Annotated in this window: 115 protein-coding genes, 2 pseudogenes and 1 other annotated feature (2 of these 118 only partly in view); of the genes and pseudogenes, 65 read left to right on the top strand and 52 right to left on the bottom strand. The window is 55.4% G+C overall.

The genetic code is table 11. The annotated features are described in order from the left end of the window. Window positions 1-119, top strand: the end of a protein-coding gene (locus tag AA74_RS0106060; RefSeq protein ID WP_008500780.1) for an NAD(P)/FAD-dependent oxidoreductase. The gene continues 1,186 nt to the left of window position 1, outside the view; 119 of the gene's 1,305 nt are visible here — the last part of the coding sequence; its start codon lies beyond the left edge, outside the window; its stop codon occupies window positions 117-119. A gap of 193 nt (window positions 120-312) precedes the next feature. Continuing rightward, on the top strand, window positions 313-852 hold the full coding sequence (locus AA74_RS0106055; RefSeq protein ID WP_008500779.1) for a glycine zipper 2TM domain-containing protein: 540 nt from the start codon (window positions 313-315) through the stop codon (window positions 850-852). Window positions 853-911: 59 nt separating this feature from the next. Here the strand turns inward: AA74_RS0106055 and comR are convergent, their stop codons facing one another. Continuing rightward, entirely contained in the window at window positions 912-1,547 is a 636-nt protein-coding gene (gene comR / locus AA74_RS0106050) for a TetR family copper-responsive transcriptional repressor ComR (RefSeq protein ID WP_008500778.1), read from the bottom strand. Window positions 1,548-1,791: 244 nt separating this feature from the next. On the opposite strand from comR, the gene bhsA reads away from it, so the two are divergent. Further along, complete coding sequence (gene bhsA / locus AA74_RS0106045) at window positions 1,792-2,049, top strand: multiple stress resistance protein BhsA (RefSeq protein WP_008500777.1); 258 nt, start codon at window positions 1,792-1,794, stop codon at window positions 2,047-2,049. 75 nt (window positions 2,050-2,124) lie between these two features. Here bhsA and AA74_RS0106040 read toward each other — a convergent pair whose 3' ends face one another. The 3 genes from AA74_RS0106040 to AA74_RS0106030 all read right to left on the bottom strand — a co-directional run bounded on the left by AA74_RS0106040 (window position 2,125) and on the right by AA74_RS0106030 (window position 7,903). Then, window positions 2,125-3,090 carry a L,D-transpeptidase family protein gene (locus AA74_RS0106040; protein ID WP_025911795.1) on the bottom strand — a complete coding sequence of 322 codons (966 nt, stop codon included), beginning with the start codon at window positions 3,088-3,090 and terminating at the stop codon, window positions 2,125-2,127. 144 nt (window positions 3,091-3,234) lie between these two features. Beyond that, window positions 3,235-6,681, bottom strand: a complete 3,447-nt coding sequence (mfd, locus tag AA74_RS0106035) for a transcription-repair coupling factor (protein WP_025911793.1) — start codon at window positions 6,679-6,681, stop codon at window positions 3,235-3,237. Window positions 6,682-6,829: 148 nt separating this feature from the next. Further along, window positions 6,830-7,903 (bottom strand): acyltransferase family protein, encoded by a 1,074-nt coding sequence (locus AA74_RS0106030; protein ID WP_008500774.1) that lies wholly within the window; start codon window positions 7,901-7,903, stop codon window positions 6,830-6,832. Between the two features lie 256 nt (window positions 7,904-8,159). Here AA74_RS0106030 and lolC point away from each other — a divergent pair, with 256 nt between their 5' ends. The 5 genes from lolC to cobB are packed head-to-tail and all read left to right on the top strand — an operon-like array spanning window position 8,160 to window position 13,098. Next, window positions 8,160-9,359, top strand: a complete 1,200-nt coding sequence (lolC, locus tag AA74_RS0106025; RefSeq protein WP_025911790.1) for a lipoprotein-releasing ABC transporter permease subunit LolC — start codon at window positions 8,160-8,162, stop codon at window positions 9,357-9,359. Then, on the top strand, window positions 9,352-10,053 hold the full coding sequence (gene lolD / locus AA74_RS0106020) for a lipoprotein-releasing ABC transporter ATP-binding protein LolD (RefSeq protein ID WP_008500772.1): 702 nt from the start codon (window positions 9,352-9,354) through the stop codon (window positions 10,051-10,053). The genes lolC and lolD overlap by 8 nt, the downstream gene beginning before the upstream one ends. Further along, a complete protein-coding gene (lolE, locus tag AA74_RS0106015; protein WP_008500771.1) occupies window positions 10,053-11,297 on the top strand; it encodes a lipoprotein-releasing ABC transporter permease subunit LolE in 1,245 nt (414 codons plus the stop codon). The genes lolD and lolE overlap by 1 nt, the downstream gene beginning before the upstream one ends. A gap of 53 nt (window positions 11,298-11,350) precedes the next feature. After that, window positions 11,351-12,262 carry an N-acetylglucosamine kinase gene (gene nagK, locus AA74_RS0106010; protein WP_021240740.1) on the top strand — a complete coding sequence of 304 codons (912 nt, stop codon included), beginning with the start codon at window positions 11,351-11,353 and terminating at the stop codon, window positions 12,260-12,262. A 14-nt stretch (window positions 12,263-12,276) separates the two neighbouring features. Then, window positions 12,277-13,098, top strand: coding sequence for a Sir2 family NAD+-dependent deacetylase (cobB, locus tag AA74_RS0106005; RefSeq protein ID WP_008500769.1), 822 nt, complete (start codon window positions 12,277-12,279; stop codon window positions 13,096-13,098). A gap of 45 nt (window positions 13,099-13,143) precedes the next feature. Here cobB and AA74_RS0106000 read toward each other — a convergent pair whose 3' ends face one another. Beyond that, window positions 13,144-15,075 carry a methyl-accepting chemotaxis protein gene (locus AA74_RS0106000; protein ID WP_025911785.1) on the bottom strand — a complete coding sequence of 644 codons (1,932 nt, stop codon included), beginning with the start codon at window positions 15,073-15,075 and terminating at the stop codon, window positions 13,144-13,146. Window positions 15,076-15,311: 236 nt separating this feature from the next. On the opposite strand from AA74_RS0106000, the gene AA74_RS0105995 reads away from it, so the two are divergent. Continuing rightward, a complete protein-coding gene (locus AA74_RS0105995) occupies window positions 15,312-16,541 on the top strand; it encodes an EAL and HDOD domain-containing protein (RefSeq protein ID WP_025911783.1) in 1,230 nt (409 codons plus the stop codon). 47 nt (window positions 16,542-16,588) lie between these two features. On the opposite strand, the gene potD is transcribed toward AA74_RS0105995, so the two are convergent. The 4 genes from potD to potA are packed head-to-tail and all read right to left on the bottom strand — an operon-like array spanning window position 16,589 to window position 20,397. After that, window positions 16,589-17,623: a spermidine/putrescine ABC transporter substrate-binding protein PotD gene (potD, locus tag AA74_RS0105990; protein WP_008500766.1), complete on the bottom strand. Its 1,035-nt coding sequence runs from the start codon at window positions 17,621-17,623 to the stop codon at window positions 16,589-16,591. Beyond that, window positions 17,620-18,411: a spermidine/putrescine ABC transporter permease PotC gene (gene potC, locus AA74_RS0105985; protein WP_008500765.1), complete on the bottom strand. Its 792-nt coding sequence runs from the start codon at window positions 18,409-18,411 to the stop codon at window positions 17,620-17,622. Before potC ends, potD begins: the two co-directional genes overlap by 4 nt. Next, on the bottom strand, window positions 18,408-19,265 hold the full coding sequence (gene potB / locus AA74_RS0105980; protein WP_023343772.1) for a spermidine/putrescine ABC transporter permease PotB: 858 nt from the start codon (window positions 19,263-19,265) through the stop codon (window positions 18,408-18,410). The genes potC and potB overlap by 4 nt, the downstream gene beginning before the upstream one ends. Then, window positions 19,249-20,397 carry a spermidine/putrescine ABC transporter ATP-binding protein PotA gene (gene potA / locus AA74_RS0105975; RefSeq protein WP_172644123.1) on the bottom strand — a complete coding sequence of 383 codons (1,149 nt, stop codon included), beginning with the start codon at window positions 20,395-20,397 and terminating at the stop codon, window positions 19,249-19,251. Before potA ends, potB begins: the two co-directional genes overlap by 17 nt. Before the next feature lie 237 nt (window positions 20,398-20,634). Here potA and pepT point away from each other — a divergent pair, with 237 nt between their 5' ends. Together pepT and AA74_RS0105965 are read left to right on the top strand one after the other, a co-directional pair. Next, window positions 20,635-21,858, top strand: coding sequence for a peptidase T (gene pepT / locus AA74_RS0105970; RefSeq protein WP_023292767.1), 1,224 nt, complete (start codon window positions 20,635-20,637; stop codon window positions 21,856-21,858). Between the two features lie 3 nt (window positions 21,859-21,861). Then, window positions 21,862-22,329, top strand: coding sequence for a transposase (locus AA74_RS0105965; protein WP_025911767.1), 468 nt, complete (start codon window positions 21,862-21,864; stop codon window positions 22,327-22,329). Between the two features lie 90 nt (window positions 22,330-22,419). Here the strand turns inward: AA74_RS0105965 and AA74_RS0105960 are convergent, their stop codons facing one another. The 8 genes from AA74_RS0105960 to rluE form a co-directional block, all read right to left on the bottom strand. Then, complete coding sequence (locus AA74_RS0105960; protein ID WP_025911765.1) at window positions 22,420-23,541, bottom strand: cupin domain-containing protein; 1,122 nt, start codon at window positions 23,539-23,541, stop codon at window positions 22,420-22,422. 91 nt (window positions 23,542-23,632) lie between these two features. Then, window positions 23,633-25,096, bottom strand: a complete 1,464-nt coding sequence (gene phoQ / locus AA74_RS0105955; RefSeq protein WP_008500759.1) for a two-component system sensor histidine kinase PhoQ — start codon at window positions 25,094-25,096, stop codon at window positions 23,633-23,635. After that, window positions 25,097-25,768, bottom strand: a complete 672-nt coding sequence (gene phoP / locus AA74_RS0105950; protein ID WP_025911763.1) for a two-component system response regulator PhoP — start codon at window positions 25,766-25,768, stop codon at window positions 25,097-25,099. It lies immediately after the preceding gene. Window positions 25,769-25,891: 123 nt separating this feature from the next. Beyond that, on the bottom strand, window positions 25,892-27,262 hold the full coding sequence (purB, locus tag AA74_RS0105945) for an adenylosuccinate lyase (RefSeq protein ID WP_008500757.1): 1,371 nt from the start codon (window positions 27,260-27,262) through the stop codon (window positions 25,892-25,894). A gap of 19 nt (window positions 27,263-27,281) precedes the next feature. Further along, window positions 27,282-27,911, bottom strand: coding sequence for a high frequency lysogenization protein HflD (hflD, locus tag AA74_RS0105940; protein WP_008500756.1), 630 nt, complete (start codon window positions 27,909-27,911; stop codon window positions 27,282-27,284). A gap of 28 nt (window positions 27,912-27,939) precedes the next feature. Then, the gene (gene mnmA / locus AA74_RS0105935; protein WP_025911759.1) at window positions 27,940-29,052 is read right to left on the bottom strand and encodes a tRNA 2-thiouridine(34) synthase MnmA; all 1,113 of its coding nucleotides are present in this window, start codon (window positions 29,050-29,052) and stop codon (window positions 27,940-27,942) included. Window positions 29,053-29,092: 40 nt separating this feature from the next. Next, on the bottom strand, window positions 29,093-29,566 hold the full coding sequence (locus AA74_RS0105930) for an NUDIX hydrolase (protein WP_025911756.1): 474 nt from the start codon (window positions 29,564-29,566) through the stop codon (window positions 29,093-29,095). 9 nt (window positions 29,567-29,575) lie between these two features. Next, on the bottom strand, window positions 29,576-30,229 hold the full coding sequence (gene rluE / locus AA74_RS0105925; RefSeq protein WP_025911754.1) for a 23S rRNA pseudouridine(2457) synthase RluE: 654 nt from the start codon (window positions 30,227-30,229) through the stop codon (window positions 29,576-29,578). Window positions 30,230-30,346: 117 nt separating this feature from the next. Between rluE and icd the strand changes: the two genes are divergently transcribed. Continuing rightward, a complete protein-coding gene (gene icd / locus AA74_RS0105920) occupies window positions 30,347-31,597 on the top strand; it encodes an NADP-dependent isocitrate dehydrogenase (RefSeq protein ID WP_008500752.1) in 1,251 nt (416 codons plus the stop codon). Between the two features lie 122 nt (window positions 31,598-31,719). Next, on the top strand, window positions 31,720-32,550 hold the full coding sequence (locus AA74_RS0105915; RefSeq protein ID WP_025911752.1) for a putative phage abortive infection protein: 831 nt from the start codon (window positions 31,720-31,722) through the stop codon (window positions 32,548-32,550). A gap of 2 nt (window positions 32,551-32,552) precedes the next feature. Here the strand turns inward: AA74_RS0105915 and AA74_RS1000000123655 are convergent. Then, window positions 32,553-33,056, bottom strand: a pseudogene (locus tag AA74_RS1000000123655) (integrase); the annotation flags it as partial. A gap of 394 nt (window positions 33,057-33,450) precedes the next feature. Here AA74_RS1000000123655 and AA74_RS0105910 point away from each other — a divergent pair. From AA74_RS0105910 to AA74_RS0105900, 4 genes and pseudogenes are all read left to right on the top strand, one after another. Continuing rightward, entirely contained in the window at window positions 33,451-34,674 is a 1,224-nt protein-coding gene (locus AA74_RS0105910) for an ATP-binding protein (protein ID WP_025911749.1), read from the top strand. 108 nt (window positions 34,675-34,782) lie between these two features. Then, window positions 34,783-34,860, top strand: a pseudogene (locus AA74_RS1000000123785) (hypothetical protein); the annotation flags it as partial. Between the two features lie 86 nt (window positions 34,861-34,946). Next, on the top strand, window positions 34,947-35,294 hold the full coding sequence (locus tag AA74_RS0105905; RefSeq protein WP_008500751.1) for a DUF1304 domain-containing protein: 348 nt from the start codon (window positions 34,947-34,949) through the stop codon (window positions 35,292-35,294). Window positions 35,295-35,368: 74 nt separating this feature from the next. Beyond that, on the top strand, window positions 35,369-35,614 hold the full coding sequence (locus AA74_RS0105900) for a DUF2543 family protein (RefSeq protein ID WP_025911748.1): 246 nt from the start codon (window positions 35,369-35,371) through the stop codon (window positions 35,612-35,614). 290 nt (window positions 35,615-35,904) lie between these two features. Here the strand turns inward: AA74_RS0105900 and AA74_RS0105890 are convergent, their stop codons facing one another. Further along, window positions 35,905-37,404, bottom strand: coding sequence for a cyclic diguanylate phosphodiesterase (locus AA74_RS0105890; RefSeq protein WP_025911746.1), 1,500 nt, complete (start codon window positions 37,402-37,404; stop codon window positions 35,905-35,907). 235 nt (window positions 37,405-37,639) lie between these two features. Here AA74_RS0105890 and AA74_RS0105885 point away from each other — a divergent pair, with 235 nt between their 5' ends. The 3 genes from AA74_RS0105885 (at window position 37,640) to AA74_RS0105875 (ending at window position 41,346) form a co-directional block, all read left to right on the top strand. After that, window positions 37,640-39,160: an EAL domain-containing protein gene (locus AA74_RS0105885; RefSeq protein ID WP_084832416.1), complete on the top strand. Its 1,521-nt coding sequence runs from the start codon at window positions 37,640-37,642 to the stop codon at window positions 39,158-39,160. Window positions 39,161-39,328: 168 nt separating this feature from the next. After that, complete coding sequence (locus AA74_RS0105880) at window positions 39,329-40,813, top strand: sensor domain-containing diguanylate cyclase (RefSeq protein ID WP_371258233.1); 1,485 nt, start codon at window positions 39,329-39,331, stop codon at window positions 40,811-40,813. Between the two features lie 284 nt (window positions 40,814-41,097). Then, window positions 41,098-41,346: a GlsB/YeaQ/YmgE family stress response membrane protein gene (locus AA74_RS0105875; protein ID WP_008500746.1), complete on the top strand. Its 249-nt coding sequence runs from the start codon at window positions 41,098-41,100 to the stop codon at window positions 41,344-41,346. Between the two features lie 130 nt (window positions 41,347-41,476). Here the strand turns inward: AA74_RS0105875 and AA74_RS1000000123365 are convergent, their stop codons facing one another. Both AA74_RS1000000123365 and AA74_RS0105865 read right to left on the bottom strand, forming a co-directional pair. Continuing rightward, window positions 41,477-41,575, bottom strand: a complete 99-nt coding sequence (locus AA74_RS1000000123365) for a YoaK family small membrane protein (protein WP_014883431.1) — start codon at window positions 41,573-41,575, stop codon at window positions 41,477-41,479. Between the two features lie 45 nt (window positions 41,576-41,620). After that, window positions 41,621-42,649, bottom strand: coding sequence for a sensor domain-containing diguanylate cyclase (locus tag AA74_RS0105865; RefSeq protein WP_025911739.1), 1,029 nt, complete (start codon window positions 42,647-42,649; stop codon window positions 41,621-41,623). Between the two features lie 309 nt (window positions 42,650-42,958). Here AA74_RS0105865 and AA74_RS0105860 point away from each other — a divergent pair, with 309 nt between their 5' ends. Continuing rightward, window positions 42,959-43,213 carry a DUF333 domain-containing protein gene (locus AA74_RS0105860; protein WP_008500743.1) on the top strand — a complete coding sequence of 85 codons (255 nt, stop codon included), beginning with the start codon at window positions 42,959-42,961 and terminating at the stop codon, window positions 43,211-43,213. Window positions 43,214-43,293: 80 nt separating this feature from the next. Continuing rightward, on the top strand, window positions 43,294-43,599 hold the full coding sequence (locus tag AA74_RS0105855; RefSeq protein WP_008500742.1) for a hypothetical protein: 306 nt from the start codon (window positions 43,294-43,296) through the stop codon (window positions 43,597-43,599). Here AA74_RS0105855 and AA74_RS0105850 read toward each other — a convergent pair whose 3' ends face one another. Continuing rightward, window positions 43,600-43,944: a DUF488 domain-containing protein gene (locus tag AA74_RS0105850; RefSeq protein WP_025911736.1), complete on the bottom strand. Its 345-nt coding sequence runs from the start codon at window positions 43,942-43,944 to the stop codon at window positions 43,600-43,602. It abuts the gene before it with no gap. A 101-nt stretch (window positions 43,945-44,045) separates the two neighbouring features. Between AA74_RS0105850 and AA74_RS0105845 the strand changes: the two genes are divergently transcribed. Further along, window positions 44,046-44,753 (top strand): CTP synthase, encoded by a 708-nt coding sequence (locus AA74_RS0105845; RefSeq protein ID WP_025911734.1) that lies wholly within the window; start codon window positions 44,046-44,048, stop codon window positions 44,751-44,753. Window positions 44,754-44,784: 31 nt separating this feature from the next. Here AA74_RS0105845 and AA74_RS0105840 read toward each other — a convergent pair whose 3' ends face one another. Next, on the bottom strand, window positions 44,785-45,972 hold the full coding sequence (locus AA74_RS0105840) for a CynX/NimT family MFS transporter (RefSeq protein ID WP_021241045.1): 1,188 nt from the start codon (window positions 45,970-45,972) through the stop codon (window positions 44,785-44,787). Between the two features lie 99 nt (window positions 45,973-46,071). Here AA74_RS0105840 and AA74_RS0105835 point away from each other — a divergent pair, with 99 nt between their 5' ends. Continuing rightward, the gene (locus AA74_RS0105835; protein ID WP_008500738.1) at window positions 46,072-46,863 is read left to right on the top strand and encodes a helix-turn-helix domain-containing protein; all 792 of its coding nucleotides are present in this window, start codon (window positions 46,072-46,074) and stop codon (window positions 46,861-46,863) included. On the opposite strand, the gene AA74_RS0105830 is transcribed toward AA74_RS0105835, so the two are convergent. Then, window positions 46,847-47,293 carry a DUF441 domain-containing protein gene (locus tag AA74_RS0105830; protein WP_023332736.1) on the bottom strand — a complete coding sequence of 149 codons (447 nt, stop codon included), beginning with the start codon at window positions 47,291-47,293 and terminating at the stop codon, window positions 46,847-46,849. The two genes, AA74_RS0105835 and AA74_RS0105830, sit on opposite strands and share 17 nt — an antisense overlap. Before the next feature lie 144 nt (window positions 47,294-47,437). Here AA74_RS0105830 and yoaI point away from each other — a divergent pair, with 144 nt between their 5' ends. Continuing rightward, window positions 47,438-47,542: a small membrane protein YoaI gene (gene yoaI / locus AA74_RS1000000123360; protein ID WP_010430055.1), complete on the top strand. Its 105-nt coding sequence runs from the start codon at window positions 47,438-47,440 to the stop codon at window positions 47,540-47,542. 20 nt (window positions 47,543-47,562) lie between these two features. On the opposite strand, the gene AA74_RS0105820 is transcribed toward yoaI, so the two are convergent. The 3 genes from AA74_RS0105820 to yeaG form a co-directional block, all read right to left on the bottom strand. After that, window positions 47,563-48,063, bottom strand: coding sequence for a YbaK/prolyl-tRNA synthetase associated domain-containing protein (locus AA74_RS0105820; protein WP_008500735.1), 501 nt, complete (start codon window positions 48,061-48,063; stop codon window positions 47,563-47,565). 99 nt (window positions 48,064-48,162) lie between these two features. Beyond that, window positions 48,163-49,446, bottom strand: coding sequence for a YeaH/YhbH family protein (locus AA74_RS0105815; protein WP_023292702.1), 1,284 nt, complete (start codon window positions 49,444-49,446; stop codon window positions 48,163-48,165). A 74-nt stretch (window positions 49,447-49,520) separates the two neighbouring features. Then, window positions 49,521-51,455, bottom strand: coding sequence for a protein kinase YeaG (gene yeaG / locus AA74_RS0105810; RefSeq protein ID WP_008500713.1), 1,935 nt, complete (start codon window positions 51,453-51,455; stop codon window positions 49,521-49,523). Between the two features lie 431 nt (window positions 51,456-51,886). Between yeaG and AA74_RS0105805 the strand changes: the two genes are divergently transcribed. Next, window positions 51,887-52,633, top strand: coding sequence for a MipA/OmpV family protein (locus tag AA74_RS0105805; RefSeq protein ID WP_025911727.1), 747 nt, complete (start codon window positions 51,887-51,889; stop codon window positions 52,631-52,633). A gap of 78 nt (window positions 52,634-52,711) precedes the next feature. Here AA74_RS0105805 and AA74_RS0105800 read toward each other — a convergent pair whose 3' ends face one another. Together AA74_RS0105800 and gapA are read right to left on the bottom strand one after the other, a co-directional pair. Beyond that, window positions 52,712-53,596, bottom strand: a complete 885-nt coding sequence (locus AA74_RS0105800) for a D-hexose-6-phosphate mutarotase (RefSeq protein ID WP_021241049.1) — start codon at window positions 53,594-53,596, stop codon at window positions 52,712-52,714. 72 nt (window positions 53,597-53,668) lie between these two features. Beyond that, window positions 53,669-54,664, bottom strand: a complete 996-nt coding sequence (gene gapA, locus AA74_RS0105795; protein ID WP_006809136.1) for a glyceraldehyde-3-phosphate dehydrogenase — start codon at window positions 54,662-54,664, stop codon at window positions 53,669-53,671. Window positions 54,665-55,005: 341 nt separating this feature from the next. On the opposite strand from gapA, the gene msrB reads away from it, so the two are divergent. Beyond that, window positions 55,006-55,419 carry a peptide-methionine (R)-S-oxide reductase MsrB gene (msrB, locus tag AA74_RS0105790; RefSeq protein WP_025911722.1) on the top strand — a complete coding sequence of 138 codons (414 nt, stop codon included), beginning with the start codon at window positions 55,006-55,008 and terminating at the stop codon, window positions 55,417-55,419. Window positions 55,420-55,460: 41 nt separating this feature from the next. After that, on the top strand, window positions 55,461-55,733 hold the full coding sequence (locus tag AA74_RS0105785; RefSeq protein ID WP_023327144.1) for a YeaC family protein: 273 nt from the start codon (window positions 55,461-55,463) through the stop codon (window positions 55,731-55,733). Between the two features lie 50 nt (window positions 55,734-55,783). On the opposite strand, the gene AA74_RS0105780 is transcribed toward AA74_RS0105785, so the two are convergent. The 4 genes from AA74_RS0105780 to sppA form a co-directional block, all read right to left on the bottom strand. Then, entirely contained in the window at window positions 55,784-57,037 is a 1,254-nt protein-coding gene (locus AA74_RS0105780; protein ID WP_021241051.1) for a glycoside hydrolase family 18 protein, read from the bottom strand. A 222-nt stretch (window positions 57,038-57,259) separates the two neighbouring features. Further along, the gene (pncA, locus tag AA74_RS0105775; RefSeq protein ID WP_025911718.1) at window positions 57,260-57,901 is read right to left on the bottom strand and encodes a bifunctional nicotinamidase/pyrazinamidase; all 642 of its coding nucleotides are present in this window, start codon (window positions 57,899-57,901) and stop codon (window positions 57,260-57,262) included. 9 nt (window positions 57,902-57,910) lie between these two features. Further along, window positions 57,911-58,927 (bottom strand): asparaginase, encoded by a 1,017-nt coding sequence (gene ansA, locus AA74_RS0105770; RefSeq protein ID WP_008500705.1) that lies wholly within the window; start codon window positions 58,925-58,927, stop codon window positions 57,911-57,913. 63 nt (window positions 58,928-58,990) lie between these two features. Next, window positions 58,991-60,847, bottom strand: a complete 1,857-nt coding sequence (gene sppA / locus AA74_RS0105765; RefSeq protein ID WP_025911716.1) for a signal peptide peptidase SppA — start codon at window positions 60,845-60,847, stop codon at window positions 58,991-58,993. Between the two features lie 167 nt (window positions 60,848-61,014). Here sppA and AA74_RS0105760 point away from each other — a divergent pair, with 167 nt between their 5' ends. The 3 genes from AA74_RS0105760 to AA74_RS0105750 all read left to right on the top strand — a co-directional run bounded on the left by AA74_RS0105760 (window position 61,015) and on the right by AA74_RS0105750 (window position 64,644). Further along, window positions 61,015-61,566, top strand: a complete 552-nt coding sequence (locus tag AA74_RS0105760; protein WP_023343915.1) for an NAD(P)H nitroreductase — start codon at window positions 61,015-61,017, stop codon at window positions 61,564-61,566. 116 nt (window positions 61,567-61,682) lie between these two features. Next, entirely contained in the window at window positions 61,683-62,726 is a 1,044-nt protein-coding gene (gene selD / locus AA74_RS0105755) for a selenide, water dikinase SelD (protein WP_008500702.1), read from the top strand. Between the two features lie 4 nt (window positions 62,727-62,730). Beyond that, window positions 62,731-64,644, top strand: coding sequence for a DNA topoisomerase III (locus tag AA74_RS0105750; RefSeq protein ID WP_008500701.1), 1,914 nt, complete (start codon window positions 62,731-62,733; stop codon window positions 64,642-64,644). A 116-nt stretch (window positions 64,645-64,760) separates the two neighbouring features. On the opposite strand, the gene gdhA is transcribed toward AA74_RS0105750, so the two are convergent. After that, window positions 64,761-66,104 (bottom strand): NADP-specific glutamate dehydrogenase, encoded by a 1,344-nt coding sequence (gdhA, locus tag AA74_RS0105745; protein WP_023327150.1) that lies wholly within the window; start codon window positions 66,102-66,104, stop codon window positions 64,761-64,763. Between the two features lie 229 nt (window positions 66,105-66,333). Here gdhA and AA74_RS0105740 point away from each other — a divergent pair, with 229 nt between their 5' ends. Further along, a complete protein-coding gene (locus AA74_RS0105740; RefSeq protein WP_023327151.1) occupies window positions 66,334-66,612 on the top strand; it encodes a DUF1496 domain-containing protein in 279 nt (92 codons plus the stop codon). On the opposite strand, the gene AA74_RS0105735 is transcribed toward AA74_RS0105740, so the two are convergent. After that, entirely contained in the window at window positions 66,572-66,988 is a 417-nt protein-coding gene (locus tag AA74_RS0105735) for a pyrimidine (deoxy)nucleoside triphosphate diphosphatase (RefSeq protein WP_025911711.1), read from the bottom strand. The two genes, AA74_RS0105740 and AA74_RS0105735, sit on opposite strands and share 41 nt — an antisense overlap. Before the next feature lie 75 nt (window positions 66,989-67,063). On the opposite strand from AA74_RS0105735, the gene AA74_RS0105730 reads away from it, so the two are divergent. Then, on the top strand, window positions 67,064-67,633 hold the full coding sequence (locus tag AA74_RS0105730; RefSeq protein ID WP_023327153.1) for a carboxymuconolactone decarboxylase family protein: 570 nt from the start codon (window positions 67,064-67,066) through the stop codon (window positions 67,631-67,633). Beyond that, on the top strand, window positions 67,626-68,243 hold the full coding sequence (locus AA74_RS0105725) for a CDP-alcohol phosphatidyltransferase family protein (RefSeq protein ID WP_023327154.1): 618 nt from the start codon (window positions 67,626-67,628) through the stop codon (window positions 68,241-68,243). The genes AA74_RS0105730 and AA74_RS0105725 overlap by 8 nt, the downstream gene beginning before the upstream one ends. Here AA74_RS0105725 and AA74_RS0105720 read toward each other — a convergent pair. The 6 genes from AA74_RS0105720 to xthA form a co-directional block, all read right to left on the bottom strand. Beyond that, window positions 68,240-69,547: a sulfurtransferase gene (locus AA74_RS0105720; protein ID WP_023327155.1), complete on the bottom strand. Its 1,308-nt coding sequence runs from the start codon at window positions 69,545-69,547 to the stop codon at window positions 68,240-68,242. The two genes, AA74_RS0105725 and AA74_RS0105720, sit on opposite strands and share 4 nt — an antisense overlap. Before the next feature lie 73 nt (window positions 69,548-69,620). Then, window positions 69,621-70,241, bottom strand: coding sequence for an ATP-binding cassette domain-containing protein (locus tag AA74_RS0105715; protein ID WP_023327156.1), 621 nt, complete (start codon window positions 70,239-70,241; stop codon window positions 69,621-69,623). Next, window positions 70,241-71,770 (bottom strand): thiamine ABC transporter permease, encoded by a 1,530-nt coding sequence (locus AA74_RS0105710; protein WP_023327157.1) that lies wholly within the window; start codon window positions 71,768-71,770, stop codon window positions 70,241-70,243. The genes AA74_RS0105715 and AA74_RS0105710 overlap by 1 nt, the downstream gene beginning before the upstream one ends. Then, a complete protein-coding gene (locus tag AA74_RS0105705) occupies window positions 71,743-72,903 on the bottom strand; it encodes an ABC transporter substrate-binding protein (protein WP_025911707.1) in 1,161 nt (386 codons plus the stop codon). Before AA74_RS0105705 ends, AA74_RS0105710 begins: the two co-directional genes overlap by 28 nt. A gap of 15 nt (window positions 72,904-72,918) precedes the next feature. After that, window positions 72,919-73,605, bottom strand: a complete 687-nt coding sequence (locus tag AA74_RS0105700; protein ID WP_025911704.1) for a TVP38/TMEM64 family protein — start codon at window positions 73,603-73,605, stop codon at window positions 72,919-72,921. A gap of 6 nt (window positions 73,606-73,611) precedes the next feature. Further along, on the bottom strand, window positions 73,612-74,418 hold the full coding sequence (gene xthA / locus AA74_RS0105695; protein ID WP_032667291.1) for an exodeoxyribonuclease III: 807 nt from the start codon (window positions 74,416-74,418) through the stop codon (window positions 73,612-73,614). 433 nt (window positions 74,419-74,851) lie between these two features. On the opposite strand from xthA, the gene AA74_RS0105690 reads away from it, so the two are divergent. The 7 genes from AA74_RS0105690 to ves all read left to right on the top strand — a co-directional run bounded on the left by AA74_RS0105690 (window position 74,852) and on the right by ves (window position 82,562). Beyond that, window positions 74,852-76,072 carry an aspartate aminotransferase family protein gene (locus AA74_RS0105690; RefSeq protein ID WP_025911701.1) on the top strand — a complete coding sequence of 407 codons (1,221 nt, stop codon included), beginning with the start codon at window positions 74,852-74,854 and terminating at the stop codon, window positions 76,070-76,072. Continuing rightward, window positions 76,069-77,103, top strand: a complete 1,035-nt coding sequence (gene astA, locus AA74_RS0105685; RefSeq protein WP_025911700.1) for an arginine N-succinyltransferase — start codon at window positions 76,069-76,071, stop codon at window positions 77,101-77,103. Before AA74_RS0105690 ends, astA begins: the two co-directional genes overlap by 4 nt. Continuing rightward, window positions 77,100-78,587 carry a succinylglutamate-semialdehyde dehydrogenase gene (gene astD, locus AA74_RS0105680; protein WP_025911699.1) on the top strand — a complete coding sequence of 496 codons (1,488 nt, stop codon included), beginning with the start codon at window positions 77,100-77,102 and terminating at the stop codon, window positions 78,585-78,587. The genes astA and astD overlap by 4 nt, the downstream gene beginning before the upstream one ends. Then, a complete protein-coding gene (astB, locus tag AA74_RS0105675; protein WP_021241067.1) occupies window positions 78,574-79,899 on the top strand; it encodes an N-succinylarginine dihydrolase in 1,326 nt (441 codons plus the stop codon). Before astD ends, astB begins: the two co-directional genes overlap by 14 nt. A gap of 10 nt (window positions 79,900-79,909) precedes the next feature. Then, window positions 79,910-80,875: a succinylglutamate desuccinylase gene (astE, locus tag AA74_RS0105670; RefSeq protein ID WP_025911697.1), complete on the top strand. Its 966-nt coding sequence runs from the start codon at window positions 79,910-79,912 to the stop codon at window positions 80,873-80,875. Between the two features lie 338 nt (window positions 80,876-81,213). Further along, window positions 81,214-81,708, top strand: coding sequence for an ATP-independent periplasmic protein-refolding chaperone Spy (spy, locus tag AA74_RS0105665; protein ID WP_023292681.1), 495 nt, complete (start codon window positions 81,214-81,216; stop codon window positions 81,706-81,708). A 296-nt stretch (window positions 81,709-82,004) separates the two neighbouring features. Then, entirely contained in the window at window positions 82,005-82,562 is a 558-nt protein-coding gene (ves, locus tag AA74_RS0105660) for an environmental stress-induced protein Ves (protein ID WP_021241069.1), read from the top strand. Here the strand turns inward: ves and cho are convergent. Together cho and nadE are read right to left on the bottom strand one after the other, a co-directional pair. After that, a complete protein-coding gene (gene cho / locus AA74_RS0105655) occupies window positions 82,540-83,430 on the bottom strand; it encodes an excinuclease Cho (protein ID WP_172955643.1) in 891 nt (296 codons plus the stop codon). The genes ves and cho overlap by 23 nt on opposite strands. A 103-nt stretch (window positions 83,431-83,533) precedes the next feature. Further along, entirely contained in the window at window positions 83,534-84,358 is an 825-nt protein-coding gene (nadE, locus tag AA74_RS0105650; protein ID WP_021241071.1) for an ammonia-dependent NAD(+) synthetase, read from the bottom strand. A 221-nt stretch (window positions 84,359-84,579) separates the two neighbouring features. On the opposite strand from nadE, the gene osmE reads away from it, so the two are divergent. The 7 genes from osmE (at window position 84,580) to chbG (ending at window position 90,429) form a co-directional block, all read left to right on the top strand. Beyond that, the gene (gene osmE / locus AA74_RS0105645; RefSeq protein WP_008500677.1) at window positions 84,580-84,921 is read left to right on the top strand and encodes an osmotically-inducible lipoprotein OsmE; all 342 of its coding nucleotides are present in this window, start codon (window positions 84,580-84,582) and stop codon (window positions 84,919-84,921) included. Window positions 84,922-85,205: 284 nt separating this feature from the next. Beyond that, window positions 85,206-85,523 carry a PTS N,N'-diacetylchitobiose transporter subunit IIB gene (gene chbB / locus AA74_RS0105640; protein WP_008500676.1) on the top strand — a complete coding sequence of 106 codons (318 nt, stop codon included), beginning with the start codon at window positions 85,206-85,208 and terminating at the stop codon, window positions 85,521-85,523. A 79-nt stretch (window positions 85,524-85,602) separates the two neighbouring features. Further along, window positions 85,603-86,961 carry a PTS N,N'-diacetylchitobiose transporter subunit IIC gene (chbC, locus tag AA74_RS0105635; RefSeq protein ID WP_008500675.1) on the top strand — a complete coding sequence of 453 codons (1,359 nt, stop codon included), beginning with the start codon at window positions 85,603-85,605 and terminating at the stop codon, window positions 86,959-86,961. A 46-nt stretch (window positions 86,962-87,007) separates the two neighbouring features. Beyond that, entirely contained in the window at window positions 87,008-87,355 is a 348-nt protein-coding gene (gene chbA / locus AA74_RS0105630; RefSeq protein ID WP_008500674.1) for a PTS N,N'-diacetylchitobiose transporter subunit IIA, read from the top strand. A 29-nt stretch (window positions 87,356-87,384) separates the two neighbouring features. Continuing rightward, window positions 87,385-88,203 (top strand): transcriptional regulator ChbR, encoded by an 819-nt coding sequence (gene chbR, locus AA74_RS0105625; RefSeq protein ID WP_008500673.1) that lies wholly within the window; start codon window positions 87,385-87,387, stop codon window positions 88,201-88,203. A 109-nt stretch (window positions 88,204-88,312) separates the two neighbouring features. Next, window positions 88,313-89,665, top strand: coding sequence for a 6-phospho-beta-glucosidase (locus tag AA74_RS0105620; protein ID WP_025911686.1), 1,353 nt, complete (start codon window positions 88,313-88,315; stop codon window positions 89,663-89,665). A 14-nt stretch (window positions 89,666-89,679) separates the two neighbouring features. Beyond that, entirely contained in the window at window positions 89,680-90,429 is a 750-nt protein-coding gene (gene chbG, locus AA74_RS0105615; protein WP_025911684.1) for a chitin disaccharide deacetylase, read from the top strand. Between the two features lie 93 nt (window positions 90,430-90,522). Here the strand turns inward: chbG and katE are convergent, their stop codons facing one another. Further along, a complete protein-coding gene (katE, locus tag AA74_RS0105610; RefSeq protein ID WP_025911682.1) occupies window positions 90,523-92,772 on the bottom strand; it encodes a catalase HPII in 2,250 nt (749 codons plus the stop codon). Between the two features lie 167 nt (window positions 92,773-92,939). Between katE and cedA the strand changes: the two genes are divergently transcribed. Next, window positions 92,940-93,215: a cell division activator CedA gene (gene cedA / locus AA74_RS0105605; protein WP_256378557.1), complete on the top strand. Its 276-nt coding sequence runs from the start codon at window positions 92,940-92,942 to the stop codon at window positions 93,213-93,215. A 48-nt stretch (window positions 93,216-93,263) separates the two neighbouring features. On the opposite strand, the gene tcyP is transcribed toward cedA, so the two are convergent. From tcyP to hxpB, 3 genes are all read right to left on the bottom strand, one after another. Beyond that, window positions 93,264-94,655: a cystine/sulfocysteine:cation symporter gene (gene tcyP, locus AA74_RS0105600; protein WP_008500667.1), complete on the bottom strand. Its 1,392-nt coding sequence runs from the start codon at window positions 94,653-94,655 to the stop codon at window positions 93,264-93,266. A gap of 127 nt (window positions 94,656-94,782) precedes the next feature. Beyond that, entirely contained in the window at window positions 94,783-95,373 is a 591-nt protein-coding gene (locus AA74_RS0105595; protein ID WP_032644865.1) for a metal-dependent hydrolase, read from the bottom strand. Between the two features lie 101 nt (window positions 95,374-95,474). Further along, entirely contained in the window at window positions 95,475-96,146 is a 672-nt protein-coding gene (gene hxpB / locus AA74_RS0105590; protein WP_025911678.1) for a hexitol phosphatase HxpB, read from the bottom strand. 148 nt (window positions 96,147-96,294) lie between these two features. Here hxpB and AA74_RS0105585 point away from each other — a divergent pair, with 148 nt between their 5' ends. Next, entirely contained in the window at window positions 96,295-96,831 is a 537-nt protein-coding gene (locus tag AA74_RS0105585; protein ID WP_025911676.1) for a YniB family protein, read from the top strand. A 36-nt stretch (window positions 96,832-96,867) separates the two neighbouring features. Here the strand turns inward: AA74_RS0105585 and AA74_RS0105580 are convergent, their stop codons facing one another. The 3 genes from AA74_RS0105580 to pfkB form a co-directional block, all read right to left on the bottom strand. Next, window positions 96,868-97,728: a fructosamine kinase family protein gene (locus AA74_RS0105580; RefSeq protein ID WP_008500662.1), complete on the bottom strand. Its 861-nt coding sequence runs from the start codon at window positions 97,726-97,728 to the stop codon at window positions 96,868-96,870. Window positions 97,729-97,833: 105 nt separating this feature from the next. Next, a complete protein-coding gene (gene ghoS / locus AA74_RS0105575) occupies window positions 97,834-98,124 on the bottom strand; it encodes a type V toxin-antitoxin system endoribonuclease antitoxin GhoS (protein WP_021241079.1) in 291 nt (96 codons plus the stop codon). Between the two features lie 106 nt (window positions 98,125-98,230). Continuing rightward, window positions 98,231-99,163: a 6-phosphofructokinase II gene (pfkB, locus tag AA74_RS0105570; protein WP_008500660.1), complete on the bottom strand. Its 933-nt coding sequence runs from the start codon at window positions 99,161-99,163 to the stop codon at window positions 98,231-98,233. Between the two features lie 295 nt (window positions 99,164-99,458). On the opposite strand from pfkB, the gene AA74_RS0105565 reads away from it, so the two are divergent. Beyond that, window positions 99,459-100,217, top strand: coding sequence for a YdiY family protein (locus tag AA74_RS0105565; protein WP_021241081.1), 759 nt, complete (start codon window positions 99,459-99,461; stop codon window positions 100,215-100,217). Between the two features lie 80 nt (window positions 100,218-100,297). Here the strand turns inward: AA74_RS0105565 and yniD are convergent, their stop codons facing one another. Together yniD and yncL are read right to left on the bottom strand one after the other, a co-directional pair. After that, a complete protein-coding gene (gene yniD, locus AA74_RS1000000123355; protein ID WP_008500658.1) occupies window positions 100,298-100,405 on the bottom strand; it encodes a small membrane protein YniD in 108 nt (35 codons plus the stop codon). Between the two features lie 98 nt (window positions 100,406-100,503). Then, on the bottom strand, window positions 100,504-100,596 hold the full coding sequence (gene yncL, locus AA74_RS1000000123350; protein ID WP_021241082.1) for a stress response membrane protein YncL: 93 nt from the start codon (window positions 100,594-100,596) through the stop codon (window positions 100,504-100,506). Window positions 100,597-100,920: 324 nt separating this feature from the next. Between yncL and thrS the strand changes: the two genes are divergently transcribed. From thrS to selO, 14 genes are all read left to right on the top strand, one after another. Further along, window positions 100,921-102,849 carry a threonine--tRNA ligase gene (gene thrS / locus AA74_RS0105550; protein WP_008500657.1) on the top strand — a complete coding sequence of 643 codons (1,929 nt, stop codon included), beginning with the start codon at window positions 100,921-100,923 and terminating at the stop codon, window positions 102,847-102,849. 3 nt (window positions 102,850-102,852) lie between these two features. Next, entirely contained in the window at window positions 102,853-103,395 is a 543-nt protein-coding gene (gene infC, locus AA74_RS0105545; RefSeq protein ID WP_023616141.1) for a translation initiation factor IF-3, read from the top strand. A 97-nt stretch (window positions 103,396-103,492) separates the two neighbouring features. After that, window positions 103,493-103,690, top strand: coding sequence for a 50S ribosomal protein L35 (gene rpmI / locus AA74_RS0105540; RefSeq protein WP_001124225.1), 198 nt, complete (start codon window positions 103,493-103,495; stop codon window positions 103,688-103,690). Window positions 103,691-103,739: 49 nt separating this feature from the next. Beyond that, complete coding sequence (gene rplT / locus AA74_RS0105535) at window positions 103,740-104,096, top strand: 50S ribosomal protein L20 (RefSeq protein ID WP_000124850.1); 357 nt, start codon at window positions 103,740-103,742, stop codon at window positions 104,094-104,096. Window positions 104,097-104,213: 117 nt separating this feature from the next. After that, window positions 104,214-104,338, top strand: a sequence feature (Phe leader region). Further along, window positions 104,219-104,263 carry a pheST operon leader peptide PheM gene (gene pheM, locus AA74_RS1000000123345; RefSeq protein ID WP_001386830.1) on the top strand — a complete coding sequence of 15 codons (45 nt, stop codon included), beginning with the start codon at window positions 104,219-104,221 and terminating at the stop codon, window positions 104,261-104,263. It overlaps the preceding feature by 45 nt. 62 nt (window positions 104,339-104,400) lie before the next feature. Then, a complete protein-coding gene (pheS, locus tag AA74_RS0105530) occupies window positions 104,401-105,384 on the top strand; it encodes a phenylalanine--tRNA ligase subunit alpha (protein ID WP_021241084.1) in 984 nt (327 codons plus the stop codon). Between the two features lie 15 nt (window positions 105,385-105,399). Continuing rightward, a complete protein-coding gene (gene pheT / locus AA74_RS0105525) occupies window positions 105,400-107,787 on the top strand; it encodes a phenylalanine--tRNA ligase subunit beta (protein WP_008500654.1) in 2,388 nt (795 codons plus the stop codon). Between the two features lie 4 nt (window positions 107,788-107,791). After that, entirely contained in the window at window positions 107,792-108,091 is a 300-nt protein-coding gene (gene ihfA, locus AA74_RS0105520; protein WP_003857805.1) for an integration host factor subunit alpha, read from the top strand. A gap of 103 nt (window positions 108,092-108,194) precedes the next feature. Continuing rightward, on the top strand, window positions 108,195-109,175 hold the full coding sequence (btuC, locus tag AA74_RS0105515; RefSeq protein ID WP_025911666.1) for a vitamin B12 ABC transporter permease BtuC: 981 nt from the start codon (window positions 108,195-108,197) through the stop codon (window positions 109,173-109,175). 22 nt (window positions 109,176-109,197) lie between these two features. Then, entirely contained in the window at window positions 109,198-109,749 is a 552-nt protein-coding gene (locus AA74_RS0105510; protein WP_021241087.1) for a glutathione peroxidase, read from the top strand. Continuing rightward, window positions 109,749-110,504 (top strand): vitamin B12 ABC transporter ATP-binding protein BtuD, encoded by a 756-nt coding sequence (btuD, locus tag AA74_RS0105505; RefSeq protein ID WP_008500651.1) that lies wholly within the window; start codon window positions 109,749-109,751, stop codon window positions 110,502-110,504. Before AA74_RS0105510 ends, btuD begins: the two co-directional genes overlap by 1 nt. 74 nt (window positions 110,505-110,578) lie before the next feature. Continuing rightward, entirely contained in the window at window positions 110,579-111,043 is a 465-nt protein-coding gene (locus AA74_RS0105500) for an NlpC/P60 family protein (RefSeq protein WP_008500650.1), read from the top strand. 292 nt (window positions 111,044-111,335) lie between these two features. Further along, the gene (locus AA74_RS0105495; RefSeq protein WP_025911663.1) at window positions 111,336-112,052 is read left to right on the top strand and encodes an EAL domain-containing protein; all 717 of its coding nucleotides are present in this window, start codon (window positions 111,336-111,338) and stop codon (window positions 112,050-112,052) included. A gap of 61 nt (window positions 112,053-112,113) precedes the next feature. Then, on the top strand, window positions 112,114-112,344 hold the beginning of the coding sequence (selO, locus tag AA74_RS0105490; RefSeq protein ID WP_025911661.1) for a protein adenylyltransferase SelO. Its footprint extends 1,212 nt past the window's final position; the window shows 231 of its 1,443 coding nt (coding positions 1-231); it begins with the start codon at window positions 112,114-112,116; its stop codon lies beyond the right edge, outside the window.

The raw sequence follows: 112,344 nt of genomic DNA, 5'->3' as shown, positions 1-112,344 counted from the left end.
TGTACATCTCCCTGTACCGTATGCACCAGATTGCGCTGCACGGCTACTTCAAAACCGGGCTGATGATGCTGGTGGGCAGAATCAACCGCGTGATCCGTCCGCGTCTGAAGCTGCACTAATCTTTCACTCCCTCCGGGCTCTCCGGAGGGAGTTTTTAGCATGTCATGCTGTAGATCACAGTTTGACTGCTTAAGAGTTCTCCTAAATAGAATATATCTCCTCGCTATGCCCCTTTTTTGATCCTTTATCTGATTGGCGAAGCCGTGCCTCCATTGCAAAATTGTTACCAATAGCAACAAAGGAGGAAGTCCCGTGAATAAATCAATGTTGGCGGGTATAGGGATTGGCGTCGCGGCTGCGTTAGGTGTGGCTGCCGTTGCCAGTCTCAACGTATTAGACCGCGGCCCGCAGTATGCGCAGGTGGTTTCTGCTACACCGATTAAAGAAACGGTAAAAACGCCTCGTCAGGAGTGCCGTAACGTCTCCGTGACGCATCGTCGTCCGGTGCAGGATGAAAACCGTATCGCCGGTTCTGTTCTGGGTGCGGTAGCGGGTGGCGTGATTGGTCACCAGTTTGGCGGCGGCCGGGGTAAAGATGTAGCGACCGTGGTCGGCGCGCTGGGTGGCGGCTATGCCGGTAACCAGGTGCAGGGCGCGATGCAGGATAATGATACCTACACCACGACTCAGCAACGCTGCAAAACCGTCTATGACAAGTCGGAAAAAATGCTGGGTTATGACGTGACGTACAAAATTGGCGATCAGCAGGGCAAAATCCGCATGGATAAAGACCCGGGCACGCAAATTCCGCTCGATGGAAATGGCCAGCTGGTTCTGAATAACAAAGTGTAAAAAAGATGTTCTCTGAATTTAGCTCCTCATGCGCTCAGGCTGAGGAGCTTTTTTTTGCTTCAGATTTTGAGGAGCTCAGGCCACAGCCGCAGCGTGGTGTCGCTGATATTCTGCAGTTTTTCCAGCGTTGCCCCTTCACGGGCGCTGATCGACATCCCCTGCAAAATACAGCTCAGGTATTGCGCCAGCAGCTGAGGGTTGCACTGTGCAGGGATTTCACCGCGCTGCTGCCGCTGAGCCAGAAAGGCGCTCAGCGTCTCCTCCTGCATGGCATGACGCGATTTCACCGTATTGGCAATCTCTTTCGAGGACGCCGCCAGGGTGGCAGAGGTGTTAATCATAAAGCAGCCCGCAGGCGTGTCCTTACTGGTGAAGCAGGTCGCGACGGCGGTGAAGTAATCCCGAAGCGCCTGTTCGACGCTTTTCTCTTCACAAAACAGCTGGGCTTCGTGTTTCGCCGCAAAGCGCGAAATGTATCTGTCCAGCACTGCCCTGAACAGCCCCTCTTTATTGGTAAATTCGGCATAGAGCGTCGGCGCTTTGGCGCCGGTGGCTTCTACCAGATCGGAAAGCGAGGTTGCTTCATACCCATGTTGCCAGAAGAGAGTCATGGCCTTATCAAGCGCTGCATCCCTGTCAAACACTTTTGGTCGGCCACGGCTTTTCTTTGCACAACTCGTGACGTCGGTTGTCATGTGCCGTTGGTCCTCTGTTGGTTTGTTGAATGACCATTATAAAAATAAACGCAAGTCACCACCAGCGCTGAATGCTTAAAAATAAATTAATCATATGAGTATGAAAAATAACGACTTTAAAATTAAGTTAACGACCATTATAAAATTATGTTGACGTGTGAGATGGATCACATTTATGATTTACCTATCGATCGTTAACTAAATAGCTAACGACCTCCAAATTCATCTGCTAAAGGTAAACATCATGAAAAACGTAAAAACCCTCATCGCTGCTGCTGTCCTGAGTTCACTCTCTTTCGCAAGCTTTGCGGCTGTACAGGTACAGTCCACCCCGGTCGATCAGCATAAAGTCGGGACGATCTCTGCCTCTGCCGGGACTAACCTGGGTTCACTGGAAGATCAGCTGGCGCAAAAAGCGCAAGAGATGGGTGCAAAATCTTACCGCATCACCTCTGTGACCGGTCCTAACACCCTGCACGGCACCGCCGTCATCTACAAATAAGCCGGGCATAAACCCTCATTTATGCCACTGCAATAAAAAACGCCCTGCTTAGCAGGGCGTTTATTTATTTATGATTTACATCGATTGCTGGATGACATCGTGATGCCGGGTGACGTCGGTCGGCATGCCTGAGCGGGCCTCCATTGCGCGCTCCATCACCTCGCTGTTGGTATTCGCATTCGTTTTAAAGCTTACCATCGCGGCATTCAGGTTGATGGGCAGCGTCTGCGGGTCATCGCCAATGTTTTTCGATAGCGGCTGGTGAATTTCAACCAGCCGCACGCCGCCCGGCTCCTCAGAAACCTTGATCGGCGTATTGATAATATTGACTTTCGTACCCGGCGTAACGACGTTAAACAGCGTTTTGATATCGTCATCGCGCAGACGAATGCAGCCGGAGCTGACGCGCATGCCGATGCCAAAGTCCGCGTTCGTTCCGTGCAGCAGGTAAACGCCGCCGTAGGCCGCCAGACGGATCGCGTGGTGACCCATCGGGTTATCCGGGCCTGCTGGCACCACGGCTGGAAGATCGATGCCCTGAGCTTTATACCGGGCACGAATATTGGCCGTTGGTGTCCAGGTTGGATTCGCGCGTTTATCCGAGACGGTCGTGACCATCGTCGGCGTCAGGGTGTCGCCGCCCAGCTGACCAATACCAATCGGGTAGACGGTCACCTCATTTTTACCCGGCGGGTAATAGTACAGACGCAGCTCCGCCAGATTTATGACGATCCCCTCACGCGGAGCGTCCGGCAGGATAGTCTGTAACGGGATAGTCAATACGCTGCCCGCGCGCGGGACGTAGGGGTCGACGCCAGGGTTCGCCTGCAGCAGGGCCAGAAAACCAACGTTATATTTTTTGGCAATGGCTTCCAGCGAACCGCCATTATTTTCAACCACATGAAAGCGGTTTTCCCCCACCACCTTGCTGCCGGGCGGAGGAAGGGGCCAGGTATTTGCGCGAGCGGGAAGTGCAACCGCAACGGTGGCTGCCAGCGCAAACAGGGTTAACCAGCGAGTCATACGCGAAGAGATCATCACCATAATCCATATAAATGATAAGGTTATTGTTTTATAAGGCGTTAACGATAATTATGGCGAATGGGTGTGTCGGGAAGATCGGGTGAAGTGCAAAGAGTTTGTAAATTGTCCCCCGTTAGCGCTGGGCTAACGGGGGAGGGGAGGTCAGGCGATCGCGTTCTCTTCCAGTTGGCGCATAAAGTTACGCACCCAGTCCATGCGGGTTTTGCGCTCCGTCAGCTCCTGGGTAAATTTCAGCCGCGTTGGGCCATCCAGACGGAAATGCTGCGGCTGTTTTTGCAGCAGACCGATGAGCCACATCGGGTTGACGTGGTTCTTCTCCGCGAACTCAATCACGCCGCCTTTTTCGTTGCCTTCAAGCTTGCGAATGCCCAGCTTCTGCGCCTGCTGGCGCAGGCGCGCGATATCCAGCAGATTTCGCGCCGCATCGGGCAGCAGACCAAAGCGGTCGATCAGCTCAACCTTAATCTCTTCCAGCTCGCTTTCCGTCTTCGCGCTGGCGATGCGCTTGTAGAACGACAGTCGGGTATTTACATCCGGAATGAAATCGTCCGGCAGCAGGGAAGGCATACGCAACTCGACCTCGGTCTGCTGGCTGGTGAGATCTTCCAGCGACGGCTCGCGCCCGGCCTTCAGGGCATCAACCGCGTTTTCCAGCAGTTCCATATAGAGCGAGAAGCCGATGGTCTCCATCGAGCCGCTCTGGTCCTCACCCAGCAGTTCACCGGCACCGCGGATCTCGAGATCGTGCGTGGCCAGCGCGAAGCCTGCACCGAGGTCTTCCAGCGAGGCGATGGCTTCCAGACGCTTCTGCGCATCGGTGGTCATCGCTTTCGGATGCGGCGTCAGCAGCCAGGCGTAGGCCTGATGGTGCGAACGCCCGACGCGGCCGCGCAGCTGGTGAAGCTGCGCCAGGCCAAAGTGATCCGCACGTTCAATGATGATGGTGTTCGCCGTCGGAATGTCGATCCCGGTTTCGATGATGGTGGTGCACACCAGCACGTTAAAGCGCTGATGGTGGAAGTCGTTCATCACCCGTTCCAGCTCGCGCTCGCGCATCTGCCCGTGACCGATAGCAATGCGCGCTTCCGGCACCAGCTCCGCCAGCCTGTCGGCGGCTTTCTGGATGTTTTCCACGTCGTTGTACAGGTAATAGACCTGACCCCCGCGCAGCACTTCACGCAGAATGGCCTCACGCACCACCAGATTATCGTATTCGCGGACGAAGGTTTTTACCGCCAGACGGCGCGCCGGCGGCGTGGCAATAATCGACAGATCGCGCATGCCGCTCATTGCCATGTTCAGGGTTCGCGGGATCGGCGTCGCGGTCAGGGTCAGGATATCGACGTCGGCGCGCATCGCTTTGATGCGTTCCTTATGACGCACCCCGAAGCGGTGCTCTTCGTCGACGATCAGCAGCCCCAAATCTTTCCACTTCACGTCGCTTTGCAGCAGCTTGTGTGTACCGATCAGAATGTCAATTTTGCCTTCGCTTGCCTGCTCCAGGATCTGCGTCTGCTCTTTGGTGCTGCGAAAACGTGACAGCATCTCGATGCGTACCGGCCAGTTGGCGAAGCGGTCGCGGAAGTTGTCGAAGTGCTGCTGAGCGAGCAGGGTGGTTGGCACCAGCACCGCCACCTGCTTGTTGTTTTCCACCGCAAGGAAGGCGGCGCGCATCGCCACTTCGGTTTTGCCGAAGCCGACGTCGCCGCACACTAAACGGTCCATCGCCAGCGGCTGGCACATGTCGCTCAGCACGGCGTTAATAGCCTGAGCCTGATCCGGCGTGGTTTCAAACGGGAAGCTGTCGCAGAACAGCTGATACTGTTCCTTATCATGCTTAAAGGCGAAGCCCTCTTTGGCCGCGCGCTGGGCGTAGATATCCAGCAGCTCGGCGGCCACGTCACGCACTTTTTCCGCGGCCTTCTGGCGCGCGCGCGCCCAGGCGTCGCCGCCCAGCTTGTGCAGCGGCGCGTTCTCTTCGGCACCGCCCGCGTAGCGGCTGATCAGATGCAGGGACGACACCGGGACATACAGTTTGGCGTCGTTAGCGTAGGTCAGCATCAGGTATTCACCTTTAATGCCGCCCGCCTCGAGCGTGGTCATCCCCTGATAGCGTCCAACGCCATGCTCCAGGTGAACAATCGGCTGGCCCGGATGCAGTTCGGCCAGGTTGCGGATCAGCGTGTCCGGGTTGATGGTTCGACGGCTGTCCTGACGACGGCGCGCGACGCGCTCGCCCAGCAGGTCGCTTTCGCAAATCAGCGCCAGGTTGTTGAGCGTGTCGATGAACCCATGCTCGGCGGCGCCAATCATCAGGTAACGGCCGTTTCCGGTCGCTTCGCTCAGGCGCAGGATGCGCTTCGGCGCCACCTTAATGCGTCCCAGCAGCTCACCTAACGCTTCGCGACGGCCTTCACTCTCAACGGAGAACACCACCGGGCCGGTAAAGGACTCCAGGAACTTGCGCAGATTATCCAGCGGGGATTTCTGCTGCGCCTGGACGGCCAGGTCCGGCAGCGTCCGGAAGGCGAGGTTGGTGTTGGCGGCCTTATCGGCAAGCGAATCGGTTTTCAGCTGCATGCGCGGCCAGCGATTCAGCTCGGCGTTGAGCTCGTCGGTACGCAGCCACAGCGCTTCCGGCGGCAGCAGCGGACGCATCGGGTCAACGCCCCGGTTTTCGAAGCGAGCGCGGGTTTCGCTTTCAAAGCGGCTGGCGCTGGCGTCGATATCCCCGGTGTTAACAATCAGGGTATTCGCCGGGAAGTAGCTGAACAGGGCAGGGAGCGGCTCGCTGAAGAACAGCGGCTGCCAGTATTCAATCCCGGCAGGCAGCGTGCCTTTGCTGACCTGCTGATAAATATGTTCCGCGTCGCGCTTCACCTCGAACTTATCGCGCCACTGGCTGCGGAACAGTTCGATAGCGGTTTTGTCCGTCGGGAACTCATGCGCGGGCAGTAAATTGATGGACTCCACTTCCTCCAGCGTGCGCTGCGTATCGGCGTCGAAGACGCGCAGGCTGTCGATTTCATCATCGAAAAAGTCCAGACGATACGGCTGGTCGCTGCCCATCGGGTAAAGGTCGAGCAGCGCGCCGCGGGTCGCATATTCCCCGTGCTCCATCACCTGATCGACGTGGCGATACCCGGCGCCGTCAAGCTGCGCCCGCAGGGCATCACGGGACAGGCGCTGACCTTTTTTCATTACCAGCGCGTGACCGTGCAGGTAGCTGTGCGGACAGACGCGTTGCATCAGGGTGTTTACCGGCACAATCAGCACGCCGCGCTGCATGGTCGGGAGTTGATACAGCGTCGACAGGCGCGAGGAGATGATCTCCTGGTGCGGAGAGAAGCTGTCATAGGGCAGCGTTTCCCAGTCGGCTAGGCTGAACACCAGATTATCGGTGAACTGGCGAATTTCATCGTGCAGGCGCAGGGCGTTTTGCATATCCGGGGCAACCAGGATCACCGGGCCAGGATGACGCTCAGCAATTTCCGCCACCAGCGTGGCGCACGCTGCGCCCGTGAGTTCACCCAGCTGGCGCTGGTCGCCCGCTTTGACAGGCAAGGAATAACGATAGTGTTCAGGCATGGCTATGTCAGAGTCTCTTATGGATATACCAACAGTATTGGGGCATATCACTGATACGCAATGTCTTTATTATCCTCGATCGTTTTACATAAGCAAATCGTAACCGCACGGCGGGGTTATACGCCCCCGAAAGGGGGCGGAGAGGGCATTAACGGGTGGTCGGCGAGAGCGTAAGCGTCGAAGGCGGAGAAAAGAAAATGTCCCCGAACAGCGCGGTGGAGAGTTTACGCACCCCCAGCCCGGCCAGGGTACAGATAAGCAGGCTGGCAAACGGGTAGACCAGAATTAAGGTGAGTTCAGCCCAGAGCGGCCAGTACGCGGCATTCATCTCGCCAATCAGGAACAGGCTAAAGGCCTCAATGAGGATGCGGTGGGTGGTATAAATCGCAATGGTATTGGAGCCAATCACGTTCAGCAGGTTGTCAGGGTGAACGGCATAGCGCTGCTCAACGCTGTAGAACAGCTTCATGATCAGCACAATCGACAGCAAGGAGAGCAGCAGCGGAACGTTAGCAAACAACAGCACCACGGAGACGGCGGCGAAAGCGCCCGTTGCCAGCCAGGTGCGGCGCAGGTTTAGATTTTTCATCCATGCCATCAGCTCAGCGCCATACCACGCCCCGAGGCTGTAGTAGATCATGTTGCGGACCACGCTGTTCATTCCCCACCACGGCAGCGGCAGGAAGTTGATCGCGATGCTTGCCAGCGCCAGCAGTCCCAGCATCGGCAGCTTCCAGCGGCTCAGCAGTTTACACAACGTGAAGTAGACCACCAGGGCATACAGATACCACAGGCTGGTGCTGGCGGTGAGCATCCCTTGCACAAATCCCAGGAGCGAATCGGCGTAGGCCGCGTTCGACGAGGTGGTAACCTCGCGATCGGGCGCCAGCCAGGCGTTCAGGTGGGTCAGCGCCTGCCATTGCAGAATCCCCCACAGCGCCAGAACCCAGACAATGCTCCAGATTCGCTTGTCGAGGCTGGTTCGCCAGTCCACCTCGTCAATATAACGACGGATCAGATAGCCGGAGATAAAGAAAAAGACCGGCATACGGAAGGGGGCGAGATAGAGATTAAAATAGATCCAGCATTTGGCGAGAAGGCCAGAGAGCGGGTGTTGCAGCCCGATCAGGTGCGGATAAAACGTGATAACTGAATGGTAGATAACCACCAGGCAGATGCACAGCCCTTTTATCTGGTTAATCCATAATGCTTTTTGCTTCATTGTTCGCAACTACCTTATTGCCATAGACGAACGAGCAATTGTTGTTAAACGAAACCGGGCTGTAATGGGTAACAGTCTGTATCAGGAGGTTTTTCGGAAAAGGTGGAGGTTACGAGGTGCGGTTTCAGATATTAGTATCCTGATTTATCTGAATTTTTTGGAAAAATGATTACCAAAGCTTACGGTTTCAGTCATTTACGCTTAACGGATTCGCTTATATACTCGTGGGTCTGCTATCAGCAAACAGACGGACTTCATGTATCAACCTGTCGCACTCTTCATAGGCTTACGCTACATGCGTGGGCGCGCCGCGGACCGCTTCGGTCGCTTTGTCTCCTGGCTTTCGACTATTGGCATTACGCTTGGCGTGATGGCACTGGTGACGGTGCTTTCCGTCATGAATGGCTTCGAGCGCGAGCTGCAAAACAACATCCTGGGGCTGATGCCGCAGGCCGTACTCTCATCGACTAACGGTTCGGTTAACCCACAGCAGCTGCCGGAAAGCGCGGCGAAGTTACAGGGCGTCACGCGCGTTGCGCCACTGACCACCGGCGACGTGGTGCTGCAAAGCGCCCGCAGCGTGGCGGTCGGCGTGATGCTGGGTATCGACCCGGCACAAAAAGATCCGCTGACGCCGTATCTCGTTAACGTGAAGCAGACCGACCTGGAAGCCGGGAAATACAACGTGATTCTGGGTGAGCAGCTTGCCGGTCAGCTTGGCGTCAACCGTGGCGACCAGCTGCGCGTGATGGTGCCTTCAGCCAGCCAGTTTACGCCGATGGGGCGCCTGCCAAGCCAGCGCCTGTTCACCGTGATTGGGACCTTTGCCGCCAACAGTGAAGTCGATGGTTACCAGATGCTGGTTAACATTCAGGACGCGTCACGCCTGATGCGCTACCCGGCCGGCAATATCACCGGCTGGCGCCTGTGGCTCGACGCGCCGCTGAAGGTCGATACCCTCAGCCAGCAAAAACTGCCGGACGGCACCAAATGGCAGGACTGGCGCGAGCGTAAAGGCGAGCTGTTCCAGGCCGTGCGGATGGAGAAAAACATGATGGGGCTGCTGCTGAGCCTGATCGTCGCCGTGGCTGCTTTTAACATCATCACCTCGCTAGGGCTGATGGTGATGGAGAAGCAGGGCGAGGTCGCTATCCTGCAAACCCAGGGGCTGACGCCGCGGCAGATCATGGCCGTGTTTATGGTGCAGGGGGCCAGCGCCGGTATCATCGGCGCGCTGCTCGGGGCGGTGCTGGGTGCGCTGCTTGCCAGCCAGCTCAACAATTTAATGCCGATCATCGGCGCGCTGCTTGACGGCGCGGCGCTGCCGGTGGCCATCGAGCCGCTGCAGGTGGTCGGTATTGCGCTGGCCGCGATGGCCATTGCGCTGCTTTCTACGCTTTATCCTTCCTGGCGCGCTGCCGCCACTCAACCCGCTGAGGCTTTACGTTATGAATAAGATCCTGTTGCAATGCGACAACCTGTCCAAACGCTATCAGGAAGGCACTGTGCAAACCGACGTGCTGCACAATGTGAGCTTTAGCGTGGGTGAAGGCGAGATGATGGCGATTGTCGGCAGCTCCGGCTCCGGTAAGAGTACCTTATTACATCTGCTGGGCGGGCTGGATACCCCAACCAACGGCGACGTGATTTTCTCCGGCCAGCCGATGAGCAAAATGTCCTCGGCGGCGAAGGCCGAGCTGCGTAACCGCGAGCTGGGCTTTATCTACCAGTTCCACCACCTGCTGCCGGATTTCACGGCGCTGGAAAACGTGGCGATGCCGCTGCTGATTGGCAAAAAGAAACCGGCTGAGATTAACGCCCGCGCCAGCGACATGCTGAAAGCGGTAGGGCTGGGCCATCGCGGAAACCACCGTCCGTCGGAGCTGTCCGGCGGCGAGCGTCAGCGCGTGGCGATTGCCCGTGCGCTGGTCAACAACCCGCGTCTGGTGCTGGCGGATGAGCCTACCGGTAACCTGGACGCCCGCAACGCGGACAGTATTTTCCAGCTTCTGGGCGAGCTGAACGCCTCGCAGGGCACCGCGTTTCTGGTGGTGACCCACGATCTGCAGCTGGCAAAACGCATGGGGCGCCAGCTTGAGATGCGCGACGGCCATCTGAACGCGGAACTGACCCTGATGGGAGCAGAGTAATGGCGTCACCGTTATCGTTACTCATCGGTTTACGTTTTAGCCGCGGCCGCCGTCGCGGCGGCATGGTGTCGCTGATCTCCGTTATCTCGACCATCGGTATTGCGCTGGGTGTGGCGGTGCTGATCGTGGGCTTAAGCGCCATGAACGGCTTCGAGCGCGAGCTGAATAACCGTATTCTGGCGGTCGTGCCGCACGGGGAGATCGAACCGGTTAACCAGCCGTGGACTAACTGGAGCGACGCCCTGAACAAAGTGGAAAAAGTGCCCGGCATCGCCGCGGCTGCGCCCTACATTAACTTTACCGGGCTGGTGGAGAGCGGGGTAAACCTGCGCGCTATCCAGGTGAAAGGGGTGAATCCGACGCAGGAAGCGCGCCTCAGCGCGCTGCCGAACTACGTGCAGAACGGCGCGTGGGCCAACTTCAAGGCGGGCGAGCAGCAGATCATCATGGGTAAAGGCGTTGCTGATGCCCTGAAGGTGAAGCAGGGCGACTGGGTGTCAATCATGATCCCGAATGCCAGCGCCGATCACAAACTGCAGCAGCCAAAGCGCGTGCGCCTGCACGTTACCGGTATTCTTCAGCTGAGCGGTCAGCTTGACCACAGCTTTGCGATGGTGCCGATGGAGGATGCACGCCAGTATCTCGACATGGGCGACAGCGTGACGGGCATTGCCATTAAGGTGAACGACGTCTTTAACGCTAACAAACTGGTGCGCGACGCGGGCAGCGTGACCAATAACTATGTCTACATCAAAAGCTGGATCGGCACTTACGGCTATATGTACCGTGATATCCAGATGATCCGCGCCATTATGTATCTGGCGATGGTGCTGGTGATCGGTGTCGCGTGCTTTAATATCGTCTCGACGCTGGTGATGGCGGTCAAAGACAAGAGCGGCGACATCGCCGTGCTGCGTACCCTTGGGGCAAAAGACGGTCTTATTCGCGCCATCTTCGTCTGGTACGGTTTGCTGGCAGGACTGTTCGGCAGCCTGTGCGGCGTGGTGATTGGCGTGGTGGTTTCCCTGCAGCTAACGCCGATTATCAACGGGATTGAAAAGCTTATTGGTCACCAGTTCCTGTCGGGTGATATCTATTTTATTGACTTCCTGCCGTCTGAACTGCACTGGCTGGATGTTTTTTATGTGCTGCTTACAGCACTTTTACTGAGTCTGCTGGCAAGCTGGTATCCGGCGCGTCGCGCAAGCCGAATTGATCCGGCGAGGGTATTAAGTGGCCAGTAATTACGTCACGATCTAGCGGCTTTCGGGTCGCCAGATCGAAAGAGGAATGCGTTATGTATTATGGATTTGATATTGGCGGCACCAAGATTGCGCTCGGCGTGTTTGATAAAGACCTCAAACTGCAGTGGGAAACCCGCGTTCCCACGCCGCGCGACAGCTACGATGAATTTTTAACCGCCATTGCCGCGCTGGTGGCGCAGGCTGATGAACGCTTTGGCGTGAAAGGCAGCGTCGGCATTGGTATTCCGGGCATGCCGGAAACCGACGACGGTACGCTTTACGCGGCCAACGTGCCTGCCGCCAGCGGTAAACCGCTGCGCGCCGATCTCTCTGCGCTCCTTGAACGCGACGTGCGTTTAGATAACGACGCCAACTGCTTTGCGCTCTCCGAAGCCTGGGATGATGAGTTCCGTCAATATCCGCTGGTGATGGGGCTGATCCTCGGTACCGGCGTCGGCGGAGGAATCGTCATCAACGGTAAGCCCATCACCGGCCGCAGCTACATCACCGGCGAGTTTGGTCATATCCGCCTGCCGGTGGATGCGCTGGAGGTCGTCGGCCGTGATTTCCCGCTGACCCGCTGCGGCTGCGGGCAGCACGGCTGTATTGAGAACTACCTGTCAGGCCGCGGGTTTGCATGGCTTTACGAACACTTCTATCATCAGAAACTTGAGGCCCCTCAAATCATTACCCTGTGGGAGCAAGGGGATGCGCAGGCGCGTGAGCACGTCGAGCGCTATCTGGATCTGCTGGCGGTGTGTCTGGGCAATATTCTCACCATCGTCGACCCGGATCTGCTGGTGATTGGGGGAGGGCTCTCAAACTTTACCGCGATTACGGAACGGTTGTCCGGGCGTTTGCCCCGACATTTATTGCCGGTTGCCCGCGTGCCGCGTATTGAACGCGCGCGACACGGGGACGCAGGAGGCATGCGCGGAGCCGCATTCCTTCATCTCACCGATTAGTTTACGAGGTTTCTATGCTGTCGCGTCGCCAGGGTCGACTCAGCCGTTTTCGCAAAAATAAACGCCGCTTGCGTGAGCGCTTGCGCCAGCGGATCTTTTTCAGAGACAGAATGATGCCAGAAGCGATGGATAAACCCAGAGTGGTGGTGCTGACCGGGGCGGGGATCTCCGCCGAGTCAGGAATTCGAACCTTCCGCGCGGCGGACGGGCTGTGGGAAGAGCACCGCGTGGAGGATGTTGCCACGCCGGAAGGCTTTGCCCGCGATCCGGATCTTGTGCAGGCGTTTTATAACGCCCGCCGTCGTCAGCTTCAGCAGCCTGACGTCGCGCCGAATGCGGCGCATCTGGCGCTGGCGAAGCTGGAAGAGGCGCTGGGCGATCGTTTTCTGCTGGTGACGCAGAATATCGACAACCTGCATGAGCGAGCCGGTAACAGGAACATCATCCATATGCACGGTGAGCTGCTCAAGGTTCGCTGTGCCTGGAGCGGTCAGGTGCTGGACTGGAAAGAGGACGTGCTGCCGGAGGATAAGTGCCACTGCTGCCAGTTCCCGTCTCGCCTGCGTCCGCACGTGGTCTGGTTTGGCGAAATGCCGCTGGGAATGGATGAGATCTACAGCGCGCTGGCGATGGCCGACGTGTTTATCGCTATCGGTACATCCGGCCACGTTTACCCGGCGGCGGGGTTTGTTCACGAAGCGCGGCTGCACGGTGCGCATACGGTAGAGCTCAATCTTGAGCCGAGCCAGGTGGGCAGCGAGTTTGAAGAGAAACACTACGGCCTGGCAAGCACGGTTGTTCCGGAATTTGTCGACAAGCTGCTGAAAGGTCTGTAACGCGAATCGCGTGAAAAGGCACCCGCCCGGCGGGTGCCTTTTTATTTAAGAATGAAAGAACGCCAGCGTCTTCTCCAGCGATTTAGCCTGCTCGTCCAGCGAGAGCGCCGCCGCTGAGATCTGCTGAACCAGTGAAGCGTTCTGCTGGGTGGTGCTGTCCATCTGGTTGACGGCGGTACTGACCTGGCTAATCCCCCGATTCTGTTCGTCCAGCGCCTGAACAATGTCGTTGATGACCAGATGCACGTGCGACACCGCTTCAATCACCTGTTTCATCATCACGCCAGTTTCATTGACCAGCTCGACGCCTTTGCTGACGCGGCCTGAGGACTCGGCAATCAGCTGAGAGATCTCTTTGGCCGCGTTAGCGCTTCGCTGGGCAAGGTTGCGTACTTCACCTGCGACTACCGCGAAACCGCGTCCCTGTTCACCTGCGCGCGCCGCTTCAACGGCAGCATTCAGCGCCAGGATATTGGTCTGGAAGGCGATGCCATCGACGATACTGTTAATCTCACCGATCTTGCGCGCGCTCTCATCAATCTCGCCGATCACCACGACCACGTCGTTCACCAGCGTTTCGCCATGCCCGGCAAGGCTCGCGGCGCGATCGGTCAGGGTGGTCGCCTTGTGGGCGTTATCGGCATTGTTCTTCACCGTAACCGAAATCTCTTCCATGCTGGCAGCGGTTTCAACAATCGCCGCCGCCTGTTCCTCGGTACGCGAGGCGAGATCAAGGTTGCCCGCCGAAATTTCGCTGGTCCCGCCGTGCACGGAGTGGCTGGCTTCGCTGATGTTGTCGACGATGCGCTTGAGCTGCGTCTGCATGGTGTGCAGGGCATAAAAAATGCTGTGGGTATCCCCGGATCGCACCGGGATGGTGTTGTTCAGATCCCCGCGGGCGACGGCCAGGGCGATCCCGGCGGCCTCGGAAGGTTCTCCCCCCACCGGACGGTCAACCTTGCGGGTAAAAATCTGGGCCATCACCAGGCTAACCGCAACGATGCTTAACACCATCATGACGATGGCCTTCAGTAAAAATGCGCGCGCTTCGGCCATCACTTCGCTGACCGGGGTGATGATGGCGAGTTTCCACGGCGTCTGGCTATTACCGACGGCGATCGCCTGCCAGGTGATAAATACCTCTTCTTTCAGCAGCGGATCGTTTACCCGAGTGACGTCATGTCCTGCAATGTGACCCGCGTAAGGCTTGCCTGCCGCACCTTTGTCCGGGCTGGACACCACGTTATTGCCCGCAGACAGGAGCAGGGCGTAGCCTGTGCCGTTCCACGGTTTAATGGCGCCAATCATGGACTGCAGCGTGGCGAGCGAGAAGTCAGAGGTGACTGAGCCCAGAAACTGACCGTCACGCATGATGGGGGCGGCAATTGAGGTGAGCATCACGTCCACGCCGTTGTAGGGGTAAATATAGGGTTCGATGATCACATCTTTATGCCGCTGTTTCGGCAACAGATAGTAATCGCCGCTGCCGGGCGTTTCGATGTCCGTCAGCAGGTGCAACGCCGGTTTGCCGGTGGCATCGCGGTCGACGTAGCGGGCGTAGCGCCCGGCAGGATCTTCACCGCTCTGACCGGCAAAGACGGCATCTTTATCGTCAAACGCGTTGGGCTCAAAGGCCATCGACATGGAGAGAAACGACGGGTGAGCCGAGAGGTAGTGGACGAGCAGCTGGTTCAGGCTCTGGCGGTCGGAAATGCCCGCTTCGCGCAGCGCGAGGGCGCTGTTGCCCATATCCCGGGCGGCAGTCAGGGCAGAATCCAGCTGTTTGCTGACCTGTAAAGCTTGTACCTCGGCTATCTGGCGGATATGGTTTTTGGCCAGCACCTCTTGCTGCGCCATCCATTGCCACATCATAAACCCGATCGTTGCCGTAAAGCCCACCGTCACGGTGAGGAAAATGGACAATAGCATCAACGTCTTGACTCTTATTTTTTGTCTTCGGACCATGGCGTCTTTCATTCTCATCTCCCGTAATGTCGTGCATGTCGGGCAGGCACAAAGTACTTATCGGATATTTCATCTCCTTTCTGTAGAGCGAAGGATATATTTAATTTAAATCCAGACGGTTAATTCCCGTTAATTAGTGTGGATGCTTTTATTTTGTGCATTCAATCAAAATAGTGCTCGATAAAACTCGTTATCGTCGTGTAGAAAGAGGATGCTAATAAATATAAAGTGGTAGAGGAGGATGGGATATGTACGGATTTATCGCGCGACAACCCATTTTTAACCCTGAAATGAATACCGTAGCCTATGAGCTGCTTTTCAGAGACGGGATGACAAATCGTTTTCCGGATGTGTCGGCAGAATATGCCACGTCCAGGATGATATCAGATCAGTTCTTATGTGTGCCGTCCCAGCGCATTGCCGGGGCACATACGTCGTTTATTAATTTCCCTTCAAGGATGGTTATTGACCGCAGTGGAGAAGCGCTTGATAAAGAGAGCGTGGTGATTGAGATTCTTGAAGATGCTGTGCCGGGGGCCGAACTGCTGCAGGCCGTCAGGGAGATGAATGCGCACGGCTATCAGTTTGCGCTTGATGATTTCACCCTTGCGCCAGAATGGGATGTTTTTTTACCCTTTATTTCAATCCTGAAATTTGACGTCAGAAATTATACCTTAGCGCAAATTAAAGCGTATCTGAAAGTACGTAAACATCTGACCGGTCACATTAAATATCTTGCTGAAAAAATTGAGACTAAAGAAGAATTCAACCAATACAGAGACGAGGGATTTTCCCTTTTTCAGGGCTATTTTTTCTGCCGTCCCGAGGTCATTAAATATAAACGGCTGTCGCAAAATCAGCTGGCGATTTTTCGGCTGCAAATGGAGGTCGGACGCAATAAACCTGATTTTCGAATCATCGAGTCGTTGATAAAAACCGATCTCACGCTCTCTTATAAAATCATGCGCTATATGAAGCATACGGCGTTTAAACATGTCGGCGCCTGTAATTTCAGCAAGTTAACCCTGAGCGAGGTGCTCAGGTATCTTGGCGAAAACCAGCTCCGACGGTTTGTTGCCGTCGTGGTCCTCGCCAGTGCGGGCAATGACACCGTCAGCGAGCTTTACCCGCTGAGCATGATGCGCGGCAAATTCTGCGAACTGCTAGCTGAGACGATGAACGAACCTACTCTGGCTGAAAATGCGTTCATGTGCGGCCTGTTTTCTCTGCTCGATACCCTCCTGGAGCTTCCGATGGCAGAGCTGATGAAGCAAATTGCGGTGCCGCAGAGCGTGAGCAACGCGCTGTGCCATCAGGAGGGACGGTTAGCCGACATGATTAACCTCTGCCGTTACTATGAACAGCAGCGGTGGGACGAGGCGACCCGGATTCGACAGGCGCTGGGCCTGTCAGATGAAGAGGTGGTTGAGGCGATGCGAAAAGCGACGCTCTGGGCTGGAGAGAATACGGTCAGTTAATCCTTCCTCACGCCGCGCAGGCGGCGTGAGGAAGAACGCGATACCGGTTAGCGGCCCGCTTTTAACTTCTGGTAATACTCTTCGTAGAGCCGGCTGGCGTCGCCGACATCGTTCTGCCACTCACCTTTGCTGATGGTTTCCGCATCCGGGTAGAGCGACTTATCGTTAGCCACTTCAGGCTTCAGCAGCTTGCGTGCGGCCAGGTTTGGCGTCGGGTAGCCAATCGTCTCGGCAACCTGTTTCGCCACATCCGGGCGCAGCAGGAAGTTAATCAGCTTCAGCGCCCCATCCACATTTTTCGCGTTAGCCGGAATGGAGAGGCTGTCCATCCAGAAGATCCCGCCTTCTTTTGGCCAGACTACCTCAAGCGGCGTACCGGCCTGGCGGGCCACATACGCGGAGCCGTTCCACACCATCCCCAGGTTTACTTCGCCTTCCATATACGGGTTTGCAGGGTTATCAGAGTTGAATGCCGCCACGTTAGGCATCAGCTTTTTCAGCTCGGCATATGCCGCTTCAATCTCTTTAGGATCCGTCGTGTTGCCAGAGTAGCCAAGCTTGCGCAGCGCCACCTGGAAGACTTCGCGCGCGTCGTCGGTCAACAGCAGGCTGCCTTTGTATTGCGGTTTCCACAGATCGGCCCAGCTTGTCACCGATTTCGGATCGACGGCCTCGCTGTTAACGCCAATCGCGGTTGCCCCCCAGATATACGGAATGGAGTAGTCGTTATTTGGGTCAAACGGCTTGTTGAGCATCTCAGGATCGAGGTTTGAAAAATGGGTTAGCTTCGTTTTGTCGATCTTCTGGATCATGCCCTCTTTGCGCATTTTGTCGACAAAATAGGTGGACGGAACCACCAGATCGTACGCGCCATCTTTGTAGGTTTTGAGCTTGGCGTACATGGTTTCATTCGACTCGTAGGTCGAGTAGATCACCTTGATGCCCGTCTCCTTGGTGAACTGCTCCAGCAGGCCCGGCGGCACGTACTCGGTCCAGTTGTAGAAGTAGAGCGTTTTGCTGTCATCAGCGTGTGCGGCACCCATACCAAGCACCAGCGCCGCAGCGGCGAGCATTTTTTTCATTTCATTGTCCCCTGAGATTTTGTTTTATCACGAGCAATAACCTGGCTGGCGATCACCAGAACCAGCGAAAACACCAGCAGAATGGTCGCCAGCGCGTTCACCTCAGGTGAAACGCCGACTTTCACCATCGAATAAATTTTCAACGGCAGAATTTCATAGCTCGGCCCGGTCACGAAGGAGGAGACCACCACGTCATCCATCGACAGGGTAAAGCTCAGCAGCCATCCGGCCGCCACGGCGGGCATCGCCAGCGGCAGGATGATTTTGCGCAGGATGGTCATCTCGCTGGCGCCCAGATCCTTCGCCGCCTCCAGCATACGCACGTCGAACCCTTTCAGGCGTGCAAAGACCGTCACCACCACAAACGGCAGGCAGAAGGTGATATGGGAAAACAGCAGTGACCAGAAGCCAAGCTGAACGCCCAGCAGCATAAACAGCACCAGCAGCGAAATCGCCATCACGATGTCCGGGGACATCATCACCACAAACAGCATACCGCTGACGAACGGTTTTCCGCGGAATCGGTAGCGATACAACGCCACGGCGGTGAGCGAACCAATCAGCGTGGCGAAGGTGGCGGAGAAGATCGCCATCGTCAGTGAGTGCTGTGCGGCCTGCAGCAGGCTGTCGTTGTTCATCAGCAGGCTGTACCAGTCGGTGGTAAAGCCCTGCCAGTTAATCCCAAAGCGCGAGCTGTTAAACGAGTTCACGATCAAAATAATGATCGGGATATACAGGTAAGCGTAAATGGCGGTCATAAAACCGCCGCGAAGCAGTCGACCGATCATTCGAGTTCCACCTTCTTGTTCAGCAGCCGTGAGGCGCGCCAGTAAACCAGCAGCATCAGACCCATCACCACCGTCAATGTAATGCTGGTGGCGGAGCCGAACGGCCAGTCGCGAATGTTGAGGAACTGACTCTTGATCACATTCCCAATCAGCAGGTTTTTCGCGCCACCCATCAGGTCCGAAACGTAGAACAGACCCATGGCCGGAAGCATGACCAGCAGACAGCCCGCGATAATGCCGGGCATGGTCAGCGGAATGATAATGCGGATAAAGGTCTGGAACTTGCTGGCACCCAGATCTTTTGCCGCTTCCAGCAGCGGTTTATCCAGCTTCTCAATGCTGGAGTAGAGCGGCATCACCATAAACGGCAGCAGGATATAGACCAGACCCACAATTACCGCGCTCGGGGTAAACATGATGCGGATCGGCGTATCAATCACCCCCAGCCACAGCAGAAATTCATTGAGGTAGCCTTTGGTGCTGAGGAAGATTTTCAGCCCGTAGATGCGAATCAGCGAGTTGGTCCAGAACGGCACAATCAGCAGAAACAACAGCAGCGGACGCACCTTTTGCGGCAGACCCGCGAGGAACCATGCGAACGGATAACCCAGCACCAGGCAGGCAATGGTGGCAATCAGCGCCATATTGAGCGAATGCAGCAGCACGTCAAAATAGAGCGGATCGAGCAGGCGCGCGTAGTTGTCCAGCGTAAAAACCAGCGAAACGAAGTTTGTGTCGTCACGGGTCAGGAAGCTGGTGGCGATGATCATCAGGTTGGGTAAAAAGACAAACAACACAAGCCAACCGACGATCGTGGCAATCACCACATTCTGGAACTTACTTGTGTTCTTCATCAGCCAGTACAACCTCCCAGCTTTCTACCCAGTTGATAACCATTTTCTGGTCGAGAGAGTGGTCGAAGTCCGGGTCGTCCTCGTTAAAGAACTCGCTGACCATCACCATTTTGCCGTTCTCCAGCTCGACGACAGACTCCAGCGTCATCCCTTTGTAGTTGCGCTCGCGGATATAGCCGATTAACCCTTCGGCCTCGGTATTGCCGTGAATTTCATCGACGCGCAGATCTTCCGGGCGCAGCAGAACGTTGAGCTTTTGTCCCTTTTCGACGGGGAAATTCACCGTGATGACGCACTCGCGTCCTTCGACGCACGCGCGAACGCGCTGGTCGTCCAGACGCTCAATCACCGTGGCGTCGAAGATATTGATCTCACCAATGAAGCTGGCGACAAACAGATTTTTCGGCTCTTCGTAGATTTCACGCGGCGTGCCGTCCTGCTCGATTTTGCCGTCGCGCATCACCACGATGCGGTCGGACATGGTCAGGGCTTCTTCCTGGTCGTGGGTGACGAAGACAAAGGTAATGCCGAGCTTGCGCTGCAGGGCTTTAAGCTCGTTCTGCATCTGCTTGCGCAGCTTGTAATCCAGCGCGGAGAGGGATTCATCCAGCAGGAGCAGACGCGGCTTGTTGACCACGGCGCGGGCGATGGCCACGCGCTGCTGCTGGCCGCCGGAAAGCTGATGCGGTTTTCGCTGGGCAAACGTCTCGAGCTGCACCATGCGCAGGGCTTCGGTGACGCGCGGTTCGATCTCACTCGCCGGAGTTTTTTGCATCCGCAGGCCAAACGCCACGTTTTCAAACACGGTCATGTGCGGGAAGAGGGCATAGCTCTGAAAGACAGTGTTGACGTGGCGGTCTTCGGCGGGAACCTGGGTGATGTCCTGACTTTCAAGATGGATATGGCCGTTATCGACGCTTTCCAGCCCGGCGATAAGGCGCAGTACGGTGGTTTTGCCGCAGCCGGAGGGGCCAAGCAGCGTCAGAAACTCACCGTCATTGATGGTGAGAGTGAGGTCGGAAATGACGTCTTTGCCATCAAAACTTTTACGAATTCGTTCCAGTTGCACCAGCGGTGAACGTGAACGGGATTGTGTATTCAATTTTTGCGCTGTCCCATATAGACGCCTCAGGCAGCAGACTGAAGCGGGGTTTGTGTGTAACCACCTTGGTGACTCGTAATGAGGGCGGACATTCTACGGCAATCCCCCGCAATCGCCAATCCTTGTCACTGATTCATAAGCTACATTTACTAACGCATAACGATATAAACGGAAAATATTCTCGTTTGCGGGATAAAAGTGACCTGACGCAATATTTGCGTTTTGATGCTTATTGATAATGTTGTCACAAAAAGTGAGGGTGACTGCATGGATAAATTACTTGAGCGTTTTTTACAGTACGTTTCGCTGGATACCCAATCTAAGCCGGGTGTTCGCCAGGTGCCGAGCACCGAAGGCCAGTGGAAGCTATTAAACCTGCTTAAAGAGCAGCTTGACGCCATGGGGCTGGTCAACGTCACGTTAAGCGAGAAAGGCACTGTGATGGGAACGCTGCCGGCGAATGTCCCGGGCGACATTCCGGCGATTGGCTTTATCTCCCATGTCGACACCTCTCCGGATTTTAGTGGTAAACATGTGAACCCGCAGATTGTTGAAAACTACCGCGGCGGCGACATTGCGCTGGGGATCGGTGATGAAGTGCTCTCGCCCGTGATGTTCCCGGTGCTGCACCAGCTGCTCGGTCAGACGCTGATCACCACCGATGGTAAAACGCTGCTGGGGGCGGATGACAAAGCGGGCATCGCGGAGATCATGACGGCGCTGGCGGTGCTGAAGGGCAACGATATTCCGCACGGCGATATCCGCGTGGCCTTTACGCCGGATGAAGAGGTCGGCAAGGGCGCGAAGCACTTCGACGTGGACGCATTCAACGCGCAGTGGGCCTATACCGTTGACGGTGGCGGCGTCGGTGAGCTGGAATATGAAAACTTCAATGCCGCGTCAGTCACGATCAAAATTGTCGGCAACAACGTTCACCCCGGTTCGGCGAAAGGCGTCATGGTCAACGCGCTGTCGCTGGCGTCGCGAATTCATGCGGAAGTCCCGGCGGAAGAGAGCCCCGAACAGACCGAAGGGTATGAAGGTTTCTACCACCTGACCAGCATCAAAGGCACCGTGGACAGCGCGCAGATGCACTACATCATCCGCGATTTTGACCGTAAAGCCTTTGAGGCGCGCAAGCGTAAGATGATGGAGATCGCTAAGAAGGTTGGTAAAGGATTACATCCTGACTGCTATATTGAGCTCATCATCGAAGACAGCTATTACAATATGCGCGAGAAGGTGATGGCCCATCCGCATATTCTCGATATCGCCCAGCAGGCGATGCGCGACTGCGATATTGAACCGATATTAAAACCGATTCGCGGCGGTACCGACGGTTCTCAGCTGTCGTTTATGGGACTACCGTGCCCGAACCTGTTTACCGGTGGCTATAACTACCACGGTAAACATGAGTTTGTGACGCTGGAAGGGATGGAAAAGGCGGTGAAGGTGATAGTGCGGATAGCTGAGTTGACCGCTAAACGCTAAAAAATGCCCGGTGGCACCTGGTTTTTCACCGTTAACCTGCAAAACCGTCAAAGCGATTTGCTTACCCGCCATATCGATAACCTGCGTTCCGCCACCTCAACGGTTAAGCGTGCGAAGCCCTTCACCATCAACGCGTGGGTTATTTTGCCTGAACATATGCACTGTATCTGGAGCCTACCGGACGGGGACAGCGATTTTTCCGCACGCTGGCGGGATATCAAAAAGACATTCAGCCGCAGCATCGACATGCGCTATATCTGGCAGCCACGATTCTGGGAGCACACTATCCGCAACGAAGAGGACTACCGGCGACATGTGGATTACATTTATATCAATCCGCTGAAGCACGGCTATGTGGGTAAAGTCAGCGACTGGCCGTATTCAACGTTTCATCGGGACGTGGCTGAAGGGTTGTATCCGGTGGATTGGGCAGGAGAGATTGAGGATTTTGCCGCGGGGGAGCGGAAGTGAAAAGCCGGGTGGCGGCTACGCCTTACCCGGCCTACAAAAGCTCGATCCCGTAGGCCCGGTAAGCGCAGCGCCACCGGGCACTAAAGCGACTCAGTCCTCAAAGAACCAGTACCCGCTGTTGACCAGCGCGGCCAGCATCGCGAGGAAGGACGGGTCTTCCAGCGCATCGCCAAAGGTATCAGCAGTCAGCACCAGATGGCTGGCAATCGCTTCCAGCGCCGGTCGGTGCGGTGAGTCCAGCTTCTCGCCGTTGACGAACACGTCCTCACCAATGCGCAGCACGCGCAACCCGCCCAGGCGCGTCAGCTTGTCGCCTTGCTGAAGCGCATCGTAAATCTCGTCAGCCTGATACGGCGGCTCCGGAGGCGCAACGTCCAGCTCGTGGCGGGACTGGCTAATAAACTCGCCAAACCACTGACGGAAATGTTCCGGCTCGTTGATCAGATCCAGCATCATGCCGCGCAGCTTATCCAGCTCCGCGGGCAGGATGTCTGCCGGGTGCTCACGCGCAGGCACGTCGGGATCGCTGTAACGATAGCTGCCCAGCTCGCGCTGCAGAACATAGTCGGCAAATCCGCTGATCATCTCGCGGCCGCTTGGCGCGCGGAACCCGACGGAGTAGTTGAGGGAATTCTCCAGGGAGTAACCTTCGTGAGGGAATCCCGGCGGGATGTAGAGAATGTCGCCCGGCTCCAGCTCTTCGTCGATAATCCCTTCAAAGGGATCAACCTGAAGCAGGTCCGGATGCGGGCAGTGCTGCTTCATCGGCACTTTTTCGCCCACGCGCCAGCGGCGGCGGCCCGTACCCTGAATGATGAACACATCGTACTGGTCCAGATGCGGGCCTACGCCGCCGCCCGGCACGGAGAAGGAGATCATCAGATCGTCCATGCGCCAGTCGGGCAGGGCGCGGAACGGACGCATTAAGGCGGCCGTTGGCTCGTGCCAGTGGTTGACAGCCTGTACCAGCAGCGACCAGTTGTTTTCACCGAGATGATCGTAGCTTTCGAAAGGACCGTGGCTAACCTGCCATTTCCCGTCCTGGTGGCTGACCAGGCGGCTGTCGACTTCGTTTTCCATGGCCAGACCGGCCAGCTCGTCAGGCGAGATAGGGTCGACAAAATTGCTGAACCCGCGTTTCAGAACGACCGGGCGTTTTTGCCAGTAACGTTCAATAAACTCGGGCCAGTTAAGCGTTAAGTGATAATCCATATTTTTTTATTCCGCAGGCTCTTACTGACTCGGATTATAACGGAAGCTCAGCCCCCCGGCTGCGAGATCCTCGCATTTTTCACATAACGGGTTAACTATCGTTCGATGTGGGCTGCTGGCGACCAAAAATGACCTCCATTCGCGCGCCGCCCAGCAAACTTTCGCTGGTTTCGATTTTCCCGTCGTACTGGTCGACAATCTCCCGGGCGACGGCTAATCCAACGCCCTGGCCAGGACGTAGCGTATCGGCGCGTTGACCGCGATCGAACACCACATCACGTTTATTGCGCGGGATCCCCGGGCCATCATCCTCCACGATGATATGCAGTTCGTTATCCGTCTGGCGCGCCGACACTTCCACGAACTCCAGACAGTATTTGCAGGCGTTATCTAACAGGTTGCCCATCACTTCCATGAAGTCATTTTTTTCACCCACAAAGCTTATCTCTGGCGAGATATCGAGGCTGATATTCACCCCTTTACGCTGATACACCTTGTTGAGGGCGGACGTGAGGTTATCCAGAAGCGGGGCGACCGGATGCAGCTCGCGGCTCAGCAGGGCGCTGCCGGAACGCATGCTGGCGCGGTGGAGGTAATAGCCAATTTGCTGGGAAATACGGCTGATCTGCTCCAGCATCACCGGCTCGGCATCGTCGACGCTCAGCTTCGAACTGCGCATGGAACGCAGGGTGCTTTGCATCACCGCGAGCGGGGTTTTCAGGCTGTGGGTCAGATCGGTAAGCGTCGTACGGTATTTATCATAGCGTTCGCGTTCACTTTTCAGCAGGCGGTTGAGGTTACGCACCAGGCTGGTGAGCTCGCGGGTGGTTTCCGGATTAAGCTTTTCGCGATGATGTTCTTCCAGCTCGCGAACCTCTTTCGCCAGTGATTCAATGGGGCGCAGGCTCCACCACGCCGCTATCCACAGCAGCGGGATCACCAGCAGCAGATTTGCCGCCAGAACGTAGATGAACCAGCTCCAGACCATATAAGAACGCTTCAGCTCGACCGGAATGGTGTCGATCACCACGATGGTCAGCTGCGGCATGTTTAGCGTCGCCGGATAAAGGTTAATCGCAACGGAGTGCGTCATCTCCGTTTCCGCGTCGTCGGCGCGGATCTCGTTCAGCTTTTGCTGCAGGGAACGATCTTCACGGATCAGCGAGCTGGTGGTGTTGAGATCGGCTTCAATTTCGTGAAAACCGTTGGTTTTAAGCCACTCCGGACGAATGCTTTTGACCAGCCACGGAATATCGCGCTGCGCCCACAGCAGCTTCCCCTTTTCGTTGTAAATCAGGGCGAGGGTGGGGCTTTGCTGATTAAGGTTTTCCGGCATTTCGACGGTGATTCGGTTGTCTTCCCATTTCGCCAGGGTATAAAACAGATTGCTTTCGCCGCGTAAGAGACGAAAGGTCGTTTTATCGAAGCTGACGCTGTACCCCACCAGGGCGACCATGCCGTAGGAGAGCGACAGCACCAGCACCACCGCAGCCGTTGCCAGTAAAAAACGAACCCGCAGTGAGAGGGGCAGAAGATGACGCAAAATCCGTCTCATTTAGCGTAATTCAAACAGGTAGCCCTGACCGCGGACGGTGGTAATCACATCCTGCGGGTACTGGGCCTGAATTTTCTTACGCAGTCGTCCCATCAGCACGTCAATGGTATGGCTCTCGCGCAGTTCAGCGTCAGGGTAGAGCTGAAGCATTAAAGAATCTTTACTCACCACCTTGCCGCTGTTGCGGATCAGCGTTTCCATAATCGTATATTCGAATGCGGTCAGCTTGATGACTTCATCGTTAATTGAGAGCTCGCGGCGGGAGAGATCGACCTGGAAAGGCGGGATGGAAATAACCTGCGACGCCAGCCCGCTGTTGCGACGGAGCAGCGCCTGCATGCGGGCCGCCACCTCTTCAATATGGAACGGCTTAGTGACGTAATCATCTGCGCCCGCGCTGAGCACTTCAACCTTATCCTGCCAGCCTTCACGAGCGGTCAGCACCAGAACCGGCAGGGAAACATCGTGGCTGCGCCAGCGACGAATCAACGACAGGCCGTCCTCGTCAGGCAACCCTAAATCGACAATGGCGATATCCGGCAGGTGTTCATTGAGATAATAATCGGCTTCTTTTGCATCTTCAGCATCGTCCACCTGATGTCCCATCTCCTGAAGCTGAACCTTCAGGTGATGGCGTAGCAATGCGTTATCCTCAACAACCAGTACGCGCATCATCTTTTCTCCCAGAATAAATAGTATGAATAGTTTAACGCTGATTATGTTGCTGTGGGGATAAACATTGAGTAAACCGGGGAAAAGCAACCCCCTTTCCGGGCGGAAAGGGGGGAGAAGGGATTATTTCAGCTCGTCAACCATGGTGATGGCGCGGCCAATGTAGTTCGCCGGAGTCATCGCCTTCAGGCGGGTTTTCTCTTCTTCCGGCAGCGCCAGGCCGTCGATAAACTGCTTCATACCTTCGGCATCAACGCGTTTGCCGCGGGTCAGCTCTTTCAGCTTCTCGTACGGTTTTTCGATGCCGTAACGACGCATCACGGTCTGAATCGGCTCCGCCAGCACTTCCCAGTTGTGATCCAGTTCGTCCAGCAGACGATCGCGGTTCACTTCCAGCTTGCTCACGCCTTTCAGCGTGGACTGGTACGCGATCAGCGCGTAGCCGATGCCCACGCCCAGGTTACGCAGTACGGTGGAGTCGGTCAGGTCGCGCTGCCAGCGGGATACCGGCAGTTTGCTCGCCATATGCTGCAGCACGGCGTTCGCCAGACCCAGGTTACCTTCGGAGTTTTCGAAGTCGATCGGGTTCACTTTGTGCGGCATGGTGGAAGAGCCGATTTCACCGGCGATGGTTTTCTGCTTGAAGTGGTTCAGGGCGATGTAGCCCCACACGTCACGATCGAAGTCGATCAGGATGGTGTTGAAGCGCGCGATGCAGTCAAACAGCTCCGCAATATAGTCGTGCGGCTCAATCTGGGTGGTGTACGGGTTCCACTGAATGCCCAGCGAGGTCACGAACTCTTCGCTGAACTGGTGCCAGTCCACTTCCGGATACGCGGCGATGTGGGCGTTATAGTTACCGACCGCGCCGTTGATTTTGCCCAGAATTTCAACCTGTTCCAGCTGACGGTACTGGCGCTCCATACGGTACGCGACGTTCGCCATCTCTTTACCCATCGTGGATGGGGTGGCTGGCTGGCCGTGGGTACGGGAGAGCAGCGGAATGTCGCGGTATTCCACGGACAGCGCTTTCACCGCGTCGATGATTTTACGCCAGTAAGGCAGCACCACCTCTTTGCGCGCGGTGGAGAGCATCAGCGCATGAGAGAGGTTGTTGATGTCTTCAGACGTACAGGCGAAGTGAATGAACTCAGACACGGCGTGCAGCGCAGGAACGCTTTCCACTTTCTCCTTCAGGAAGTACTCAACCGCCTTCACGTCGTGGTTGGTGGTGCGCTCAATGGTTTTAATGCGCGCGGCGTCTTGTTCGCTAAACTCGGCAACGATTTTATCAAGGTAATCGTTTGCCTTTTCGTCAAAAGCAGGAACTTCCTTGATTGCTGCCTGGGCGGCCAGCTTTTGCAGCCAGCGTACTTCAACCTGAACACGGAACTTCAGCAAACCATATTCGCTGAAGATCCCGCGCAGCGCGCTGACTTTATCGCCGTAGCGTCCGTCGACAGGGGATACGGCGGTCAGTGAGGATAATTCCATAATTCGCAACTCCGGGAGGTTAACAATGAGCAAGAATTTGTTTTGCCTGAGTGGTCAGGCGATTACGAGAAAACATTAGCTGCAGGCGGCCACCGCCAACCTGGTGCCACAGCACGGCGGCACGGATCCCTGCCAGCAGGGAGGCGCGTACTTTTGCCTGTACCTGCGGGCTTTGCAGCACGGCAGGGGAGCCGGTGACCTGAATCCGTGGGCCCAGCGGGCTGATGACGTCAACATAAATGCCGGCCATGGCGCTCAGCAGCGTGTCGGACTGCAGGTCAAAATGGTCAAGCTGACGCTGTAACCCGGCAATGCGATCGCCCAGGGTATTAAGCGCGCCTTTTGCTGCGCTCAGCTTACGCTCCAGCACCATCAGGCTCAACGTGTAGCGGGTCAGCTCTGCGTTTAACCCCTGACGGCTGCTGGCGTTAAGCACGCCAAGCAGGGTTTCAAGACCGAGACGAAGATTGGTTTCACTGCCACCGAACACGCCCAGGGTCGAACCGGGGTTGAGGTCGATAACGCTATTGAGTGAAACGTGCAGGGCATCAGCGTCGCAATGACCCTGATGCGCCAGCTGTTGCACCAGACGGGCTGACTGGCAAATTCCCGCCAGCGCCAGGGTGATGTCATAGTAGTTCTTCGCCACACGGTCTCCTTTATGTGTGCAAACGCTGTTAAACAGCGGGCAGCGGCAGGCGCTGTTCAATGATCCCGCCGCCCAGGCAGATTTCGCCGCTGTAGAAGACAGCGGACTGACCCGGGGTGACGGCGGCGACCGGCTCGTCGAAGCGCACGTCAATACGGTCGTCATCAAGCGCGGTAACGGTGCAAGGAATATCGGTCTGACGGTAGCGTGTTTTCACCGTGCAGCGCAGCGTGCCCTTCAGCGGCTCACGATCGACCCAGTGCAGCTGCTGCGCGATCAGGCCAACGGACATCAGACGCGGATGGTCATGGCCCTGAGCAACAACCAGAACATTGTTTTCGACGTCTTTGTCGACCACGTACCACGGATCTTCGCTACCTTCTTTCGTCCCGCCGATACCCAGGCCTTTACGCTGGCCTAAGGTGTGGTACATCAGCCCCTGATGCTGGCCAATCTCTTCCCCGTCGACGGTGACAATTTTACCCGGCTGTGCGGGCAGGTAACGTCCGAGGAAATCGCGGAATTTGCGCTCGCCGATGAAGCAGATACCCGTAGAGTCTTTTTTCTTCGCAGTGATCAGGTCCAGCTCTTCGGCGATTTTACGCACCTGAGGCTTTTCCAGCTCGCCAACCGGGAACAGGCTCTGGGCGATTTGCTCGTGGCTCAGCGTATAGAGGAAGTAGCTTTGATCTTTGTTGCCGTCCAGACCGCGCAGCAGCTGGCTTTTGCCATTCACGTCAGCGCGACGCACGTAGTGACCGGTCGCAATGTAGTCTGCGCCCAGATCTTCCGCGGCGAATTCCAGGAAGGCCTTAAATTTGATCTCTTTGTTGCACAGAATATCCGGGTTCGGCGTACGGCCCGCTTTGTACTCTTCGAGGAAGAGTTCAAAAACGTTGTCCCAGTATTCTGCGGCAAAGTTAACGGTGTGCAGTTCAATGCCGAGCTTATCGCACACGGCCTGCGCATCAGCGAGATCCGCTGCGGCAGTGCAGTATTCCTCGCCGTCATCTTCCTCCCAGTTCTTCATGAACAGGCCCTCCACCTTATAGCCCTGTTGCTGTAACAGGTAGGCGGAAACGGAGGAATCGACACCGCCGGACATGCCGACGATCACTTTTTTCTGGCTGTTATCTGACATGGAATACTCACGACATTGAACTTCAAGGCGGCGTATTCTATCACGCCCCCCCACCATTGGCACCCTCTGTAAACGGCCAGTTAAATGCGCCGATGACATCCAGCGGCAGGCGTGCGCCTGACTGCCAGCAGCGGATGCTTTCCGCAACCAGCGGCGAGCGCAGGTTTGGCGCGTTCAGGATCTCGTCGGCGGTGACCCACAGGCAGCGGTCGATATCGTTATCCTGCGGTTCAGTGGCGCACGTTTCGCTAAGCTCAACGGCAAATAAAAAACGCAGGAACGGCGTGTGGTCGGGCGCAATCCACTGGTGCATACGGATGAAGTGCTGGGGCTCGGCGTGAATACCGGTCTCTTCCCACAGCTCGCGTTTTGCCGCCTGCAGGAGGGTCTCATTGGCTTCAAGGTGCCCGGCAGGCTGGTTCCACAGCGCTTTGCCGTTAATGCTCTCTTCGACAACAAGGAATTTCCCCCGGGCGTGGACCACGCAGGCTACCGTGACATGAGGTTTAAACATAGTGACTCCTTAAGAGGTAACGTCCCGCCATTCACCGTTTGCCAGCGTTTCCAGGGTGTAGTTGCCCATGGCGTAACGAATCAGGCGCAGGGTGGGGAAGCCGACGTGTGCGGTCATGCGCCGAACCTGGCGGTTGCGGCCTTCATAAAGGGTGATTTTGAGCCAGCTTGTCGGAATCGATTTGCGTTCGCGGATAGGTGGGTTACGCGGCCACAGCCACTCCGGTTCATTCACGCGTTCAATACCTGCCGGCAGGGTGGGACCGTCGTTTAGCGCGACGCCTTTGCGCAATTTTTCCAGCGTCTCGTCATCCGGCTCGCCTTCTACCTGGACGAAGTAAATTTTGCCGGTGCGTTTCCCCGGCTGTGTGAGCTTCGCCTGTAAGGCGCCATCGTTGGTCAAGACCAGCAGGCCTTCGCTGTCGCGGTCCAGACGCCCGGCCGCGTAGACCCCCTGAACCGGGATGTAGTCCTTAAGCGTGCTGCGCCCGGCTTCGTCGGTGAACTGCGGCAAAACATCGTAGGGTTTATTGAACAGAATCACCCGCTTTGGCTGGGTTTCTTGCGGTCGTCTGGCGGCTTGTCGCGAGCTGAATCGCTCAACCCGGTGTTTTGTAAAAGAAGTTTTCTTCATGGTATTTTCAGGCGTTATCAATTGCCGCATTATAGCCTAATAACGAAGACCTTTCATGGCGTCGGACAATCAGGTACTATCGAAGGGCTCATTACAATTTATTAACATAAGATCAGTAACAACCAGAAGCGCTCGAAGGAGAGGTTAATGGAAAGCAAAGTAGTTGTTCCGGCGGAAGGTAAAAAGATCACCCTGCAAAACGGCAAGATTAACGTTCCTCACAATCCGATCATTCCATTCATCGAAGGTGATGGTATCGGTGTAGACGTTACCCCGGCAATGCTGAAAGTGGTTGATGCCGCTGTTGAGAAAGCCTACAAAGGCGAGCGTAAAATTTCCTGGATGGAAATTTACACCGGTGAGAAATCGACGCAAGTTTATGGCCAGGACGTCTGGCTGCCAGCCGAAACGCTGGACCTGATCCGCGACTACCGCGTTGCTATCAAAGGCCCACTGACGACGCCAGTTGGCGGCGGTATCCGTTCCCTGAACGTGGCACTGCGTCAGGAGCTGGACCTGTACGTCTGTCTGCGTCCGGTTCGTTACTATCAGGGCACCCCAAGCCCGGTTAAGCACCCAGAACTGACCGACATGGTCATCTTCCGCGAAAACTCAGAAGACATCTACGCGGGTATCGAATGGAAAGCGGACTCTGCTGATGCAGAGAAAGTGATTAAATTCCTGCGCGAAGAGATGGGCGTGAAGAAAATTCGCTTCCCTGAGCATTGCGGTATCGGCATTAAGCCGTGCTCCGAAGAAGGGACCAAGCGTCTGGTGCGCGCGGCCATCGAATATGCGATCACCAACGACCGAGACTCTGTGACCCTGGTTCACAAAGGCAACATCATGAAGTTCACCGAAGGCGCGTTCAAAGACTGGGGCTACCAGTTGGCGAAAGAAGAGTTCGGCGGTGAGCTGATCGACGGCGGCCCATGGCAGAAGATCAAAAACCCGAACACCGGCAAAGAGATCATCATTAAAGATGTGATCGCCGATGCGTTCCTGCAGCAGATCCTGCTGCGTCCTGCGGAATACGACGTGATTGCCTGTATGAACCTGAACGGTGACTACATCTCTGACGCCCTGGCAGCTCAGGTTGGCGGTATCGGTATCGCCCCTGGCGCGAACATCGGTGACGAGTGCGCCCTGTTCGAAGCAACCCACGGTACTGCACCAAAATACGCAGGCCAGGACAAAGTGAACCCGGGCTCTATCATCCTGTCCGCAGAGATGATGCTGCGTCATATGGAATGGTTCGAAGCCGCAGACCTGATCGTTAAAGGTATGGAAGGCGCAATCAACGCGAAAACCGTCACCTATGACTTCGAACGTCTGATGGAAGGCGCTAAGCTGCTGAAATGTTCAGAGTTTGGCGACGCGATTATCGCGAACATGTAATCCAGATTCTGGGTTAAACAAGAGCGGGGGCCTGATGGTTCCCGTTTTTATTACTAGTTTTTGAATCGTTATCAAAATTTTCTCAAAATGGTTTAACAAAACGAACAGGGATAGCTTAGGAAATGATTCGTCTTTTAATGCTGATTAGCGCAGTTTTTGGAATCGGCTATGGTTACGCAATATCGCACGACGTTTGGCCATTTGAAGGTATGGATGCGAACCAGCGAGGAGTTTTTGGTGATTCTTGGGGCGCCTTTACCTCAATCTTTTCTGCTATGGGTTTTTGTGGCGTTTTATGGACGATTAAACTGCAGATGGATGCAACAAAAAAAATAGAAGATGATTCTAGTAAGAGGGAGGAAGCGGAAAAAATCAGGGATTTCGAAAATTCCTTCTTTAATATGTTGAGTATATTACAAACGCTAATTAAAGATATGAGAGTTGAAGGTTCCTCAGGAAGAACTTTGGCTGAGGGGCGTCATGTTTTTCTTTATTTTTTTAGAAGATTCAAAAAAGAGGTTAGACAAAAAAATGGAATGTTATTAGATTACGACTCTAGTGATGAATCTGAAATAAAAAAAGCCTCTTTGCGAATGTCTAATGAGTATCGTTTTTATTTCAGAAACAGAGCTCAAAACCTTTCTCATTATTATAGATATATCTATAATATGTTCAAGATAATCCATGAGTCTGATTTGAATAGTGCTAATAAGAAAAAATATGCTAATATTTTACGCGCTCAACTATCTAATTACGAATTGTTAATGCTTTTTTATAATGCCAATTTTGTTCATGGTAGGAAGTTTGAAACGTATATGAATTCGTATGCGATCCTGGACAATCTACCAGCCGAGAAACTTATAAATAAAAAACATGTCGCATTCTTTGATAAGAAGGCATGGGGAGAAAATTATGATGCGCTTAAGTATCACCCCAAACATCTTGATTCTTAAGGCTAGTTATTATTAATTTTTATGCATTCTTTGCCTATATCATCATGGTATCTGGGGGTTTGCTGGGTAGAACTATGCCCCAGCAATTTTTAGGTTTCGATACCTTAAGTTTCATAAAGATGTTCTGCTAAAGATCATTGTTCATGGAAAGTAGCTGGTGTACCATCTCGCCAATTTATGTCTTCTTTATTACGTGCCTTACTGAAATTTATTATTATTGTGTTCGACATTACCTATGCCCCTCGTTCTGAAATTGAGGTAGCTTGGAAGAAGTGGGTAAGATACGGACTCACTTCATAGCCGAGACAACTCGCAACAACATATAAAAAACTCCAGTCAATCGCGTGTAGTCTCAGATAAAGTAAAATCACAAGCTTGTTCCCTTTTTTCTCCTGAACGACATGAAGAATGCCATCTCAAATATCGTTGAAATTCATAATCGAAATTTTACCGAGTCGCTGACCAGCAACGAGCGCCAATAGCATTTTATTACCCACATACTGATGGCGTGATCGCTATGGTTCTTGCTAACTATGATTATCGCGCTCTTTACAGTGTGGTAGATGATCGTTACTGCTATCGCGAGAGTAAATTAGAGATGGCATGCGAGCTGAATAAAAAAAAACTAGCTGGACTATGATCACCTGGCGCTGCCATGCTGACTCGTGGTTGAGCTTGGCTATATAAAGCTGTTTCGCTCCATTATGAGAAGAGTTTGGCAAAGATACTAATAGATTTAAGTTGCAAATTAAGCAAGAAAATGGTTAGGTGGTGATATCTATGGCTTTTTTTAAGAACTTTTTAAAAATTAGGATGTGGCCTGCTTTTTATAGTAGGTTTGTTTTTTTCTAGTTCCAATTGCCAGCCATAAGATGTTATTATTAAAGAGGATGATTTCTTATGCGAGCAGAAAAAATGGATGTCTTTAAAGCTTTCAAAGAAGAGAAAGAAAAAAGCCATAGAGTTGATGCTTTTTACACCCCTTCAAAACCAGTGTCCTCTCCTTCAAATCTTAGAGGTCGTGATGAAGAGATTCAAAAGATATTAGGTGCGTTAACGACTCCCGGTCGGCATTGTATGATTTACGGAGATCGTGGAATTGGCAAGAGCTCACTTGCGTTATCAACTCTTGAAGGTGGTAAAGAGCATGAAATTTTACCAGAGATTGTTTTCCAGTATAGATGTATTAAAACCACTTCATTCAAAGATATTATTGAAAAAGCTGCTATTTTTATAGATGAAGCTTACAAGCATGATAAAGTTGAAACTACTAAAAAATATGGAGCAAGGGCAAAGCTTCTAGATATATTTAGTCTTGAAGGTTCTCGAGAAGAAAAGATTACAATAGAAAAGGAAGAACTCACTGCCAACAAAGCAGCCTCAGTTTTACATCATTTGGAATCAGTTCTACTTATTGATGAATTTGATGTTGTAAAGGATGATGTTAAGCATGAGGTTGCTGAATTTGTTAAACAATTAAGTGACGCAGGTAGTCCATTTAAAGTCCTAATAGTAGGAATTGGCTCCGATGGCGCAGCTCTAATTGCCGGGCACCAATCGGTCATCCGGTGCATGCATGAAATTAAACTGCCTCGTGTTGAAGACAAATATTTAGCGGAAATAATTGAGAGCGGCGAGAGCGGTTTAGGTCTGACGTTTGCACCTGAAATTAAAAAATCCATTATTGAAATAAGCAGTGGTTTCCCGTATTTTACACATTTGCTATGTAAGGAAAGTGCAGAGGAAGCGATTAGGAAATCACAAAAAATAATTGATAGAACTGTATTTGAACAAGCTTTGATTGTTGCGGTGAAAAACACGGAAGGTCAGTTGAAACGTTGTTATGATTTAGCTGTCACTTCTTCTAGAACAGATATGTATCCTAAAATCCTCTTATCTGCCGCAAAATTCAATAATGATCAATTTAGTGTAAAAAGCTGGATTGAACAAATTTCAGTTGACCATAATATTGATTTAACATATGGCAGTATGAATAACTACACAGGTAAGCTTATAAAACCTGAGCGTGGAGAAATCCTTCAACTTGTAAGGAGAGGGGTTTATAAAATTACAGATCCCCGTATGCCAAGCTATATATTAATGTGTCACAATGCTGTGCCATAAATAACAATATTATTAATCAATAGACTATCTTTTTGTCAAAAATGTGTGATGAATCCGTCAATTATGGATTATTCTACTGAAAAATCAATGCATCAGGATTGATTTAATGAAATACTGCTACGTTATATGGAATGGTTCGAAGCCGCAGACCTGATCGTTAAAGGTATGGAAGGCGCGATTATCGCGAACATGTAATCCAGATTCTGGGTTAAACAAGAGCGGGGGCCTGAGGGTTCCCGTTTTTTTTGCCTCTGCCCGCGGGAGACAACCCGATGTTAGCCACTGTCCTTATCACTGTCGTTGCACTTATTCATCTCTACATTCTTGTGCTGGAAATGTTCCTGTGGAATACCAAAACAGGGCACAAGGCCTTTAATCTGCGTCCTGATTTTGCACGCGACACCCGCGTGCTGGCGGCGAATCAGGGGCTGTATAACGGGTTCCTGGCGGCGGGCCTGCTGTGGAGCCTCTGGCTCGGCGAAAACGGGATTCAGGTGGCCATCTTCTTCCTGACCTGCGTGCTGATCGCCGGGCTTTTTGGCGCAGCCACCGCCAGCCGTAAAATTTTGTACGTGCAGGCCATTCCCGCGCTCGCTGCGCTGCTTGCGTTACTCATCTGAAGCAATGCTTTGGTTGAGATAATGCGTCCGATATACTCGTGACGTTACCTTTATTGACCAGAGACGAGACTGTTATGCACAACGATATCCCCCTGAAATATTATGATATTGCCGATGAGTACGCGACGGAGGCTGCAGAGCAAGTCGCGGAATCAGAGCGCGACGCGCTGGCACACTATTTCCAGCTGCTGCTTACCCGCTTAGCGAATAATGAGGAGATCAGCGAGGAAGCCCAGCAGGAGATGGCCACAGAAGCCGGGATCCGTGCGGGTCGCATTGATGATGTTGCGAACTTCCTCAATCAGTGGGGAAATGAATAGCCTGCCTCAAAAACCGTTATGGTGATGCTTTGCGATACAGCTCAGCATCACGCTATCGGACCACATGCATTTTTTCCGCAGAATAGGCGAAGCGGGTTTATCGACAAGCAGCGCGAAAATAACGATCAGAAAAAAGAGTACTGCTGGAAAAACTAAGGATAATTTCACGTTTTTAACCAAAATAAGAGTGTGCTTCAGGGTAATCTACCGTCTGAATATGACGACTATATGTTTTGGCGGAAAAAATGGAAACGTCCGAGTGTAAAAAAACGAGCAGGACAGGCTTCATGTTAGGGGGCGACGCCGGTGAGTCGCTTCGCCAGCTCGCTCCGGGTGAGTGCTTTTGAAAAATACCATCCCTGGATCAGCGCGTCGGGATATCTGTTCGCAATAAAGCGATACTGAGTTTCATTTTCCACGCCCTCGAACACAAGGGTTTTATTCAACTTCGCGAGGGCATCGCTGAAGATAACAAAGATGTTTTGCTTATAATCTTCGCTGATGCCATCCACCAGCGATTTGTCAATTTTGATTTCATCATATTCAAGCTGCGACAGCCGCGCCAGATTTGAATTTTGCACGCCGAAATCATCGATTGAAATTTTAACGCCAAGCGATTTTAGTTCCTGGCAGAATCCCTCAAGGATATCCGCCGTGGAAACGGCTTTCTCAGAAAGCTCGACCTTCATCAGGGAAAGGGGAAGGTTGTTGACTAAGCACTCGCGACGCAAAATGTTAATAAACTGTCCGTCTTCAATTTCTTTCCGCCCAACGTTGATTGAAACGATCAGCTGATGCTTAATCGCCAGCGGGGCAATTTCTGAGAGCGATTTACCGATAACATTGCCATAATATCTTTTATACAGCCCGATTTTCTTAATTAATGGGATAAACAGCTCTGGCGAGACGTCTCCGTGTTTTTGATCGCGCCATCGCGACAGAACTTCCACGCCCACGATTTTTTGATCGCGAATGCGAATAATGGGCTGATAGTTAACGCTGAAGGTATTTGTTATCACGGCTTTGATTAGCGTACGTTCCAGCGAAAAACGATCTTCATGGATACGGAAGACAAATAACGTTATCGCGACCCAGATAAAGTAGAGAATGATCGCGAGAAACGTCAAGATAAACGGGGGTAACGAGGCCAGTCCCGCATCGTGATGTTTTACAATCACGCATAAATCCCACACGGCGCTGCACTGTGTAATGGTCAGGGTGAACAACGTGGAGTGCAGCCAGCTCCGCGCTCGCAGGTCGGGGGCAGCCGAAAAAAAGATCCGGCCAAAGTCCTTTGTGGTGGCACTCAGAGAATAGCTTGCGGTCACCGGGGTGAATTTATCGTAAGCATAGCGGGAGGTGAAGATAATAATATTATTATAAATGGCCGCATTGCCCGTGAAAAAGTCTTTTCTTGAAAACTGCGCGAGGAGAAAACCTCTTGGCGTTTTATGCAGTTCCGCAGGAAGTGGAACGGGCGTCGCGAGTTTACCCCAAAAAGCGGTACAGATAATTTTTCCTTTTTCAATAAAACCGATATCGCCGAAATAGAGGTTGTTAAGCTTTATTTGTCTGTAGCTATCTAGGCTGGTTTTATCACACCCCTGCGTCGTTATGCTTTTAAGGCCCAGCGCCACGTTTTGGGACAGGTCTTCGGAATAATGTAAAAGGGTCCGGGATATTTCAAGCTGTTTGGTTTTTTGCTGACCAAGGATAACCGCATTGACCGCATAAAGAGACAGGATGACCAGAAGCGTTGAAACGATCGCAACGGCAATACGCTTTTTCATTTTCCGGTTATCCTGTCCGCTCCCTGAATTCATAAATCTTAACACAGCCTGGGCAAGGCACAAGCCTGATAGTCACGCCGGGTGAGCAAATTCGGGCGGGTGAACTCATACGAAAGCATCAGTTTTTTAAGATAATTCTCAGCTAAGCTATTTTCATTGTTATAAGCAATACTGGGTTAGCACAGGCTCTTCTACCAGAACATCCATGCTTGTTTTTTCTATTAAGGAAAACATCGTGCGCAACGTGATGATCCCTATTCTCAGTGCCCTGTTTCTTTTTCTGATCGGCATACTGATTATTAACTGGCAGTTATGGCAGATGGCGAAAATGAATAACGTTCATACCGCCACGGTAAGCACCCAGAAAATAGAAAGCATTTTGTCGGAAGCCGTCAGTGCGGCCAGCACGGCGAAGCGCGTTGCGGAGCAGGGGTGTACCAGCAGCGGGCAGCTGGCGCTGGGGACAGAAGCTGCGCTAAAACCGCATCTGCGCGCCATCATGATCCAGCAGCAGGGGGAAATCATCTGTACATCCCTTCCGGGGAATGGCGTATTGATTGTTCATCCGGAGACGCTACCTGAAAAAGAATTAATGCTGCTCCCCGGTAATCGACTGGTGAACGGCATTCCGGTACTTGTCTTCCAGATGCCCATCGCAGGCGGGCGCATCATCGTCAGCGTCAGCGATGCGCATTTGCAGGACGTCATCGCGAATGCATCAAACAGCGTTGACCTGGGGTTGGTTGTCGGCGAAAGCATGTTTACGCGCAACGGTGACGTGACCGGCTGGAAAGCGGCCTCGTGGACGGGTTCACTTACGGCATCTTCGCAATTCCCCTTTAGTCTGGCCTGGCAACCGCCTGCCTTTTTTAGCCTGACGCGGCTACTGCACCAGGGCTGGAGCCTGATACTGCTGATTCTCGCGCTATCCCTGGCGGTGGGCATTTTGATCCGCCGATACAAGGGAAAAAGCACCACCTTTGAAGACGATTTGCGTAAGGCCATTTTGCAGGGAGAGATCGTGCCTTATTATCAGCCGATCGTGAACGGGGACACCGGCGGGTTATACGGGGTTGAAGTCCTGGCAAGGTGGAAGCATCCAAAGTCTGGGTTTATCCCGCCGGATGTCTTTATTCCGATTGCTGAACGTAGCGGGTTGATTATTCCGCTGACCAAAGGCTTGATGGCGAAAGTGGTCACACAGCTTAAGCCGCTGTTGCCGAAGCTACCGGATGGGTTCCATATCGGAGTGAACATCAGCGCCAGACACATTGATGCCCCTTCTTTCCTCGGTGACTGTCGTCTCTTCGGCAAGGGGTTTCAGGGTAAAGCCGTGAAGCTGGTTCTCGAGGTGACCGAGCGTGAACCGTTGATCGATAATCCTCATCTGGTGGAAAACCTCAACGCGCTGCATAACGCCGGTTTTGTCATTGCACTGGATGATTTTGGGACGGGGTATTCCGGGCTGTCATGTCTTAATGCGCTTGCCATAGATTATATTAAAATTGATAAAAGCTTTGTTAACCGGGTTTCTGAGGAGAAGGACTCAACGATCCTGCTGGACTGCGTTATTGACCTGGCGAAAAAACTCTCATTGCGTATCGTGGCCGAAGGTGTAGAAACGAAAGAGCAGCTGGAGTATCTCAACCGTAATGAAATTACCCTGCTGCAGGGGTATTATTTTGGTAAACCCGTCTCCTATATCGATTTTATTAAAGTCATTTTATCTAAGCCCAGGGAGGCCGTAATGCTGTAAAACGTCAGGCGCTGTAAAAAAAATCAGGAATAGAGCGGGTTGCCTGGCGGTGAAACACAAAATAAAGACGAGCTTCTGTTGTATGCTTAAGTGCAATTCATTTTCCTCTTATCCTGAGCTTTGTTACAGTGACAAGAGTTGTCAGCCAGGGATATCAGGCGTGATAAGGTGGAAAAGCTCGTGCATGTGAAAAATACTTTTTACACAACAACCATTACCGTCATCATTGTCTCATTGATCATCTCGCTGGCGCTTGCCGTCCAAATTGCCACGTCCAGACAGCAGTCAATCCAGCAAATTAATACCAGCGTCGCTAATCTTAGCCACACCCTGGATGTTTATACTGAAGGGATCATGCGCCAGAGTGAAATGTTAATTACTACCGTTTCCGACATAATCGAAATTTATGGCATGACCCCGCAGCAGGCGACCAATATTCAGCACATGATCCATAATCAGGATAACCTTCTTACCCAGATTAATAATGTGGTTGTTTACGATGCTCAGGGCGATATCTTCACCGCGCTGCATGAAAGTTTCACGGGGCCACGCAAAGGCTCGGACAGAGAGTTTTTTATCTATCACAAGGAAAATAAAACTCAGCAGGTCTTTATTGGGGAGCCGGTGGTAAGCAGAACCAATGGCAAATGGGTTATCACCCTCAGTCGGCGCCTTGAAACTCAGTCCGGAGCATTTAACGGTGTCGTGGTGGTGACGCTCGGTATTGAAAATTTTCTGGCACTCTACGGGCAGATTAATATCGGTCACTCGGGCGTCATCGGCTTAACGACGCAATCAGGCGTGCTGCTGGTCCGTTATCCCTTTAAAAATACCTATATCGGCACGATTGTTTCTGATTCACCGCTCTTCAGGAAATATCTCAAAGTACAAAATACGGGGATAGCCAGCTCCATCTCACGGTTTGATAAAATCGAGCGCATCTATGCCTATGAGAAAAACCGACGCTACGGACTGGTCACCACAGTGGCCGTCAGCATTGATGAAGCTCTTGCACCCTGGCGCAAGCAGGCGATTCAGCTGGCGGTACTCATTTTCGTGTTTACGGCGATACTCATCGTGGCGTCGTACTTCCTGTATTCCGACCTGTCCCGAAAAACACGGGATAACAAAGCGCTGAAGATTATCGCTTCAGAATATGCGTTGACCGGGCTGTACAACCGCCGCGTCTTTGATGAAAAAATCCTCTCGGAAATTGCTACGTGCGCCGCGCATGACGCGCCGATTTCGGTACTGATCGTGGACGTGGACTACTTCAAAAAATACAACGATAACTATGGTCATCCTGAAGGGGACCGGTGTCTGGCAATGCTCGGAAACAGCCTCAGGGAGAGCCTTACCCGTGATAATCAGCTTGTGGCGCGCTACGGCGGAGAGGAGTTTGCGCTGATATTGCCGGATACGGATATTCAGGAGGCACTTCGTCTGGCCCAGACGATTATTCGCAATGTGTTCTCGCTGCAAATCGCGCATGCCTTTAGCCCCTTCGGCCGGGTGACGGTAAGCGTCGGAATTTCCACCGCCCGTGCCGTCGACATTGCAGGCAGCCAGCAAAATATCATTATTGCCGCAGACCAAGCGCTCTATCAGGCGAAACGCGCGGGACGTAACCGGTACGCGTTTGTTGGGGTATGAGCAAAAAAAAAGCCCACTCAGGAGTGGGCAAGAAATACTGGAAGCAATGTGAGCAATGTCGTACTGAATACTTGAGTGTTTCTCTCAACTATTCAGTGTTGAGAAAGATAATCTTTCTCAACAAAAGATGCAACCCCACAGTTTCTGTGGCCCGTACATTTTTTTGATGAATAATTCCCCACTCTCTCATTGTGATGCTTATCACAAATTTCCTTTCTGGAATCCTGTGCTATCCTTTTTTGTGTCGTTGATTTAATGACAAAAACCATACAGAGAGGAAAGTTATGGGAATTTTATCCTGGATTATCTTTGGGCTTATTGCGGGTATTCTGGCGAAGTGGATCATGCCGGGCAAAGATGGCGGTGGGTTTATCGTCACCGTAATACTGGGTATTGTCGGCGCGGTAGTCGGCGGCTGGATCAGTACGCTGTTCGGTTTTGGCAAGGTCGATGGCTTTAACTTCGGCAGTTTCGCCGTCGCGGTGATCGGTGCGCTGGTTGTTCTGTTTATCTACAGAAAGATCAAAAGCTAAGGTCTGAAAGCGTTGAAAAAGGCTGCCAGATGGCGGCCTTTTTACGTACTGGCGTTTACCACCAGCCAAGCTGCGTGCCGGCAAACGCCGCGATGGCAACGATCAGCATAATGACGGTTGTCTTCCGCATTTATGCCCCCGGCGCCGCGTAACCGCCGACAAAAAACCACGCTAAAAATACCACCGCCGTTATAAATATAACGACCGGGAAGAGGATCCCTATTCTCATACCATCACCTGTTTCGGTTTCTGTAACGCCGTAGAGTGTACGGGGTTAATCCATAGTGAGAAAGCGTGATTTGCTTTTTCCTTTCTTATCCTGATACATCGCGACATCCGCAGCGCGTAACGCGCTGTCAGGATCGGTTGCGGCAGGGTCCACTTCGATCACGCCGAAGCTGGCGCCCGGATAAATAATATGAACGCTGCCCAGCCAGTATTCGCCAGCGATGCAGGCGCTGAGGCGCGTTTTGAGCAGCGTAAGCTGCGCGTTATCCCCGTCCTGGTGGGGCTGGCTTAGCGACGCCACCAGAAATTCATCCCCGCCCAGACGACCGATAATATCGTCCTGCTGTTTCTCTTCGGTCAAACGCTTGCCCACTTCTATCAGGAACTGGTCGCCAGCCTCGTGGCCGTAACGATCGTTAATCAGCTTGAAATCATCCAGATCGATAAACGCGATGATGGCGTTACGCTTCAGGTGCCGGGCCAGAGAAAAGAGGGTGGTCAGATCTTCAAAAATGGCGCGACGGTTGGGTAAACCGGTAAGGGCATCCGTATAGGAGTGCGCGATGAGGGCCGCATTGGCTTCGCGAAGCTGGGTCACCAGCGACTCTTTCTGAATGGACTGGGCAATCAGCCCGGCGAAGAGCTTCAGCACCTGTTCTGCGCGCTCGCTCAGCGGCTTTCTGGCCGTGCTGGTGGCGCAGAGCGTTCCGTAAAGTGAACCATCCGCAAGATGGACAGGAATACTCATGTAGGTGGTAATGCCAAGTGCTTTCGCTGCTTCACACTCGGGCCAACGCTCGGGCACGTCATTGCTGAATATCGTGTCACTATCCAGCGCGCGCTTGCACAGCGTCTCATCCCATGGGACGCTCAGCCCCTCCGGGATCGTCATCTGCTTGCTGTTGCGGGCGTAGAGAATGTGCTGCAGCCGCGCTTCGATATCCACCTTCGTCAGGTAGGTCGACTCCATGTCGGTGACAATCTCCAGCATCTCCAGCAGCTGGCGAACGAGGCTTTCAAGGGATTGCTCGGTGGCAAGGGTTTCTGAAACGCGAGCGAGGATAAGATCCGACATGACGTAGAATGACTCCCTGGCAGAAGACGTCTGCATCTGCATGTTATGCTGAATTTTTAGGCTTCAGACATAGTAAAACATGAATACAGAAAATTTAATATATGCAGGGGGCGGGCAGCAGGCGAGAAAAAAAGCCCCGTTGTTGAGACCGGGGCAAAGACATCTTGATTACGGAATGATGTTCTCTGGTCATATCGAGAACATGCCACACTATAGTGCTGAAAAGTGCAGTTAAAATGGAGAAATCATGGAGAACGTGGCGATGACCCGTTACCCTTAGACTCTGATGACGTCAAAAGGATCAATGAGATGAGATTTCTGCTTCTGGCGCTGGCGCTTCCCCTGGCCGCCTGCACCGCCAAAACCACGCCACCTGATGCACCGAAACCGCCGCACGTTATCGGTATGGCGAACCCAGCTTCCGTCTACTGTCTGGAGAAAGGCGGGGAACAGGTCCCGGTTCAAAGCCCGCAGGGCGTGCGTACCGAGTGCAAATTACCGGGCGGCGAAGTGATTGATGAATGGACGCTCTATCGTCGCGACCATCCGCAACCCGCCAGGTGACAAAGTAATATTGCCTGCGATACACTTCTCTTTAAGATTATTCTTAGCCAGTTCCTGGCGTTCGTTATCGTGAGAGAAGTATGTTTCAGCTAAAACCGGGCAGCATGGCGATGATCGTTGGCGCCCGCACGGCGTCAGGCCGTCGCAATATTGGTAAATCCGTTGAGCTGTTTGGCCTTTGCCAGCCTGGCCTGCGTTTTGTTAACCCCGTCAACGGCGTGATGACGCAATTACCGGTCACCGCAGATCGCGCGCTTTGGCTGGTGACGGGTGACGTCTACGCCTTTGACAATCAGCATGGCTTTGCGTTTGTCCGCGCCGAACATCTGATGCCGCTCACCCCGGATGAAGCGCCGCAAATTCTGGATGAACTGACGATCGGCTGATCACAGATGGCGCAGCCAGTCGGCTAAGACCAGAGCGTGATTTTGCTCCGTGTTTTTGGCAGCAAAGAGCAGGGTGACGGTCTGCCTGCGCGCCAGCGTCGCCAGACGCGCGCCCTCGTCAGCCTGCTGCGCCAGCTCTTCCCGATAGGCCTGACTGAAGGCGGTGAAATCAATCGTGTCGCTGTGAAAAGCCTTGCGTAATTCATTCGAAGGCGTGAGCGCTTTACACCATTCGTCATACGCGAGATCCGTTTTCTTCAGCCCGCGCGGCCACAGCCTGTCCACCAGTACCCGATAGCCGTCGTCAGGGCTTGCCTGTTCGTATACCCGTTTGCACTGAATCATGATTCCACCCTCCCAATTTAAGGTATTGTGATAATTGCAAAAGATCGGTAGTCTGAGGTTCCTTATGTTATCTGATAATACTCTGGCATAAGGAACCTTTCATGGAACACCTCCCGGTTAAAACAACGCTGCGCATTGCGCTGGTTGGCGATTACAATCCCAATGTTATTGCGCATCAGGCTATCCCGCTGGCCATTGACGACGCCGCTGCAGTGCTTGACCTCACCGCCGATTACGACTGGCTGGCCACGACGGAGCTAACAAGCGCTGAAGATCTGGTGGGCTACGATGCCATCTGGCTGGTTCCTGCCAGCCCCTATAAAAACACGGCGGCCGCTTTTATTGCCTCGCGCTACGCCCGTGAGAACGGCATCCCGTTCCTGGGCACCTGCGGCGGGTTCCAGCATGCGCTGATTGAGTATGCCCGAAACGTGCTGGGCTGGGCTGATGCGGCACACGCTGAGACGGATACCGAAGGCACCATGGTGATTGCGCCGCTGACCTGCTCGCTGGTGGAAAAAACGGATGCCATTGAGCTGCGCAATAATACGCTGATCGCCAAAGCGTACGGCAAGCCCGAAATTGAAGAGGGGTATCACTGTAACTATGGCGTGTCGCCGGCGTTTGCGCAGGCGCTGGAAAGCGGTGATATGCATGTAACGGGCTGGGACGATCGGGGTGAAATTCGTGCCGCGGAGCTGGTGACGCACCCGTTCTTCGTGATCACCTTATTCCAGCATGAACGTGCCGCGCTGGAAGGACGCCCGGTCGTGCTGGTGCAGGCGATGCTGCGCGCAGCGCGCGGGTAAAAAAGGCAGACCCGGTGGTCTGCCTAAGGATTTAACGGGGCGCGATCTCCCGGTCTCGCCCGGCTAACACACCGCAGATAGCCATTATCACAGCGGCCAGCGCACAGCCCAGAAGCGGGATTTGCCAGTCTCCTGCGGTATCGTGAATTTTCCCCATCAGCGGCGGGCCGCAGGCGGCAAGCAGGTAGCCAATCGACTGTGCCATTCCGGAGAGCGCCGCCGCCTGGTGCGCAGAGCTGGCGCGCAGGCCGATGAACGTCAGGCCGAGGATCATTGTTGCCCCTGTGCCAAAGCCAAACATCAGCGTCCACATCACCGCCATTCCGGGCATAAACCATAATCCTGCCGCGCTTATCGCGCACATCAGGGCCACTAAGCCTGCGATCGCTCGCTGATCTTTCAGGCGGTGGAGGATCAGCGGAACGGCGAGTCCCGGCACGGCCGTGGCCAGCTGCAACAGACCGTGCACCGAACCGGCCTGCGCTTCGCTGTAGCCGTGGCTCAGCAATATCGCCGGCAGCCAGCCGATGATGACGTAGTAGATCAGCGAGTTAATTCCTAAAAAGAGCGTCACCTGCCAGGCGAGGGCCGAGCGCCAGAGCGCGCGGTTTTGCAGCGCGCCTGCGCCCGTTACCGTTGCGACGTGTTTCTGACGCCACTGCGGCAGCCAGAGCAGCAGCGCGACCAGCGGAAACGCCATCAGCATCAGCAGCGCGCCATGCCAGCCCGCGCTCCCCTGTGCAAGGGGAACGATCATTGCTGAGCCAAACGCCGCCGAGACGCCCATCGTCAGGGAATAGGCGCCGGTGAGCTTCGCCACCTGCCCCGGAAAATCACGCTTAATTAATCCCGGTAACAGCACGTTCCCGAGCGCAATACCGCAGCCGACGATCGCCGTTCCGATGAAAAGCAAAGCGGCGGAAGGCAGCGAGCGAACGGCAATCCCGGCGCAAATGAGCAGCAGGGCGATAAACAGACTGCGCTCCATGCCGATACGCCGGGCAACGCCTGCGGCGAGCGGCGAGACAAGGGCGAAAGCCAGCAGGGGCAGGGTGGTCAGCAGACCGGTTTGCGCCGTGCTTAAGCCATAATCAAGACGAATGGTATCGAGCAGCGGCGCTGCGCCAGTAAAGGTGACGCGAAGCGTGGTGGCAATCATCAGGATGCCTGCAATCAACAGCGCGCCGTGTTTTCCTGAGGTGCGAATAGCAGTAGTCATTATGTTCTCATACGTTCAAGCGAGCGCACACAATACCGATTTTCTCAGCGGTTGAAATCAGGCTAAAATGACAGTTTATCGCTCATATCGGACAAACTGATGATTGGTCTGGGACTGGAAGGCTACGATCCAGATAGCCAGTACGATGCGGCCGTCGCATTTCGCATTCAGGTAGTGGCGGAGGAACAATATATTCCGCTTCATCACCACCGTAAGGGGCAGCTGATTCTGGCCCTCGGCGGCGCAATCACCTGTGAAGTGGAAAATGCCATGCTGATGGTGCCGCCCCAGTATGCCGTCTGGATCCCTGGACAGATGCCGCACAGTAACAGGGCCACGCCGGGCGCGCAGCTCTGCTTTTTGTTCATTGAGCCGGGGGCTGCCAGCCTGCCCGAGCGCTGCTGTACCCTGAAAATCTCCCCCCTGGTGCGGGAGCTGATTTTATCGCTCGCGGAAAAATCACGTGAACAGCTGCAGCTCGCGGCCACCTCGCGTCTGGTGGACGTCCTGTTTGACGAGCTGCCGCTCCAGCGACAGGAGCATCTGCAGCTGCCCGTGTCACCCCATCCCAAAATCAGGCTGATGAGCGAGAAGATGGCGGAAGAGCCCGCCGCCTGGCAGACGCTGGCGCAGTGGGCGAGCCACTTCGCCATGAGCGAGCGCAACCTGGCGCGGCTGGTAGTGAAGGAGACCGGTCTGAGCTTCCGCCGCTGGCGTCACCAGCTGCAGCTGATTGTGGCGTTACAGCATTTAATAAGCGGCAAATCGGTGCAGCAGGTGGCCCAGTCACTGGGCTATGACTCGACCACCGCGTTTATCACCATGTTCAGGAAGGGACTGGGCCAGACGCCGGCGCGTTATATGGCCAGCCTGACTACGACTTCCCAATAAACAGCGAGACAAGGCCTGCCGCAATCAGCGGGCCGACCGGCACGCCGCGAAAGAGCGCCACGCCCAGCACGGTGCCCACCAGCAGGCCCGCCACCAGCGAGGGCTGGCTGCTCATCAGCGTGACGCCGCGTCCGCCCAGCCATGACACAAAAACCCCCACCGCGATCGCCACCAGCGATTTCCAGTTTACAAACGAATGCAGCAGCGTTGAGGCGGGAAGCGTGCCGCTGGCGATGGGCGCCATTACCCCGATGGTTAAGATGATGATCCCGATGGTGAGGCCTTGTTTTTCTATCCACGGGAAAAAGGTATTTAACGGGGTCACGCGCACAATAATCAGCACCAGAATCGAGATGGCGACAGTGGTGTTATGGCTGATAAAGCCGAGCGCGGCGAGTGCCAGAAGAATGAGCAGAGTAGGGTCAAACATAGGGAATCCTTGCCAGAATAATGGTCCTGTTTACTGTACGCGCAAACGCGGTAGAGAACAGTGTTAAAAAGATTTTATCGTTGTCATAACCTTGTCATTTACGCGGATTAAAACGAAAGCAGATATCGCAAAAGGGTCGCCATCATGAACGATCACATGTTTGTGGAAACGCTGATTATCTCCTCATCGTTTTTCGCTATTGCCGTTATTCTCGTTGCCTCCGTGCTGTTCCTGGAACGAAAAGGCTGACAGGGCGTCAGCCGTTGCAGTTACGCTTTATGGAAGGTGACAAGCTCAGGACGGGCGATGCGCAGGTAATCCTGGGTATCCATAATCACGGATTTCTCCAGCAGGCCGGCGTTAAATGCGATTTCGTCAAAGCGCTCGAAAAGCAGCGGGTCGGCAACCAGCGCCAGGTCAGGATGGAAGCTAAAGGGCGGGATAGCGCCGAAAACGCAGGCGGTCAGGGCATCGACTTCGGCCGGGCTGGCGAGGGAGGCCTTTAGTCCGCCAAAATGGCTGGCAAGCTGGCTCAGGTCAGCCTGCAGGTCGGCGGCGAGGATCGCCAGAACATGTTTCTTTACGCCGTTTCCCTTCACCTTGCAGACCAGGGCTTTGGCGCCTTGCCGCAGGTCGGTTCCGCGAATTTCACTTACCGCTTCACATTTCCCGACCGCCTCGTGCTCCATGACGCGAAAACGCGCGCCCTGCTCGGTGAGTAAGGTAATGAGCTGCTGGTGGGTTCCTGTGCCAATAACGTCGTCAGTCATAACGATTTTCCCGGTGATAATCCAGTATGCAGGGGTCTACATTAGCACGGGATGAACGGGGTCGAAAGAAAACAGCCAGCGGGTTCGCTGGCTGTGGGATTATGCGTTGCTGGTAGCAGACTGCTTGTGGAACAGCTCCCTGAACACCGGATAAATGTCATCCTGGTCACGGATATGCTGCATGGCAAAATTATCGAACATCGACTGCAGATGCTCATACTCCCGCCACAGGGTCTGGTGCGCACGACGGGTGATTTCGATATAGCTGTAGTAACGCACGACCGGCAGAATTTTCTTCGCCAGAATCTCGTGACACAGCGGCGAGTCGTCGGCCCAGTTATCGCCATCCGACGCCTGCGCGGCATAAATGTTCCACTGTGCCGGGTCGTAGCGCTCTTTGACCACTTCATCCATCAGCTTCAGCGCGCTCGAGACGATGGTGCCCCCGGTTTCCTGCGAGTAGAAGAACTCATGTTCATCCACTTCTTTTGCCTGGGTGTGGTGACGGATATAGACCACCTCGACATTCTTATAGGTTCTGCTCAGGAACAGATAGAGCAGGATATAAAAACGCTTCGCCATATCTTTGGTGGCCTGATCCATCGAGCCGGACACGTCCATCAGACAGAACATCACCGCCTGGCTGGAGGGCTCAGGGCGTTTCTCGTAGTTCTTGTAGCGCAGGTCGAAGGTGTCGATAAACGGGACCCGTTCGATCTTCGCCCTCAGCTCTGCAATCTCTTTACGCAGGCGCTCCTCTTCCAGCAGTTGCGCCGGTTCCGTATTTTCCACCACCTTCAGGCTGCTCTCCAGCTCGCGCAGTTCGCGACGTTTGCCTGCCGTCATGGCCGTGCGTCGCGCCAGCGAGTTCTGCAACGAACGCACGACGCTGATGTTGGCGGGCACGCCGTTGGCGGTATAGCCCGCGCGGTGGGTTTTATATTCATTAAGCTGACGATGCTGATTCTTTTTCAGATTCGGCAGCGCCAGGTCTTCGAACAGCAGGTCGAGATATTCATCTTTTGAGATCTGGAAGACAAATTCGTCCTGACCTTCACCGTCCTGGCTGGCCTGTCCCTGACCGCTTCCTGAACCACCGCCGCCGCCCTGAGGGCGCTCAATTCTGTCGTTCTGAACGAAGTGATCATTACCTGGGTGTACGCGATGGCGCAGGCCGCCTCGCCCCTGATGAAACATCGGTTCGCTGATGTCATCGGTGGGGATGGAGACAGACTCGCCGCTGTCGACGTCGGTCACCGAGCGTTTGTTGATGGCCTCGGAGATAGACTGTTTAATTTGCGCTTTATAACGACGCAAGAAGCGCTGGCGGTTCACCGTGCTCTTGTTTTTGCCGTTAAGACGCCGGTCAATAAACCAGGTCATATACCCCCCGTACTGCATTTGCCAACTTGCATTTTGTAGGCCCGGCAGGCGCTAAGCGCCGCCGGGCACTTGTTTTAAGACGATTTACGCACGCGCAGGTACCATTCGCAGAGCAGGCGGACCTGTTTGCGGGTGTAGCCTTTTTCCATCATACGGTCGACAAAATCGTCGTGCTTTTTCTGTTCATCGGTTGAGGTTTTGGCGTTAAACGAGATCACCGGCAGCAGCTCTTCGGTATTGGAGAACATTTTCTTCTCAATGACCGTGCGCAGCTTCTCGTAGCTGGTCCAGTTCGGATTGCGCCCGTTGTTATGCGCTCTGGCGCGCAGGACGAAGTTCACAATCTCATTACGGAAGTCTTTCGGGTTGCTGATCCCGGCAGGCTTCTCGATTTTTTCCAGCTCCGCGTTCAGGGATTCACGGTCAAACAGCTGGCCGGTATCCGGGTCGCGGTACTCCTGATCCTGGATCCAGAAGTCAGCGTAGGTGACATAACGGTCAAAAATGTTCTGCCCGTATTCTGAATAGGATTCCAGGTAGGCCGTCTGGATCTCTTTGCCAATGAACTCGGCGTATTTCGGGATCAGGTAACCTTTCAGGAACTCAAGGTAGCGTTCAGCCTGCTCCTGGGGGAACTGCTCGCGCTCGATTTGCTGCTCCAGCACGTAGAACAGATGCACCGGGTTGGCCGCTACTTCCGCATGGTCGAAGTTAAAGACGCGGGAGAGGATCTTAAACGCGAAGCGCGTGGACAGACCGTTCATCCCTTCATCAACCCCGGCGTAGTCGCGATACTCCTGATACGACTTCGCTTTCGGATCGGTATCCTTCAGGCTCTCACCGTCATAGACGCGCATTTTCGAGTAGATGCTGGAGTTTTCCGGCTCTTTCAGGCGCGACAGGATGGAGAAGCGAGACAGCGTTTCCAGCGTGCCCGGCGCGCACGGCGCATGCACCAGCTCACTGTGGTTAAGCAGTTTCTCGTAAATTTTGATCTCTTCGGAGATCCGCAGGCAGTAAGGCACCTTGACGATGTACACGCGGTCAAGGAAGGCCTCGTTGTTTTTGTTGTTACGGAAGGTCACCCATTCAGATTCGTTCGAGTGGGCAAGAATGATCCCGTTAAACGGCAGGGCGGAGATACCTTCCGTCCCGTTGTAGTTTCCTTCCTGAGTGGCCGTCAGCAGCGGATGCAGCACCTTGATGGGCGCTTTAAACATCTCGACGAATTCCATAATCCCCTGGTTAGCCCGGCACAGCGCGCCGGAGTAACCGTAGGCATCCGGGTCGTTTTGCGCGAAGTTTTCCAGCTTGCGGATGTCGACCTTACCGACCAGCGCCGAAATATCCTGGTTGTTCTCATCACCGGGTTCCGTTTTAGCGATGGCGATCTGTTCCAGGATCGACGGCCAGACTTTCACCACGCGGAATTTGGTGATGTCGCCACCAAACTCATGCAGGCGTTTTGCCGCCCACGGCGACATGATGGTGCCGAGGTAGCGACGCGGGATGCCGTACTCTTTATCCAGAATCTGCGCATCTTCCTGCGGATTGAACAAGCACAGCGGGTGGTCGTTCACTGGGCTGCGCTCGCCGTTGGCGCTCAGGACATAGATAGGCACGCGCTGCATCAGCGACTTCAGGCGTTCCGCCAGCGAGGATTTACCGCCGCCCACGGGGCCAAGTAAATAGAGGATCTGTTTCTTCTCTTCCAGACCCTGAGCGGCATGCTTCAGGTAGGAGACAATCTGCTCTATGGCATCTTCCATGCCATAGAACTCTTCAAACGCCGGGTATCGGGCGACCACCCGATTCGAAAAGAGACGGGAAAGCCGGGGTTCCAGGGCAGTGTCAACCATGTTTGGCTCACCAATAGCCATCAATAGCCGTTCTGCCGCATTGGCATAGGCACTGCGATCTTGCCGACAGATGGTAAGAAACTCCTGCAGTGTGAACTCTTCGTCCTTGGCAGCTTCATAGCGCTGGCGATAGTGATCGAATATATTCATGGCATGCCGTCCTTTCGTTTTTTAGCACAGGATAAGAGCCGTTCGTATGAGTAGTGGAGGCTCCCGGAAGAGAATCTCTCGCACCTCACTGCCAGAGCAGCAACCTGTGTGCCAGGTCAGACGCTAAGAACCGCAGGGTGTTCAGGAAAACTCTTCTTAAATTAAAGCGTAGATGGCATTTGCAAAACTTGCATGCCCATAAAATCTACTTTCAATGACATATCAATAACTCATCCAAAAATTTCCACTCTGGTAATAAGGCAAAAGCACATTTTTCATTCAGCGGTCATGTAAATGAAAGCCGGTTGTCATCTGATAAGTTAAAAATAATGGGTTAATCAGACTGATTAGCAGGCAAAAAATTTTGGGATGTACGGGAATGGCGGTTACACTTCACCCGCTGATTATTTGACTACAGGAAAGAATGGATTGTGACCAAACTCAAACTTCTGGCATTAGGCATCCTTGCCGCGACCGCAGTAAGCACCGCACAGGCGGAAAGTCAGTGGAAGGTTGGCGCGGGTGTTGGCGTCATTAACAGCCCGTACAAACAGTATGACCGTGATGTTTATCCTGTGCCGGTTATCACCTATGAAGGCGATAACGTCTGGTTCCGTGGGCTCGGCGGCGGCTACTATCTGTGGAACGATACGGCCGATAAGCTCTCCATCATGGCGTACTACGATCCTACGCACTTCAAGCCGGGTGACAGCGACAGCCACGCGCTTCGCCAGCTCGACAAGCGTAAAAGCTCGATGATGGCCGGCCTCTCTTATGTGCATAACACCCAGTATGGCTTCCTGCGTACGGCCCTGGCAGGCGATACGCTGGATAACAGCAACGGCTTTATCTGGGATCTGGCGTGGCTGTACCGTTACACCAACGGTGGTCTGACCCTGACGCCGGGTATCGGTGTGCAGTACAACAGCGAGAACTACAATGACTACTATTATGGCGTCTCTAAAAACGAGTCCCGTCGTAGCGGTCTGAAGAGCTACAGCGCAGATGACGGCTGGGATCCGTACCTGGAGCTGACCGCGAGCTATAACTTCCTTGGCGACTGGAGCGTGTACGGTACTGGCCGTTATGAGCGTCTGAGCGATGAAGTGAAAGACAGCCCGATGGTCGATAAGTCCTGGGCAGGCATCTTCTCTGTCGGTGTGACCTACAAGTTCTGATTGCGCACTTATATTGTGCAATTGGTGCATCAAAACGGGGCGCTTGCGCCCCGTTTGCTTTAGTGTGGTGCAGCGAGATTATCGCTTAATAATGCGGATCGTCTGACCTAAACGAGATGGCTTTTCTTCACTCGCTTTTTGCGGGGTAGTCACGCAGGCCGTTTCCACGCAGACAAAGGTTTTATAACCGTCGTCAGGCACGTCGGCCATGCTGACAGACAGTGCAGGACCCGGGTTCCAGCCCACCACGTTGCTGTGATGGTGATGTACTACCTCAATGCCGCGGTTCAGGGCACCGTCGTGGATCATGCTGCATGCTTCCGGATGCAGATAGACGCGGTCGGTACGGTCAGGAAACGCCTGAACGCCGTCGCTGAGTTTGCCTTCTTTCGCGTTGTCGACTTTATCGATAAAGGTATCGCCAAGGCCACTCACCTTCACAGCGCTGATGTCACCCACGTTGAAATAGGTGTGCAGGGCGGAGGTGGTTTCGAACTCGCCGTGGGCTTCCAGTTCGATTTCACAGGTTTTACCCAGCTTAAAGCGGGCGTACAGGGTGAAATCGTGCGGCCACAGGGCGCGCGTTTCGTCATTTGCCTGCAGCTCAAAGGTCAGCACGGCGCCGCTGTCGTCTTCGTTATGCGCTTTCAGGGTCCACTGCTGGTTACGGGCAAAACCGTGAGAAGGCAAACCCGGCTGTGCGGACGGGCCGAACCACGGCCAGCAGATCGGTACGCCACCACGGATTGCAGCCCCTTTTTTGAAGGAGGTCGCATCACTGAGCCACAATCCCTCAACTTCACCTTCCGGCTTCCAGGAGAGCAGGTGGGCGCCGTTCAGCGCCACGGAGGCCTTAACGCGTGGATGGTCAACGACGATAACGTCGGCACCGTCAATCTGGCGGCGGGAGAGCACAGGGGTAAGTTGTTCGACTACCGGAAGTGCAAAAATTTTATTAATCATTAAGCAATCCTCTGTCTTATAAATAAAAAAGGCGACCGAAGTCGCCTTTTTGGATCAAACACTCATCTCAACTTATTTGGAGATGTGAGCGATCAGGTCCAGTACTTTGTTAGAGTAGCCGGTTTCGTTGTCGTACCAGGATACCAGTTTAACGAAGTTGTCGTTCAGTGCGATACCTGCTTTAGCATCGAACACGGAAGTGCACACTTCGCCGTTGAAATCGGTAGAAACAACGTCGTCTTCGGTGTAACCCAGAACGCCTTTCATTGGGCCTTCGGAAGCAGCTTTGATTGCTTTCTTAATTTCTTCATAAGAAGCAGCTTTTTCCAGACGAACGGTCAGGTCAACAACGGATACGTTAGGAGTTGGAACGCGGAACGCCATACCAGTCAGTTTGCCATTCAGTTCTGGCAGTACTTTACCTACAGCTTTAGCCGCACCGGTAGAGGATGGGATGATGTTCTGAGCCGCGCCACGGCCGCCGCGCCAGTCTTTGTGAGACGGGCCATCAACGGTTTTCTGAGTAGCGGTGGTTGCGTGAACGGTGGTCATCAGACCTTCGATGATGCCGAAGTTGTCGTTGATAACTTTAGCCAGCGGTGCCAGGCAGTTGGTGGTGCAGGATGCGTTGGAAACGATGTCCTGGCCAGCGTAAGTTTCGAAGTTTGCACCACGAACGAACATTGGGGTGTTGTCTTTGGAAGGACCCGTCAGAACAACTTTCTTCGCACCCGCAGTGATGTGTTTACGTGCAGTTTCGTCGGTCAGGAAGATACCGGTTGCTTCAGCAACAACGTCAACACCAATTTCGTTCCATTTCAGGTTAGCTGGGTCTTTCTCAGCAGTAACGCGGATGGTTTTGCCATTTACAACCAGGTGGCCGTCTTTCACTTCAACGGTGCCGTCGAAACGACCGTGAGTTGAGTCGTACTTCAGCATGTACGCCATGTATTCAGCGTCCAGGAGATCGTTGATACCAACGATTTCGATGTCAGAACGTTTCTGAGCAGCACGGAAAACAATACGGCCGATACGGCCAAAACCGTTGATACCTACTTTGATAGTCATATATTCCACCAGCTATTTGTTAGTGAATAAAAGGTTGCCTGTAAAATTACAAAAACCTTACGCAGCGTCAAGCGGAATCGTGTCAATCATTGCGACAAATCAATCCTGTGACTAACGTTTGTGCGACTGACTCGCCTCACTTTCCCTTTGAGCTTGCAACCACATGGGGGCTGCGCCCGGAATTTTAAAGTCCTCGCAGGATAAAAATGTGAATATGATCACAATTGCCTGACCGCCTTTTCGCGACACATAAGTTTAGATCAAAAGTGCACGCAAGGGTGTTAATGTTTTGTTAGAATGCGGGGTAAAAGATGTCTGTTTCTACAGCGAGATGTAAGCATATGTCGAACCAACGTAACCCCGACGATTTGAAAAAAAACCTCACAGAAATGCAGTTTTACGTGACGCAAAACCACGGGACGGAACCGCCGTTCACCGGGCGTTTACTGCACAACAAGCGAGACGGCGTCTACCACTGCCTGGTCTGTGATGCCCCGCTGTTTAATTCCCAAACGAAATTTGATTCGGGCTGCGGCTGGCCGAGCTTTTACGAGCCGGTGAGCGATGAGGCTATCCGCTATCTGACCGACGCGTCGCACGGCATGGTGCGCACGGAAATTCGCTGTGGCAACTGTGATGCGCACCTTGGACACGTCTTCCCGGATGGCCCTCAGCCAACGGGCGAGCGTTTCTGCGTGAATTCCGCCTCAATGAGCTTCACTGACGACGAAAACGGCGACCAGATCAAGGGTTGAAAAAACGATTCAGCAAATTATTCCTTTAAAAGGGCGGGATTGTGAATATTGAAGACATGATTAGCGGGATGACGCCGGAGATTTATCAGCGTCTGGTCACCGCCGTAGAGCTGGGAAAATGGCCCGATGGCGTCGCGCTGACCCCGGAGCAGAAAGAGAACAGCCTGCAGCTGGTGATGCTGTGGCAGGCGCGCAACAACACCGACGCGCAGCACATGACGATCGACACCCGTGGTCAGATGGTGATGAAGAGCAAGCGTGAGCTGAAAGAGGACTTCGGTATCACCCCGAAGCCGATTGCGACTTTCAAATAATGCTCTCATGTAGGCCGGGTAAGCGCTAGCGCCACCCGGCACGCTACACTTTAGTGCGGGATCCCGAGCGACGCCGCCAGCTGCTTCGCTAATTGGTTTTCATCATCCGCGCCGTACTCCCAGAACATCGCCCCGGCGAGACCTTTCTCTTTGATGTAGTCCGCTTTGATCGCCACGGATCGCGGGTTCTCATACGAAATCGCAAACAGCGCGTTGCCATCGGCACCCTTCACCGAAAGCCACGGCACTTTCGCCTGGTCGTCCCAGTGCTCGGTAAAGCGTTTCTGCGGATCGTTCAGCAGCTTTTTGACGATATCGTTGTACTTCACGTAGGTATCTTTGGTCAGGTCATAGCCGAGCGACTTGAACAACCCGATCTCCTGCGGCCCGAAGTAGGGCTGAGTGGCCGGATTTTTTTGCGCATCGGGTTTCGTCCAGTCAATGCCCGGCTCCACGGCGCGTTTCGGTACGCGGCCATAGAAACCAATCCCGAGATTCATCTGCTGTGGCTTCAGCCCGGCGGCCAGATAGTTGTTCACCACAAAATCGACGCTGTATTTGTCCGCGGCGGCCACCGTCGGCCAGGCGCTGGAGTCGTACAGGTTGGCATTGAAATACTGCGTGCCGTACGCCATGTCGTAGGTCATCAGGTTGATGTAATCGAGCAGGGGCGCAATGGCTTTCACATCCACCCAGCTTTTCGGACTTTCCGCATTCGCGCCTACCGCAATGGTCACCAGCTTTTTATGCCCGAACGCGTCGCGCATCTCCTTCAGCAGGGCGGTAAAGTTTTCCCTGTCGGTGGGCTGGCTTGCCACCAGGCCCCAGGCGCCGTTGACCGGATACTCCCAGTCGAGGTCGATCCCGTCCAGACCATATTTTTCAACAATCTCCTGCGCGGAGCGGATGAACACCGCGCGGCTCTCTTGGGTTGCCGCTGCGCCAGAGAAACCACGCGCGCCCCAGCCGCCGACGGAGAGCAGGACCTTAAGATTTGGGTTTTGCTTACGCAGCGTGGGGATTAAGGCCAGATCGGACGCCACTTTTGGCGATAGCCAGATTTGATGCAGCTTCGCCGGATCTTTCAGCGCGGCGTTGGTTTCGTCTTTTTCGTCGTTATAGACCAGACCAAACGAGTAGTTCAGGTGGGTGATCTGGCGAACGTCCAGCTTATTGATATCGCCACCCGGTCCGGCGGTGACGTCGCCACCCCCGTTAAAGTAGCCTACGGACATCAGGGAACTGGCGGAGGCAACTGATGCGCAAAGCAAGGGTAGTGCTGCCAGCAAGGGCAAACGTTTCATACAAGTTCCTCTTTGACTTAATAAAAATAACCACGCCACGGAAAAGGCGTGGCGAAAAAACAGCCTGAAGAGAATAGCATTGCCGCTTCGCTGAGGTTGCGAGGGAGTTCACTTTATGGGGATCGGAGGGGGAGTTTTGCCGGGTGGCGCTGACGCTTACCCGGCCTACCAGACCAAAGAAGTAGGCAGAGTAAGGGCGCAGCCGCCACCCGGCTTAAAAGACTACGCCTGCGTTTCCAGCCAGTCTTCGAGCGTATACAGCGTCGCGCCTTCCGCAGCCATATCCATAAACGCCTGAGCGCTATCCTGCGGTTGAATGTTCACCCCGCGGCAGCCGTCGGTGATGACGCTGACGGTGTAGCCAAGCTGAAGCGCATCCAGCACGGTGAACTTCACGCAGTAGTCCGTTGCCAGCCCCAGCACAATCAGCTCGGTGATTTCATGGTGACGTAACCAGGCGTCCAGCGCCGTTTTCTGGCGATGCCCGTTATCAAAAAACGCGCTATAGCTGTCGATAGCCGGGTTTTCACCTTTATGGAACACCGCGTCGATGGCTTTCTGGTTCAGGAGCGGATGTAACACCGCGCCTTCCGTTTGCTGTACGCAGTGATCCGGCCAGAAAGTTTGCGCCAGCCCGTCGAGTTCACCCTGGGTGAAGGGCTCGACATTGTGCTGGCTGGCAAAGCTGCCGTGATTTGCCGGGTGCCAGTCCTGGCTTGCGACAACTGCTTCACCACGGGCTTTGCACCAGTCAATCAGCGTGTTGGCCACGTCAACGGTGCTGTCACCTTCGGCGACGGCCAGCGCACCGCCCGCGCAGAAATCATTTTGCAAATCGACCAGGAGCAGGGCGCGTTGCTTCATGAGACCTCCTTATTCGTCAGGCGTCAGTTCGCCGCGCAGGTTTTGCATCATCGCGCTGCGAATGGACTGAATGTCCAGATCCTGACTCAGTAAATAGTGAAGTTTAGTCAGCGTTGCCTCAACGGTCATATCGAAACCGCTGATCACCCCCGCATGCGCCAGCGCGTTGCCGGTGGCATAGCCGCCCATATTCACTTTACCGGACATACACTGGGTCAGGTTCACCACCACAATTCCGCGTTCGCTGGCTTCCTGAAGCTCTTTCAGAAACTCGCCGTTTTGCGGCGCATTGCCCACGCCATAGGAGCGCAGGATAAGCGCTTTCACCGGCTGGCGCAGGAAGTTACGCACCACGTCCGCAGAGATACCCGGATAAATGGTCACCACGCCAATCGGTTGCGGAGTAATCGGATGCACAATCAGCTCGCCCGCGGTGTTCGGTGCAGGCGGGGTTCCCAGACGACGGATATGAATCCCGGCCTCCAGCAGCGGCTGCAGGTTAGGTGAGGCAAAGGCGTCAAAGCCGTCGGCGTGGGCTTTGGTGGTGCGGTTACCGCGATACAGACGGTTGTTAAAGAACAACGACACTTCGTTAATCGGGTAATTCGCCGCCACGTACAGGGAGTTCAGCAGGTTGATCTGCCCGTCGGAGCGCAGCTCCGCCAGCGGAATTTGCGACCCGGTGACGATAACCGGCTTGCTCAGGTTCTCCAGCATGAAGGAGAGCGCCGAGGCGGTAAACGCCATGGTGTCGGTACCGTGCAGGATCACGAAGCCGTCGTACTGGTCGTAATGGGCTTTAATGTCATCCGCGATGTGCTGCCAGTCTTCCGGCGTCATGTCGGAGGAGTCCATCAGCGGCTCGTATTCGTGGATGGTAAAGTCAGGCATTTCCGGACGGTGGAATTCGGGCATCAGCGCAAGCTGACGCTGCAGGTGGCCGGAGACGGGGATATAGCCGTTTTCGGAGCGCTGCATACCGATGGTACCGCCAGTGTAGGCTACATAAATCGATTTCTTCTGCATGGTAGTGAGTTCTTGTTCTTCAAAAGAAAAAAATCCCCTCTTCGTAGGAAGAGGGGACGGTTTTTAACGGACGTTCGCGCAGGTCAGGCAAAACGCGTAACGACTCTGTGGATCGTTAAAGGCCGCAAGCTTATCGCTTTCTGCCTTCATCGCTTTTGCCGCCGTGGCGACCGGCGCAGGCAGGTAAGCCTGCAGCGCCTCCGGCAGCATGGCGCGTACCGAGCCGGACATGCTGTCCATGACCATATCGAAGAACGACGGTTCGTCCTGGTAATACTCGATATGCCACTGCTTCAGCTTCGCCAGTTCGGCGGCTTTCTTCACCGCGTCATCGAAGTCGCCCAGGCTGTCCACCAGTCCGTTGCTCTTCGCATCCTGACCGGTCCAGACGTGGCCCTGCGCAATCTGGTCGATCTGCTCAGGCGTCTTTTTGCGCGAGTCGGCGACCAGGGTGATAAAGCGTTTATAGCCGTTCTCAATGCTGAGCTGCATCATCTCAGAGACTTCCGGCGGCAGGGATTTGGTCACCGCGACATCCGCGAGCGGAGAGGTCGCTACGCCGTCAGTATGCACGCCCAGAGAACCCAGGCTGTTTTCTACGGTGTTGATCACCCCGAAGATGCCAATCGAGCCGGTGAGCGTGCTTGGGTTCGCCACGATGTAGTTGGCTGGCGTTGAGATCCAGTAACCCCCGGAGGCGGCCATTCCGCCCATTGAGACGACGACCGGCTTACCGGCGGCGCGGGCCGCGGCCAGTTCAGCGCGGATCACTTCGGAGGCGCTGACGCTACCGCCAGGGCTGTTGACCCGCAGGACAATCGCCTTCACTTTCGGATCGAGGCGCGCATCGCGGATTTGTGACGCGGTGGTGTCGCCGCCCACGTTCCCCGGAGTCTCCTGACCGTCCATGATCGCACCGTTAGCAAAGACCACCGCGACGCTGTCCCCGTTCTCATCCGGTTTCTTCGTCGAGTAATCATACATGCTGATGGCGCTGTAATTTTTGTCCTCTTTGCTCCAGCCAAACTGTTTGCTCAGGGATTTTTCAATCTCGGCGCTGGTGCCCAGGGCATCAACCAGTTTGTTATCGAGCGCGTATTTCGCGGTATCGCCGTCAACCTTACGCAGGCCTTCCAGCACGCCCTGCGCGCCAGGGAACACCTGCTCAGGCGTAATCTGACGGTTAGCGGCAACGGTGCCGAGATAGTTCTGCCACAGCTCGCCAATCCAGCGGCTGTCCGCTTCGCGGGCGGCAGGGGACATATCGTCGCGGATAAACGGCTCCACGGCGGATTTGTACGTACCGACGCGGAAGACGTGGGTGGTGACCTTCAGCTTATCGAGCAGCGATTTATAGTACAGGCCGTTGGTGGCAAAGCCGTGCAGATCGACCGTACCCTGCGGGGAGAGCCAGATTTTATTGGCGAAGCTCGCCAGATAATATTGCCCCTGGCTGTAGCTGTCGCCCACGGCAATGACCGGCTTGCCGCTGTCGCGGAATTCGCGCAGCGCTTTACCGATGTACTGCATAGACGGCTGATCGCCGCCGGCAAAATCTTTCAGATCCAGCACGATGCCGGTGATGTTGCGGTCATCTTTGGCCTGACGGATGGCATCGACGATATCGAACAGGGAGTTTTCCTGCAGGCGGTCGGACGTGGCGCCAAACAGCTGACGGCTGATCACACCCAGACGGTTGCTGGCTGACGGTTTATCAACGATGACGCCGGTGATATCGAGTAACAGGGCCCCGCGAGTCGAATGCTGCGCCTGATTTGCGTTGCTGATGTGCATCCAGATGCCCGCGCAAACCAGAACCAGCAGGATGAAGAAGATATTCATCACCAGGTTGCGGACGAAGTTGAGCAGTCGCCACGTCCATTTAAAGAAACCGGCAATAATTCGCCAAAGGGTTCGCATGTATTCTCCCTAACCAGAAAATGACTGTTTCCGTCGCCACTGGACGGTAATGTTGGGTTATCGTAATGACCCAACCGCCACTTGTCAGCAGGAATCGCCTGCCAGGCTGTAACAAAATCTGCCGTCGTGTTAATTTTGTGAGTAAATTTCAAGAAAGGAGTTAACCAATGGACGCACTCGAACTGCTTGTTAACCGCCGTAGCGCTTCCCGTCTGGCCGAACCTGCCCCGGCAGGCGAGCAGCTGGAGAACATTCTGCGTGCCGGCATGCGTGCCCCCGATCATGGCACGCTGCAGCCGTGGCACTTCTTTGTGATTGAAGGCGAAGGCCGCGATCGTTTCAGTAAACTGCTCGAGCAGGGGGCGGTGGCCGCAGGGCAGGATGAGAAAGGAATCGAGAAGGCGCGTAATGCCCCATTCCGCGCCCCGATGATCATCGCTGTCGTGGCAAAATGCCAGGCGGATCATAAAGTCCCGGTCTGGGAACAGGAAATGTCTGCGGGCTGTGCGGTGATGGCGATGCAGATGGCCGCCGTCGCGCAAGGCTTTAACGGTATCTGGCGCACCGGTGCGCTGACCGAAAGCCCGGCGGTCCGGGACGGTTTTGCCTGCGGTGAGCATGACAAAATTGTCGGTTTCCTCTATCTCGGTACTCCGCAGCTTAAAGCCTCCAGCACCATCAGCGTGCCGGACACCACGCCTTTCGTCAGCCGTTTCTGATAGCGCGCGCTAAACTGTCTGGATTCTGAGCATCTGCCGCAGAATTCAGACAGTCATACTTACCTCTTTATGGAATGAGCGCTACCATAGCGCGATTGAGATGACAGGAGACGTCCATGAGCGAGCAAACCATTCGTTTAACGCAGTACAGCCACGGAGCCGGTTGCGGTTGTAAAATTTCCCCTAAAGTGCTGGAGACCATCCTGCACAGCGAACAGGCGAAGTTTGTCGACCCGAACCTGCTTGTCGGCAACGAAACGCGTGACGATGCAGCGGTTTATGACCTGGGTAACGGCACCAGCATTATCAGCACCACCGACTTCTTTATGCCGATTGTCGACAACCCGTTCGATTTCGGGCGTATTGCGGCCACTAACGCCATCAGCGATATCTTCGCCATGGGCGGCAAACCGATTATGGCGATCGCTATTCTGGGCTGGCCGATCAACACCATCCCGCCGGAAGTAGCCCGTGAAGTGATTGATGGCGGCCGTTTCGCCTGCCAGCAGGCGGGGATTGCGCTGGCCGGTGGTCACTCTATCGATGCGCCGGAGCCTATCTTCGGCCTGGCCGTGACCGGCGTGGTCCCGACCGAGCGCGTGAAGCGCAACAGTACCGCGCAGGCGGGCTGCAAGCTGTTCCTCACCAAGCCGTTGGGCATTGGCGTGCTGACCACCGCCGAGAAAAAATCCCTGCTCAAACCGGAGCACAAAGGGCTGGCAACCGAAGTCATGTGCCAGATGAACCTCGCGGGTGCGGCGTTCGCCAATATCGACGGCGTGAAGGCGATGACCGACGTGACCGGTTTTGGTCTGCTGGGGCACCTCTCCGAAGTGTGTCAGGGCGCGGGCGTGCAGGCGCAGGTCTGGTATCAGGACGTGCCGAAGCTACCGGGCGTGGAAGAGTATATTGCTCAGGGCGCGGTCCCGGGCGGTACCCAGCGCAACTTCGCCAGCTATGGTCACCTGATGGGCGAAATGCCAGAAGAATGGCGCAACCTGCTGTGCGATCCGCAAACCTCCGGCGGCCTGCTGCTGGCGGTCACGCCAGAATCCGAAGCCGAGGTTCAGGCAACGGCCGCCGAGTTCGGCATTACCCTGACGGCGATCGGCGAGCTGGTGACCGCGCGCGGTGGCCGACCGATGATTGAGATCCGTTAATTCGATGCGGTTGTTTATTGCCGAAAAGCCGAGCCTGGCCCGTGCCATTGCCGATGTGCTGCCTAAGCCGCATCGCAAAGGCGACGGCTTTATCGAATGCGGTAACGGGCAGGTGGTCACCTGGTGTATCGGTCACCTGCTTGAGCAGGCGCAGCCGGATGTCTATGACAGCCGCTACGCCCGCTGGAATTTAAACGATCTGCCCATCGTGCCGGAAAAATGGCGCCTGCAGCCCCGACCTTCGGTGACCAAACAGCTCAACGTGATCAAGCGCTTCCTGCATGAAGCCGATGAAATCGTGCACGCGGGTGACCCGGACAGGGAAGGACAGCTGCTGGTGGATGAGGTGCTGGACTATCTGGAGCTGGCGCCGGAAAAGCGCCAGCAGGTGCAGCGCTGTCTGATCAACGACCTCAACCCGCAGGCGGTGGAGCGTGCGATCTCGCGCCTGCGCGCCAACAGCGAATTTATTCCGCTGTGCGTCTCGGCGCTGGCCCGCGCGCGCGCCGACTGGCTGTACGGCATCAACATGACCCGCGCCTACACCATCCTCGGGCGCAACGCGGGCTATCAGGGCGTGCTCTCGGTGGGGCGCGTGCAGACGCCGGTGCTGGGGCTGGTCGTGCGTCGTGATGAAGAGATTGAGAACTTCGTCGCCAAAGATTTCTTTGAAGTGAAAGCGCATATCGTCACGCCTAAAGACGAACGCTTTACCGCCGTCTGGCAGCCGAGCGATGCCTGCGAGTCATATCAGGATGAAGAGGGACGTTTGCTGCACCGTCCGCTGGCGGATCATGTGGTTAACCGCATTACCGGACAGCCCGCTATCGTCACCAGCTATAACGATAAACGGGAATCAGAACCCGCGCCGCTGCCGTTCTCGCTGTCGGCCCTGCAGATCGAGGCCGCAAAGCGCTTTGGCCTCAGCGCGCAGAACGTGCTGGATATCTGCCAGAAGCTCTATGAAACCCATAAGCTGATCACCTATCCGCGTTCGGATAGCCGCTACCTGCCGGAAGAGCATTTTGCCGGTCGTCATTCGGTGATGAACGCCATTAGCGTGCACGCGCCGGATCTGCTGCCGCAGCCGGTGGTGAACCCAGATACCCATAACCGCTGCTGGGACGACAAAAAGGTGGACGCCCACCACGCGATTATCCCGACGGCGCGCGCCAGCAGCGTCAACCTGACGGATAACGAAGCGAAGGTCTACAACCTGATCGCTCGTCAGTACCTGATGCAGTTCTGCCCGGACGCGGTGTTCCGCAAATGCGTGATCGAGCTGGAAATCGCAAAAGGGAAGTTTATCGCCAAAGCCCGTTTCCTCGCGGAAGCAGGCTGGCGCACGCTGCTCGGCAACAAAGAGCGTGACGAAGAGAACGACGGTACGCCGCTGCCCGTGGTGGCTAAAGACGACGAACTGCTGTGCGAGAAAGGGGAAGTGGTGGAACGCCAGACCCAGCCGCCGCGCCATTTTACCGATGCGACGCTGCTGTCGGCTATGACCGGGATCGCCCGGTTCGTGCAGGATAAAGATCTGAAGAAAATCCTGCGCGCCACCGACGGTCTGGGCACGGAGGCAACCCGCGCGGGGATCATCGAGCTGCTCTTTAAGCGCGGTTTTCTTGAGAAAAAAGGGCGCTATATCCATTCGACCGAGCCGGGCCGCGCGCTGATTCATTCCCTGCCTGAGCTGGCCGCCAGGCCGGACATGACCGCGCACTGGGAGTCGGTGCTGACGCAGATCAGCGAGAAGCAGTGCCGCTATCAGGACTTTATGCAGCCGCTGGTGGGGACGCTTTACCAGCTGATCGATCAGGCGCGCAGCACGCCCGTGAAAACGTTCAGAGGGATGGTTGCACCCGGTGGTGGCGCGAAGAAACCGTTTAAAAAGAAAAAGAGCGCGGCCGCCTCTTAACCCGTAGGCCGGGTCAGGCGAAGCCGCCACCCGGCGATAGACAGCTCTGCGGCCTGAAAAAAGCCCGGTGGCGGCTACGCCTTACCGGGCCTACAGGGCGAGAACGCCGCGAAAACTTAAATCACACCCTGCCCAATCATCGCATCCGCCACCTTCACGAACCCGGCGATATTCGCCCCGCGCACGTAATTGGTTTGCGATGCTTCACCGCCGTACTCCACGCAGGCGTGGTGAATATCCAGCATGATATGGTGCAGGCGCGCATCCACTTTCTCTGCCTTCCAGCAGAGACGCGCGGCGTTTTGCGCCATCTCGAGGCCGGAGGTTGCCACGCCGCCCGCGTTGGCGGCCTTGCCCGGTGCAAACAGCACGCCTGCCTCCAGGAACAGGTCCGTCGCGTCGATCGTGGTCGGCATGTTTGCCCCTTCGGCGACCGCTTTTACGCCGTTGCTAATCAACGTGCGCGCGGCTTCAGCATCCAGCTCGTTCTGCGTGGCGCACGGCAGGGCGATATCCACCGGCACGCCCCACGGCTGTTTACCTTCGAGGTAGGTCAGGCCAAACTCCCGGGCGTAATCCGCTACGCGTCCATCGCGGCTGGCTTTGATTTCACACAGGCGCGTCAGCTTCTCTGCCGTGAAGCCCGCTTCATCCACCACCGTTCCGCTGGAGTCAGAGGCGGTCACCACGCGAGCGCCAAACTGCATCGCTTTCTCAATCGCGTACTGCGCCACGTTACCGGAGCCGGAAACGGCTACGCGCATGCCTTCGAAGCCTAAGCCGTGACGCTTGAGCATGGCCTCTGTGAAGTAAACCAGGCCGTACCCGGTCGCTTCCGGGCGGATCAGGCTCCCGCCAAACGACAGCCCTTTGCCGGTAAAGACGCAGGCGCTGTTGTTGGAAAGCTTTTTCATCATCCCGGCCATAAAGCCCACTTCACGTCCGCCCACGCCGATATCACCGGCAGGCACGTCGGTGTCCGGGCCGAGGTGACGGTAGAGTTCGGTCATCAGCGCCTGGCAGAAACGCATCACTTCACCTTCGCTTTTGCCTTTCGGGTCGAAATCGCTGCCGCCTTTTCCGCCGCCCATGGGCAGCGTGGTCAGCGCGTTTTTAAAGGTCTGCTCGAAGCCGAGGAATTTCAGAATCGACAGGTTCACGGACGGATGGAAACGCATGCCGCCCTTAAACGGGCCGATGGCCGAGTTAAACTGGACGCGCCACGCGCGGTTAACCTGCACCTGATTGCGATCGTCCACCCACGTCACGCGGAACTGGATCACGCGCTCTGGCTCGACAAGGCGTTCAAGCAAAGACATCTGGCGATAGCGCGGGTTTTGTTCAAGGAAGGGCCACAGGGTGGTCATCACTTCGCGCACGGCCTGGGCGAACTCGCTTTGGTGCGGGTCGCGCTGCTGAACATGGGCAAGGAAACTTTCCAGAGAGCGTGTCTGATCCATAGATATAAGAACCTCTTATAATAATGTTTGTATATGACTTATGCGTTTTGTGTTGTTTTTTTGACTATACCACCCGTACCGCTTTGTGTGGCAAGCAGAAATTCAGGACGAAAGGGAAATTAATGACAGGTGCTGCGTCATAACCAAAAGCGATGACGAGATAAATTAAAGGTTCCGCGCGGGTTTACCGTTATAGTCATTATCAAGGGAACAACAGGAAGATGTGTCTATGAACCGTTATGTACTTACCGCATTATGTGCGATTTTTACCGCAGGCGCGCAGGCTGAACGCATTCGCCCGGATGTGGAAGTGAATGTGCCGCCGGAAGTGTTTACCTCCAGCGGCCAGAATCAAACGGTGCAACCCTGTAATCAGTGCTGCATCTATCAGAATCAAAACTACTCGGAAGGGGCCGTCGTGAAGGCGGAGGGCGTGCTGTTGCAGTGCCAGCGCGACGAGCGCGCCATCAGCACGAACCCGCTGGTCTGGCGTCGCGTAAAACAATAAACGCCTCCAGCAGGGGAATATCCGCGGGGGCTAAGGTATAGCCAAACGCCTCTTCAGGCGTACACCACGCCAGCGCGCTGTGGTAGTGCGCCGTGAGCGCACCGCTAAACGCAGGAACGTGCCAGGCGTGCAGGTTGATTAAGCGCTGCGAGACTTCGCGCTGGTGGCTTGCCACGTATTGCGTAGGCCGCGCTTCAATACCTAACTCTTCACGCAGCTCGCGGATAAGCGCCTCGGGCTGGGTTTCACCTGCCTCGACTTTGCCGCCAGCAAATTCCCACATGCCAGGCTGGTCGGCGTGGGCAGGGCGCTGCGCCAGTAAAATTTTGTCGTCTTTTTCGATGATGGCGGCAACGACATCGAGTGTTTTCAGCATGGTCGTCAATAATTGATAGCGAAAAAAGACATATTATCGTGCCCTTTCTCAGAGTCCAGCTATCAGGAGAATCAGGTGAAAGAGACTACCGCCTGGGTTGCCCCTATCGAATCCCTTCCCGCCAGCCTTAAACCCATTGCCGTGATGCAGAAAAAGCATTTTGGCGCCGTGCTGAATCCCACGCGCTGGTGGGGGCGCATGCCGCGTCTGTTCTGGCTGGTGGCGCTGTTCGTCGGTTTTCTGGAGCGTCGTCGCGCGCGCCTGTCACCCGTGCTGCGTTCGCTGCTCATGACGCGGGTGTCCCAGCTCTGCCACTGCGCTTTCTGTATTGATGCCAACAGCCTGCGGCTGGCCGAGCGCTGCGGTGCGCTGGAAAAGGTGCAGGCCGTGAGCGACTGGCAGGCATCCGCCTTGTTCACGGAGCAGGAGCGCGCGGCGCTGGCCTACGCCGAGGCGGTGACCGCCACGCCGCCCCGGGCGGATGAGGCCATCAGAACGGCGCTGAAGCGCCACTTTACGGATGACGCCATCACCGAGATGACGGCGCTCATTGCCTTTCAGAATCTCTCTGCCCGCTTTAACGCCGCGCTGGATATTCCGGCGCAGGGGCTATGCGCCACCTTTAACGAGACGCCCCATGCTTGATCGCCATTTTCACCCGCGGATAAAACCGGCTCTGAATCGTCTGGTCTCCGTGCTGGACAGGCCGGGCATCACGCCAGACGGATTGACCCTGACAGGGTTTGCCATCGGCGTGCTGGCGCTGCCGTTTCTGGCCCTCGGCTGGTATCCGGCGGCGCTGGTCGCCATCGTGCTTAACCGCCTGCTGGACGGTCTGGACGGGGCGCTGGCGCGCCGCAGAGGCCTGACCGATGCGGGGGGATTTCTCGATATCGCGCTCGACTTTCTGTTCTACGCCCTGGTGCCGTTTGGCTTTGCGCTGGCAGCACCGGCGGAAAATGCGCTGGCGGCCGCCTGGCTGCTGTTCGCGTTTATCGGGACCGGCAGCAGTTTTCTGGCGTTCGCGGCCCTGGCCGCGAAGCACGACATCGACAACCCCGGCTATGCGCACAAGTCGTTTTATTACATCGGCGGGTTAACGGAAGGGACGGAGACCATCGTGCTGTTTGTGCTGTGCTGCCTTTTTCCTGCGCACTTTACGCTCTTCGCGTGGGTATTCGGCGCGCTGTGCTGGCTGACCACCACAACGCGCATCTGGAGCGGCTACGTGACGCTGAAGTCACTTAACCCTTAGCGCGCACTTTCAGGCCCGCGCTCACCGGTCGTCACCGGGTTCTGCGGATGACTGCTCCATTCGTACCAGCCGCCGTCATAGACGGCGATATTCTTCCAGCCCATCGCCCGGGCGTACATAAAGGTTTCAGACGCCCGCCAGCCGGTGCCGCAGTAAAACGCGACGTGCTGTTCCGGCAGAATATTCCAGCGCTTCCACTGGGCGGCGATGTCGTCAGCGTTGCGCATGGTGCCATCCGGGTTATGGAAATCCTCCATGTGGGTGGCATCGCTGCCCGCGTGACCCCAGCGGGCACCGGCAATTTCACCTTTTGGCTTGATGTAGCTGTAGCCGCTGGTTTCGCCGATGAACTCCGGCCACGAGCGTATGCTGACCAGAGAGGCATCCTGACGGTGCAGCATGCCGCGCGCCTGTTCCATATCCACCATCAGCTGCGGCTGACCGGGGATCGGCGCGCCGAAATCGGGGGCGGGCGTCACTTTACCGGGCGTACCGCGCTCAACCGGCAGGCCTGCATCTGACCACGCCTTCCAGCCGCCGTCGAGAATACGCACATCCTTCACGCCCGCATACAGCATAATCTGCGCCACGCGCGCGGCGGCGTAGACGTCGCGGCCATATAAGATGACGGTGGTATCGTGACGGATCCCGTGCTTCGCCAGCATCGCTCTCAGCTTGTCGTCGGAGACTTTATTCCACAGCGGTTCGCTTTCCACCTCGTTGGTGTCGATATAGCCCGCGCCGGGAATGTGGTTCAGCAGGTAAAACTTCGGTGCACCCCAGGCGGCCTCAATCACTTTCCAGTCGCCCGCCGGTGCGGCAGCCACGGGTTTACCCTGCTGGAGCCGGTGGATCCACTGCGGGTAAACCAGCTGTTCAAAGTGAGGCAGGCGCTGAAGGCGCTCGGGCGTCTGCAGAGCATCGCTGAGCAGCGAAACGTGGCGGTACCCGGCTTTCTCCAGGCGGGCTTTCACCGCCTGGTTATCGTTCTCGTCGCCGTACAGGGCGATGGTCGTCGCAGGGGTAAGCTGATGCTGTTTTGCCCACAGCGCAATCTGCTCGTCGCTCATGGCGCTGAGCCAGGCGGCAGCAAGGTTGAGCGCGGCGGGTTCATGCCCGGAGGGGCCGCTAAGCGTCTGCGGCCAGCCGTTATAGAAGGCGCTGGCGCGGGTGTCGACAGGCGTGCCGTGCTGTGCCTGAAGCTGAGACAGCGTGATGGCGTTGGGCATATCAGCCGCCAGCGAGGAAAATGAAGCGAGGCCGCAGAGCAGGGCCAGCGCGGTCAGTTGAGAAACACGTTTCATCGAATAACCTGACGTCAGTAAAAGAGGGGGGCATTGTCGTCTCTCCCGAATCGGAAAACATTGCGTTAGCACATTATTGCCAGCGAGAAATCTCAATCAGCTCGCCGCCGGGTGGAATATCGTCCTTATCGTGCGTGACCAGCACCGCCGGAATATTGCGCGCGCGGACGGCGTCAAATACCCATGCCCGAAACGTGGCCCGTAACGCTTTATCGAGGCGGCTGAACGGTTCATCCAGCAGCAGCGCCTGCGGCTCCGCGAGCAGGGCCCGCAGCAGGCTGACCCGGGCGCGCTCCCCGCCGGAAAGGGTGGCTGGATCGCTGGCGTAATGGCCGCTCAGCCCGGCGGAATCCAGCGCCTGCGCGACCGCCTCCCACCGCGCGCGTCCGGTGATGCGCTCGGGCAGCGCCAGCAGCAAATTCTGCCCGACGCTGAACTGGTCGAACAGCAGCGCGTCCTGAAAGAGAATACCCAGCCCGCGGGACTCCACGGGAAGCGCGTCGCAGCGACGCGCGTCGAGCCACAGTTCGCCCCGCGCCTGGAAATCGTCTGACAGCGCGCCGACCATCCATGCAAAAAGGGTCGACTTTCCGCTGCCGGACGGCCCCATCAGAGTGACGATCTCCCCGCGGGGCACGCAAAAACTGACCTCGCGGAAAAGCGGTTCGATGGTGAGATTTTTTACCTTCAGCATTAACGTAACCCTTGTCGGTAGCGGCCCACGAGCCGGGATAGCAGGGCGGCAAGACCAAATACCGTGCCCGTGACCAGCAGTAATCCCAGCGCCCGGCTAGCGAGAATCGGGATGCTGCCCCCGCTGCTGAGCGCGACGGTTTCGGTGGTCAGCGTGGCGAAACGCCCCGCGCCCAGCCACAGCGTCGGCATGTATTGCGCCATGCTGACGGAAAAGCCGGTGGCAAAGGCCAGTAGCGCAGGGCGCACCAGCAGCGGGCATTTCAACAGTAAAAAGATTTTTGTCCGCCGCCAGCCGAGCGTTCTGGCGGTGAGGATAAGCCGGGGATCGATCCGGCGCCAGGCGGGTTGCAGCACCAGCAGCATCCACGGCAATACCCACAGAAGGTGGCTCCAGAGCACGGCGGCGTAGTGCCCGTCGATGCCCAGGTGCAACGCAATGGCATACTGGCCGGTGACGAGCGGGAGGGCCGGAAGGGCGAGCGGTAACCATACCCACAGCGTGCCGCGCTGCGGGCCCCACTCCAGCCAGAGTAACCCGACGACCAGGGCAATCAGGGCTGAAAGCAGACCGAATGACAGGCTGGTTCCCACCGGGCCAACGTCATCCCGTTGCGCCAGCATCAGCAGTACCGCGGCGCACAGGACGCCGCAGGCGGGCAGAAACCCGCTCAGTGCCCGCTCAGGCAGGACGCGCTGCGACCGGGGACGCGTTCCGGTGAGGTCCGCTAGTGTGCGAACCCATGCCTTCCAGAGTCCGTATCCCAGAGCGGCAAGCGCGGCCAGCAGCAGAAGGAGAAGCAGGCACAGCAGCGTCCCTTTTGCCTGCTGCTGCGCGTCGCCCTGGCTTAACCACTGCCAGGCCAGCACGGCCAGGGTAGGCGGGTTGCCGGGCCCGAGAACGATCGCCACGTCCACGACCGACAGCGACCATGCCAGCACCGCCAGCATGACTGCCCCGAGGACGGGCGCGATAGCTGGCAGAATCAGCCAGCTCAGCGTCTGAAATCGCCCGTAGCCGAGCGTCTGCAGGACGATCTTCTGCTGCGCGAGCCGTTTTTCCGGCAGTACGGCATAAATGGCCCACAGGACAAACGCGCTCTCTTTGACCGCGAGCGTCAGCCCCAGCCCGGCGCCGTAGCGGTCAAACGGCGGCGAACAGACGGTGCAGACCTGATAAAACAGTCCGCCCTCGGCAAACAGCAGTAGCGCGCCGGTGGCGAACGCCACATGGGGTATCGCCAGCAGCCACGGCAGACGGGTTGTGAGACGTCGCCAGCGTTTTCCGGGCCAGAGAAGGCTGACGAGGAGAAGGGCAATGAACAACGCCCCCAGCGTGGCGATGAGCGTTGAGACCAGCGTGGCGACGGCCGCCTGCGGGAGCTGCGGATCGTTCAGCAGCTGCTGCCAGTTTGTCAGCGAAAACGCCGGGGCAAGCAGCATGGCGCCGGCGGGCAGGATCGGCAGATAAATCACCGCCATCGCCAGCCGGACGAGCCCGCTCAGCGGGTGCCGTAACGACGCAGCCATTCCTGCTCCAGCGCGTTCACCCAGGCGGACTGCGGCTCGGCAAGCACCTCCGGCAGCCCCTGAGTCGTGTGGGCCAGCAGCTGTCTGGCTTCTTCTTCGGGCAGCGTTTTCGCATCCAGCACGCTCGGATCGCCCCAGATGGCCGGGTCAGCTTTACGGATCTGCGCCTGCGGCGACAGCAGGAAATTGGCGACCATTTTCGCCCCCGCGCTCGCGCTGGCGTTGGCCGGAATCGCCACAAAATGGACGTTGCCGAGCATCCCGCCCTGAAAACCAAAGCTATAGCCGTCGGCGGGCAGTTCGCCGCTCGCCACTTTCTGCTGCGCATGGGCCGGGTTAAAGGTCAGCGACAGATTCAGGCTGCCGCTGGCAAGCAGGGCATCCATCCGTGCAGGAGAAGGGGGAAAATCTTTCCCTTCGCGCCACAGCAGCGGGTGGAGCGTGTCCAGATAATCCCAGAGCGGGGCCGTGACCTCGGCAAAGGTGCTATCGGGGGCCTTTTGCAGCGCCTCCGGGTGAGCGGTTAGCGTCATCAGCAGCTGCTCAAGAAATGCCGTGCCGGTAAAATCGGGCGGGCGAGGATAGCTGATCTTGCCGGGATGCTGCTGCGCGTACGCCAGCAGTGCCTGAGGATCCACAGGCGGCGTCGGCATGCTGGCTTTGCGGGCGATAAAGGTCAGCTGCGCGCCGCCCCACGGCGATTCCGCGCCGTCTGTGGGGATAGCAAAATCCTCCGTAACCGGTTTGCGGGTATCAACATAGCGCCAGTTGGGCAACGTCTGCGCCCATCCGGTCTCCAGCAGGTTTGCCTCTTTCAGCGTGCGGAAGTTCTCGCCGTTAACCCACAGCAGGTCGACGGAGCCGTTGGTCTTACGCCCCGCGGCGGCTTCGGTCTGAATACGTTTTACCGCGTCGGCGGCATCCGCCAGCGGGACAATTTTAAGGGTAATGGCATAGTGCGTTTGCATCTCACCGCTGACCCACTCCAGATAGCGGTTGACCGCCGGATCGCCGCCCCAGGCGTTAAACCAGACGGTCTGGCCTTTAGCGTGTTGCTGAATGGCCTGCCAGCCGTCGGCGGCAAATAGGGGGGCTGCCAGCAGCAGACCGGTCAGAAACGTGCAAAAACGCACACGGCGCATAATGCCTCACTTTTTAGCAGACGGGAGAAAACGGGAAAACAGCCGGCGGGTGACCAGCGGCAATACCCCCAGTAGTGTAAAGGCGAATACCATGCCCGGCGACAAAATATCGCGCAACGAGGTCACTTTTCCCAGCTCGCGCCCGGCGTTCAGAAAGATAATCGTGGCGGGCAGCATGGCGAGCTGGCTCACCCACCAGTAGCGAAATACTCCCATGCGGGTCAGCCCCATCAGCAAATTCACCAGAAAAAACGGGAACAGCGGCATCAGGCGCAGGGCAAAAAGAAAGTTCGCGCCGTCGCGCGCCATGCCGGTATTCACCGTACCCATCTGTCGGGCAAACCGCCGTTGCACCCAGTCGCGCAAAAGATAGCGGCTGGCGAGCATCGCCAGCGTGGCCCCAAGCGTGGAGGCAAACGAGACCAGCACGGTGCCTTCCCACAGGCTAAACAACGTCCCGCCCAGCAGGGTCAGGATCGCCGCGCCGGGTATCGAGAGGGCGGAGACCGCCACATAGACCGCAAAAAAGATCAGCGCGCTGCGCAGCGGCGCGTGGTCGACATAGGCGAGTAACGCCTGATGGTGCGTTTTAATCCCTTCCAGGGAGAGGGTTCCCGGGGGAAGCATGACAAACGTCAACATAAATAATGCGCCCAGAAGGGCGCACAAGAAGAGTGTTTTTGGAATGTTCACGCGTCATTACAGCTTGAATTTAGCCCACACTGGCGCGTGGTCAGACGGTTTTTCCATGCTGCGGATGTCGTAGTCGATCCCGGTTTCGATGCAGCGCTCGGCCAGCGGTGTACTGGCCAGCAGAAGATCGATACGCAGGCCGCGGTTGTCGTCAAAGCCTTTAGAGCGATAGTCAAACCAGGAGAAGCGATCCTGCGTTTCCGGGTTGGCATTGCGGAAGGTATCCACCAGTCCCCAGCCCAGCAGGCGCTCCATCCACTCACGCTCTTCCGGCAGGAAGGAGCATTTGCCGGTGCGCAGCCAGCGTTTGCGGTTCTCTTCGCCAATACCGATATCGAGATCCGTCGGGCTGATATTCATGTCGCCCATGATCAGCACCGGATTCTCTTTTTTGAGTTCGGTGGTCAGGTAGTCCTGCAGATCCTGATAAAACTTCGCTTTAGCCGGGAATTTGGTCTCATGGTCACGGCTCTCACCCTGCGGGAAATAGCCGTTGATGACCGTGATATTGCCGATCGCAGAAGGGACTTCCGCCATGATAATGCGACGCTGCGCTTCTTCACCGTCGCCCGGGAAGCCGCGACGCACGGAAACCGGCGGCGCTTTGGTGAGCAGCGCGACGCCATAGTGACCTTTCTGGCCGTGATAAAAGACGTTGTAGCCGAGTTTCGCCACCTCTTCGAGGGGGAACATGTCGTCGTGAACCTTTGTCTCCTGCAGGCCGATCACATCTGGCTGATGTTGCTCAACGATAGCTTCAAGCTGATGAGGGCGGGCACGCAGGCCGTTGATATTAAAAGAGACAAATTTCATAGTCGCTGCCAGTGCAAGGTGAATAGTGCAAGGATGGTAGCAGAATTTGCGTCAACTGTTACCGGCTTCGACCAATAACTGCAACAGATAATGCCGGTGGTGCAATATTTGCACCATTCTGACGCGCTTCGCCCCCAAAGAGGGCGTAAATGGCCGATAAATTTCGCGAGCGATCACAATTCCAGAATTATATTTGGCCTGTGCATACTCTTTCTGATTTTCATGCGGCAAAGCGCCGCTTATCGTAAAAATATTCACTTTTTATGCACTAACAGTGAATAACTCCATGTTGTAACTTATTGATATTCTGTTCTCTCAACCCGTTTATGCATTTTTATCGCTGGCTGGCACGAAGGCTGCAATCTACATTCACAGTGCAAACACTCAATTATTTAACATTCAAATAACCTTTTATTTACCGGATGAGGTCGCTATGTCTCTGTCAATTACGCGTGAAAATTTCGATGAATGGATGATGCCGGTTTACGCTCCGGCGGCTTTTATTCCGGTTCGTGGGGAAGGCTCGCGCCTGTGGGATCAGCAGGGTAAAGAGTATATCGACTTTGCCGGTGGGATTGCGGTGAACGCGCTGGGGCATGCCCACCCGGCGCTGCGTCAGGCGCTCAATGACCAGGCAGCGAAGTTCTGGCATACCGGCAACGGCTTTACCAACGAGCCTGCGCTGCGCCTGGCCAAAAAACTGATCGACGCGACGTTTGCCGAAAAAGTCTTTTTCTGTAACTCGGGGGCGGAAGCCAACGAAGCGGCGCTGAAGCTGGCGCGCAAATATGCGCACGATAAGTTTGGTACCCACAAGAGCGGTATCGTGGCGTTTAAAAATGCCTTCCACGGACGCACGCTCTTTACCGTCAGCGCGGGTGGCCAGCCTTCCTACTCGCAGGATTTCGCACCGCTGCCGCCGGATATCCGTCACGGTATTTATAACGATCTGCAGTCTGCCAGCGAGCTGATTAACGACACCACCTGCGCGGTGATCGTCGAGCCGATGCAGGGCGAGGGCGGCGTGCTTCCGGCGAAAAAAGAATTCCTGCAGGGGCTGCGCGAGCTGTGCGATCGTCATAACGCGGTGCTGATTTTCGACGAAGTGCAGACCGGCGTGGGCCGCACCGGCGAGCTGTATGCCTATATGCACTACGGCGTCACGCCGGACGTGCTGTCGACCGCCAAAGCGCTGGGCGGCGGCTTCCCGATTGGCGCGACGCTGACCACCGAGAAATTCGCCAGCGTGATGACCGTCGGTACCCACGGCACCACCTACGGCGGCAACCCGCTGGCCACCGCCGTTGCCGGACAGGTGCTCGAAATCATTAATACCCCTGAGGTGCTGAAGGGCGTTAAGCAGCGCCACGACTGGTTTGTTGAGCGCCTGAATGCCATCAACGGCAAGGTTGGCCTGTTTAAAGAAATTCGTGGCCTGGGGCTGTTAATCGGCTGCGAGCTCACCGCTGAGTTTGCCGGAAAAGCTAAACTTATTTCACAGGAAGCGGCAAAAGTGGGCGTGATGGTGCTGATTGCCGGTGCCAACGTCGTGCGTTTTGCTCCCGCGCTGATTGTCAGCGAGGAAGAGGTGCAAACCGGTCTGGACCGCTTTGCGCTGGCGTGTGAAAAGGTGAAATCCGGGGTGTCATCATGATGGTCATCCGTCCCGTTGAGCGCGGCGATCTCGCCGGGCTCATGCAGCTTGCCGGTAAGACGGGAGGCGGGCTGACCTCGCTTCCTGCCGATGAAAAAACGCTGTCGGCGCGCATTGAGCGCGCCCTTCAAACCTGGCAGGGGACGTTGCCAAAAAGCGAACAGGGGTATGTGTTCGTGCTGGAAGACACCGACACGGGGACCGTGGCCGGGATCTGCGCCATTGAAGTGGCCGTCGGGCTTAACGACCCGTGGTACAACTACCGCGTCGGCACCATGGTTCATGCCTCGAAAGAGCTGAACGTCTATAACGCGCTGCCGACGCTGTTCCTCTGCAACGACCACACGGGCGCCAGCGAGCTTTGCACGCTGTTCCTCGACCCGGCGTGGCGCAAGGAGGGCAACGGCTACCTGCTTTCCAAATCGCGCTTTATGTTTATGGCCGCCTTCCGCGATCGCTTTAACGAAAAGGTGGTTGCGGAGATGCGCGGCGTGATCGACGACACCGGCTATTCACCGTTCTGGGAGAGCCTGGGCGAGCGCTTCTTCTCGATGGAGTTTAGCCGGGCGGACTATCTCTGCGGCACGGGTCAGAAAGCCTTTATTGCCGAACTGATGCCGAAGCATCCTATCTATACCCATTTCCTCAGCCCGGAAGCGCAGGCGGTGATCGGTGAAGTGCATCCGCAAACCGCGCCTGCCCGCGCGGTGCTGGAGAAAGAAGGGTTCCGCTACCGCAACTATGTCGACATCTTTGACGGCGGGCCCACGCTTGAGTGCGATATCGACCGCGTGCGCGCTATCCGTAAAAGCCGGCTGGTTGAGGTCTCTGAAGGCCAACCCGCGCCGGGCGACTGGCCGGCATGCCTGGTGGCGAACGAAAATTACGCCAACTTCCGTGCGATGCTGGTGCGGACCAACCCGAAATGTGAACGTCTGGTGCTGACGGCTGCAGAACTGGATGCCCTGAAATGTAACGCCGGCGATAAGGTTCGCCTGGTGCGTCTCTGCCCTGAGGAGAAAACAGTATGACATTATGGATTAACGGTGACTGGGTCACGGGCGAAGGCGAACAGCGCGTAAAGACCAATCCGGTAGGAAAAGAGGTGCTCTGGAAGGGGAACGACGCCAGCGCCGCGCAGGTGGAACAGGCCTGCCATGCCGCTCGCCGCGCGTTCCCGGCATGGGCAAAACAGCCTTTCGACGTGCGCCAGGCGCTTGTTGAAAAGTTTGCCGGGCTGCTGGAGGCAAATAAGGCCGAACTGACGCGCATCATCGCGTCTGAAACCAGTAAACCGCGCTGGGAAGCGGCAACCGAAGTGACAGCGATGATCAACAAAGTCGCCATTTCGGTGAAGGCGTACCACACCCGCACCGGCGAACAGCACACCGAGATGCCGGACGGCGCGGCCACGCTGCGCCACCGTCCGCACGGCGTGCTGGCGGTGTTTGGTCCGTACAACTTCCCGGGGCATCTGCCGAATGGCCACATTGTGCCCGCGCTGCTGGCGGGCAATACCGTGATTTTCAAGCCGAGCGAGCTCACCCCATTAACCGGCGAGGCGGTGGTTAAGCTGTGGGAACAGGCTGGCCTGCCGCCGGGCGTGCTGAACCTGGTGCAGGGCGGACGCGAAACCGGCCAGGCGCTGAGCGCGCTGAGCGATATCGACGGCCTGCTGTTTACCGGCAGCGCCGGGACGGGCTATCAGCTGCATCGCCAGCTGGCGGGGCAGCCGGAAAAAATCCTTGCTCTCGAGATGGGCGGCAACAACCCGCTGATTGTGGAAGACCCTGACGATATCGACGCCGCGGTGCACCTGACGATTCAGTCCGCCTTTATTACCGCCGGACAGCGCTGCACCTGCGCCCGCCGCCTGCTGGTGAAACGGGGCGCGCAGGGGGATGCGTTCCTCAAACGTCTGGTTGAGGTGAGCGCGCGTCTGGTGCCAGCCGCGTGGGATGCCGATCCGCAGCCGTTTATCGGCGGGCTGATTTCCGAGCAGGCCGCGCTGAACGTGCTGAAGGCCTGGCAGGACCACCTCACGCGCGGCGCGAAAACCCTGCTCGAACCGAAACAGGTTCAGCCGGGTGCCTCGCTGCTGACGCCGGGCATCGTTGAAATGAGCGGCGCGAGCAACGTGCCGGATGAAGAGGTCTTTGGCCCGCTGCTGTGCGTCTGGCGCTATGACGATTTTGACGACGCCATCGCAATGGCCAATAACACCCGCTACGGTCTGTCGAGCGGGCTGATTTCGCCGCATCGCGAGAAGTTTGACCAACTGCTGCTGGAAGCGCGCGCCGGGATTGTGAACTGGAATAAACCGCTGACCGGGGCCGCGAGCACCGCGCCGTTCGGCGGCGTGGGCGCGTCGGGGAACCATCGCGCCAGCGCGTGGTATGCCGCCGATTACTGCGCATGGCCGATGGCGAGCCTGGAAACCCCGGCGCTGACGCTGCCGGAGACGCTTAATCCGGGGCTGGACTTTACCGGAGGGGACCGTCATGAAAGCGCGTGAAGTCAACTTTGACGGGCTGGTGGGGCTGACGCACCACTACGCCGGTCTCTCTTTTGGTAATGAAGCCTCCACGAAGCACCGCTTTCAGGTCTCCAACCCGAAGCTGGCGGCGAAGCAGGGGCTGCTTAAGATGAAAGCGCTGGCGGATGCCGGTTTCCCACAGGCGGTGATCCCGCCGCAGGAGCGTCCGAACGTGGCGGTGCTGCGTCAGCTCGGCTTTAGCGGTACCGATGAGCAGGTGGTCGAAAAAGCGGGGACGCAGACGCCGCACCTGCTCTCGGCGGCAAGCTCCGCCTCTTCGATGTGGGTCGCCAACGCGGCAACCGTCGCGCCGTCAGCCGATACGCTGGATGGCAAAGTCCACCTGACGGTGGCGAACCTGAATAACAAGTTTCACCGCGCCACCGAAGCGGAAACCACCGAGCGCGTGCTGCGCGCCATTTTCAACCAGGATGCCCATTTCGCGGTGCATCAGGCCCTGCCGCAGGTGGCGATGTTTGGCGACGAAGGCGCGGCCAACCATAACCGCCTGGGGGGCGATTATGGCGAGCCGGGTGTGCAGCTGTTTATTTACGGGCGAGAAGAGGGGGGCCACGTCGCGCCAACCCGTTATCCTGCCCGTCAGACGCTGGCGGCCAGCCAGGCGGTTGCCCGCCTTAACCAGGTGAATCCTTCCCAGGTAATTTTTGCCCAGCAGAACCCGCATGTGATCGACCAGGGCGTGTTCCACAACGACGTGATTGCCGTTTCTAACCGCCAGGTGCTGTTCTGCCACGAGCAGGCGTTTGCCCATCAGGAAAAGCTGCTCGCCACGCTGCATGAGCGCGTGCGCGGCTTCACGCCTGTCCAGGTGCCAACGGAGGCGGTGAGCGTGCAGGACGCGGTTGAAACGTATCTGTTCAATAGCCAGCTGCTCAGCCGCGATGACGGCAGCATGATGCTGGTCCTGCCGCAGGAGTCCCGGGATCATCAGGGCGTATGGCGCTACCTGACCGAGCTGGTGAAGGCGGATAACCCGATTGACGAACTGCGCGTGTTTGACCTGCGTGAAAGCATGGCCAACGGCGGTGGTCCAGCCTGTTTACGTCTGCGCGTGGTCTTGACTCAGGACGAAATGCAGGCGGTTAACCCGGCGGTCATGATGAACGATACGCTCTTTACGCGCCTGAATGACTGGGTCGATCGCTACTATCGCGACCGTCTAACGCAGGCCGATCTGGTTGACCCGCAGCTTCTGCGCGAAGGTCGCGAGGCGCTGGACGCGTTGTCGACAATCCTGCAGCTGGGATCGGTTTATCCGTTCCAGCGCTAAAGGAGTGGGTATGGAAAATTTACTGGCGCTGACCCTGGCCGATGAAACGCCGGAACAGAAAGAGGGGGATGGCCCCTCATTTCGCTGGCGGTGGCTGGGGCGCGGGGTGCTTGAGCTGACGCCGACTGCAAAGAGCGATCTCTCGCTGCTGCTTTCAACGGGCATTCACGGGAATGAAACGGCGCCCGTTGAGATTGTCGATCTGCTGCTGCGCGCGCTGAATCGCAATGAAATTGCCCTGAAGTGCCGCGTGCTGGTGGTGCTCGGCAATCCCCCTGCGCTGGCGCAAAATAAACGGTATCTGGTGAGCGACATTAACCGCATGTTCGGCGGGCGCTGGTCGCAGTTTCCGCAGAGTGACGAAACGGCGCGGGCGGCGTGGCTGGAGAACGTGGTGACCGCGTTCTTTGCCGCTGCGGGTCCCGTGCGCTGGCATCTGGATCTGCATACGGCCATCCGCGCGTCCTACCATGTCCGCTTCGGCGTGCTGCCGCAGCGCAATCAGCCGTGGGAGGAAGATTTCCTGAGCTGGCTGGGAGATGCCGGGCTGGAGGCGCTGGTGTTTCACCAGTCGCCGGGCGGAACCTTTACGCACTTCACCTGTGAGCACTTTGGTGCGTTGTCCTGTACGCTGGAGCTGGGGAAAGCGCTGCCGTTTGGGCAAAACGATCTCACCCGCTTTGCGCCAACGCATCTCGCCCTGCGGGCGCTGCTGGGCGGGTCGGCTCCCGAGCCTACGCATCAGACCGTTGAGCGTTACCGGGTCGTACAGCAGATCACGCGCCGCAGCGATGCCTTCCTGCTCCACATGGCCGCACACACCCTCAACTTCACCCCGTTCCGCAAAGGGGCGCTGCTGGCCGAGGACGGGGAGGAACGTTACGAGGTGCAGAAAACCACCGAGTATGTTTTATTCCCTAACCCAACCGTCGCGTTTGGCCTGCGCGCCGGGCTGATGCTGGAAAAAATATCCTGAACCTTTCCCCTCTCATCATCCGGGAGGGGAAGTTAAATACCTTTTCTTAGCAATTAAAGCGCGTGAACGTGTTTTGCAGAATATTCCTGGTGAATTGCTTTATTATTCACCTTCACTCCGTTATACTTTTGCTAAATCGCTTTAAAATCATCGCATTGAATATTTTTGGTTGCAACTCTCCACGCTTTATCCTTATTTCCTCCATATTTGGCGAAAATTTGTTTTTTACACTTTCATTGTTTTACCGTTGCTCTGACTAATTGACGATAAACCCCGTAAAGTTAATCTCGTCAACACGGCATAGCGCCGAAGAATAACTGAAAGAAAGGAAATAAATTATGCGTAAGTTTACTGCACTGTTTGTTGCTTCTACCCTGGCTCTGGGCGCTACCAGCATGGCGTTCGCCGCAGATACTGCGACCACCACCGCTGCCGCGCCTGCTGAAGGCAAAATGATGATGCATCATAAAGGCCCGGGTATGCACAACGAGATGATGATGTTTAAGGATCTCAACCTGACGGATGCGCAGAAACAGCAGATCCGCGATATCCGGAAGAGCGAACGTGAGCAGATGAAGCGTCCGCCGCTGGAAGAGCGTCGTGCCATGCATGACATCATCGCCAGCGACAGCTTCGACAAGGCGAAAGCCGAAGCGCAGATCGACAAAATGGCCGAGCAGCACAAAGCCCGTATGCTGGCTCACCTGGAAACCCAGAACAAGATCTACAACATTCTGACCCCGGAACAGAAAAAACAATTTAATGCGAATTTTGAGAAGCGTCTGACAGAACGTCCGGCGATGGAAGGTAAAATGCCAGCACCAACCGAATAATCGGTTCACTCTCTTAAGACCGCCGGGATCCTGTCCACAAAAGCGCAATCGCTGTGGACAGGACCGGCGGTTTTTCTTTCCTGCCCTCTTGTCTGCCGCCGCCAGCGCGGTATGCTCCTGTAGTCGCATCAGAGAATGTTTGTAGAGTCATGGCGTTAGAATTTTTATTAACGTTCCGCTAAGGCCTGCCCGCTCTGCTGCCGATACTGTGTTGTGAATACCTAACGATAACAAACAAGACAGCAACGATAGCAATATCCTTGCCCTGGCACGGGTTGTGCCATTCAGGAGTGGTGATGGAGTTCTTTGATATCCGTAAGATGCCGGTCAGCCTCTGGCGCAATGGTGCGGGTGAAACGCGTGAGATTTGTTGTTTCCCTCCCGCGACGCGTGATTTTCACTGGCGTGCCAGTATCGCGACTATCGCCAGCAACGGCGAATTCTCCTCTTTCCCCGGCGTCGATCGGGTGATTACCTTGCTGGAAGGCGGGGAGGTGACGCTGGATGCCGGTCAGGCGTTCTTCCATACCCTGAAGCACCATCAGCCCTATAGCTTTGCCGGCGACCTGCCGGTGAAAGCGCTGCTGTCCGATGGGCGGATGGCGATGGACTTCAACATCATGACCCGTCGCGACTGCTGCCGGGCGAAGGTGCGCGTGGCTGACCGTACCTTTACCACCTTTGGCACACGCGGGGGCGTGGTGTTTGTGTTAAGCGGGGCGTGGCAGCTGGGTGATAAATTGCTGACGGCCGATCAGGGCGCCAGCTGGGAGGAGGGTACCCATACGCTGCGTCTGCTGGAGGCTCAGGGTACCTTATTGTTCAGCGAAATCACGTGGCTGCCAGGCCATTGAGCTCAATGATCTCAAACTTACCGGCCAGGACAGGTTTACAGAGAATTTTGTAGCCATCGTGGTCAAATCCGGCGGGCGTGCGCAGCAGGGTTGCCGCGTCGTTGATATCGTCGACAGCGCCCAGCCAGAGCCAGTTATTGACGATGTGATATTGGGTCATCGCGTCACCCACTTCTTTTAGCGCAACGGCGCTTTCCCAGGGCCAGCACTTCACGCTGATGGCCGCCAGACCGGCGAGGAGCCGGGCGTGGTGCGCCTCAACGCTCTCTTTCCCACAGCAGGCACCGGCACAGCGCTTCAGCGCGGATCGGAAACAGGCGCGTCCGCGCGTGGTCGCCTCAAGGCCCAAAAGGCTGTAGCAAAGCTGGAGTTCGTCCGCCAGCGTCTGCAGCGCCTGAAGTGCGGCTCTTTTATTAGCGAACAGCCCATAGAGATTCGGGGCATGAGAAAAATCGACGTCCCGCGCGTAGACGACCTGCGGCTTGCCTTCGTTGATCTGCAGGGAGCAGAGCTGACGGTTGCGGCGCAGGCGCTTGTTGAACAGCGGCTGCTGCTCTTTAATCAAACGCGCTTCCAGCAACAGCGCGCCCATTTCTCCCGCCGTCTGGAACCAGGTAATGCGTCGCGACTGGCGCAGCATGGCGGCCTCGTCCGGGGTACGCAGATGGGATAACACCCGACTGCGAATGTTAACGCTCTTGCCGATGTAAAGCGGCAGCGTGTCGCTTTCGCCGTGAAAGATGTACACGCCCGGCTGTTTAGGCAGTGCCTCAAGCCAGGGGCGAAGGTGCTCGGGGTATTCGTAGATAGCCGCCGCTTCAAACTCAAGACGCGGGGCGGATTGACGCCTGCTCACATACTGCTCCATATACTGTTCAGGCATACAGTGTAGCAGAGAGGGTTTGGTTAAAAAAGAGCCGGGTGGCGGCGACGCCTTACCCGGCCTACAAAACGGGGTTACCGTTTTGCGTTTATTTCCAGAAGTCGTCAAACACCGTTATCGGTGGGCGACGCTTGTGCTCGGTTTTCAGATACCAGCCTTCGATGATCTTCGCGGTACTCTCATCCAGCTTTTTGCCTTCCAGATAATCATCAATGTTGTCGTAGGTGACGCCAAGAGCCGCTTCATCCGGCAGGGAAGGGCGATCGTCCTCCAGATCGGCCGTCGGCGCTTTCTTATACAGATGCTCAGGACAGCCCAGCGCGGCAAGCAGCTGCTTGCCCTGACGCTTGTTCAGGCGGAAGATCGGGTTAATGTCGGTGCCGCCGTCGCCGTACTTGGTGAAGAAGCCGGTGATCGCTTCGGCCGCATGGTCGGTGCCGACCACGACGCCTTTGGTCATCCCGGCGATGCTGTACTGCGCTTTCATACGCTCGCGTGCCTTTTCATTGCCGCGAACGAAATCGCTTAACTCAATGCCCGCCTCGCGTAACGCCTGCTCGCTTGCCAGCACCGAGCCTTTAATATTCACGGTCAGCACGCGGTCAGGCTGAATGAAGGCAATGGCATCCTGGCAATCCTGCTCGTCTGCCTGTACGCCGTAAGGAAGGCGCACAGCGATAAACTGCAGCGTCTCATCGCCCGTCTCCTCGCGCAGCTCTGAAATTGCCATCTGGCAGAGCTTACCGGTCAGCGTTGAATCCTGGCCGCCGCTGATGCCCAGCACCAGAGATTTCAGGAAAGAGTTCTTCTTTAAATACGCTTTTAAAAAATCCACGCTGCGGCGGATCTCTTCATTTGCATCTACCGCAGGCTTCGCGCCCAGCGCCTGGATAATCTCTTGTTGCAGAGTCATCACGCTCTCCATAAACAGAATGTGTTAACTGTTAAAACTAACCCTTTGGACGTAAAACGACAAGGATCACAGTTTCGAGTGCGCTAATTTACGCCGTTTTAGCAGGTTATCGTTGTTTTATTAGAATTTTCCGAAATTCGTCTGGCGTAACGCACAAAGTTGAACAATAGTACTTTTTATCCCATGCTTAGATAACACGCTGATAAACAAGAGGACGGAATATGAACAAGAACGTAGCAGGAATTCTTAGCGCAGCGGCGGTACTGACTATGCTGGCAGGGTGTACGGCTTACGATCGCACCAAGGATCAGTTTACGCAGCCCGTAGTAAAAGACGTTAAAAAGGGGATGACCCGTTCGCAGGTCGCTGCGATTGCCGGTAAACCTTCTTCTGAAGTCACCATGATTCATGCGAAAGGGACCTGCCAGACCTATATCCTGGGTCAACGTGATGGTAAGGCAGAAACCTACTTTGTCGCCCTGGATGATACCGGTCATGTGATCAACTCCGGCTATCAGACCTGTGCTGAATACGACACTGACCCGCAGGCACCTAAGGCGTAGTCACCCTGCTTGCCTGAGGATGTTAACAAACCGGCCCTGAGGCCGGTTTTTTTATGCATCGGAAAATCTTATTTCTTTTCGCGAATTATTTGCCCGAAATGTGAGGGTAGTCAACAAGCCAGGTCAATGAGAGACAATTTGAGTCTGTTCAGAATTATCCCCTGTCTGTACCATTGCGTATACTCACTCCAACGATAAACAACAGTACGCAAACTACCTGTCTGCCGGGACAGCGAGTCGAGTGAGAACGCGACGGCAGGTAGTCATACAAGAGGGAAATTACGATGGAAAAGAAACATATCTACCTGTTCTGCTCAGCGGGCATGTCAACCTCGCTTCTGGTGTCAAAGATGCGTGCGCAGGCTGAAAAGTATGAAGTCCCTGTGGTGATCGAAGCGTTCCCGGAAACGCTGGCGGGCGAAAAAGGTCAGACAGCCGATGTTGTTTTACTGGGACCGCAAATTGCCTATATGTTGCCCGAAATTCAACGACTGTTACCCAATAAACCGGTCGAAGTGATCGACTCGGGGCTGTACGGCAAGATTGATGGTTTAGGTGTTCTTAAAGCTGCTGTGGCAGCGATTAAAAAAGCTGCTAATTAATTTTTATTTTTCCCGTCAAAGAGTTATTTCACACACAATACGCCGTAACATGCGTTACGGCATTTAAGGGTATTTTCCTATGAGTAAAGTCATCGCTTCACTTGAAAAGGTACTCCTTCCTTTTGCTGTTAAAATAGGAAAGCAGCCTCACGTTAATGCCATCAAAAACGGCTTTATTAAATTAATGCCGTTGACGCTGGCCGGGGCCATGTTCGTTTTAATTAACAACGTTTTTCTGAGCTTTGGTGAAGGTTCCTTCTTTTATTCATTAGGAATTCGGTTAGACGCTTCCACAATTGAAACCCTTAATGGTTTTAAAGCCATCGGCGGCAACGTCTATAACGGTACGTTGGGGATTATGTCGCTGATGGCGCCTTTCTTTATTGGGATGGCGCTGGCAGAAGAGCGTAAGGTGGACCCACTGGCTGCCGGGTTATTATCCGTCGCCGCCTTTATGACAGTGACCCCGTACAGCGTCGGTGAAGCCTATGCTGTGGGCGCCAACTGGCTGGGTGGGGCTAACATCATCTCCGGTATTGTTATCGGCCTGGTGGTGGCAGAGATGTTCACCTTTATTATCCGTCGCAACTGGGTGATCCGCCTGCCGGATAGCGTACCGGCCTCCGTTTCCCGTTCATTTTCCGCGTTGATTCCAGGCTTCATTATTCTCTCTATCATGGGGATTATCGCCTGGGCGCTCTCCCACTGGGGCACAAACTTCCACCAGATCATCATGGACTCTATCTCTACGCCGCTGGCGTCGATGGGTGGCGTGGTCGGTTGGGCGTACGTGATTTTCACCTCTCTGCTGTGGTTCTTTGGCGTGCATGGTTCACTGGCACTGGCCGCGCTGGACAGCGGAATTATGACCCCGTGGGCACTGGAAAACGTTGCACTTTATCAGCAGTACGGCTCCGTTGATGCGGCGCTGGCAGCGGGTAAAACTTTCCATGTGTGGGCGAAGCCGATGCTTGACTCCTATATCTTCCTGGGCGGTACCGGGGCAACCTTGGGTCTGATCATCGCGGTCTTTATTGTCTCTCGTCGCGCAGACTACCGTCAGGTCGCGAAGCTGGCGCTGCCATCAGGCATCTTCCAGATTAACGAACCGATTCTGTTCGGTCTGCCAATCATCATGAACCCGGTCATGTTCATTCCGTTCATCCTGGTTCAGCCGCTGCTGGCCGCTATCACCCTGACGGCGTATTACATGGGCATCATTCCACCGGTCACCAACATTGCACCGTGGACCATGCCAGCGGGTCTGGGCGCCTTCTTCAACACCAACGGCAGCGTCGCAGCCTTCCTGCTGGCGATATTTAACCTCGGAATTGCCACCCTGCTGTACATGCCGTTCGTGGCGATTGCGAACAAAGCCGCCACCATCATTGATGAAGAAGAGAGCGAAGAGGATATCGCCCTCTCACTGAAATTCTAAGATTGACGGCGCGGGGAGACCCGCGCCAGCCACAAGGAGCTTAAAGATGTTAGATTTGGATAATATTGTCGCAGACGACGCCGTCGAGAACGATCTCGAAGAAGTGGTGATGGGGCTTATCATCAACTCCGGGCAGGCCCGCAGCCTGGCCTACGCCGCGCTGAAGCAGGCCAAGCAGGGGGATTTTGCCGCGGCGAAAACCATGATGGAACAGTCCCGCACGGCGCTGAACGAAGCGCACCTGGTACAGACGAAGCTGATTGAAAGCGATCAGGGCGAAGGGAAGATGAAGGTCAGCCTGGTGCTGGTCCACGCGCAGGATCACCTGATGACCTCGATGCTGGCACGCGAGCTGGTGGCGGAGCTCATTGAGCTTCACGAGAAGATGCAGTAAGTCAGACTGAGTAGCAGGAGGTCAGCACGATGGAAATTAAAACCGCACTTGAACAGCAGCTGTTTAATGGCAAAAATTTTCACGTGGTTATCTACAACAAAACGGAGAGCGCCAGCGGTCTGCATCAGCATGACTACTACGAGTTCACGATTGTTCTGACCGGCCGCTACTACCAGGAGATCAACGGTAAGCGCGTTCTGCTTGAACGAGGGGATTTTGTCTTCCTGCCGATGGGATCTTATCACCAGAGCTTTTACGAATTTGGTGCCACCCGCATTCTGAATGTGGGCGTCAGCAGACGTTTCTTCGAGAAGCACTATCTGCCGCTGGTGCCGTTCTGCTTTGTGGCCTCTCAGGTTTATCGCGTCAAAAACGAGTTCATGACCTGGATTGAAACGGTTATCGCCTCGCTTAACTTCCGCGACAATGAATTTGATGAGTTTATTGAAACGGTGACCTTCTACGTGATGAACCGGCTACGCCATCATCGTGAAGAGCAGCAGGTGACGGATGATATTCCGCAATGGCTGCGCAGCACCGTTGAGCTGATGCACGATAAAAGCCAGTTCAGCGAAAATGCGCTGGAAAATATGGTCTCCCTGTCGGGCAAATCCCAGGAATATCTGACCCGCGCGACGCAGCGTTATTACCGTAAAACGCCCGTGCAAATTATTAATGAAATCCGCATTAATTTTGCTAAAAAACAGCTGGAAATTACCAACTATTCTGTCACCGATATTGCATACGAGTCAGGATACAGCAGCCCCAGCCTGTTTATTAAAACCTTTAAGAAATTGACGTCATTCACACCGAACAGTTACCGGAAAAATTTGACGGTAATTAATTAGCTGTCGGCGGATTACCCGCCACGAATATTGCTTTAATGGCTTGCCCAAATAGCGGGAAGAGCACGCTATACCTTGCAGGCGATTAACCTGATACGCTAAGGGAGATATTATGCAGAAGAAATTAAAAGTCGTAACCATTGGTGGCGGCAGCAGCTATACCCCGGAATTACTCGAAGGTTTCCTGAAACGTTATCATGAATTACCGGTCAGCGAATTATGGCTGGTGGACGTTGAGGAAGGTCAGGAGAAGCTGAATATTATTTTCGACCTGTGCAAGCGCATGGTGGAAAAAGCGGGCGTGCCTCTGACCGTGCATAAAACCCTCGATCGTCGTCTGGCGCTGAAAGATGCGGATTTCGTCACCACCCAGCTGCGCGTCGGCCAGCTGAAAGCGCGTGAGCTGGACGAGCGTATTCCCCTGAGCCACGGGTATCTGGGGCAGGAGACCAACGGCGCGGGCGGCCTGTTTAAAGGACTGCGCACTATCCCGGTGATTTTCGACATCGTCAAAGACGTGCAGGAGATCTGCCCGAACGCGTGGGTCATTAACTTCACCAACCCGGCCGGTATGGTGACCGAGGCGGTCTATCGTCATACGAACTTCAAACGCTTTATCGGCGTCTGTAATATTCCGATCGGCATGAAGATGTTCATCCGCGACGTGCTGGCGCTGACCGACAACGACGATCTCTCCATCGATCTGTTCGGCCTGAACCACATGGTGTTTATTAAAGATGTCATCGTGAACGGGGAATCGCGCTTTGCCGAGCTCCTCGACGGCGTAGCCTCCGGTCGTCTGACGGCGGCATCGGTGAAAAACATCTTTGACCTGCCGTTCAGCGAAGGGCTGATCCGCTCGCTGAATCTGCTGCCTTGCTCGTACCTGCTTTACTACTTCAAGCAGAAAGAGATGCTGGCCATCGAAATGGGCGAGTATTATAAGGGCGGCGCGCGCGCGCAGATCGTTCAGAAGGTCGAAAAGCAGCTGTTCGATTTGTATAAAGACCCGAACCTGAACGTCAAACCGAAAGAGCTGGAGCAGCGCGGCGGGGCCTATTACTCCGATGCGGCGTGTGAAGTGATCAACGCCATCTACAACGACAAGCAGGCGGAGCACTATGTCAACGTGCCGCACCACGGCCATGTCGACAATATTCCGGCTGACTGGGCCGTCGAAATGACCTGCATCCTGGGGCGCGAGGGCGCTAAACCGCATCCACGCATCACCCACTTCGATGACAAGGTCATGGGGCTGATCCACACCATCAAAGGCTTTGAAGTGGCGGCAAGCAACGCGGCGCTGAGCGGTGAGCTCAATGACGTGCTGCTGGCCCTGAACCTCAGCCCGCTGGTGCATTCTGACCGCGACGCGGAGCAGCTGGCCAGCGAGATGATCCTGGCGCATGAAAAGTGGTTGCCGAACTTTGCCGCCACGATCGAGAAGCTGAAGTTCCAACAGTAATAAGAGGACGCACAATGGAAAACCTGCTGATCGTTAATGCTGATGATTTTGGCCTCTCGAAAGGCCAGAACTACGGCATTATTGAAGCCTGTCGCCGGGGGGTTGTGACCTCTACAACGGCGCTGGTTAACGCTGAGGCGGTTGAACACGCGGCGCAGCTGAGCCGCGAGGTGCCAGAGCTGGGCGTCGGCATGCATTTTGTGCTGACGCTCGGGATGCCGCTTTCGCCAATGCCGGGCCTGACGCGCGACGGCCAGCTGGGTAAATGGATTTGGGAACGGGCGGAGCAGGGTGCTCTGCCGCTTGAAGAGATTGCCCGCGAGCTGGACTGTCAGTTCAACCGCTTCGTTGATGTGTTTGGTCAGGCGCCGACGCACATCGACAGCCATCACCACGTGCATATGATCCCGGCGATTTTCCCGCTTGTCGCCGGGTTTGCACAGCGCAAAGGCGTGGCGATGCGCGTGGATCGCAATGTGCACGGATTGCCGGACTGCGCTGTTACGTCCACTGAGGGGTTCAGCAGCGCGTTTTACGGAGAAGAGATCAGCGAAGCGCTGTTCCTGAAGGTGCTGGATGATTCCGCTGCCCGCGGTGAAACGTCGGTAGAAGTGATGGCGCATCCTGCCTTTGTCGATAACACCGTGCGTAAAAGTGCCTACTGTTGGCCGCGGCTGGCGGAGCTGGACGTGCTGACGTCGGCCTCGCTGAAATACGCGATTGCCGAGCGCGGATATCGGTTGGGGACATTCAGGGAGCTGTAAGAGTTGCCGGGTGGCGGCTTCGCCTTACCCGGCCTACGAACGACCTGCTAACTCTTGTAGGCCCGGTAAGGCGAAGCCGCCACCGGGCTTTTTTTACGCCGGAATCTGATCGACCTTGCTGCTTCGCGACCAGACGCGGTGCGCGGCGAGCAAATCAAACAGCTTCGTCATGAAGGCATCGTCAACGTTATCGCCCTCGACAATGCCGTCCTCACCCTGATCGGCCACCTTCAGCTGCGCTTTAAACTGTCGCGCATCGCCGGACAGCGCGATCGGTTTCAGGTGCTTATAGGCTTCCAGCAGATAATAGACGGCGTCGCCGTTGGTCAGCAGACTGGCAAGATCTCCGCCCGGCACAATCACCGCATCGACGGTGAGCGATGGCGCACCGGCAAAGGTCGCCGCGACCGGCAGCACAGAACCATCGTCGGCCGTCAGTTCACCCATGCGGGAATAGAGCAGTTTGGCATGCACGCCCTGGGTTTTTAGCGCCTGCATGATCCCCAGCACGTCGCTGGCGCGGGTTTTGTCGTTCAGCAGAATGGCAACCACGCGGCCTTTAATCGAGCCGCCCGGCACCGCATACAGGCTCAGCGACGGATCTTTCTTCACGCCGTTAACCTCTTTCGGCGGAGCGAGGTTACGCTGCTCGTCGGTCAGCGTAATGCCCAGGTTGTCCGCGACGCTCTGGGCAAGCTGAACATCAATATGCGCCAGCTGATCGACCACGCGCTCGCGGATGTAGGTGCGCACCACTTTACTCAGCTCAAAGCTGAAGCCGCCGATGATGTGCTGTTGCTCAATCGGCGTCTGGCTGTTCCAGAACAGGCGAGGGTGGGCGTAATACTCGCCGAACGAGGGGCTGCGCTCGCGAATTTTATTGCCATCGATACGCTCCTGATAGGATTCGAATCCACCGCGTTTCGGTCCGGGAGGCGTTTCACGCGGCCAGTTATCGTTGATGGAGTTCGGCTCATAGTTCGCCGGGTTGGTATCAATATCCTGACGGTGCATCCCGTCGCGCTGGAAGTTGTGGTACGGGCAGGTTGGGCGGTTAATCGGAATTTCGTGGAAGTTCGGCCCGCCCAGACGGCTAATCTGCGTATCGGTATAGGAGAACAGGCGTCCCTGCAGGAGCGGATCGTTGGTGAAGTCCAGCCCCGGCACGATATGCCCCGGGTGGAACGCGGCCTGCTCGTTTTCGGCAAAGAAGTTATCCGGGTTGCGGTTGAGCACCATTTTACCCACCAGCTGCACCGGTACCAGCTCTTCCGGGATCAGCTTCGTCGGGTCCAGAAGGTCGAAATCGAACTTAAATTCGTCCTCTTCCGGGATGAGCTGCAGGCCCAGCTCGTATTCCGGGAAGTCGCCCGCTTCAATGGATTCCCAGAGCTCGCGGCGATGGAAGTCCGGATCGCGCCCGGTCAGCTTCTGCGCCTCGTCCCACACGAGCGAGGCTTTACCCGCCACCGGCTTCCAGTGGAAACGGACAAACGTGGCTTTCCCCTCGGCGTTGATCATCCGGAAGGTATGGATGCCAAACCCCTCCATGGTGCGGTAGCTGCGGGGGATCCCGCGGTCTGACATCGCCCACATCACGTTGTGTAAGGTTTCAGGCTGCAGGGAGACATAGTCCCAGAAGGTGTCGTGCGCACTTTGTCCCTGCGGTATGGCCCAGTGGGGCTCCGGTTTTACCGCATGGACAAAGTCAGGAAATTTATGCGCGTCCTGAATGAAAAACACCGGCGTGTTATTGCCGACCAGATCGAAAATACCCTCTTCGGTATAAAACTTTGTGGCAAAGCCGCGGATATCACGCACCGTATCCGCCGAGCCCGCACCGCCCTGTACGGTGGAGAAACGCACAAACACCGGCGTTATCTTGTCCGGGTCGGAGAGGAAATCCGCTTTGGTGATCGCCTTCAGGCTCTTGTAGGGCTGAAAGTAGCCGTGCGCAGCGGAACCGCGTGCGTGGACGATGCGTTCCGGTATCCGCTCGTGGTCAAAATGGGTGATTTTTTCCCGCAGAATGAAGTCTTCCAGCAGGGTTGGCCCGCGCGAGCCTGCGCGAAGTGAGTTCTGATCGTCAGCAATGCGCACGCCCTGATTGGTGGTGAGCGCAAAACCTTCGCCGCCTTTACGGTGTGGCTCAAGCGATTTCAGCTTATCGTTTCCCGTATCCGGGGATTTCATGCTTCCCGGTGCGGTAGGCTGTTCGCCTGGTGCGGAAGGGCCCGGGGAGGGGCGGTGAGAGCCGTCAGAAGGGGCGAGAGAGTCCATGCCCGGTTGAGATTCTTCAGTGCCATGAATCGGTGATTGATGTGTTTTATCTTTGTTCGACATTGCACGCTTCTCCTTTATCCATTGCTAAAAACCCTATTAAGGATAGAACAATGTCGTGAAATGGCTCGCGAACTAAGAGTTTTCACATGCCATCATTAACGAAAGGAGCCATCTCACCCACTCGGAGCGCGACGGAAGGCAGCAGGATCGGCTATCATAGAATTTTCCTGCTTCAAGAATTTGCTTTAGTGAATCCGTTGCTTATGAAACCTCTTCGTCAACAAAACCGCCAGGTTATTAGCTATGTGCCCCGCGTTGAGCCCGCGCCGCCAGACCATGCCCTGAAAGTGGAGGGTTTTCGCGATGTGTGGCAGTTACGGGGGAAATACGTGGCCTTTGTGCTGATCGGCGAACATTTCCGTCGCTCTCCCACCTTTACGGTGCCGGAGTCCGCACAGCGGTGGGCGATGCAGATCCGCCAGGATGAAGAGGTTGAAGAATAACAGCCATAAAAAAACCGCCTGTTGGCGGTTTTTTTATATCTACAGCGATTAACGATGCGCCAGTTCGGCGTCGTCTTCACTTTCCAGAATCGCTTTGTCGGTCTGCTTCAGCCACTGGCTGGTCAGCGTACCGGCGGTCATGGAGCCGCTGACGTTCAGCGCGGTACGGCCCATGTCGATCAACGGCTCAACGGAGATCAGCAGGGCAACCAGCGTCACGGGCAGGCCCAGCGCAGGCAGCACAATCAGCGCGGCGAAGGTAGCACCGCCGCCAACGCCCGCAACGCCTGCGGAGCTTACGGTGACAATCCCGACCAGCGTGGCGATCCAGACCGGATCCAGCGGGTTAATGCCGACTGTAGGAGCAACCATTACCGCCAGCATCGCCGGGTACAGACCCGCACAGCCGTTCTGACCAATGGTGGCACCAAAGGAGGCAGAGAAGCTGGCGATGGATTCAGGCACGCCCAGACGACGAGTCTGAGCTTCAACGTTCAGCGGAATAGACGCGGCGCTGGAACGGCTGGTGAAGGCAAAGGTCAGTACCGGCCAGACCTTACGGAAGTATTTCAGCGGGCTGACGCCGTTCACGCCCAGCAGGATGCCGTGTACCACGAACATAATGCCAAGGCCCAGGTAAGAGGCGACAACGAAGCTGCCCAGCTTAATGATGTCCTGCAGGTTAGAGCCGGCAACCACTTTGGTCATCAGCGCCAGCACGCCGTAAGGGGTGAGCTGCATGACCAGACGAACCAGCTTCATCACCCAGCTTTGCAGGGTATCAATCGCGGTCAGCACGCGTTCGCCTTTTGGCGCATCGTCTTTCAGCAGCTTCAGCGCCGCCACGCCCAGGAACGCGGCGAAAATAACCACGCTGATGATGGAGGTTGGGCTCGCACCGGTCAGGTCAGCAAACGGGTTCTTCGGAATGAAGGAGAGCACCATCTGCGGCACGGTCAGGTCAGCCACTTTACCGACGTAGTTGGTCTGAATCGCGGTCAGACGCGCCGTTTCAGCGGTACCCTGAACCAGACCTTCTGCGGTCAGGCCAAACAGGTTAGTGACCAGCACACCCACCAGCGCGGCAATCAGCGTGGTGAACAGTAGCGTACCAATGGTCAGGAAACTGATTTTTCCCAACTGGGTCGCGTTATGCAGGCGGGCAACGGCGCTCAGAATAGAGGCGAACACCAGCGGCATAACGATCATCTGCAGCAGCTGAACATAGCCGTTACCGACAATGTTGAACCACTGAATGGAATCTTTCAGTACTGGATTATCGGAGCCATAAATAGCCTGTAATGCCAGACCAAATACGACACCCATGGCCAGACCAACCAGCACCTTTTTCGCCAGGCTCCACTGTTTATGGCGCGCCTGCGCGAGAAGCAATAGCAATACAACGAACACAACGACGTTCGCGATGAGTGGAAAATTCATCCCCGTTCTCCTGATTTATTATCGGGTCGGTTTTTACCGATCCTGTTGGCGGAAGGTTAGCAGAAGTGTGATGTCGCGCTTATATCCAAATGGAATGGGTTATGACAAATGGGATAGTTTTGTTGGTTTACTGTTCAATCTGGTGATGAATAAAGCGATTGAACTGAAATTGCAGCGAATTAATCATCTGGGAAGACCAGCGGACTGCACTGTTTTCGGGCAACGTTTGCGGCATCCAGACGGCGTAAGCAAACAGCGCCATGCACAAGACGCGCTCAAGCTGGTTCCCTTTCTGCGGTGCGAGGATGGGAAAACGGAAGCGCCAGCGGCAGGGCCACAGCAGCGGTACGCCCGCAGGCGTCAGCATATCGGCCAGAATATGGCTCAGATAGCCCAGCACCATCCCCTGGATGGCATCACCGGGGACGATCCAGCTTTCGGGCACTTTTAAATAGAAAAGCGTCAGCAGGCCAAACACGGCCAGCAGGCTGTGCGTAAACCCCCGGTGGCCGAACGCGCGAGCGATGGGTTTCGACACCCACTTCAGGCGCTGTCCGAGGAAGGACTTGGGATGGTCAATGTCGGGCAGCAGACAGGTCAATACGGCGGAAGGGACGATATGCCACCAGTCCCCCTGTGCCAGCACGGGGGTGAGTTCAGCGTTTTTGGCAAATACTGCGCACGCGATAGAAAAAAGCAGGTGGCCTTCCGCCGTCATGATAAAACCCATAAAACTGTCAATTCATACAGTATAGGGTTTTTATACAGTAGGCGGAAGAGGTGACGGTGTAACTGTTTGTCACAAACTGCAGGAGGGTCTTAACCGCCCCGCAGGTGATGCGCCGTGAGTTCTGCCAGTGAAATCAGCTTCACATCGGCAAGGGCAAACCGGGGATCGTGGCGGCCTTCTTCCGCAGGCACCACAATGGAGCGCATCCGCGCGGCTTTAGACGCTATCATGCCGTTAACGGAATCTTCCAGCGCAACGCAGTTGAGGGGATCCACGCCGAGCTTAGCGGCACAGTCCAGATAGACCTGCGGGTGCGGCTTGCTGTAAGGCAATTTCTCAGCGGACGCCAGCGCGTCGAAACTGTCGCGCAGTTCAAACATGATGAGCACTTTTTCCAGCATATGCAGCGGTGACGCCGAGGCCAGGCCGACCTTGAGTCCCTGGGCTTTACACAGCGCGACGGCCTCACGTACGCCGGGCAGCAACGGCTTGCTCTCTTCTACCAGCGAAATGGCGCGGCTGATAATGCGCGCGGTCACTTCATCACGACCCGGTCCAGCCCACGGCTGTTGGGCATACCACAGGTCAACCACCATATCGATGCGCAGGCCCAGCGTATCGGGAAGTTCATTACGGCGGCTGATGTCCACGCCCAGGCTGGCCATGACCTCCAGTTCGGCGCGATCCCACAACGGTTCGGAATCGATCAGTAATCCATCCATGTCAAAAATTGCGGCAAGAATTTGGCGCGGTGTCGACATCACAACGTCTCCTTATCCAGGGTGTTCGACAGACGATAAGTGCTAAGCACACTCTGCAATTTAGCATATTGCTTTTAAAGAGCGGGCGAAATTGATGACCAGCAGGTAGACTTAGGCACAAATAACGCGTCTTTATGAAGAGGAACTGATGACGTATCAACAAGCTGGACGCATTGCGGTCTTAAAACGTATTGCTGGCTGGGTGATTTTTATTCCTGCCGTCATTTCTACGCTGATTTCTGTACTCAAATTTATGTACGATCACAGCGAAAAACAGCCGGGTATCAATGCGGTTATGCTTGATTTTGCGCATGTGATGATTGAGATGATGCGTTTTAATACGCCATTCTTGAATGTCTTCTGGTTTAACTCACCGACCCCGGATTTTCAGCATCAGCTGAATATCGGCTTTTGGGTGATCTACGCCCTGATCTTTGTTGCGCTGGCGCTGCAGGCCTCTGGCGCGCGAATGAGCCGTCAGACGCGCTTCTTACGCGAGGGCGTCGAGGACCAGCTCATTCTGGAGCAGGCCAAAGGCCCGGAAGGCATGAGCCGGGAGCAGATTGAATCCCGCATTGTTGTGCCGCGCCACACCATTTTCCTGCAAATCTTCCCGCTCTATATCCTTCCCGTGACTATCATTGTGGCAGGATACTTCTTCTTCTCACTGCTCGGTTTTCTGTAACCGATACGGGTGGCGGCAAAGCCACCCGTTCGCGTCTCAGGCGGCAAGCATGCGCTCAAGCGCCCGCTGGGCGTTAACCAGGTGTTCCCCACCAAAAAGTATGGCGCGGTTCATCAGCGTATAAAGCTGATACACCGGTTGACGATCGAGGAAGCCGGGCGGCAGGGGCGAAACCGACTGATACCCGTCGTATATCTGCGGCGGTTGTTCAGGATGCAGCGGCAGCATGGCAAGATCGCACTCACGGTCGCCCCAGTAGCAGGCCGGGTCGAAGATATAGGGGCCGTTGGGCCCCAGCGCGCAGTTATCGGACCACAAATCACCGTGGAGCAGAGACGCCTGAGGCTGGTGGGAGGCCAGGCGCTGCTGCACGTGCTCGACGATGGCATCAATATTGCCAAACTCCAGCCCTTTCTCGGCGGCAAGCTCAAGCTGCCAGCCAATGCGCTGCTCGGCAAAAAACGTCGACCAGCGACGCTGCCAGGCATTGGGCTGTGGCGTGGTGGAGAGATCGTTGTCAAAATCAAGGCCAAACTGCGGCTGGTCGCTCCACTGATGGAGGCGCGCTAGCTGCTGGCCAAGAATGAAAGCGTTATGGGCATCCAGCGGACGGGCGGGGAGATATTCCATGACCAGAAAACTGTAATCGCGGTCGCTACCGACGGCCAGAACCTGCGGGACCGTCACCGTTTTACTGCGCGACAACAGCTCCAGCTGATCGGCTTCGGCGGTAAATATCGGAAGCAGCTCGCGTTCATCGCATTTTACGAAGAGATCGCGCCCTGCGTAGCGTAAATGCCACGCGGCGTGGATCTCTCCGCCTGGCAGTTCGTTACGCAGTTCAATTTCACCTTCACCCAGCTGCTCACTTAAAAGATGACTGATAGCCTGCCACATGTTGACTCTCCCATGTTGTCTGCCAGATCATAAAGTTAGCGCATTATTGCGGTAAAAAAATACGAACTAACGCACACCTGAGCGGTTTAATTTCATACAGGGCACTTATTGTTCTTTTTTCTGCCAGCTTTCCCAGGTGTCGACGTCAATTTCGGCTGGCTTGTCGGTCACACTTTCCACCAGGCTGGCGGCCAGCGCATGGACCTCTTCTTTATTAAGCGCGCCGATCAGGCCAAATGTCAGAGTGCCTAAATCATGAATATTGCCTTCGTCATCCGTCAGGGTGAGGAGAAAATTAGCCCGGGTGAAGGCATTGTTGAGCTCATTTAGCTCGGTAAGCGATGCCTCATGAAGGTTGACGGTTACGACATAACGAGTGATGTCACCACTGCTCATAATTCACCTCATTGTTATCATGGAAGTTTTCTTAGCATAGTCGATAGTTTGCGTTTGGCGACTCGGGGATGACGTTCCCCTTCATGCAGATGAAGGGGAACAGACGTTAATTTCGGGACAGGTAATCGACGATTTTTTGCGTATCGGCCAGCGAACAGAGGCGCGTGCCCTGGTTGATGGTGGCGGCGCTACCCGCCGCCACGCCGTAGCGCGTCATCTCCAGCAGTGACGCACCCTGCGCAAGTTTAAGCGTCATCGCACCCACCATGCTGTCACCCGCGCCAACCGTGCTCTGGCTCTTCATCGGCGGTGGAACAACCTGAACGGACGACGTTTCATCGACGGCCAGTGCCCCCTGCGGACCGAGGGAAACCACCACGCGTCGCGCTTTGCCGCTGCGTACCAGCTCCTGCGCGGCGGTGCGCACATCGTCAGGCTGCGTCAAGTCTCGGTTGACCAGCGCGCTTAACTCTTTCTGGTTGGGTTTGACCAGCTCAAGATTGCCCGGCACTAAGGCCGCTTGCAGGGCCTCGCCGCTGCTGTCGACGATGCAGCGGATACCGCGTTGCTGCGCCGCCTGAATCAGCGCGGTTAATTTTTCCGTGCTGACGCCGGGCGGCAGGCTGCCGCTGACCACCAGCAGCGCGCCGCTTTCTATCGTCAGCACTTTCTCTTCAAGCTGACGAAACTCGTCATCGGTGAGTTTCGCGCCCGGCATGACAAACCGGTACTGCTCGCCGCTGGATTCCACGTGAACATGCAGGTTTTGCCGCGTCCAGTCTTTCGCCTCGACGGTCTCTACGGCCACCTGTTCATCTGCAAGCAGGGAGACCAGGTGTTCACCGGTAGCACCGCCTGCGGGGAAAATGGCCGTGGCTTTGCCGCCGAGGTGGGTAATGGCGCGCGCCACGTTGATACCGCCACCGCCGGGCTCAAAGACCGGGGCGCTACAGCGCAATTTACCTTCCGGATAAATCTGCGGCGTCAGGGTGGCGGAATCAAGGGAAGGGGAGAGCGTCAGGGTGTAGATAGGTACCATCATTACCTCCTTTTAGCATGGGTTCCTTTTAGTCTGGCACCATTTGTCAGGAAGGCAATGTAAATAACAGTATGATTTTAAATATGAATAGTGAATAAAAGTGAGGCCGGAGACATATAAAATAAAACGCTTTTTGGGATCGTTCTTATTCAAAAAATGAAATAAGAAAACATTGCTATGTTATTTGCGGCTTTTTATAATTTGTTACCTTTCTCTGGACGCCTTGTCATTGATCCTCAAGAAAGATTCCGGGACCGTGTGGTCTCTTTTTTTGTTGTACGGACTCCTTAATAAAATGAAGCTTTTAAAGACAGTGCCCGCTGCACTGATGCTGGCGGGTGGCGTGTTTGCGGCTATGAACGCGACCGCCGATGATTCCGTTTTTACTGTCATGGACGATCCCTCCACCGCGAAAAAACCGTTTGAAGGTAACCTGAACGCGGGGTACCTGGCACAATCCGGTAACACCAAAAGCTCTTCTCTGACGGCGGACAGTACGCTCACCTGGTACGGTAATACCACCGCCTGGTCTCTGTGGGGTAATGCCAGCAATACGTCCGCTAATGACGAACGCTCTTCCGAGAAATATGCGGTAGGCGGACGTAGCCGTTACAACATGACCGACTATGACTACCTGTTTGGTCAGGCAAGCTGGTTAACCGACCGTTACAATGGTTATCGCCAGCGTGACGTGTTCACCGCGGGTTATGGTCGTCAGTTCCTGAACGGTCCGGTACACAGCCTCCGTTTTGAATTCGGTCCCGGTGTGCGTTATGACGAGTACACCAATGGCGATACCAAAACCCAACCGCTCGGTTACGCTTCTGGTACCTATGCCTGGCAGATGACTGATAACACCAAATTTACACAGGGTGTTTCTGTATTTGGTGCCGACGACACGACGCTGAACTCTGAGACGGCGCTCAACGTGGCCATCAACGAACACTTTGGTCTGAAAGTCGCCTACAACGTGACCTGGAACTCTTCACCACCAGAGTCTGCACCGGATCATACCGACCGCAGAACCACGGTTTCACTGGGTTATAGAATGTAATAAAAACGGGCCGATGATAATGTCGGCCCGTTTATTCTCTCTGATCTTGTGACGTCCCTTCTGATGAGCTCTACTCGCCCCTAACCCCAAATCATCGCTGCCCAACGGAGTAACAGCATTGCGCCGCATATGGCAATCAGCACCAGCACCATTTTCCAGTGTTTTACGGCAAATCGTTTTGTTGGCATAACCTAATCCTTGTTCGTTGATATCCACAGTCTACCAAACAGGGCCTGAATATGCCCCTTCGCAGGAACGATTGGGTTATGCCAGCATAGGGGGCGGTTCAGAACCAGTGGAATCGTTCGGCGAGAATCAACAATAAACCTGTGGCGGAAAGGATGTTCAATATCACAACCGTTCTACTGGATACGTTCATGGTATGCACCTTTGGGTTTAAAGACCTGTTCAAGAGTAGCTCTGCATTTCTAAATTGCGAGCGCCGGGAATATGCAACCTGCAAATTCATGCGAAAGTGCCAGCACATCAATCTGCCAGCAGAGGGTGCAATCTCCCTTTTGTTAGTGTTAACATTGCAAGGCTTGCCGTATATCCGGCGTTGTCTGATTTTCCGGCAGGTGAATGATGACGAACCAATTTGACGATTGTTGGTCAGATGGTGTCGTAATCTATTGTCAAATCACGATTATTTTCTTTGTATATGCTCTTATGTGTGGGGCATCACTGCAAATAAGGATATAAAATGCCTGTAATTACTCTTCCTGATGGCAGCCAACGCCATTTCGACCGCGCTGTTAGCCCAATGGATGTTGCCCTGGACATCGGTCCTGGTCTCGCGAAAGCGACCATCGCCGGCCGTGTCAACGGTGAGCTGGTGGATGCCTCCGATCTGATCGAAAACGATGCAACACTGGCCATCATCACCGCAAAAGATGAAGAAGGTCTGGAGATCATTCGTCACTCCTGCGCGCACCTGTTGGGCCATGCCATCAAACAGCTGTGGCCAAACACCAAAATGGCGATCGGTCCGGTTATCGATAATGGTTTCTACTACGACGTTGACCTTGACCATACCCTGACTCAGGAAGATATCGACGCGCTCGAAAAACGTATGCACGAGCTCGCCGAAACGAACTATGACGTCATCAAGAAGAAAGTCAGCTGGCACGAAGCGCGTGAAACCTTCGTGAAGCGCGGCGAGAGCTATAAAGTCTCGATTCTTGACGAAAACATTTCGCATGATGACAAGCCTGGCTTGTACCATCACGAAGAATACGTCGACATGTGCCGTGGACCGCACGTGCCGAACATGCGCTTCTGTCATCACTTTAAGCTGATGAAGATCGCAGGCGCCTACTGGCGCGGCGACAGCAACAACAAGATGTTGCAGCGTATCTATGGTACCGCATGGGCCGATAAAAAAGCCCTGAACGCTTACCTGCTGCGCCTGGAAGAGGCCGCGAAGCGTGACCACCGTAAAATCGGCAAGCAGCTTGACCTGTACCACATGCAGGAAGAAGCGCCGGGTATGGTGTTCTGGCATAACGACGGCTGGACCATCTTCCGTGAACTGGAAACCTTCGTACGCTCCAAGCTGAAAGAGTACCAGTATCAGGAAGTGAAAGGCCCGTTCATGATGGACCGTGTGCTGTGGGAAAAAACCGGCCACTGGGACAACTACAAGGATGCGATGTTCACCACCTCCTCTGAGAACCGTGAATACTGCATCAAGCCAATGAACTGCCCGGGCCACGTTCAGATCTTCAATCAGGGTCTGAAATCCTACCGCGACCTGCCGCTGCGTATGGCGGAGTTCGGTAGCTGCCACCGTAACGAGCCATCAGGTGCGCTGCACGGTCTGATGCGCGTGCGTGGCTTTACGCAGGATGATGCGCATATCTTCTGTACCGAAGATCAGGTCCGTGATGAAGTTAACGCCTGTATTCGTATGGTCTACGATATGTACAGCACCTTTGGCTTCGAGAAGATCGTGGTCAAACTCTCAACGCGTCCGGAAAAACGTATCGGTAGCGATGAGACCTGGGATCGCGCAGAAGCGGATCTCGCCGTGGCGCTGGAAGAGAACGGCATTCCGTTCGAATACCAGCTGGGCGAGGGCGCATTCTACGGTCCGAAAATTGAATTTACCCTGTATGACTGCCTCGATCGCGCATGGCAGTGCGGTACTGTACAGCTGGACTTCTCCCTGCCGCAGCGTTTAAGCGCCTCTTATGTTGGCGAAGACAACGAGCGTCAGGTGCCGGTAATGATTCACCGCGCCATTCTCGGTTCTCTGGAGCGCTTCATCGGCATCCTGACCGAAGAGTTCGCCGGCTTCTTCCCAACCTGGCTTGCGCCGGTGCAGGTGGTGGTGATGAACATTACCGATTCTCAGGCAGATTACGTTAAAGAATTGACGCAGAAACTACAAAATGCGGGCATTCGCGTAAAAGCAGACTTGAGAAATGAGAAGATTGGCTTTAAAATCCGCGAGCACACTTTACGTCGTGTCCCGTATATGTTGGTCTGTGGTGATAAAGAGGTGGAAGCAGGCAAAGTTGCCGTTCGCACCCGCCGTGGTAAAGACCTGGGCAGCCTGGACGTAAGTGAAGTGATTGAGAAGCTGCAACAAGAGATTCGCAGCCGCAGTCTTCAACAACTGGAGGAATAAGGTATTAAAGGCGGAAAACGAGTTCAAACGGCACGTCCGAATCGTATCAATGGCGAGATTCGCGCCCAGGAAGTTCGCTTAACAGGTCTGGAAGGCGAGCAGCTGGGGATTGTGAGTCTGAGAGAAGCAATCGAAAAGGCTGAAGAAGCTGGAGTAGATTTAGTTGAAATCAGCCCTAACGCCGAACCGCCAGTTTGTCGTATCATGGACTACGGCAAGTTCCTTTATGAAAAGAGTAAGTCTTCTAAGGAACAGAAGAAGAAGCAAAAAGTTATCCAGGTTAAGGAAATCAAATTCCGTCCTGGTACCGACGATGGCGATTATCAGGTAAAACTCCGCAGCCTGATTCGCTTTCTGGAAGATGGCGATAAGGCCAAGATCACACTGCGTTTCCGCGGTCGTGAGATGGCCCACCAACAGATCGGTATGGAAGTGCTTAACCGCGTCCGTGACGATCTGAGTGAACTGGCAGTAGTCGAATCCTTCCCTACGAAGATCGAAGGCCGCCAGATGATCATGGTGCTCGCTCCTAAGAAGAAACAGTAAGGCCTTCAAGCAGCAAAATCTGTGAAGCCTTCGGGTTTCATAGGTTTTGTTCGCCTATGTTTCGTTTATTTAACAATGCGAAGTGGAAGTTATTAAAATGCCAAAAATTAAGACCGTACGCGGTGCTGCTAAGCGCTTCAAAAAAACCGGTAAAGGTGGTTTTAAGCACAAGCACGCTAACCTGCGTCACATTCTGACTAAGAAAGCTACCAAGCGTAAACGTCACCTGCGTCCAAAAGCCATGGTTTCTAAAGGCGATCTGGGCCTGGTCATCGCGTGCCTGCCGTACGCATAAGTCGTTTCGTTTAACTTTTTTAACTTAGAATAGATACAGGAGAGCACACATGGCTCGCGTAAAACGTGGTGTAATTGCACGTGCACGTCACAAGAAAATTTTGAAACAAGCTAAAGGCTACTACGGTGCGCGTTCACGCGTATACCGCGTTGCCTTCCAGGCTGTTATCAAAGCAGGTCAGTACGCTTACCGTGACCGTCGTCAGCGTAAGCGTCAGTTCCGTCAACTGTGGATTGCGCGTATCAACGCAGCAGCACGTCAGAACGGTATTTCTTACAGCAAATTCATCAACGGCCTGAAAAAAGCCTCTGTTGAAATCGACCGTAAGATCCTGGCTGACATCGCAGTATTCGACAAAGTAGCGTTCACCGCTCTGGTCGAAAAAGCGAAAGCAGCACTGGCATAAGCCAGTTGAGAGAGGGGGCCTGGCTCCCTCTTTTCATATAACCCTGTAAGAAGATTGACATTTACCCGTGCAGGCTTTTCAATAAGGTCTCAACGGTTTTTACCCAACAAGGTAACGCAAGCATGAATGCTGCTATTTTCCGCTTCTTCTTTTACTTTAGCACCTGACTTCAGGAGGCTAGCGCGTGAAAGATGAAACGAAAAACAGCGCCAGATAAGCCTCCCGATGGAGGCTTTTTTTGTGCCTGAATTTGAGAGAATAACTCCACCAAATCGGTGTCTGCACCGACATAATGAGGAAAATCATGTCACATCTCGCAGAGCTGGTTGCCAGTGCAACAGCCGCCATTAATCAGGCCTCAGATGTTGCCGCGTTAGACAATGTCCGCGTCGAATATCTTGGGAAGAAAGGGCACCTGACCCTTCAAATGACAACCCTGCGTGAGCTGCCGCCAGAAGAGCGCCCGGCAGCGGGGGCGGTGATTAACGAAGCCAAAGAGCAGGTACAGCAGGCGCTGAACGCACGCAAAGCCGAGCTGGAAAGCGCGGTGCTGAATGCGCGTCTGGCCGCAGAGACGATCGACGTTTCTCTGCCGGGTCGCCGCATCGAGAACGGCGGTCTGCACCCGGTTACCCGCACCATCGATCGTATTGAAAGTTTCTTCGGTGAGCTCGGCTTTACCGTGGCGACTGGCCCGGAAATTGAAGATGATTACCACAACTTCGATGCTCTGAACATTCCTGGCCATCATCCGGCACGCGCTGACCACGACACTTTCTGGTTCGACGCGACGCGTCTGCTGCGTACCCAGACCTCCGGCGTTCAGATCCGTACCATGAAGGATCAGGCGCCGCCAATCCGTATTATCGCGCCGGGCCGCGTCTATCGTAACGACTACGATCAGACCCACACCCCAATGTTCCACCAGATGGAAGGTCTGATTGTTGATAAAAACATCAGCTTCACCAACCTGAAAGGCACGCTGCACGATTTCCTGAACAACTTCTTTGAGGAAGATCTGCAGGTTCGTTTCCGTCCGTCCTACTTCCCGTTCACCGAACCGTCTGCGGAAGTTGACGTGATGGGCAAAAACGGCAAATGGCTGGAAGTGCTGGGCTGCGGCATGGTGCATCCAAACGTCCTGCGCAACGTGGGTATCGATCCGGAAGTTTACTCCGGCTTCGCCTTCGGTATGGGCATGGAGCGTCTGACCATGCTGCGCTATGGCGTCACCGACTTACGTGCATTCTTCGAAAACGATCTGCGTTTCCTCAAACAGTTTAAATAAGGGCAGGACAGAACAATGAAATTCAGTGAACTGTGGTTACGCGAGTGGGTGAACACCACGCTGGACAGCGACGCGCTTTCTAACCAGATCACCATGGCAGGTCTGGAAGTGGACGGCGTTGAGCCGGTTTCAGGGGCATTCAACGGCGTGGTCGTCGGCGAAGTGGTAGAGTGCGGCCAGCACCCTAACGCGGACAAACTGCGCGTAACAAAAGTAAACGTAGGCGGCGACCGTCTGCTGGATATCGTCTGCGGTGCGCCAAACTGCCGCCAGGGGCTGAAAGTGGCCGTGGCGACCGTCGGTGCGGTACTGCCGGGCGATTTCAAAATCAAAGCGGCTAAGCTGCGCGGCGAGCCGTCTGAAGGCATGCTGTGTTCCTTCTCCGAGCTGGGTATTTCCGACGATCACAACGGCATCATTGAGCTGCCGCTGGATGCGCCAATCGGCACTGACATCCGCGAATACCTGAAGCTTGATGACAACACCATAGAAATCAGCGTCACGCCAAACCGCGCTGACTGCTTAGGGATCATCGGCGTGGCGCGCGACGTTGCCGTGCTGAACCAGACCGAGCTGAACGCGCCGGAGATCGCCCCGGTTGAAGCGACCATCAGTGACGTGCTGCCTATCCAGGTTGACGCTGCGGATGCCTGCCCGCGCTACCTCGGTCGCGTGGTGAAAGGCATCAATGTGAAAGCGCCAACCCCGCTGTGGATGAAAGAGAAGCTGCGCCGCTGCGGTATCCGCTCTATCGATGCCGTGGTTGACGTGACTAACTACGTTCTGCTGGAACTGGGCCAGCCAATGCACGCCTTCGATAAAGATCGTATCGAAGGCGGTATTGTGGTGCGCATGGCGAAAGAGGGCGAAACCCTGGTTCTTCTGGACGGCACCGAAGCGAAACTGAACGCCGACACCCTGGTGATTGCTGACCACAGCAAAGCGCTGGCAATGGGCGGTATCTTCGGAGGCGAGCATTCAGGCGTCAACGACGAAACGCAAAACGTCCTGCTGGAGTGCGCGTTCTTCAGCCCGCTTTCCATCACTGGTCGCGCACGCCGTCACGGACTGCACACCGATGCGTCCCACCGCTACGAGCGCGGCGTGGATCCTGCGCTGCAATACAAAGCGATGGAGCGTGCGACTCGCCTGCTGATCGACATCTGCGGCGGCGAAGCGGGCCCGGTTATCGACGTCACCAACGAAGCCACGCTGCCGAAGCGTGCGACCATCACCCTGCGTCGCAGTAAGCTGGATCGCCTGATTGGGCACCACGTTGCCGACGCGCAGGTGACCGATATTCTGAAGCGTCTGGGTTGCGACGTAACCGAAGGTCAGGACGAGTGGAAAGCCGTTGCGCCGTCATGGCGTTTCGACATGGAAATTGAAGAAGATCTGGTGGAAGAAGTGGCCCGTGTTTATGGCTACAACAACATCCCTGACGAGCCTGTGCAGGCAGGTCTGGTGATGGGCACCCACCGTGAAGCCGACCTGTCCCTGAAGCGTGTGAAAACCATGCTGAACGACAAAGGCTATCAGGAAGTGATCACCTACAGCTTTGTTGATCCAAAGCTGCAGCAGCTGATCCACCCGGGTCAGGAAGCGCTGATCCTGCCAAGCCCAATTTCCAGCGAAATGTCCGCGATGCGTCTGTCCCTGTGGACGGGCCTGCTGGGCACTATCGTTTACAACCAGAATCGCCAGCAAAACCGCGTGCGAATTTTCGAAAGCGGTTTGCGCTTTGTACCGGATAATCAGGCAAATTTAGGCATCCGTCAGGATCTCATGCTGGCTGGCGCCATCAGCGGTAACCGTTATGAAGAGCACTGGGACCTGGCAAAAGGCACGGTTGATTTCTACGATATGAAGGGCGATCTGGAAGCGATTCTGGATCTGACCGGTAAATTATCTGAAATTGAATTCCGCGCAGAAGCCATTCCGGCCCTGCATCCAGGCCAGAGCGCCGCCCTCTATTTAGACGGCAAACGCATTGGTTTTATTGGGGTTGTTCACCCTGAGCTGGAGCGTAAACTGGACCTGAATGGCCGTACCATCGTGTTTGAGCTGGAATGGAACCTGGTGGCAGACCGCGTGATTCCTCAGGCTCAGGACGTCTCCCGCTTCCCGGCAAACCGCCGTGATATCGCGGTTGTGGTCGCGGAAAATGTGCCCGCAGCAGATATTTTGGCCGAATGTAAGAAAGTTGGCGTAAATCAGGTAGTTGGCGTAAACTTATTTGACGTGTACCGCGGCAAGGGCGTAGCAGAGGGCTTTAAGAGCCTGGCTATCAGCCTGATCCTTCAGGATACCAGCCGTACACTCGAAGAAGAGGAGATTGCCGCTACCGTCGCCAAATGTGTAGAGGCATTAAAAGAGCGATTCCAGGCATCATTGAGGGATTGAACCTATGGCGCTTACAAAAGCTGAAATGTCAGAATATCTGTTTGATAAGCTTGGGCTTAGCAAACGGGATGCCAAAGAGCTGGTAGAGCTGTTTTTCGAAGAGATCCGTCGTGCTCTGGAAAATGGTGAGCAGGTAAAACTCTCCGGCTTTGGCAATTTTGATTTGCGAGACAAAAACCAACGTCCGGGCCGCAACCCGAAGACGGGGGAAGATATTCCCATTACAGCCCGCCGCGTGGTGACCTTCAGACCCGGCCAGAAGTTAAAAAGCCGTGTCGAAAACGCAACGCCCAAAGCAGAGTAATATGAACTAACTAAAAAGGCCGCCCACGCGGCCTTTTTTCTTTGCGCTCTCAGGCAAACCCGCCGTAAAATCAATTACATCTCTCGCTACGAAAACCGTAAACATGCTTGATTATGTCCATCTCCAGCACCGTTCCGATCGGCGTCACCTGCTTTTTCTGGTGCTGCTGCTCATTGCCGCCGCAGGCGTTAGCCTCTGCGCCGGTGACCGGTGGATAGGGCCCGAAAGCTGGTGGGGACCTGACGGACAGCTCTTCGTCTGGCAAATTCGTCTGCCGCGTACCGTCGCGGTGATGCTGGTGGGGGCCGCGCTGGCGCTGTGCGGCACCATTATGCAGGCGTTGTTTGAGAATCCTCTGGCGGAGCCCGGGCTGCTCGGCGTGTCTAACGGTGCGGGCGTGGGGCTGATTGCAGCGGTGATGCTGGGCGGAGGAGAACTCTCCGGCTGGAGCATTAGCCTGAGCGCGATCCTTGGCGCATTACTGATAACGCTCATCCTTCTTCGTTTTGCCAGACGGCACTTATCGACCAGCCGTCTGCTGCTTGCCGGCGTGGCGCTGGGGATCATCTGTAGCGCGCTGATGACCTGGGCGGTCTACTTCTCGACCTCTTTTGACCTTCGGCAGCTCATGTACTGGATGATGGGCGGCTTTGGCGGCGTCGACTGGCAGCAGGGCTGGCTGATGGCGCTGCTGGTGCCGGTCATCGTGTGGGCTGCCCTGCAGGCGCAGCCGTTGAATATGCTCGCGCTGGGTGAAACCTCAGCCCGCCAGCTGGGCATGCCGATTTGGTTCTGGCGTAATGTGCTGGTCATCGCCATTGGCTGGCTGGTCGGCGTCAGCGTGGCTCTGGCGGGCGCGATTGGCTTTATCGGTCTGGTGATTCCGCATATGCTCCGACTGTGCGGAATCACGGACCATCGAACCTTGCTTCCGGCCTCGGCGGTTGCCGGGGCCGTCACGCTGCTGGTGGCCGACATCATCGCCAGGCTTGCCCTGACGGCCGCAGAGCTGCCCATTGGCGTGGTGACCGCCACGCTGGGCGCGCCGGTCTTTATCTGGCTACTATTAAAAGCTGGACGTTAAATCGACAACCTGAGGAAATGCTATGCAGTCAGATATCCTGAATACTGAAGTGACCACCATTGATGGCGATAAAACCACGCTGGAAGGCTACAAAGGCAATGTGTTGCTGATTGTCAACGTGGCATCCAAATGCGGCCTGACGCCGCAGTACGAGCAGCTGGAAAACATTCAGAAGGCCTGGGAGAAAGACGGTTTTACCGTGCTGGGCTTCCCCTGCAACCAGTTCCTGGGGCAGGAGCCGGGCAGTGAAGAGGAAATTAAAACCTTCTGCAGCACTACCTACGGCGTAACGTTCCCGCTGTTCAGCAAAATCGATGTCAACGGTGAAGACCGCCATCCGCTGTATGCGAAGCTGATCGCTGCCGCACCGAAAGCCGTCGCGCCGGAAGGCAGCGGTTTTTATGAACGCATGGCCAGCAAAGGCCGCGCGCCGCTTTATCCGGACGATATACTGTGGAACTTTGAAAAATTCCTGATAGGTCGCGACGGCCAGGTCGTACAGCGTTTTTCACCGGATATGACCCCTGAAGATCCGATCGTCATGGAATCGATCAAGCTGGCGCTGGCGAAATAATGTCGCTGCTGATGCAGCTCACGGACGTTGCCGAGAAGGGACGTCTGGAGCCGATAACCGGCGCCGTCAATGCGGGAGAAATCCTGCATCTTGTCGGGCCAAACGGCGCAGGAAAGAGCACGCTGCTGGCACGGATGGCAGGCATGACTGCCGGAGAAGGGCAGATAATGTTGCTGGAGCATACGCTGGCCGAGTGGTCGCCGGTCTCGCTGGCGCATCGGCGCAGCTATCTCGTGCAGCAGCAGGTGCCCCCCTTTGCGATGCCGGTCTGGCACTATCTGATGCTGCATTTGCACGACAAACATTCTACGGCACTGCTGACGGACGTGGCCGCGGCGCTGGGGCTGGAGGATAAACTCTCCCGGCATGTCAGCCAGCTATCCGGCGGCGAATGGCAGCGGGTGCGTCTGGCGGCTGTCATTGTTCAGATCCACCCGGCCGGTAATCCTCATGGGCGGATGCTGCTTCTCGATGAACCGATGAGCGGTCTGGATGTGGCGCAGCAGGCGGCCCTGGATACCCTGCTAAGTGCGCTCAGCCGAAAAGGCATCGCCGTGGTGATGAGCAGTCATGACCTCAACCACACCTTGCGTCATGCCCACCGGGTGTGGCTGCTGTCGCAGGGGAAGATGATCGCCAGCGGTACGCGTGATCAGGTTCTTACGCCGCCCAATCTTGCCCGCGCGTACAACATGTCGTTCCGCAGGCTGGATATTGAGGGCCATAAGATGCTGATTTCGACCGGGCAGGAGTAAGCGTTTCTTGCCTGCGAGCACAATTGCACGCTAAATTACGAAAAGAACAAAAAAAGCAGAGGATTCGTCTGAAAATGCGATTCTGGTTTCTCCTGATGGCCGCACTTTTTCTTGCGGGATGCAGTAGCCATCGTGCACCGCCGCCTAACCCACGGCTTTCAGATTCGATCACCGTCATTGCCAGCCTCAACGATCAGCTGAGCAACTGGCGCGGCACGCCTTATCGCTACGGCGGCATGAGCCGTGGCGGTGTAGATTGCTCAGGCTTCGTTCTGATGACGTTTCGCGACAAGTTTGATTTACAGCTGCCGCGTGAAACGCGTAAACAGGCAGAAATCGGCACGGAAATTGATAAAGACGACCTCCTGCCCGGGGACCTGGTTTTCTTCAAAACCGGATCGGGGGAAAGCGGACTTCATGTGGGCATTTATGATACTGACAACCAGTTCATTCACGCCTCGACGAGCCGCGGCGTGATGCGCTCTTCTCTTGATAATGTTTACTGGCGTAAAAATTTCTGGCAGGCACGACGTATATAATCTTCGTCGTATACCTCTCTTATGACGGCATGGTAGCGAATAACATGCCGTTTTTTCTCAAATAAGATGATTAAAGTTAAATTTACCTAAAATTAGCGAATTCCTCATGTATCTGTTTTATCTAAAACTGGCTATTATTTTGCAACCAGGATAAGATTATTTTAGATTCAGGGAGAAATCTGAAAATTAATACGGAACTAATGAAATTAATCTTATTAAAATCAAGACAGTGGAATTGTGTCGGCAATTGCTCCAGGATGTCCTCTCTCATCTTTAATGCGGGGCGAGTGCAATGATAATTACGCTAGATAATGCTTACCAGTCTGAACTGCTGCTTTTGCCTGCCCGTAATAGCGCAGGGGAGCTTAAAGGTTTAGAAATTCTGGTCAACTTTACTGGCGTCGACAGCGATGTGCGGATCCCCACTGAGCTTGTTATCCCACGACTTTCAGCGGCTGAAGAGTTAGCGCTGTTTAACGAAAAACTGCAATTGCTTGATACCTGCAAACTGTTTTTTATTCAGCATCAGTTAATTGCATGGATCAATATTACCCCTGCAATAGTTGAATTTTTATTAAGTAATGGAAACGCTGTTTCAATTCTTGAGCGTTATCCGTTTCTTGAGTTTACTGTTAATGAGAATTATCCAGGTTTAAATAACGGAAAGGACGATCTTCAGCTGGCGAGAATGGCAATCCATTTCCCATTGGTGCTGGCAAACTTTGGTGCAGGCGCTGCATCGCTCAAAGCGGTGTATGATGGATTATTTAAACGGGTTATTCTCGATAAAGGCTTCATTCAGCAGCGTGCTACAGAGCTCTCTTTTGAGCCATTTATGCGCGCCATCCTCTGGCAAATCACGCCGCACTGCCAGTCTGTGATTGTCTCGGGCATTGACGATCACGGTCTGCTGCAGCGCGTGTTGCCCTTTAATTTTGGCGCCATGCAGGGAACGCTCTGGCCTGCCGTCTCGGCGGAACACGTCACTACGCTGGTTCAGCAGCGATAACCCTTGCTTTCGCCCGTGTTTAAGTCCGGGTAAACCCTCTACACTAAAAGCAGGAGGACTTATGACCCTGTCTTTTACTGCTCACTGGCATGACGAGTTGCCGGGATTTTATACTGCACTCAAACCCACACCGTTACAAAATTCACGCCTTATCTGGCATAACGATCGGCTGGCAGAAGAGCTGGCCATTCCGCCTGAGCTGTTTCAGCGTTCAGGGAGCGCTGGCGTCTGGGGAGGCGAAACGCTGCTCGCCGGTATGCAACCCCTTGCTCAGGTCTATAGCGGGCATCAG

The organism is Enterobacter sp. 5-4, assembly GCF_000612205.1.
In the GTDB taxonomy this organism is placed as follows: domain Bacteria; phylum Pseudomonadota; class Gammaproteobacteria; order Enterobacterales; family Enterobacteriaceae; genus Enterobacter; species Enterobacter roggenkampii.
This window is presented reverse-complemented; position numbering and strand designations above follow the sequence as displayed.

Excerpts from the sequence above, each read along its gene's own strand:
- osmE (WP_008500677.1), top strand. The coding sequence starts at position 84,580 with ATGAACAAGAACGTAGCAGGAATTCTTAGCGCAGCGGCGGTACTGACT.
- phoQ (WP_008500759.1), bottom strand. The coding sequence starts at position 25,096 with ATGAGACGGATTTTGCGTCATCTTCTGCCCCTCTCACTGCGGGTTCGT.
- AA74_RS0105905 (WP_008500751.1), top strand. The coding sequence starts at position 34,947 with ATGTTAGCCACTGTCCTTATCACTGTCGTTGCACTTATTCATCTCTAC.
- AA74_RS0105930 (WP_025911756.1), bottom strand. The coding sequence starts at position 29,566 with ATGTTTAAACCTCATGTCACGGTAGCCTGCGTGGTCCACGCCCGGGGG.
- yniD (WP_008500658.1), bottom strand. The coding sequence starts at position 100,405 with ATGCCAACAAAACGATTTGCCGTAAAACACTGGAAAATGGTGCTGGTG.
- AA74_RS0105735 (WP_025911711.1), bottom strand. The coding sequence starts at position 66,988 with ATGCTGAAAACACTCGATGTCGTTGCCGCCATCATCGAAAAAGACGAC.
- AA74_RS0105580 (WP_008500662.1), bottom strand. The coding sequence starts at position 97,728 with ATGTGGCAGGCTATCAGTCATCTTTTAAGTGAGCAGCTGGGTGAAGGT.
- lolE (WP_008500771.1), top strand. The coding sequence starts at position 10,053 with ATGGCGTCACCGTTATCGTTACTCATCGGTTTACGTTTTAGCCGCGGC.
- AA74_RS0105500 (WP_008500650.1), top strand. The coding sequence starts at position 110,579 with ATGCGATTCTGGTTTCTCCTGATGGCCGCACTTTTTCTTGCGGGATGC.
- rplT (WP_000124850.1), top strand. The coding sequence starts at position 103,740 with ATGGCTCGCGTAAAACGTGGTGTAATTGCACGTGCACGTCACAAGAAA.
- chbR (WP_008500673.1), top strand. The coding sequence starts at position 87,385 with ATGGAAATTAAAACCGCACTTGAACAGCAGCTGTTTAATGGCAAAAAT.
- msrB (WP_025911722.1), top strand. The coding sequence starts at position 55,006 with ATGTCGAACCAACGTAACCCCGACGATTTGAAAAAAAACCTCACAGAA.
- AA74_RS0105715 (WP_023327156.1), bottom strand. The coding sequence starts at position 70,241 with ATGCTGAAGGTAAAAAATCTCACCATCGAACCGCTTTTCCGCGAGGTC.
- AA74_RS1000000123365 (WP_014883431.1), bottom strand. The coding sequence starts at position 41,575 with ATGAGAATAGGGATCCTCTTCCCGGTCGTTATATTTATAACGGCGGTG.
- pepT (WP_023292767.1), top strand. The coding sequence starts at position 20,635 with ATGGATAAATTACTTGAGCGTTTTTTACAGTACGTTTCGCTGGATACC.
- pheT (WP_008500654.1), top strand. The coding sequence starts at position 105,400 with ATGAAATTCAGTGAACTGTGGTTACGCGAGTGGGTGAACACCACGCTG.
- katE (WP_025911682.1), bottom strand. The coding sequence starts at position 92,772 with ATGTCGAACAAAGATAAAACACATCAATCACCGATTCATGGCACTGAA.
- lolC (WP_025911790.1), top strand. The coding sequence starts at position 8,160 with ATGTATCAACCTGTCGCACTCTTCATAGGCTTACGCTACATGCGTGGG.
- AA74_RS0105900 (WP_025911748.1), top strand. The coding sequence starts at position 35,369 with ATGCACAACGATATCCCCCTGAAATATTATGATATTGCCGATGAGTAC.
- AA74_RS0105495 (WP_025911663.1), top strand. The coding sequence starts at position 111,336 with ATGATAATTACGCTAGATAATGCTTACCAGTCTGAACTGCTGCTTTTG.
- AA74_RS0106030 (WP_008500774.1), bottom strand. The coding sequence starts at position 7,903 with ATGAAGCAAAAAGCATTATGGATTAACCAGATAAAAGGGCTGTGCATC.
- AA74_RS0105960 (WP_025911765.1), bottom strand. The coding sequence starts at position 23,541 with ATGGATTATCACTTAACGCTTAACTGGCCCGAGTTTATTGAACGTTAC.
- tcyP (WP_008500667.1), bottom strand. The coding sequence starts at position 94,655 with ATGAATTTTCCACTCATCGCGAACGTCGTTGTGTTCGTTGTATTGCTA.
- purB (WP_008500757.1), bottom strand. The coding sequence starts at position 27,262 with ATGGAATTATCCTCACTGACCGCCGTATCCCCTGTCGACGGACGCTAC.
- icd (WP_008500752.1), top strand. The coding sequence starts at position 30,347 with ATGGAAAGCAAAGTAGTTGTTCCGGCGGAAGGTAAAAAGATCACCCTG.
- AA74_RS0106000 (WP_025911785.1), bottom strand. The coding sequence starts at position 15,075 with ATGAAAGACGCCATGGTCCGAAGACAAAAAATAAGAGTCAAGACGTTG.
- AA74_RS0105720 (WP_023327155.1), bottom strand. The coding sequence starts at position 69,547 with ATGAAACGTGTTTCTCAACTGACCGCGCTGGCCCTGCTCTGCGGCCTC.
- btuC (WP_025911666.1), top strand. The coding sequence starts at position 108,195 with ATGCTTGATTATGTCCATCTCCAGCACCGTTCCGATCGGCGTCACCTG.
- nadE (WP_021241071.1), bottom strand. The coding sequence starts at position 84,358 with ATGACTCTGCAACAAGAGATTATCCAGGCGCTGGGCGCGAAGCCTGCG.
- AA74_RS0105965 (WP_025911767.1), top strand. The coding sequence starts at position 21,862 with ATGCCCGGTGGCACCTGGTTTTTCACCGTTAACCTGCAAAACCGTCAA.
- chbB (WP_008500676.1), top strand. The coding sequence starts at position 85,206 with ATGGAAAAGAAACATATCTACCTGTTCTGCTCAGCGGGCATGTCAACC.
- potB (WP_023343772.1), bottom strand. The coding sequence starts at position 19,265 with ATGAAGAACACAAGTAAGTTCCAGAATGTGGTGATTGCCACGATCGTC.
- AA74_RS0105850 (WP_025911736.1), bottom strand. The coding sequence starts at position 43,944 with ATGATTCAGTGCAAACGGGTATACGAACAGGCAAGCCCTGACGACGGC.
- AA74_RS0105780 (WP_021241051.1), bottom strand. The coding sequence starts at position 57,037 with ATGAAACGTTTGCCCTTGCTGGCAGCACTACCCTTGCTTTGCGCATCA.
- AA74_RS0105620 (WP_025911686.1), top strand. The coding sequence starts at position 88,313 with ATGCAGAAGAAATTAAAAGTCGTAACCATTGGTGGCGGCAGCAGCTAT.
- astD (WP_025911699.1), top strand. The coding sequence starts at position 77,100 with ATGACATTATGGATTAACGGTGACTGGGTCACGGGCGAAGGCGAACAG.
- mnmA (WP_025911759.1), bottom strand. The coding sequence starts at position 29,052 with ATGTCAGATAACAGCCAGAAAAAAGTGATCGTCGGCATGTCCGGCGGT.
- potD (WP_008500766.1), bottom strand. The coding sequence starts at position 17,623 with ATGAAAAAAATGCTCGCCGCTGCGGCGCTGGTGCTTGGTATGGGTGCC.
- AA74_RS0105835 (WP_008500738.1), top strand. The coding sequence starts at position 46,072 with ATGATTGGTCTGGGACTGGAAGGCTACGATCCAGATAGCCAGTACGAT.
- nagK (WP_021240740.1), top strand. The coding sequence starts at position 11,351 with ATGTATTATGGATTTGATATTGGCGGCACCAAGATTGCGCTCGGCGTG.
- sppA (WP_025911716.1), bottom strand. The coding sequence starts at position 60,847 with ATGCGAACCCTTTGGCGAATTATTGCCGGTTTCTTTAAATGGACGTGG.
- spy (WP_023292681.1), top strand. The coding sequence starts at position 81,214 with ATGCGTAAGTTTACTGCACTGTTTGTTGCTTCTACCCTGGCTCTGGGC.
- AA74_RS0105595 (WP_032644865.1), bottom strand. The coding sequence starts at position 95,373 with ATGACGGCGGAAGGCCACCTGCTTTTTTCTATCGCGTGCGCAGTATTT.
- AA74_RS0105585 (WP_025911676.1), top strand. The coding sequence starts at position 96,295 with ATGACGTATCAACAAGCTGGACGCATTGCGGTCTTAAAACGTATTGCT.
- ghoS (WP_021241079.1), bottom strand. The coding sequence starts at position 98,124 with ATGAGCAGTGGTGACATCACTCGTTATGTCGTAACCGTCAACCTTCAT.
- AA74_RS0105875 (WP_008500746.1), top strand. The coding sequence starts at position 41,098 with ATGGGAATTTTATCCTGGATTATCTTTGGGCTTATTGCGGGTATTCTG.
- AA74_RS0105750 (WP_008500701.1), top strand. The coding sequence starts at position 62,731 with ATGCGGTTGTTTATTGCCGAAAAGCCGAGCCTGGCCCGTGCCATTGCC.
- AA74_RS0105860 (WP_008500743.1), top strand. The coding sequence starts at position 42,959 with ATGAGATTTCTGCTTCTGGCGCTGGCGCTTCCCCTGGCCGCCTGCACC.
- mfd (WP_025911793.1), bottom strand. The coding sequence starts at position 6,681 with ATGCCTGAACACTATCGTTATTCCTTGCCTGTCAAAGCGGGCGACCAG.
- AA74_RS0105840 (WP_021241045.1), bottom strand. The coding sequence starts at position 45,972 with ATGACTACTGCTATTCGCACCTCAGGAAAACACGGCGCGCTGTTGATT.
- chbC (WP_008500675.1), top strand. The coding sequence starts at position 85,603 with ATGAGTAAAGTCATCGCTTCACTTGAAAAGGTACTCCTTCCTTTTGCT.
- AA74_RS0105740 (WP_023327151.1), top strand. The coding sequence starts at position 66,334 with ATGAACCGTTATGTACTTACCGCATTATGTGCGATTTTTACCGCAGGC.
- rluE (WP_025911754.1), bottom strand. The coding sequence starts at position 30,229 with ATGCGGCAATTGATAACGCCTGAAAATACCATGAAGAAAACTTCTTTT.
- AA74_RS0105830 (WP_023332736.1), bottom strand. The coding sequence starts at position 47,293 with ATGTTTGACCCTACTCTGCTCATTCTTCTGGCACTCGCCGCGCTCGGC.
- AA74_RS0105995 (WP_025911783.1), top strand. The coding sequence starts at position 15,312 with ATGTACGGATTTATCGCGCGACAACCCATTTTTAACCCTGAAATGAAT.
- AA74_RS0105565 (WP_021241081.1), top strand. The coding sequence starts at position 99,459 with ATGAAGCTTTTAAAGACAGTGCCCGCTGCACTGATGCTGGCGGGTGGC.
- chbA (WP_008500674.1), top strand. The coding sequence starts at position 87,008 with ATGTTAGATTTGGATAATATTGTCGCAGACGACGCCGTCGAGAACGAT.
- AA74_RS0105820 (WP_008500735.1), bottom strand. The coding sequence starts at position 48,063 with ATGACTGACGACGTTATTGGCACAGGAACCCACCAGCAGCTCATTACC.
- AA74_RS0105725 (WP_023327154.1), top strand. The coding sequence starts at position 67,626 with ATGCTTGATCGCCATTTTCACCCGCGGATAAAACCGGCTCTGAATCGT.
- comR (WP_008500778.1), bottom strand. The coding sequence starts at position 1,547 with ATGACAACCGACGTCACGAGTTGTGCAAAGAAAAGCCGTGGCCGACCA.
- AA74_RS0105865 (WP_025911739.1), bottom strand. The coding sequence starts at position 42,649 with ATGTCGGATCTTATCCTCGCTCGCGTTTCAGAAACCCTTGCCACCGAG.
- chbG (WP_025911684.1), top strand. The coding sequence starts at position 89,680 with ATGGAAAACCTGCTGATCGTTAATGCTGATGATTTTGGCCTCTCGAAA.
- AA74_RS0105800 (WP_021241049.1), bottom strand. The coding sequence starts at position 53,596 with ATGATTAATAAAATTTTTGCACTTCCGGTAGTCGAACAACTTACCCCT.
- ansA (WP_008500705.1), bottom strand. The coding sequence starts at position 58,927 with ATGCAGAAGAAATCGATTTATGTAGCCTACACTGGCGGTACCATCGGT.
- yoaI (WP_010430055.1), top strand. The coding sequence starts at position 47,438 with ATGAACGATCACATGTTTGTGGAAACGCTGATTATCTCCTCATCGTTT.
- astA (WP_025911700.1), top strand. The coding sequence starts at position 76,069 with ATGATGGTCATCCGTCCCGTTGAGCGCGGCGATCTCGCCGGGCTCATG.
- AA74_RS0105815 (WP_023292702.1), bottom strand. The coding sequence starts at position 49,446 with ATGACCTGGTTTATTGACCGGCGTCTTAACGGCAAAAACAAGAGCACG.
- AA74_RS0105855 (WP_008500742.1), top strand. The coding sequence starts at position 43,294 with ATGTTTCAGCTAAAACCGGGCAGCATGGCGATGATCGTTGGCGCCCGC.
- AA74_RS0105915 (WP_025911752.1), top strand. The coding sequence starts at position 31,720 with ATGATTCGTCTTTTAATGCTGATTAGCGCAGTTTTTGGAATCGGCTAT.
- gapA (WP_006809136.1), bottom strand. The coding sequence starts at position 54,664 with ATGACTATCAAAGTAGGTATCAACGGTTTTGGCCGTATCGGCCGTATT.
- hxpB (WP_025911678.1), bottom strand. The coding sequence starts at position 96,146 with ATGTCGACACCGCGCCAAATTCTTGCCGCAATTTTTGACATGGATGGA.
- AA74_RS0105690 (WP_025911701.1), top strand. The coding sequence starts at position 74,852 with ATGTCTCTGTCAATTACGCGTGAAAATTTCGATGAATGGATGATGCCG.
- AA74_RS0105890 (WP_025911746.1), bottom strand. The coding sequence starts at position 37,404 with ATGAAAAAGCGTATTGCCGTTGCGATCGTTTCAACGCTTCTGGTCATC.
- AA74_RS0105910 (WP_025911749.1), top strand. The coding sequence starts at position 33,451 with ATGCGAGCAGAAAAAATGGATGTCTTTAAAGCTTTCAAAGAAGAGAAA.
- thrS (WP_008500657.1), top strand. The coding sequence starts at position 100,921 with ATGCCTGTAATTACTCTTCCTGATGGCAGCCAACGCCATTTCGACCGC.
- potC (WP_008500765.1), bottom strand. The coding sequence starts at position 18,411 with ATGATCGGTCGACTGCTTCGCGGCGGTTTTATGACCGCCATTTACGCT.
- bhsA (WP_008500777.1), top strand. The coding sequence starts at position 1,792 with ATGAAAAACGTAAAAACCCTCATCGCTGCTGCTGTCCTGAGTTCACTC.
- AA74_RS0105510 (WP_021241087.1), top strand. The coding sequence starts at position 109,198 with ATGCAGTCAGATATCCTGAATACTGAAGTGACCACCATTGATGGCGAT.
- ihfA (WP_003857805.1), top strand. The coding sequence starts at position 107,792 with ATGGCGCTTACAAAAGCTGAAATGTCAGAATATCTGTTTGATAAGCTT.
- phoP (WP_025911763.1), bottom strand. The coding sequence starts at position 25,768 with ATGCGCGTACTGGTTGTTGAGGATAACGCATTGCTACGCCATCACCTG.
- pfkB (WP_008500660.1), bottom strand. The coding sequence starts at position 99,163 with ATGGTACCTATCTACACCCTGACGCTCTCCCCTTCCCTTGATTCCGCC.
- AA74_RS0105845 (WP_025911734.1), top strand. The coding sequence starts at position 44,046 with ATGGAACACCTCCCGGTTAAAACAACGCTGCGCATTGCGCTGGTTGGC.
- astB (WP_021241067.1), top strand. The coding sequence starts at position 78,574 with ATGAAAGCGCGTGAAGTCAACTTTGACGGGCTGGTGGGGCTGACGCAC.
- cobB (WP_008500769.1), top strand. The coding sequence starts at position 12,277 with ATGCTGTCGCGTCGCCAGGGTCGACTCAGCCGTTTTCGCAAAAATAAA.
- cho (WP_172955643.1), bottom strand. The coding sequence starts at position 83,430 with ATGGAGCAGTATGTGAGCAGGCGTCAATCCGCCCCGCGTCTTGAGTTT.
- lolD (WP_008500772.1), top strand. The coding sequence starts at position 9,352 with ATGAATAAGATCCTGTTGCAATGCGACAACCTGTCCAAACGCTATCAG.
- btuD (WP_008500651.1), top strand. The coding sequence starts at position 109,749 with ATGTCGCTGCTGATGCAGCTCACGGACGTTGCCGAGAAGGGACGTCTG.
- yeaG (WP_008500713.1), bottom strand. The coding sequence starts at position 51,455 with ATGAATATATTCGATCACTATCGCCAGCGCTATGAAGCTGCCAAGGAC.
- AA74_RS0105760 (WP_023343915.1), top strand. The coding sequence starts at position 61,015 with ATGGACGCACTCGAACTGCTTGTTAACCGCCGTAGCGCTTCCCGTCTG.
- gdhA (WP_023327150.1), bottom strand. The coding sequence starts at position 66,104 with ATGGATCAGACACGCTCTCTGGAAAGTTTCCTTGCCCATGTTCAGCAG.
- pheS (WP_021241084.1), top strand. The coding sequence starts at position 104,401 with ATGTCACATCTCGCAGAGCTGGTTGCCAGTGCAACAGCCGCCATTAAT.
- rpmI (WP_001124225.1), top strand. The coding sequence starts at position 103,493 with ATGCCAAAAATTAAGACCGTACGCGGTGCTGCTAAGCGCTTCAAAAAA.
- yncL (WP_021241082.1), bottom strand. The coding sequence starts at position 100,596 with ATGAACGTATCCAGTAGAACGGTTGTGATATTGAACATCCTTTCCGCC.
- xthA (WP_032667291.1), bottom strand. The coding sequence starts at position 74,418 with ATGAAATTTGTCTCTTTTAATATCAACGGCCTGCGTGCCCGCCCTCAT.
- pncA (WP_025911718.1), bottom strand. The coding sequence starts at position 57,901 with ATGAAGCAACGCGCCCTGCTCCTGGTCGATTTGCAAAATGATTTCTGC.
- AA74_RS0105710 (WP_023327157.1), bottom strand. The coding sequence starts at position 71,770 with ATGGCTGCGTCGTTACGGCACCCGCTGAGCGGGCTCGTCCGGCTGGCG.
- astE (WP_025911697.1), top strand. The coding sequence starts at position 79,910 with ATGGAAAATTTACTGGCGCTGACCCTGGCCGATGAAACGCCGGAACAG.
- ves (WP_021241069.1), top strand. The coding sequence starts at position 82,005 with ATGGAGTTCTTTGATATCCGTAAGATGCCGGTCAGCCTCTGGCGCAAT.
- selD (WP_008500702.1), top strand. The coding sequence starts at position 61,683 with ATGAGCGAGCAAACCATTCGTTTAACGCAGTACAGCCACGGAGCCGGT.